The sequence below is a fragment of the Burkholderia sp. Bp9143 genome (genome assembly GCF_003853645.1).
GTDB lineage: Bacteria > Pseudomonadota > Gammaproteobacteria > Burkholderiales > Burkholderiaceae > Burkholderia.
In genome coordinates, this window is sequence record NZ_QTPO01000010.1 from 57,672 (window position 1) to 173,014 (window position 115,343).

General features: G+C 62.6%; 100 protein-coding genes and 2 pseudogenes (2 of these 102 cut by a window edge). 38 read left to right on the top strand and 64 right to left on the bottom strand.

Annotated features, from left to right (window positions below; genetic code table 11):
• A protein-coding gene (locus DIE23_RS39455; protein ID WP_185646414.1) for a hypothetical protein crosses the window boundary here: on the bottom strand, nt 1–78 show its 5' end (the start). Its footprint begins 81 nt before the window's first position; the window shows 78 of its 159 coding nt (coding positions 1–78); it begins with the start codon at nt 76–78; the stop codon falls past the left edge of the window.
• A 279-nt stretch (nt 79–357) separates the two neighbouring features.
• The gene (locus tag DIE23_RS09680; protein WP_124611913.1) at nt 358–1,248 is read right to left on the bottom strand and encodes a LysR family transcriptional regulator; all 891 of its coding nucleotides are present in this window, start codon (nt 1,246–1,248) and stop codon (nt 358–360) included.
• Between the two features lie 132 nt (nt 1,249–1,380).
• On the opposite strand from DIE23_RS09680, the gene DIE23_RS09685 reads away from it, so the two are divergent.
• Complete coding sequence (locus tag DIE23_RS09685) at nt 1,381–2,157, top strand: alpha/beta fold hydrolase (protein WP_124611914.1); 777 nt, start codon at nt 1,381–1,383, stop codon at nt 2,155–2,157.
• Nucleotides 2,158–2,403: 246 nt separating this feature from the next.
• On the opposite strand, the gene DIE23_RS09690 is transcribed toward DIE23_RS09685, so the two are convergent.
• The 7 genes from DIE23_RS09690 to mmsB (DIE23_RS09720) form a co-directional block, all read right to left on the bottom strand.
• Nucleotides 2,404–3,318: a LysR family transcriptional regulator gene (locus DIE23_RS09690; protein WP_260436013.1), complete on the bottom strand. Its 915-nt coding sequence runs from the start codon at nt 3,316–3,318 to the stop codon at nt 2,404–2,406.
• A gap of 52 nt (nt 3,319–3,370) precedes the next feature.
• Nucleotides 3,371–4,294 carry a LysR family transcriptional regulator gene (locus tag DIE23_RS09695; RefSeq protein WP_124611916.1) on the bottom strand — a complete coding sequence of 308 codons (924 nt, stop codon included), beginning with the start codon at nt 4,292–4,294 and terminating at the stop codon, nt 3,371–3,373.
• Between the two features lie 48 nt (nt 4,295–4,342).
• Complete coding sequence (locus tag DIE23_RS09700) at nt 4,343–5,317, bottom strand: quinone oxidoreductase (RefSeq protein WP_124611917.1); 975 nt, start codon at nt 5,315–5,317, stop codon at nt 4,343–4,345.
• Nucleotides 5,318–5,486: 169 nt separating this feature from the next.
• Nucleotides 5,487–5,762 (bottom strand): YciI family protein, encoded by a 276-nt coding sequence (locus tag DIE23_RS09705; protein ID WP_124611918.1) that lies wholly within the window; start codon nt 5,760–5,762, stop codon nt 5,487–5,489.
• A 92-nt stretch (nt 5,763–5,854) separates the two neighbouring features.
• A complete protein-coding gene (locus DIE23_RS09710; protein ID WP_124611919.1) occupies nt 5,855–7,390 on the bottom strand; it encodes a CoA-acylating methylmalonate-semialdehyde dehydrogenase in 1,536 nt (511 codons plus the stop codon).
• Nucleotides 7,391–7,486: 96 nt separating this feature from the next.
• The gene (locus DIE23_RS09715; RefSeq protein ID WP_409364226.1) at nt 7,487–9,142 is read right to left on the bottom strand and encodes an MFS transporter; all 1,656 of its coding nucleotides are present in this window, start codon (nt 9,140–9,142) and stop codon (nt 7,487–7,489) included.
• Nucleotides 9,143–9,317: 175 nt separating this feature from the next.
• Nucleotides 9,318–10,208 carry a 3-hydroxyisobutyrate dehydrogenase gene (gene mmsB / locus DIE23_RS09720; protein ID WP_124611920.1) on the bottom strand — a complete coding sequence of 297 codons (891 nt, stop codon included), beginning with the start codon at nt 10,206–10,208 and terminating at the stop codon, nt 9,318–9,320.
• A gap of 802 nt (nt 10,209–11,010) precedes the next feature.
• Here mmsB (DIE23_RS09720) and mmsB (DIE23_RS09725) point away from each other — a divergent pair.
• Nucleotides 11,011–11,916: a 3-hydroxyisobutyrate dehydrogenase gene (gene mmsB, locus DIE23_RS09725; RefSeq protein ID WP_124611921.1), complete on the top strand. Its 906-nt coding sequence runs from the start codon at nt 11,011–11,013 to the stop codon at nt 11,914–11,916.
• Nucleotides 11,917–11,930: 14 nt separating this feature from the next.
• On the top strand, nt 11,931–12,221 hold the full coding sequence (locus tag DIE23_RS09730) for a DUF1330 domain-containing protein (RefSeq protein ID WP_124611922.1): 291 nt from the start codon (nt 11,931–11,933) through the stop codon (nt 12,219–12,221).
• 322 nt (nt 12,222–12,543) lie between these two features.
• On the opposite strand, the gene DIE23_RS09735 is transcribed toward DIE23_RS09730, so the two are convergent.
• The 3 genes from DIE23_RS09735 to DIE23_RS09745 form a co-directional block, all read right to left on the bottom strand.
• Nucleotides 12,544–13,473 carry a glycine betaine ABC transporter substrate-binding protein gene (locus DIE23_RS09735; RefSeq protein ID WP_260436014.1) on the bottom strand — a complete coding sequence of 310 codons (930 nt, stop codon included), beginning with the start codon at nt 13,471–13,473 and terminating at the stop codon, nt 12,544–12,546.
• A gap of 14 nt (nt 13,474–13,487) precedes the next feature.
• On the bottom strand, nt 13,488–14,630 hold the full coding sequence (locus DIE23_RS09740) for a porin (protein ID WP_124611923.1): 1,143 nt from the start codon (nt 14,628–14,630) through the stop codon (nt 13,488–13,490).
• A gap of 81 nt (nt 14,631–14,711) precedes the next feature.
• On the bottom strand, nt 14,712–15,968 hold the full coding sequence (locus DIE23_RS09745) for a Xaa-Pro peptidase family protein (protein ID WP_124611924.1): 1,257 nt from the start codon (nt 15,966–15,968) through the stop codon (nt 14,712–14,714).
• A gap of 156 nt (nt 15,969–16,124) precedes the next feature.
• Here DIE23_RS09745 and DIE23_RS09750 point away from each other — a divergent pair, with 156 nt between their 5' ends.
• Complete coding sequence (locus DIE23_RS09750; RefSeq protein WP_124611925.1) at nt 16,125–17,084, top strand: LysR substrate-binding domain-containing protein; 960 nt, start codon at nt 16,125–16,127, stop codon at nt 17,082–17,084.
• 239 nt (nt 17,085–17,323) lie between these two features.
• Here the strand turns inward: DIE23_RS09750 and DIE23_RS09755 are convergent, their stop codons facing one another.
• From DIE23_RS09755 to DIE23_RS09790, 8 genes are all read right to left on the bottom strand, one after another.
• Entirely contained in the window at nt 17,324–18,520 is a 1,197-nt protein-coding gene (locus DIE23_RS09755) for an MFS transporter (protein ID WP_124612010.1), read from the bottom strand.
• Between the two features lie 345 nt (nt 18,521–18,865).
• Nucleotides 18,866–20,086, bottom strand: a complete 1,221-nt coding sequence (locus DIE23_RS09760) for an MFS transporter (protein WP_124611926.1) — start codon at nt 20,084–20,086, stop codon at nt 18,866–18,868.
• Between the two features lie 294 nt (nt 20,087–20,380).
• On the bottom strand, nt 20,381–21,586 hold the full coding sequence (gene acdA / locus DIE23_RS09765; RefSeq protein ID WP_124611927.1) for a 3-sulfinopropanoyl-CoA desulfinase: 1,206 nt from the start codon (nt 21,584–21,586) through the stop codon (nt 20,381–20,383).
• A gap of 17 nt (nt 21,587–21,603) precedes the next feature.
• Entirely contained in the window at nt 21,604–22,794 is a 1,191-nt protein-coding gene (locus DIE23_RS09770; protein WP_124611928.1) for a CaiB/BaiF CoA-transferase family protein, read from the bottom strand.
• Nucleotides 22,795–22,821: 27 nt separating this feature from the next.
• Complete coding sequence (locus DIE23_RS09775; protein ID WP_124607220.1) at nt 22,822–23,163, bottom strand: carboxymuconolactone decarboxylase family protein; 342 nt, start codon at nt 23,161–23,163, stop codon at nt 22,822–22,824.
• A gap of 165 nt (nt 23,164–23,328) precedes the next feature.
• On the bottom strand, nt 23,329–24,555 hold the full coding sequence (locus tag DIE23_RS09780; RefSeq protein ID WP_124611929.1) for a MalY/PatB family protein: 1,227 nt from the start codon (nt 24,553–24,555) through the stop codon (nt 23,329–23,331).
• Between the two features lie 52 nt (nt 24,556–24,607).
• On the bottom strand, nt 24,608–25,897 hold the full coding sequence (locus DIE23_RS09785) for an amino acid permease (RefSeq protein ID WP_260436015.1): 1,290 nt from the start codon (nt 25,895–25,897) through the stop codon (nt 24,608–24,610).
• A 151-nt stretch (nt 25,898–26,048) separates the two neighbouring features.
• Nucleotides 26,049–26,522 carry a PaaI family thioesterase gene (locus tag DIE23_RS09790; protein ID WP_124611930.1) on the bottom strand — a complete coding sequence of 158 codons (474 nt, stop codon included), beginning with the start codon at nt 26,520–26,522 and terminating at the stop codon, nt 26,049–26,051.
• A gap of 265 nt (nt 26,523–26,787) precedes the next feature.
• On the opposite strand from DIE23_RS09790, the gene DIE23_RS09795 reads away from it, so the two are divergent.
• Together DIE23_RS09795 and DIE23_RS09800 are read left to right on the top strand one after the other, a co-directional pair.
• Nucleotides 26,788–27,705, top strand: a complete 918-nt coding sequence (locus DIE23_RS09795) for a LysR family transcriptional regulator (protein ID WP_124611931.1) — start codon at nt 26,788–26,790, stop codon at nt 27,703–27,705.
• A gap of 182 nt (nt 27,706–27,887) precedes the next feature.
• Nucleotides 27,888–28,484, top strand: a complete 597-nt coding sequence (locus DIE23_RS09800; RefSeq protein ID WP_124611932.1) for a cysteine dioxygenase — start codon at nt 27,888–27,890, stop codon at nt 28,482–28,484.
• A 590-nt stretch (nt 28,485–29,074) separates the two neighbouring features.
• Here the strand turns inward: DIE23_RS09800 and DIE23_RS09805 are convergent.
• Complete coding sequence (locus tag DIE23_RS09805; protein ID WP_124611933.1) at nt 29,075–29,926, bottom strand: sugar phosphate isomerase/epimerase; 852 nt, start codon at nt 29,924–29,926, stop codon at nt 29,075–29,077.
• A gap of 150 nt (nt 29,927–30,076) precedes the next feature.
• Entirely contained in the window at nt 30,077–31,444 is a 1,368-nt protein-coding gene (locus tag DIE23_RS09810; protein ID WP_260436016.1) for a PLP-dependent aminotransferase family protein, read from the bottom strand.
• Nucleotides 31,445–31,645: 201 nt separating this feature from the next.
• Here DIE23_RS09810 and DIE23_RS09815 point away from each other — a divergent pair, with 201 nt between their 5' ends.
• From DIE23_RS09815 to DIE23_RS09825, 3 genes are all read left to right on the top strand, one after another.
• On the top strand, nt 31,646–33,055 hold the full coding sequence (locus DIE23_RS09815) for a glycerate kinase (protein ID WP_124611935.1): 1,410 nt from the start codon (nt 31,646–31,648) through the stop codon (nt 33,053–33,055).
• On the top strand, nt 33,055–34,329 hold the full coding sequence (locus DIE23_RS09820) for a phosphopyruvate hydratase (protein ID WP_124611936.1): 1,275 nt from the start codon (nt 33,055–33,057) through the stop codon (nt 34,327–34,329). The genes DIE23_RS09815 and DIE23_RS09820 overlap by 1 nt, the downstream gene beginning before the upstream one ends.
• Nucleotides 34,330–34,392: 63 nt before the next feature.
• Nucleotides 34,393–35,514, top strand: a complete 1,122-nt coding sequence (locus DIE23_RS09825) for a tyramine oxidase subunit B (RefSeq protein WP_124611937.1) — start codon at nt 34,393–34,395, stop codon at nt 35,512–35,514.
• Between the two features lie 218 nt (nt 35,515–35,732).
• Here DIE23_RS09825 and DIE23_RS09830 read toward each other — a convergent pair whose 3' ends face one another.
• The 11 genes and pseudogenes from DIE23_RS09830 to DIE23_RS09880 form a co-directional block, all read right to left on the bottom strand.
• Nucleotides 35,733–35,945, bottom strand: a complete 213-nt coding sequence (locus DIE23_RS09830) for a hypothetical protein (RefSeq protein WP_185646420.1) — start codon at nt 35,943–35,945, stop codon at nt 35,733–35,735.
• 145 nt (nt 35,946–36,090) lie between these two features.
• A pseudogene (locus tag DIE23_RS40075) lies at nt 36,091–36,291 on the bottom strand (ABC transporter permease subunit); the annotation flags it as partial.
• Between the two features lie 209 nt (nt 36,292–36,500).
• A complete protein-coding gene (locus tag DIE23_RS09840; RefSeq protein WP_124611938.1) occupies nt 36,501–37,637 on the bottom strand; it encodes a porin in 1,137 nt (378 codons plus the stop codon).
• A 298-nt stretch (nt 37,638–37,935) separates the two neighbouring features.
• Nucleotides 37,936–38,817 carry a shikimate dehydrogenase gene (locus DIE23_RS09845; RefSeq protein WP_124611939.1) on the bottom strand — a complete coding sequence of 294 codons (882 nt, stop codon included), beginning with the start codon at nt 38,815–38,817 and terminating at the stop codon, nt 37,936–37,938.
• A 115-nt stretch (nt 38,818–38,932) separates the two neighbouring features.
• Nucleotides 38,933–39,952: a proline racemase family protein gene (locus DIE23_RS09850; RefSeq protein ID WP_124611940.1), complete on the bottom strand. Its 1,020-nt coding sequence runs from the start codon at nt 39,950–39,952 to the stop codon at nt 38,933–38,935.
• 70 nt (nt 39,953–40,022) lie between these two features.
• The gene (locus DIE23_RS09855; RefSeq protein ID WP_124611941.1) at nt 40,023–41,312 is read right to left on the bottom strand and encodes an FAD-binding oxidoreductase; all 1,290 of its coding nucleotides are present in this window, start codon (nt 41,310–41,312) and stop codon (nt 40,023–40,025) included.
• Nucleotides 41,309–42,325, bottom strand: coding sequence for a 4-hydroxyproline epimerase (locus DIE23_RS09860; protein WP_124611942.1), 1,017 nt, complete (start codon nt 42,323–42,325; stop codon nt 41,309–41,311). Before DIE23_RS09860 ends, DIE23_RS09855 begins: the two co-directional genes overlap by 4 nt.
• A 39-nt stretch (nt 42,326–42,364) precedes the next feature.
• The gene (locus DIE23_RS09865) at nt 42,365–43,030 is read right to left on the bottom strand and encodes an amino acid ABC transporter permease (protein WP_124611943.1); all 666 of its coding nucleotides are present in this window, start codon (nt 43,028–43,030) and stop codon (nt 42,365–42,367) included.
• 10 nt (nt 43,031–43,040) lie between these two features.
• Nucleotides 43,041–43,823 carry an amino acid ABC transporter permease gene (locus DIE23_RS09870; protein WP_260436017.1) on the bottom strand — a complete coding sequence of 261 codons (783 nt, stop codon included), beginning with the start codon at nt 43,821–43,823 and terminating at the stop codon, nt 43,041–43,043.
• Nucleotides 43,723–44,553, bottom strand: coding sequence for an amino acid ABC transporter ATP-binding protein (locus DIE23_RS09875; protein WP_124611944.1), 831 nt, complete (start codon nt 44,551–44,553; stop codon nt 43,723–43,725). Before DIE23_RS09875 ends, DIE23_RS09870 begins: the two co-directional genes overlap by 101 nt.
• Before the next feature lie 135 nt (nt 44,554–44,688).
• Nucleotides 44,689–45,513, bottom strand: coding sequence for an ABC transporter substrate-binding protein (locus DIE23_RS09880; RefSeq protein ID WP_260436018.1), 825 nt, complete (start codon nt 45,511–45,513; stop codon nt 44,689–44,691).
• A gap of 870 nt (nt 45,514–46,383) precedes the next feature.
• Here DIE23_RS09880 and DIE23_RS09885 point away from each other — a divergent pair.
• Nucleotides 46,384–46,590 (top strand): tautomerase family protein, encoded by a 207-nt coding sequence (locus DIE23_RS09885; protein WP_124611946.1) that lies wholly within the window; start codon nt 46,384–46,386, stop codon nt 46,588–46,590.
• Nucleotides 46,591–46,653: 63 nt separating this feature from the next.
• Here the strand turns inward: DIE23_RS09885 and DIE23_RS09890 are convergent, their stop codons facing one another.
• Entirely contained in the window at nt 46,654–47,418 is a 765-nt protein-coding gene (locus DIE23_RS09890) for a GntR family transcriptional regulator (RefSeq protein WP_124611947.1), read from the bottom strand.
• Between the two features lie 167 nt (nt 47,419–47,585).
• Nucleotides 47,586–48,368, bottom strand: coding sequence for an SDR family NAD(P)-dependent oxidoreductase (locus DIE23_RS09895; protein WP_124611948.1), 783 nt, complete (start codon nt 48,366–48,368; stop codon nt 47,586–47,588).
• 664 nt (nt 48,369–49,032) lie between these two features.
• Between DIE23_RS09895 and DIE23_RS09900 the strand changes: the two genes are divergently transcribed.
• The 5 genes from DIE23_RS09900 (at nt 49,033) to DIE23_RS09920 (ending at nt 54,482) form a co-directional block, all read left to right on the top strand.
• A complete protein-coding gene (locus tag DIE23_RS09900; protein WP_124611949.1) occupies nt 49,033–51,114 on the top strand; it encodes a hydantoinase/oxoprolinase family protein in 2,082 nt (693 codons plus the stop codon).
• 18 nt (nt 51,115–51,132) lie between these two features.
• Nucleotides 51,133–52,854, top strand: coding sequence for a hydantoinase B/oxoprolinase family protein (locus tag DIE23_RS09905; RefSeq protein WP_124611950.1), 1,722 nt, complete (start codon nt 51,133–51,135; stop codon nt 52,852–52,854).
• Between the two features lie 11 nt (nt 52,855–52,865).
• A complete protein-coding gene (locus DIE23_RS09910) occupies nt 52,866–53,714 on the top strand; it encodes a sugar phosphate isomerase/epimerase (protein ID WP_124611951.1) in 849 nt (282 codons plus the stop codon).
• The gene (locus DIE23_RS09915) at nt 53,714–54,187 is read left to right on the top strand and encodes a RidA family protein (RefSeq protein WP_124611952.1); all 474 of its coding nucleotides are present in this window, start codon (nt 53,714–53,716) and stop codon (nt 54,185–54,187) included. The genes DIE23_RS09910 and DIE23_RS09915 overlap by 1 nt, the downstream gene beginning before the upstream one ends.
• A 79-nt stretch (nt 54,188–54,266) precedes the next feature.
• Complete coding sequence (locus DIE23_RS09920) at nt 54,267–54,482, top strand: hypothetical protein (RefSeq protein ID WP_124611953.1); 216 nt, start codon at nt 54,267–54,269, stop codon at nt 54,480–54,482.
• Nucleotides 54,483–54,605: 123 nt separating this feature from the next.
• On the opposite strand, the pseudogene DIE23_RS40820 reads toward DIE23_RS09920, so the two are convergent.
• Together DIE23_RS40820 and DIE23_RS09935 are read right to left on the bottom strand one after the other, a co-directional pair.
• A pseudogene (locus DIE23_RS40820) lies at nt 54,606–55,726 on the bottom strand (porin); the annotation flags it as partial.
• Nucleotides 55,727–56,002: 276 nt separating this feature from the next.
• Nucleotides 56,003–56,668, bottom strand: a complete 666-nt coding sequence (locus tag DIE23_RS09935; protein ID WP_260436019.1) for a TetR/AcrR family transcriptional regulator — start codon at nt 56,666–56,668, stop codon at nt 56,003–56,005.
• A gap of 168 nt (nt 56,669–56,836) precedes the next feature.
• Between DIE23_RS09935 and DIE23_RS09940 the strand changes: the two genes are divergently transcribed.
• Entirely contained in the window at nt 56,837–57,586 is a 750-nt protein-coding gene (locus DIE23_RS09940; protein ID WP_124611956.1) for an SDR family oxidoreductase, read from the top strand.
• Nucleotides 57,587–57,797: 211 nt separating this feature from the next.
• On the opposite strand, the gene DIE23_RS09950 is transcribed toward DIE23_RS09940, so the two are convergent.
• Nucleotides 57,798–59,471: an electron transfer flavoprotein-ubiquinone oxidoreductase gene (locus DIE23_RS09950; RefSeq protein WP_124612014.1), complete on the bottom strand. Its 1,674-nt coding sequence runs from the start codon at nt 59,469–59,471 to the stop codon at nt 57,798–57,800.
• Between the two features lie 469 nt (nt 59,472–59,940).
• Between DIE23_RS09950 and DIE23_RS09955 the strand changes: the two genes are divergently transcribed.
• From DIE23_RS09955 to DIE23_RS09970, 4 genes are read left to right on the top strand one after another with little or no spacing between them, the layout of a single operon-like run.
• Nucleotides 59,941–61,128: an FAD-binding oxidoreductase gene (locus DIE23_RS09955; protein ID WP_124611957.1), complete on the top strand. Its 1,188-nt coding sequence runs from the start codon at nt 59,941–59,943 to the stop codon at nt 61,126–61,128.
• Nucleotides 61,129–61,135: 7 nt separating this feature from the next.
• Nucleotides 61,136–61,747, top strand: a complete 612-nt coding sequence (locus DIE23_RS09960; protein ID WP_185646415.1) for a HutD family protein — start codon at nt 61,136–61,138, stop codon at nt 61,745–61,747.
• Between the two features lie 13 nt (nt 61,748–61,760).
• Nucleotides 61,761–62,510 carry an electron transfer flavoprotein subunit beta/FixA family protein gene (locus DIE23_RS09965; protein WP_124611958.1) on the top strand — a complete coding sequence of 250 codons (750 nt, stop codon included), beginning with the start codon at nt 61,761–61,763 and terminating at the stop codon, nt 62,508–62,510.
• Entirely contained in the window at nt 62,511–63,440 is a 930-nt protein-coding gene (locus tag DIE23_RS09970) for an electron transfer flavoprotein subunit alpha/FixB family protein (RefSeq protein WP_124611959.1), read from the top strand. It abuts the gene before it with no gap.
• Nucleotides 63,441–63,566: 126 nt separating this feature from the next.
• Here DIE23_RS09970 and hutG read toward each other — a convergent pair whose 3' ends face one another.
• The 8 genes from hutG to DIE23_RS10005 all read right to left on the bottom strand — a co-directional run bounded on the left by hutG (nt 63,567) and on the right by DIE23_RS10005 (nt 75,088).
• Nucleotides 63,567–64,370, bottom strand: coding sequence for an N-formylglutamate deformylase (hutG, locus tag DIE23_RS09975; protein ID WP_124611960.1), 804 nt, complete (start codon nt 64,368–64,370; stop codon nt 63,567–63,569).
• A gap of 310 nt (nt 64,371–64,680) precedes the next feature.
• Nucleotides 64,681–68,421 carry a bifunctional proline dehydrogenase/L-glutamate gamma-semialdehyde dehydrogenase PutA gene (gene putA / locus DIE23_RS09980; RefSeq protein ID WP_124611961.1) on the bottom strand — a complete coding sequence of 1,247 codons (3,741 nt, stop codon included), beginning with the start codon at nt 68,419–68,421 and terminating at the stop codon, nt 64,681–64,683.
• Between the two features lie 86 nt (nt 68,422–68,507).
• Nucleotides 68,508–69,338: an ABC transporter permease gene (locus tag DIE23_RS09985; RefSeq protein ID WP_124611962.1), complete on the bottom strand. Its 831-nt coding sequence runs from the start codon at nt 69,336–69,338 to the stop codon at nt 68,508–68,510.
• A 4-nt stretch (nt 69,339–69,342) separates the two neighbouring features.
• A complete protein-coding gene (locus DIE23_RS09990) occupies nt 69,343–70,605 on the bottom strand; it encodes an ABC transporter permease (protein WP_260436020.1) in 1,263 nt (420 codons plus the stop codon).
• Nucleotides 70,606–70,850: 245 nt separating this feature from the next.
• Nucleotides 70,851–71,924 (bottom strand): ABC transporter ATP-binding protein, encoded by a 1,074-nt coding sequence (locus tag DIE23_RS09995; RefSeq protein ID WP_124611964.1) that lies wholly within the window; start codon nt 71,922–71,924, stop codon nt 70,851–70,853.
• Between the two features lie 172 nt (nt 71,925–72,096).
• On the bottom strand, nt 72,097–73,707 hold the full coding sequence (pruA, locus tag DIE23_RS10000; RefSeq protein WP_124611965.1) for an L-glutamate gamma-semialdehyde dehydrogenase: 1,611 nt from the start codon (nt 73,705–73,707) through the stop codon (nt 72,097–72,099).
• Nucleotides 73,708–73,719: 12 nt separating this feature from the next.
• The gene (locus tag DIE23_RS39465) at nt 73,720–73,866 is read right to left on the bottom strand and encodes a hypothetical protein (protein WP_185646416.1); all 147 of its coding nucleotides are present in this window, start codon (nt 73,864–73,866) and stop codon (nt 73,720–73,722) included.
• A 73-nt stretch (nt 73,867–73,939) separates the two neighbouring features.
• On the bottom strand, nt 73,940–75,088 hold the full coding sequence (locus DIE23_RS10005) for a branched-chain amino acid ABC transporter substrate-binding protein (protein WP_124611966.1): 1,149 nt from the start codon (nt 75,086–75,088) through the stop codon (nt 73,940–73,942).
• Between the two features lie 417 nt (nt 75,089–75,505).
• On the opposite strand from DIE23_RS10005, the gene DIE23_RS10010 reads away from it, so the two are divergent.
• Nucleotides 75,506–76,213 (top strand): TetR family transcriptional regulator C-terminal domain-containing protein, encoded by a 708-nt coding sequence (locus DIE23_RS10010; protein ID WP_124611967.1) that lies wholly within the window; start codon nt 75,506–75,508, stop codon nt 76,211–76,213.
• On the opposite strand, the gene DIE23_RS10015 is transcribed toward DIE23_RS10010, so the two are convergent.
• Together DIE23_RS10015 and DIE23_RS10020 are read right to left on the bottom strand one after the other, a co-directional pair.
• Nucleotides 76,192–77,193 carry a LysR family transcriptional regulator gene (locus DIE23_RS10015; RefSeq protein ID WP_124611968.1) on the bottom strand — a complete coding sequence of 334 codons (1,002 nt, stop codon included), beginning with the start codon at nt 77,191–77,193 and terminating at the stop codon, nt 76,192–76,194. The two genes, DIE23_RS10010 and DIE23_RS10015, sit on opposite strands and share 22 nt — an antisense overlap.
• 88 nt (nt 77,194–77,281) lie before the next feature.
• Complete coding sequence (locus DIE23_RS10020; protein ID WP_124611969.1) at nt 77,282–78,085, bottom strand: N-formylglutamate amidohydrolase; 804 nt, start codon at nt 78,083–78,085, stop codon at nt 77,282–77,284.
• A 415-nt stretch (nt 78,086–78,500) separates the two neighbouring features.
• Between DIE23_RS10020 and DIE23_RS10025 the strand changes: the two genes are divergently transcribed.
• Nucleotides 78,501–79,565, top strand: coding sequence for a polyamine ABC transporter substrate-binding protein (locus DIE23_RS10025; protein ID WP_124611970.1), 1,065 nt, complete (start codon nt 78,501–78,503; stop codon nt 79,563–79,565).
• A 105-nt stretch (nt 79,566–79,670) separates the two neighbouring features.
• On the opposite strand, the gene DIE23_RS10030 is transcribed toward DIE23_RS10025, so the two are convergent.
• From DIE23_RS10030 to DIE23_RS10040, 3 genes are all read right to left on the bottom strand, one after another.
• Nucleotides 79,671–80,600 carry a GlxA family transcriptional regulator gene (locus DIE23_RS10030; RefSeq protein ID WP_124611971.1) on the bottom strand — a complete coding sequence of 310 codons (930 nt, stop codon included), beginning with the start codon at nt 80,598–80,600 and terminating at the stop codon, nt 79,671–79,673.
• Between the two features lie 178 nt (nt 80,601–80,778).
• Nucleotides 80,779–81,939: a hybrid-cluster NAD(P)-dependent oxidoreductase gene (locus DIE23_RS10035; protein WP_124611972.1), complete on the bottom strand. Its 1,161-nt coding sequence runs from the start codon at nt 81,937–81,939 to the stop codon at nt 80,779–80,781.
• 8 nt (nt 81,940–81,947) lie between these two features.
• Complete coding sequence (locus DIE23_RS10040; RefSeq protein WP_124611973.1) at nt 81,948–83,207, bottom strand: SRPBCC family protein; 1,260 nt, start codon at nt 83,205–83,207, stop codon at nt 81,948–81,950.
• 335 nt (nt 83,208–83,542) lie between these two features.
• Between DIE23_RS10040 and DIE23_RS10045 the strand changes: the two genes are divergently transcribed.
• The 3 genes from DIE23_RS10045 to DIE23_RS10055 all read left to right on the top strand — a co-directional run bounded on the left by DIE23_RS10045 (nt 83,543) and on the right by DIE23_RS10055 (nt 85,910).
• A complete protein-coding gene (locus DIE23_RS10045; RefSeq protein ID WP_124611974.1) occupies nt 83,543–84,463 on the top strand; it encodes a LysR substrate-binding domain-containing protein in 921 nt (306 codons plus the stop codon).
• Between the two features lie 271 nt (nt 84,464–84,734).
• On the top strand, nt 84,735–84,932 hold the full coding sequence (locus DIE23_RS10050; protein WP_124611975.1) for a 4-oxalocrotonate tautomerase family protein: 198 nt from the start codon (nt 84,735–84,737) through the stop codon (nt 84,930–84,932).
• Between the two features lie 48 nt (nt 84,933–84,980).
• Nucleotides 84,981–85,910 carry a DMT family transporter gene (locus tag DIE23_RS10055; RefSeq protein WP_124611976.1) on the top strand — a complete coding sequence of 310 codons (930 nt, stop codon included), beginning with the start codon at nt 84,981–84,983 and terminating at the stop codon, nt 85,908–85,910.
• Nucleotides 85,911–86,001: 91 nt separating this feature from the next.
• Here the strand turns inward: DIE23_RS10055 and DIE23_RS10060 are convergent, their stop codons facing one another.
• Both DIE23_RS10060 and DIE23_RS10065 read right to left on the bottom strand, forming a co-directional pair.
• Entirely contained in the window at nt 86,002–86,973 is a 972-nt protein-coding gene (locus tag DIE23_RS10060; RefSeq protein WP_124611977.1) for an Ldh family oxidoreductase, read from the bottom strand.
• Nucleotides 86,974–87,079: 106 nt separating this feature from the next.
• Nucleotides 87,080–88,132, bottom strand: a complete 1,053-nt coding sequence (locus tag DIE23_RS10065; RefSeq protein WP_124611978.1) for a proline racemase family protein — start codon at nt 88,130–88,132, stop codon at nt 87,080–87,082.
• Here DIE23_RS10065 and DIE23_RS39470 point away from each other — a divergent pair.
• Nucleotides 88,122–88,292 (top strand): hypothetical protein, encoded by a 171-nt coding sequence (locus tag DIE23_RS39470; RefSeq protein WP_185646417.1) that lies wholly within the window; start codon nt 88,122–88,124, stop codon nt 88,290–88,292. The genes DIE23_RS10065 and DIE23_RS39470 overlap by 11 nt on opposite strands.
• 124 nt (nt 88,293–88,416) lie before the next feature.
• Here the strand turns inward: DIE23_RS39470 and DIE23_RS10070 are convergent, their stop codons facing one another.
• From DIE23_RS10070 to DIE23_RS10080, 3 genes are read right to left on the bottom strand one after another with little or no spacing between them, the layout of a single operon-like run.
• Nucleotides 88,417–88,626: a hypothetical protein gene (locus tag DIE23_RS10070; RefSeq protein ID WP_311767813.1), complete on the bottom strand. Its 210-nt coding sequence runs from the start codon at nt 88,624–88,626 to the stop codon at nt 88,417–88,419.
• Nucleotides 88,627–88,659: 33 nt separating this feature from the next.
• Nucleotides 88,660–89,820 carry an L-talarate/galactarate dehydratase gene (locus DIE23_RS10075; RefSeq protein ID WP_124611979.1) on the bottom strand — a complete coding sequence of 387 codons (1,161 nt, stop codon included), beginning with the start codon at nt 89,818–89,820 and terminating at the stop codon, nt 88,660–88,662.
• Between the two features lie 42 nt (nt 89,821–89,862).
• The gene (locus DIE23_RS10080) at nt 89,863–91,233 is read right to left on the bottom strand and encodes an MFS transporter (RefSeq protein ID WP_185646418.1); all 1,371 of its coding nucleotides are present in this window, start codon (nt 91,231–91,233) and stop codon (nt 89,863–89,865) included.
• 212 nt (nt 91,234–91,445) lie between these two features.
• Here DIE23_RS10080 and DIE23_RS10085 point away from each other — a divergent pair, with 212 nt between their 5' ends.
• Complete coding sequence (locus DIE23_RS10085; RefSeq protein ID WP_124611980.1) at nt 91,446–92,492, top strand: LacI family DNA-binding transcriptional regulator; 1,047 nt, start codon at nt 91,446–91,448, stop codon at nt 92,490–92,492.
• A gap of 39 nt (nt 92,493–92,531) precedes the next feature.
• Here DIE23_RS10085 and DIE23_RS10090 read toward each other — a convergent pair whose 3' ends face one another.
• Together DIE23_RS10090 and DIE23_RS10095 are read right to left on the bottom strand one after the other, a co-directional pair.
• Nucleotides 92,532–93,569, bottom strand: a complete 1,038-nt coding sequence (locus tag DIE23_RS10090; RefSeq protein ID WP_124612017.1) for a LysR family transcriptional regulator — start codon at nt 93,567–93,569, stop codon at nt 92,532–92,534.
• 84 nt (nt 93,570–93,653) lie between these two features.
• Nucleotides 93,654–94,397 (bottom strand): SDR family oxidoreductase, encoded by a 744-nt coding sequence (locus DIE23_RS10095; protein ID WP_124611981.1) that lies wholly within the window; start codon nt 94,395–94,397, stop codon nt 93,654–93,656.
• 194 nt (nt 94,398–94,591) lie between these two features.
• On the opposite strand from DIE23_RS10095, the gene DIE23_RS10100 reads away from it, so the two are divergent.
• A complete protein-coding gene (locus DIE23_RS10100; protein WP_124611982.1) occupies nt 94,592–96,121 on the top strand; it encodes a PLP-dependent aminotransferase family protein in 1,530 nt (509 codons plus the stop codon).
• Nucleotides 96,122–96,491: 370 nt separating this feature from the next.
• Nucleotides 96,492–96,992: an Ohr family peroxiredoxin gene (locus DIE23_RS10105; RefSeq protein WP_124611983.1), complete on the top strand. Its 501-nt coding sequence runs from the start codon at nt 96,492–96,494 to the stop codon at nt 96,990–96,992.
• A 116-nt stretch (nt 96,993–97,108) separates the two neighbouring features.
• Here DIE23_RS10105 and DIE23_RS10110 read toward each other — a convergent pair whose 3' ends face one another.
• Nucleotides 97,109–98,317 carry an NAD(P)/FAD-dependent oxidoreductase gene (locus tag DIE23_RS10110; protein ID WP_124611984.1) on the bottom strand — a complete coding sequence of 403 codons (1,209 nt, stop codon included), beginning with the start codon at nt 98,315–98,317 and terminating at the stop codon, nt 97,109–97,111.
• Between the two features lie 269 nt (nt 98,318–98,586).
• On the opposite strand from DIE23_RS10110, the gene DIE23_RS10115 reads away from it, so the two are divergent.
• From DIE23_RS10115 to DIE23_RS10135, 5 genes are all read left to right on the top strand, one after another.
• Nucleotides 98,587–99,588 carry a bestrophin family protein gene (locus DIE23_RS10115; protein ID WP_124611985.1) on the top strand — a complete coding sequence of 334 codons (1,002 nt, stop codon included), beginning with the start codon at nt 98,587–98,589 and terminating at the stop codon, nt 99,586–99,588.
• A 336-nt stretch (nt 99,589–99,924) separates the two neighbouring features.
• A complete protein-coding gene (locus tag DIE23_RS10120; protein ID WP_124611986.1) occupies nt 99,925–100,704 on the top strand; it encodes an acetoacetate decarboxylase in 780 nt (259 codons plus the stop codon).
• 15 nt (nt 100,705–100,719) lie between these two features.
• Entirely contained in the window at nt 100,720–101,502 is a 783-nt protein-coding gene (locus DIE23_RS10125; protein ID WP_124611987.1) for a 3-hydroxybutyrate dehydrogenase, read from the top strand.
• A gap of 10 nt (nt 101,503–101,512) precedes the next feature.
• Nucleotides 101,513–102,784 (top strand): patatin-like phospholipase family protein, encoded by a 1,272-nt coding sequence (locus DIE23_RS10130; protein WP_124611988.1) that lies wholly within the window; start codon nt 101,513–101,515, stop codon nt 102,782–102,784.
• A 53-nt stretch (nt 102,785–102,837) separates the two neighbouring features.
• Nucleotides 102,838–103,815, top strand: coding sequence for a VTT domain-containing protein (locus DIE23_RS10135; protein ID WP_124611989.1), 978 nt, complete (start codon nt 102,838–102,840; stop codon nt 103,813–103,815).
• 194 nt (nt 103,816–104,009) lie between these two features.
• On the opposite strand, the gene DIE23_RS10140 is transcribed toward DIE23_RS10135, so the two are convergent.
• Nucleotides 104,010–104,879 carry a LysR family transcriptional regulator gene (locus tag DIE23_RS10140; protein ID WP_124611990.1) on the bottom strand — a complete coding sequence of 290 codons (870 nt, stop codon included), beginning with the start codon at nt 104,877–104,879 and terminating at the stop codon, nt 104,010–104,012.
• A gap of 100 nt (nt 104,880–104,979) precedes the next feature.
• Here DIE23_RS10140 and DIE23_RS10145 point away from each other — a divergent pair, with 100 nt between their 5' ends.
• Nucleotides 104,980–105,966: a zinc-dependent alcohol dehydrogenase family protein gene (locus DIE23_RS10145; RefSeq protein WP_124611991.1), complete on the top strand. Its 987-nt coding sequence runs from the start codon at nt 104,980–104,982 to the stop codon at nt 105,964–105,966.
• 319 nt (nt 105,967–106,285) lie between these two features.
• Here the strand turns inward: DIE23_RS10145 and DIE23_RS10150 are convergent, their stop codons facing one another.
• Nucleotides 106,286–107,029, bottom strand: a complete 744-nt coding sequence (locus DIE23_RS10150) for an IclR family transcriptional regulator (RefSeq protein ID WP_124611992.1) — start codon at nt 107,027–107,029, stop codon at nt 106,286–106,288.
• 121 nt (nt 107,030–107,150) lie between these two features.
• Between DIE23_RS10150 and DIE23_RS10155 the strand changes: the two genes are divergently transcribed.
• The 3 genes from DIE23_RS10155 to DIE23_RS10165 all read left to right on the top strand — a co-directional run bounded on the left by DIE23_RS10155 (nt 107,151) and on the right by DIE23_RS10165 (nt 110,067).
• Nucleotides 107,151–108,122 carry a nitrilase-related carbon-nitrogen hydrolase gene (locus tag DIE23_RS10155; protein WP_124611993.1) on the top strand — a complete coding sequence of 324 codons (972 nt, stop codon included), beginning with the start codon at nt 107,151–107,153 and terminating at the stop codon, nt 108,120–108,122.
• 14 nt (nt 108,123–108,136) lie between these two features.
• Complete coding sequence (locus DIE23_RS10160; RefSeq protein ID WP_124611994.1) at nt 108,137–109,063, top strand: threonine/serine dehydratase; 927 nt, start codon at nt 108,137–108,139, stop codon at nt 109,061–109,063.
• A 302-nt stretch (nt 109,064–109,365) separates the two neighbouring features.
• A complete protein-coding gene (locus tag DIE23_RS10165) occupies nt 109,366–110,067 on the top strand; it encodes a DJ-1/PfpI family protein (protein WP_124611995.1) in 702 nt (233 codons plus the stop codon).
• A 159-nt stretch (nt 110,068–110,226) separates the two neighbouring features.
• Here DIE23_RS10165 and DIE23_RS10170 read toward each other — a convergent pair whose 3' ends face one another.
• The 3 genes from DIE23_RS10170 to DIE23_RS10180 form a co-directional block, all read right to left on the bottom strand.
• Nucleotides 110,227–111,780 (bottom strand): DHA2 family efflux MFS transporter permease subunit, encoded by a 1,554-nt coding sequence (locus DIE23_RS10170; RefSeq protein ID WP_124611996.1) that lies wholly within the window; start codon nt 111,778–111,780, stop codon nt 110,227–110,229.
• Nucleotides 111,781–111,883: 103 nt separating this feature from the next.
• A complete protein-coding gene (locus DIE23_RS10175; RefSeq protein WP_124611997.1) occupies nt 111,884–113,218 on the bottom strand; it encodes an HlyD family efflux transporter periplasmic adaptor subunit in 1,335 nt (444 codons plus the stop codon).
• 34 nt (nt 113,219–113,252) lie between these two features.
• Nucleotides 113,253–115,343, bottom strand: the 3' portion of a protein-coding gene (locus DIE23_RS10180) for an efflux transporter outer membrane subunit (RefSeq protein WP_124611998.1). It continues 18 nt past the right edge of the window; 2,091 of the gene's 2,109 nt are visible here — the last part of the coding sequence; the start codon falls outside the window, past its right edge — the gene reads right to left on this strand; the stop codon is at nt 113,253–113,255.

Below are 115,343 nucleotides of genomic sequence, written 5' to 3' on the forward strand. Positions count from 1 at the left end.
GCGCACAGTTGCTTGACCCGACAGCGAATGTTCCATCGCATCGATTCCCCGCGGGGAAACGTTATTGATGAATTTCATGCGATAAATCGAAGCCATCCCGTCGTAAACATCGACACGATCTCTTCGCGGAAAGGCAATTCTTCAACATCCTTTCAAAAAGGATACCGTTGACGCCACGAGATTTTCGAACCGACGCATACCATCGGCCCGACATTTATTACAAATCCATTCAAGGCGCTCGCCCGTTAAGTAACGAACCGATCTGTTTATATTTGAATTACACGCACCCGCCGCGGCTCAAATAACTCGAAAATAGAAAGTCGCTCCGGTAGAGGAATCAGCGAAATTCGGCGAGGACTACCGCCTCTCGCCGAACCGGTTGACCGCAAACTCCAGAAAGCTCCGCAGCTTCGGCGTCATCTGCCTGTCGGACGCGTACAGCGCATGCAGCGCACGAGCCGGCGGCTCATACTCGGGCAGAAGCCGTACCAGTCGTCCGGCCGCAATCTCGTCCGCCACAAGCTCATAGGGCTGCAGCAGGATGCCCATGCCCGCGACTGCCGTCGAGCGAAGCGCTTCTCCGCTATTGGTGGAGAAACGGCCTTTGATCGGCACGGACACCCGCCCATCCGGGCCGTCGAATGTCCACTGGGTACGAAGCACGGTGTGCGAGAAAACAAGACATTCGTGGTTCGTCAGGTCCTCCGGACTCCGTAACTTCCCTGCAGACCTGATGTAATCGGGTGCCGCACAGAGCACCAGGCGATACCAACCGAGGCGCCTCGCAATCAAGCTGCTGTCGGGAAGATCTCCGGTTCGAAAGACGACATCGAAACCCTCTTCCACCAGGTCGACCGTGCGATTGGAAAGGTTGAGGTCCACCGACACCTCGGGATGTTGGCTGAGGTATTCGGGAATCTCGGGCGCGAGCCCATGACTCCCGAATGTGATGGGCGCGCTGATGCGCAACCTGCCCCTGGGTTCGGAGCGCGTTTCCGCCATGAGCGCCTCGGCAGCCTCCATCTCGGCGAGGATGCTTTTCGCACGCTCGTAAAACAGCTGGCCACTGTCGGTCAGGCTCTGCCGACGTGTCGTTCTGCTTAGCAGCTTGATACCCAGCCCCTCTTCCAGCGCGCGTATCTGTTTGCCGGCCAGTTGCGGCGACATATTCAGTTCGTTTGCGGCCGAGGAGATCGAGCCAGCCTCAACGGCCCTGACGAACACCTTCATGCATGCCAGTCTGTCCATTAGAAAAATTTTGTTTCTAGTTTGGAAATGGTACGCAAATTGTACTCATTTCGTTTCATGTCTACAGTGCAACTTCGCCATCGGCGCCACGTTGCCCGGCGGCCTCCTCAGACCCATCTCCAAGGAAATCAGATGTCCGTCTCAAAAGCAGCGATCGTCGCAGCCGCTCTCGGGAGCGCAGCAGCCGTTTCGACTTCCACGTCCGCCATTGCGGCAGAGGTACAGAAGCCCACCGTCGTGCTCGTTCACGGGGCATTTGCGGATGGTTCGACCTGGAACAAGGTCATCCCCTTGCTCCAGGAAAAGGGGCTGAATGTCGTGGCCGTGCAAAATCCGCTGAGTTCGCTGGCCGACGACGTCAAGGCAACGCAACGCGTTCTCGACCAGCAAACGGGACCGGTCGTTCTCGTGGCGCATTCGTGGGGCGGTGCCGTCATCACCCAAGCGGGAGAGCGGGACAACGTCAAAGCCCTCGTCTATGTTGCTGCATTCGCGCCCTCCGAAGGGCAGTCGGTTGCCGATGTTTCGAAGGACTACCCGACTCCGTCCGGCTTCAGCCACATCGTCGCGGACAAGGACGGGTTTCTGACGTTGAGCCTGGAGGGCGTGCAAAAGCATCTCGCGCAAGACGTTCCGGCGGAACAAACCCGTCTGATGTACGCGACGCAAACGCCTACCCGTGGAAAGAACTTCGAGGAGAAGGTGACGGCCGCGGCCTGGAAGACGAAGCCGTCCTGGTACGTGGTCACTGAGCAAGACCACATGCTTGACCCGACTCTGCAGGTCGCGATGGCAAAGAAGATTTCGGCACATGTCACGACGCTGCGCGCAAGCCATGCGCCTCACCTGTCGCAGCCGTCTGAAATCGCCAAGGTGATCCTCGACGCGACCGCTGCTGTTTCGAAGTAAATGTCGGTCCGGCGGCGAACAGGACAAATGCGAGGCCGCGTGGCCTTCGACGTCTCCACGGACGCGCTGACACAGCCCGGATCCCGGTGATGTCCGCGAAACAAGCATCGCCGCCGGCCGGCCGTCCGACGCACGCGGACGGCGGCGAGCAGCGCTGTCGCGACTTCGGCCCGGATATCCGCGGAATGTCACGCCGCCGCGTAGTCGGGATGATCCGAAGTCTCACCGTCACCCCAGATGCCACAACTAGGCATCTCGCATGAACAGCGCCACATTGTCCTGAACCACCTTCGCGATAAAGTTGGCCACCACTCGGATATGCGCGGCCTTGCGATGGTCTTCATGCATGTGCATGTGGAACGAACGCGTCAGGCTGAACTCGGCTGGAAGCACCGCAACGAGATGCGGAAACGACTCGGCAATATATGCCGGCAGGATCCCCAGACCGTGTCCGGCCGCGGTCGCGAAGACTTGGGGCAACAGCGCCGAACTCCGGATACGTGGCTGAATACCGGCATCGATGGCGTGCAGATAATTCAGCTCCGGCGCAAAAAGGCCCGCTTCGACGTAGCCGACAAAGGGATGCTTTCTGAAGTCCTGGATTGTCTTGATTGGCTCCGCACGATCGAGGTAGGTTCTCGAACCGTACACACACATCCGGTAATCGGTGAGCCGCCGTGACGCCACCCGGAGATGCTGCGCTCCGGACAGGCTGATCGCGATGTCCGCCTCCTGCTTCCACAAGCTGAAGATCCTTGGCGCGGCGAGTATTTCAATCTCCAGGCGCGGGTTCATCGCGCTCAGTTCGTGAATGCGCGGGGCAAGGAAGATCGAACCAAATCCATCAGGCGCACCGATGCGCACGATACCTTCCACCTCATCGGTGTCGGCCGCAGCGATCGCTCGCGACGTATGGAACGCGCTCTCGACGCCTTGCACGACCTCGAGTACGCGCTCCCCTTCCGGCGTGAGCACATAGCCTGTCGTGCTTTTATGGAACAGGCGGCTATTCAGTACGCTTTCCAGCGAGCGAATCCGCCGGAACACCGTCGTGTGCTCCGTGCCGAGTCGCTCCGCGGCCGCGGATAGCGTTCCGGTCTGCGCGACGGCAAGAAAGTAGCGATAATCGTCCCAGTTTTCCGATAGCTTTCTGGATGCCACGATGCACCTTCGTTGACTACGAGGCCGTTCCCGAGGATGCTGCCCGTAGAATTCACACGGATGCCCACGGCGGTTTCGGTGTGAACTGCGCCTCGATCCATTGCTTGAAAAGCTTCAGCTTCGCCGGCGTGTGCTTGATCGACGGCGTCACCAGATAGACACCCGAGCGCTCGTCGAGATGCCATTGCGGCAGCACCCTGACGAGTCGCCCCGATGCAATATCCTTGCTCATCAACCAGTCGCCGCCAGCCACGATGCCCACCCCTCGCACTGCGGCGAGAAGCAGCGTCGAGTTCTCGTTGCTGGAGAGGTTGCCGCGTACGGTAACCGTCTCCGCTTGGCTGCCGTTCGAGAGCTTCCACGCGGGATAGGTAGCAAGACCGGTGAAGCCGAGGCAATTGTGGCGGCTCAGATCACGCGGCGTTTCCGGTACGCCGTGCGCCCGCAGATAAGCGGGCGATGCACACAGAATCCTTTGGTGGTCGCAAAGCTTCCTGGCCCGCAGGAGGCTGTCGTTCAGCCTGCCTACACGAATCGCCGCGTCGAAACCCCCGCCGATGATGTCCGCGAACTGTTCGGAATATTCCGCGTGAACGATGAGATCGGGATTGGCCAATGCGAACTCGGCGATCAATGGCGCCAGCCACATCCGACCGAGTGCGCTTGGGAGTGCGAGACGAAGCGACCCCGTCGCCCGTATCGCCGATTCGGACACTTCCCGTTCGGCATCCGTCAGTACCGCCTCCGCTTCGCGCAATCGCTGGATGAAGCGCGTCCCCGCCTCGGTAAAGCGGACATGCCGTGTCGATCGCTCGACCAGCCGGACGCCAAGCCTCGCCTCGAGCTCCGAGACACGTTTCGAGATCACGGTCGGATGTCGTTGCAGAATCTTGCCGGCCTGCGCAAACGTACCGCCGTCATGCAACGCAAGCAGCGCCCCGATCTGGTCCGCGTATTGACTTCCGAATGCGCTCATCGTTGTGGCAGATGACATACGACGCCGTGGAATCGGCTTCCAATGACATTAGGGTTTCAGTATAACGGCCCCTTCCGTCTGGCCTTGCTGCAGCAGCGAATGGGCTTTCCGCACATCGGCGAGCGGGAACGTGTGCCGCGGATTGGCGCGAATGAATCCCGCCCGGATCGCGCCCAGCACCTCGTGCGCACGCTGGCGATAAACCTCGGCCGACGCCGTATGCGCCGCCAGCGACGGGCGAGTCAGGTACAGGGAGCCCTTCGCGTTCAATGTCGACACGCTGACCGGCGACGGCGCACCGGAGGTCATGCCGAACGAGACCATGAGCCCGCGCGGACGAAGGCAGTCGAGCGATGCATCGAAAGACACCTTCCCCACACCGTCGTACACCACATCCGCCTTCCGGCCCCCGGTGATGTCGGTCACCTGTTCGCCCAGCGTTGCCGCGTCGAACACCAGCACCTGATCGCAACCCGCCTGGCGGGCACGCTCGACGCTCGCCGATCGCGAGACGATGCCGATCACATGCGCGCCCAGATGCCTGGCCCAAGGGACCATGATCTGTCCGAGTGCGCCGGCTGCGCCGTAGATGACGACGACACTGCCGTCGCGAACCTGAAAGGTCGTGGTCAGCAGATACTGCGCGGTGATCCCCTTGAACAGCACGGCGGCCGCGTCATCGAAGCTCACGGCGTCCGGCAGCGCGACCAGTCGCTCCGCCGGATATCGTCTGCCGCTTGCATAGGCGCCCAGTGGGCCGGTCGCATAACCGACACGGTCCCCCACCCGGAAATCGACGACGCCATCGCCAACCGCGGCCACGACGCCGGCCCCCTCGAGACCAAGGCCCGACGGAAGCGCCACCGGCGCATCTCCCCGGCGTTGACTGACATCGAGCGGGTTGACGCCAATCGCCTCTTGCTCGAGCCAGACTTCGCCCGGCCCCGGACTTTCGCGGCCGACTTCGAGACAATCCAGCACGTCCACGTCACCTGTTCCTGCTATCCGAACCATCACGGCCATTCGTCTGCTCCTTGTATTCCGGGAATGCAATCGTCGGTGTCCACAGTACGCACTCGATCCGTGTTCATCAATGGCATCCCATGCATCGTTGTGCTGCATACGTTGCAGCAATGTCGCGCGCGACCGGCGCGCGGGACCCGCGCGCTCCGCTCGATACGGCCGTGAAGGCCTAGATCGCCTTGATAAAGGGATGCACCGCCACGTCTTTCCAGACCTTGTTGACATGGAACGGATCGTTCACCGCAAACGCCTGCGCCTCTGCCAGATCGCGCGCGTCGACCAGCAGCATGCTGCCGATGCGTCGCTCACCCACCACGTCCATCAGCGGTCCGGCCACCACGATCGGGACAGGCGCCGACGCAAGATAGGCACGATGTGCCGCATAGTGCCGCTCGCGTGCGTGCGGTGTCGCCGGATCGTCCAGGCAGTAAATGACGAAATGCATGATTGCTCTCCTCTCCTTGTCGTGGATGCGGACCGGGCAACGTGATGTACGCGAGGGCGGTTCGCCCGGCCCACCGATCGTGCCGCTTTCCGTTATTTCAGAGCGATGGTGGTGTTCACGCCTTCGCTGACCGTCGCGTCGTCGAACCAGCGCGCGGTCACGGTCTTCGTCTGCGTATAGAACTGGATCACCTGCTTGCCGTACGCACCCAGGTCGCCGAGTTTCGAGCCGCGCGAACCCGTAAAGCTGAAGATCGGGACCGGCACCGGAATGGGAAGATTGATGCCGACCTGCCCGACATCGATTTCACTCTGAAACTTGCGTGCCGCTGCCCCGCTTTGGGTGAAGATGCTGACGCCATTTCCCATGGGGTTGCGATTGATCAGGTCGATCGCGCTGTCGAGCGATTCCGCCTCCATGACGCAGATCACCGGGCCGAAGATCTCCGTTTCGTAGATCGTCATGCCCGGCGCCACGTTCGAGAAGATCGTCGGGCCGATGAAGTTGCCGTCGCCGTACCCATCGACCGCGATATCGCGCCCGTCGAGCTCGAGCGTGGCGCCCTCCTTCGCACCGGCATCGATCAGCCTGAGGATCCGTTCCTTGGCCGCGCGGGACACGACCGGCCCGACGTCGGTACCTGGAACCGTGCCGGCATCGACCTTGAGCTGGCGCGCACGATCCACGAGCTCCGGCAACCATGCTTTCGATGCACCCACCAGCACCACCACCGACGTGGCCATGCACCGCTGTCCTGCCGCGCCGAAGCCCGCGCCCACCAGCGCATTGAGCGCATGCTCCTTGTTTGCGTCCGGCAGGACCACGGCGTGGTTCTTCGCGCCCATCATCGATTGAACGCGTTTTCCGTGCTGGCTGCCGAGGTTATAGATATGCGTGCCGACCTGGGTGGAGCCCACGAACGAGATGGCCTTGACGTCGGGATGCGTGCAAATGGCATTCACGACATCCTTCCCGCCGTGAACCACATTGAGGACCCCTGCGGGGACGCCCGCCTCGATCGCGAGCTCCACCAGCTCCATCGTGGAAAGGGGATCCTGTTCCGACGGCTTGAGGACGAAGGTATTGCCGCAGACGATCGCCATCGGAAACATCCACAACGGAATCATCGCCGGAAAGTTGAACGGCGTAATGCCTGCACACACGCCGATCGGCTGCCGCAACGTATAAGTGTCCACCTTGCCCGCGACGTTCTCCGCGAACTCTCCCAGTTGCAGCGTGCCGACGGAGCATGCGTGCTCGACAACCTCGAGGCCACGGAAGATATCGCCCTCGGCATCGGCGAGCGTCTTGCCCTGTTCGGCGGTCAGCGTCCGCGCAATGCGCTTGATGTTCTGGCGAACCAGCTCCTGGAATTTCAGCATCAGCCGCATGCGCGTACCGATCGGCGTCACGCTCCACGTACGGAACGCCCGCTTGGCAGCTTCTACCGCGTCGTTCAACTCATCCGCGGTGGCAAACGGCACCCGGCCGATGACCGCCTGCGTCGCCGGGTTGACGATGTCGCGCCATTCATCGCTTTTCGATTCGACGAACGCGCCGTCGATCAGCAGCTTCGCGGTGCGCAGTCCTTGCGCGGCCTGGTGGTTACTTTCAACAGCGATATTCACGAAAAACTCCTTGTGTTGAACCCTCGGTCAAGCCCGTGACCGATCCGGCACGGGCAAGCGCCTCGCCGGTTTGTACGAGTCGCTGATACGGCACACCTAGTCGATGCTTGCGCCACGTGTCTCGCGAACGAAGATCAGGCACACGACGCAGCTCATCGCGGCGATCACGATCGGGTACCACAATCCCGAATAGACGTTGCCGCGCGCCGCGACGATTGCAAATGCCGATGCCGGCAAAAATCCACCGAACCAACCGTTGCCGATGTGGTACGGGACGGACAGACAGGTATAGCGAATGCGTGCGGGAAAGCACTCGACCAGCATGGCCGCCATCGGCCCATAGACCATCGTGCCGTACAGCATGAGCACCACGAGGACGAGAACGGTCATCGGCACGTCGACACGCGCCGGATCCGCGGCATGGGGATAGCCGGCGTCGGTCAACGCGCTTCGAAGCGCGGCGTTGAATACATCCGCCTTGGCTTTGGCATCCCCGGAAGTCGCGTCATAGGAGGCGATCCGGACAGAGCCCACCACGATCACCGCCTGCTGGCTCGCCGGCGCGACCTGGTTCTCGTAGCTCACCCCCGCTTTCGACAACGCCGCCTTTGCCACGTCGCAAGCGCTCGTAAACTTCGCGGTACCGACCGGATTGAACTGGAACGAACACGTCTTCGGATCGGAGACGAGGACAATCGGCGAATGCGTTTGCGCGGCTTCGAGTGCAGGATTGACATAGTGCGTCAACGCCTTGAACAACGGCATATAGGTCAACACGGCAAGGAGGCAACCGATGAACATGATCGGCTTGCGGCCGATCCGATCCGAAAGCATCCCGGCAACGACATAGAACGGCGCGGAAATCAGCAGGGCGGCAATGAGGATGGTGTTCGTCATCGACCCGTGCAGCTTCAACGTTTCGGTCAGGAAGAACAGCGTGTAGAACTGTCCGGTGTACCAGACCACGGCTTCCCCGGCCGTGACGCCGAAGAGTGCAATGAGCATCAACCGGACGTTTCTCCACTGGCCGAAGGCCTCCTTGACCGGCGCCTTCGACGTCTTGCCTTCGTTCACCATCTTCTGGAATGCCGGCGACTCGCTGAGCTTCATGCGGATCCATACCGAGATGCCCAGCAATGCGATCGACAGCAGGAACGGAATACGCCAGCCCCAGGCACCGAATCGCTCCTCTCCGATCGCGGTGCGCACGCCAAGAATCACGAGCAACGACAGGAACAGCCCCAGCGTGGCCGTCATCTGAATCCACGACGTCCAGGTGCCCCGCCTGTTCGCCGGCGCGTGCTCGGCCACGTACGTCGCAGCGCCGCCGTACTCTCCGCCCAGTGCCAGCCCCTGCACGAGCCGCATTGCAACGAAGAGGATCGGGGCCGGCATGCCGATCGTGGCGTACCCGGGCAGCAGCCCCACGAAGAACGTTGACGCCCCCATCAGCAGGATGGTCACCAGAAACGTGTATTTGCGGCCGAGTTTGTCGCCCAGACGACCGAACACGACGGCGCCGAGAGGTCGCACGGCAAAGCCGGCAGCAAAGCTGAGCAGCGTGAAGATGAATGCAGCAGACGGGCTGACTCCGGAAAAGATGGCCTTGCTGATGAAGGGCGCAAGGGCGCCCGCCAGGAAGAAGTCGTACCACTCGAAGATGGTCCCCAACGATGACGCGAACACTACTGTCCGGCTGCGGACCGCCATTTCTTCGGGCCGCGCCGACCTGTCGATTGTCGTGCTTATCATGGTATGTCTCCGTACTGGAAGTGACTTTCATGAGCCACTTTCCTTTGGGTGCCGCGTCGCGGCCTGCGTGCAACGGCTTGCATCAGCCGCGCAAAGAGGCTGATGCTTGCGGAATGCCAGCGTCGACGGCGAACGGCGCCTGGCGCCGATCGCCGTTGCGGGCGTTGAAAACCCCTCAGCCGTTTCTGGACAAATGCAGAACGAGCGATGTCGCGTCGAGATCGGCACCGCCGGCTTCCGCATGCCGCGTCATCAGCGCATATGCCGTTTCCGCGGTTTCGAGACGCGCACCGACTTCGCGCCCGGCTTCGACGGCGAGGCTCAGGTCCTTGGCGAGCAGCCAGGTCTTGAAGCCGGCTTTGTACCCATTCGACGCCGGCGACGCGTCGACGACACCCGGTGCGGGGTTCCACAGTCGGAAAGACCAGTTGTCGGCGGACGAACGCGTCGCGATCTCGAAAAAGGCCTTCATGTCGAGACCGAGCCGTTGTCCCAATGCCGTTGCCTCGCAGTTGACCGTGACGCTGACCGCCATGATGAGGTTGTTCACAACCTTGGCGGCTTGACCCGCACCCGGGCCGCCGACGTACGCGATGTAGTCGCCGAGCGGTTGCAGCAACTCCGCGGCCTGCCCCGCATGCTGCTTGTCGCAACCGATCATGAACGTGAGCGTGCCATCGCGCGCGCCCTCGGTTCCGCCCGACACCGGCGCTTCGACGAATACGATGCCGGCCTTCTCGGCGGCGACATGCAGCTTGCGCGCATGGTCGATGCCGATCGTCGAGCAGTCGATCACGATCGTGCCGGGACGCGCACTTGCAAATACGCCATCGGCCGACGTCATGACGTCGTGGACGTCTGCGCCCGAAGGCAGCATGGTGTACACCACGTCGGCGTCCCTGCATGCGTCCGCGATCGAATCGCCTACCTGTACGCCATTGGCGGCGGCGTTCCGGCGCGCCGTGGCATCGATGTCTACGCCGCGAACGGTGTAGCCCGATCTGACCATGTGTCTGGACATGGGGTTACCCATCAGGCCGAGGCCGATCCACGCAATAGTGGGCATGACGGTGCTCCTTTTCTAACGATGTTGGTAATCGCAACGAAGTCTGAATCGCTCGGTCCCTGCGTCTCCTGGACAAGGGCATGCTCCGAGACTGCGAGGAATCTTAGGATCGCGAATACGGGGTGCACAGCGCACCAGCGGCCAACGGCTGTGCAAAAAAGTCGGAAGTGATGGCTAAGTCTGCCGATGACCGTGCGGCCGACTCGCTATCGCGGGCGCCAGACGAAAAAATGGCCCGCCGGTTCGTTGGCAAGCCATTCGTCGTACCGATCTTGCATCGGTCGCTGTCGGCGTTGCGCGTTCTATCTGGTACCAGCCAGACCGATCCGTATCGAGTGAAATGACGAGGAATTCATATGGATTCCTTCAAACTATTCGAAGCACTATGCGCCCGGAATGGATCACGCACGCACAGTTGATCCGGATGCCATTAGCCGCGTGACGCACGTCGGTTGCTTCGCGGACGAAAGGCGATCGTTCGAGTGCTTTCTCCAGCGCCTGAATTCGCCGCGCTACCGTCGTGTGCTCGACGCCCAGCCTTCTTGCAGAAACGTTGGGCTCCCCTGTGCGTGCCCGCTCCAGCAAGAATCCGAGGCCATCCCGATTCATCGCGCGTTCCACATGGAGCCGATGTGCAATTCTGCACATCGAGTGTGCACCATACCCGGCTGCCTCCGACTTTTTCTCATGATACGTTCAATCACATGCAGGAAATACAGGTGCACATGCGTAACATCGAACGGCGGACGCGTGCTGAAATCCGTCACGTCAATCGATCAATTCAACATGCGGAGACACATCCATGTCGGACATCGGTTTCATCGGGCTTGGCAATATGGGGCTGCCGATGGCGAAAAACTTGCTCAAGGCCAACCATCGTCTGAAGGTATTCGATCTGAATCCGGCTGCACTGGAAGCGGCCGAAGCATTTGGCGCTGCGGTCGCAACCCATGCCATCGATGCAGCGCAGGATGTGGACGCCGTGATCACCATGCTGCCGAACGGCCAGGTCGTCGAGTCGACGTACCTTGGAGACAGCGGGATCTTGCGGACTGCCAACCGCAACCCGGTCTATATCGACTGCTCGACGATCGACCCGGGTTCGTCAAGGACCATCGCGGAGGCAGCACATCGGCACGGCCGCGAGGTGGTCGACGCACCGGTGTCCGGCGGAATCATGGGCGCGCGGGAAGGTACGCTCTGTTTCATCGTCGGCGGTGAAGCGGAAACGGTGGAAAGAATCGATCCAATCCTTCGCGCCATGGGCAAGAGCGTGATTCATGCGGGCGAACACGGTGCGGGACAGCTGGCGAAGATCTGCAACAACCTGCTCGCCGCCGTATTGATGGTCGGCACTGCGGAAGCGTTGGCACTCGGTGCCAGGAACGGGCTCTCGCCCCGCATCCTGTCGGATGTGATCCGGAACAGCAGCGGCCGCAACTTCATGGTGGACCGGTGGAATCCGTGGCCCGGCGTGCTGCCTGACGTACCGTCCAGTCATGCGTACAACGGCGGCTTCCAGGTCAATCTCATGCTCAAGGATCTGGGTCTGGCATTGAACTGCGCCCAGGCCGCACGGGCGAGCGTTCCGCTCGGCGCATTGGCAAGCAACCTCTTTGCCTTGCATGACGAAGCGAATGACGAAAACTCGTTGCTCGATATATCCAGCATCCAGCATTTTTATTACAGAAACCCGCAACCCGCTTGAACCAGGAGACCGTCATGGCCAAGGCCTATTGGATCGCTCACGTGGAAGTGTTCGACGCCGAATCCTATGCAATCTATGCGAAGGGAGCGACGGAGAGTTTTGAGAAATACGGCGGAAAGCCTTTGGCGAGAGGCGGATTCACTCGGCATCTGGAAGGACAGCAGCGGCCGCGAAACGTGGTGATCGAGTTCGACAGCATGGAAACCGCGTTGGCATGCTACAACTCGCCGGAGTATCAAGCAGCAAAGGCCCATCGCGACGGAAAGGCGGTCGCCGATCTGATGATCGTGGAAGGGATCGAATGAACTGCGTCCGCCGCAGGAAATGAAAGCTCAAAGGGGGCCGTACGGCACGCGGCCCTGTTGAGTTCCACGCCCTGGTCCCTATCAGACCCGCCGGCGTAACGTAAGCCGTTCCGACTCGCCTCGGCGACCGATGCCCGACTGCTTGTAGCCGCCGAGGCCCAGTTGCTTCAGATCGAAAAGATGCATTTCCCGTCTCCAATGCCTTGTCGTGTTTTGCAGGTCGCATCGACCCGACGAACCCAATTGCGAAGTTCGACCCGGTCGACACGTTCCCGATTACGATGACTGATCCAGCAGCCACCGCGTTGCTACCCTCGCGGCATCAGTGCATCCACTGCTGGACGAGCTGACGATTGGCGTCGATCCAGGCTTTCGCTCCCCTCTCAGGCGTCGAGGCCCCTTCCTTGATGATTTCGGACATCAGGCTGCCGAGCGAGTTGTCGTCCATCTTCCATTGCTGCAGCCATTTCTCGACATCGGGATGCTGCTTCGCGAATGCCTGCGTCTCGATGCCGTAGATGGAATCGCTTGCGCCGTATGTGCCCTTCGGGTCCTTCAGGTACTTGAGTTTGTACTTCGACCAGATCCAGTGCGGCTTCCACAACGTCACGACGATCGGCTCCTTGCGCTGAATCGCACGCTCGAGCGAAAGAACCATCGCCGACTCGGAGGAGGACTGAACATCGAAGTCGAGCCCATAGACCGTTTTTGCTTTATCGGTCAGTTGCATGAGACTGCTGCCCGAGTCGATCCCGACGATCCTCGGTCGATCACCCGTCCCGAAGCGCTTCTTGTTCGCGTCAAGTTGATCGATGCGATCGACAGGAACGTAGTCCGGCACGACGAGGCCGAGATTTGCCTCCTTGAACCACGGGCCGATCTTCACCACGCGATCTTTGACCCTGTCGAACGCGGGCTTGTCTCCCGCGGGAAGCCAGACTTCGAAGGTCAGGTCGATTTTCCCTTGCGCGACGCTGTTGTACAGAAGCGCCTTGTCGGCGTTTTGCAAGCGAACCTGATACCCCTTCTCCGCAAGGAGCAGCTTCCACATGTTGGCGACGGCAATGTTTTCCGCCCAGTTGTTCACGCCGATGGTGATCGACTTGTCATCCGCACGGGCCGATGCGCCCGTGAGCAGCAGGACCATGGGCACGAGAAACTTGAGAAATCGAAGAATCGTGGTCATTTTCTGCAGTTCCATTTCAGGGTTGATACGGCGGCCAAATCGAATGCGTCGATGCAGGCCGGTCATGCAAGATCGCCGAGTCAGAATTTATGCCGGATGGCAGCCCGCACGACGAGTTGATTGCCGTTCGACGACACATTGCTCGCGCCCGGCACATACGCGACATCGAGCACGGATCCGGTCGCGTCGCCGCCTGCATGTTGATAGGCACCTTGCAGATAAAAGTCGGTGCGTTTCGACAGGCTGTAGTCGGCCATGAGCCCGACCGACTGGTAGTTCGGGTGACGCTTGCCGGTCGCCTGGCTCAGCGTGGCGCGCGTGTAGGTGTACATCGCGCCGGCATATAAAGCCGGCGTGAACTGGTACTTTGCGTTCAGCTCGAAGTTTTGAAAACGAAGATTCGAGGCAGAGGCGCCGGCCGGCGTAATCGCTCCCACGTACACCGAGCTGACCGGGTTCGCTACGTCGGTGTTGGTATAGGCGAAACCGACGGTCGCGGCAGAAAACGTGTAGTTCACCCCCGCGCCGAATACCCGCACGCGCGAGCCGATGAAGTTCTGATCGCCGGTGCCGATGGCGCCACCGGCATTCGCCGACGGGTTGTTGGCTTGCAGGTACGCCGCGGCGACAAGCAGCCCGCCGTTCGCATATTGCGCGCCGACGCTGTACTGCCGGTTATTCGCGAAGTTCGCGTTGTTCGAGAAGCTGTAGGTGCCGCCAAACTGAAAACCGGCCAACGCAGGACTCGCGTACTTGACCGTGTTGTTGACGCGAAACGAGTTGTCGGTGTTGTCGTTGTCGTACGGGTGCGAGAACAGATAGCCCGCCCAGTTTCCGTTGGCTGTCGTCTGCGCGAGAAAGTCGACGAGCGCGTCATATTGCCGGCCCAACGTGACGGCACCATACGTCGGACTGGACAGTCCAACATATGCTTGGCGACCGAACATGAGACCGCCTTGGCCCAGACGACCATTGTTCACATCGAACCCGTTCTCGAGCGTAAAGACGGCCTTGAGTCCACCGCCAAGGTCTTCCGATCCCTTCAAGCCCCACCGGCTGCCTTGCGCGTAACCGCTCTGCAACTCGTAAGACTTGCTTCCGACGACGTTCGTCGTGTAGTTGAAACCTTCGTCGACGATGCCGTAAAGCGTGACGGACGATTGGGCATGGACGGCAGACCCGAGCGTTGCACAGAGCGACGACACCAGCAGCTTTCTTTTCATTGACGTTATCTCCTCGAAACTCATCAGCATTCACTACATGTCACGCGCGGCCCCGAGCCGGAGCAGCGTCGAGCGGCACGACTACTTCAGCAGCGCGTCCTCGAACGGGAACAGGGAAAGCAGTTGCGTGCCCGTCTCCGTGACGAGAAGCTGCTGCTCCAGCTTCACGCCCTCCTGCCCCCCTTCTTCGCCGATGTAGCTTTCGACACACAACGTCATTCCCGGCTGAATCTCGCCGTCGTAGCCCGAAGCACCGAAATCGGCATGGTGGTAGAGGTACGGATATTCGCCCGTCATGCCGCAGCCATGCGCCGACAGGTAATAGCGGTTCGCGTGATACCGCGCGGGAATGTTCCAGGCCTTGTCGCTGTACTCCTTGAACGTCATGCCCGGCCGAATGACTTCGATGTTGTGGTGCACCTGCTCGTGCGCGAGCTTGTAAAGCGTGCGTTGTTCCTCGGTCGGCGCGTCAGGTCCAGCATGGAAGGTGCGCGAGAAGTCGGAGTAGTAGCCGTGACACCCGACGACATCGGTGTCCAGCGCGATCAGCTGGTTCGCGCCAATGGCGTGACTCGACGTTTCGTGGAACCACGGGTTCGTGCGGCGGCCGGCGCTCAGCAGGCGCGTTTCCACGTAGTCGCCGTCCTGTGCGATCACCGACTGGTGCAGAACCGACCACAAAGCGTTTTCCGTCATGCCCGGCCGGATTGCATCGCGCAGCTTGCCGACGGCCGTCTCGGTCGCGCGCAGCGAAGCCACCACGCATTTGAGTTCTTCCGTCGACTTGATCGCGCGCGCCATCTCGATCGGCTCCTGCGCATCGACCAGACGCATGCCGCGGGCGGCAAGCGCGATAGCCGTCCCGGCGTTCATGCGCTCGATGCCGACGGTGGGATCGGGCCCGACAAGTTCGATCAGCGTTGCCGCCATCTCGGCTGCCCAGGCTTGTTCGCGCTGCGCGATCGCCGGGCCGGCCGCGACGAAGCTGGCCGTCGACGATGGGCGCACTTCATCGATGGTCTCGAGTCCGGCGGCCAGGTGCTCGCAACCCGTGAACTCGAACAGAATCGTTCGGTGTTCCGTCACGACGAGATACCGCGACGGCGTGTTGCGCGCGCAGAAGATCTGCATGTTGCGGGCGCCGGTCGCGTACCGGATGTTGACCGGATCGCTGACGATCAATGCGGCAATGTCGCGCTTTCGCATCTCGGCCCGCACGCGTCCGAGGCGGTACGCGCGCACCGCCCGGAGGTCGATGTCGAGGCCCGTCGACGATTGATCAAGCGCGTGGACATCCGAGAGGTCCGTGCGTTCGCGATGCCAGTCCAGCGTTGTCATGGAGGCTTTCCTCTGAGGAACAAATCACTGTGGGTTATGGAAGTACATTCGATCCGGCAGGCATTTTTTGTAGCCATGCCAGTTGTGAAGGACTTTACGAGTCGAAAATTTCGCTGTACATAGATGAAATCTCATCCACATTGATAACTCCGAGTTATGAAGAGCCTGCGTCATCGCCTTCCCCCGCTGACCAGCCTCATGTTTTTCGAGGCCGCGGCACGAACACTGAACTTCACACGCGCCGCGGAGGAACTGCACGTCTCGCAGGCGGCGGTCAGCAAGCAGATCCGGCAGCTGGAAGAGGGATTGGGCTTTTCGCTTTTCGAACGGGTGGGGCGCCGGGTGCAGTTGTCTCCTCGCGGAGCGCAGCTTCACGGCAAGGTCAGCGCGGCCTTCAATTACCTCGCTGATGCGGTGGACGAGTTGAGCCTGAAGCGAAGCAGTACCGTCGTGACGCTGGCCGCCAACACGGCGATATCTCACTTCTGGCTCAGCGAGGTGATGAAGGACTTCCGGGATCAAAACCCGAGTTTTGCGGCGAGCATCCGCACGATTACGTCCGACCACACGTCCGATCTTTTTCACGACAGCGTGGATATCGCGGTGGTATATGACGCCACTCAGCGCATTGACTGGACCGGCCACCTGCTGTTCGAGGAAGAGATTTTTCCGGTGGCCAGTCCCGCGTACGTGGAAAGTCATCCTCTGGCGGGTGAAGGTCCCGAAGCATTGCTGTCACAAACGCTTCTCGAGTATGAGCGTATCGAGCCGAACTGGATCAACTGGGCCGCGTGGTTCGCCTCGCTGGGGATCGAGTCGAAACGCGTGAAGGCAACCGAGTACGGGAACAACTACATCGTTCTTGTCGATGCGGCCATCCGGGGGCGCGGTGTCACGCTGGGCACGCGATACCTCCTCGACGGCGAGCTGCGAAGCGGAAGACTGGCTCGTCTGTCTTCAGTCAGCGTGCGCCCCGGCCGCGGGTACTTTCTCATGCGCAACGACCAGCGGCCCAAACGTCCGGAAGTTGAACAGCTGTATGACTGGCTCGCAAGTTACCGATCAAGTGAGGAGGATGCGACATCGCGGGGCCACCAAGGAAAGCCGCGAACTTGATGCGTGACCTGAAATCACCTGTCGATCCACTTGTCCGCGCGAAGCGAACGTTTCGCCGTTGCGACGCACGAGGGCGATCGCCTCCTTGAGGCCTCGGCGATCCGCGAGCCGGCACACCACGCCACGCGCTCTACAGCGTTGAGGTTTCCGCCACGATCACGACTTCGATCAGCTTCTCAGGGGAAGCCCGTTGCGCAATCCGCACTGCGTACGCCGTCTCTCTCGACACGGACTCCATATTACTCAAGCGCACGGACGATCGATCCCTGCCGCGACCATTTCATCCACATCACACCGACCGCCGCAAGCAGGAGCGGCGGGAGGATCAGGCCAGATACAATCGACCACCCGAGCGCACTCAACAGTCCACCGGATATGAACGAACCGATGACCATTGCGCCGAACACGACGAAATCATTGATCGCCTGAACGCGCGGTCCTTCGTCCGCAGAATGGCAAGCGAGCACCTGCGCCGAGGCGCCGAGAAATCCGAAGTTCCAGCCCGCACCCAGCAGCACCAATGCGCCCCAGAAATGGCCAACGGTCATGCCACCGATTCCAACGATCGCGGCGAACCCGATCAGCACAAGGCCGGCCAGTGTCACGTTGAGTGCCCCGAAACGGGAAATCAGGCGCCCCGTCACGAAACTCGGCGCGTACATCGCGATGACATGCAATTCGATACCGTAGTTGGAGTCGGTACGCGAAATCCCGCAGAACTCCATCGCGAGTGGTGCCGATGTCATCATGAAGTTCATCATCGTGTAGCTCACGACGCCGCAAAGCATGGCCACGATGAATCGAGGTTGCCGGAGAATCGTTGCCATCGGTCGCCCTCCTCCCGAACGCGCGACAGGAGGCCGATGTTCGAATTTCACACCCAACAGTACGACGGCTGACAGTACCGCAGCACCCGAGGCAGCGATATAGGTCACCATGTATGCATGAGGCGACCAAAGATTCATCGTCGCCGTCACGAGCTGCGGCCCGAATACACCAGCCGCAACGCCACCGGCCAGAACTGCGGATAGTGCGCGATGGCGGCTGTCTTCGCTGACGCATTCTGTCGCTGCAAACCGGAACGTCAACACGACAGCCGCATACGCGCCGCCAAACAACATGGCAAGGCAAAACAACCAGAATGACGAAATGAACAGTGCGAGCGCCGCGACGAGCCCCGCAATCAAGCCGCATAGATTGCCGAACAGGAAGGCCGCGTGCCGGCCATGGTGACGAGCCAATGCGCCGACGGGCAGTGTCGCGCTTGCCATACCGATGACAAACACGGAGATCGGTACTGTTGCAAACGCAGGCCTTGGCGCAAGAACGTTGCCGATGATCGCGCCCGTCGCGTACACGACAGTCGTGTTGGCGCCCGCCAATGCTTGTGCGGCACTCAGGCGCCAGACGGAGGTATCGAGTCTTGAACCAGGCATCATGAAGTCGATCCAGGGCGAATCAAGGATTCATTTAAGTAGCGATTGTGGAAAAGCGACGGCGCACCGCAACGATAGATGCATCAGCCTCGCTTCCAGTGCGAATGGCAATCCGTGAGTCGGCAATACCCGCACACCAATGAACGCCGGCATCACCGATGCGTCTGCCCCGTGTATGCCGGAGTCTCGCGCGCGAGAAACGATCCGCATGACGGGTCCCGCCATTGTCTTTGGCATTCAACGCAGTAACGAGCAACCAAACGCCTCCCTCATCAAAAGAAAAATCCGCGTCGCCAAGATCGGCAGGGGTCGCGACGGCAATCGCCGCTCCCCGGCGCATCGTTATCAGGAAACGGCAGATTGCCTGCGGTCTGAACCTGTGCCGACCGGTTGGCCGATTTTCCGCAATGCCCATGCCGCGAGCGCCGCAACGATCCCGCCCGCAGCGAGCGGCATATAGGCCCAGCCCCATCGATGAGTCCAGTCGAGCGTTGCCCCGAAGGTCATCGGGGCGAACGCGCCAGCCCCGAACCCCAGAATCGATCGAATCCCCATGACGCGGCCGAGGTAGGCAGCAGGCACCTCGTCGGTCATCGCGGCCGATAACACACCCGAATCGGCCAGGATGAAGAAACTGCCGATGGCTGCCAAAGCGATCACCCAACCGGGACCCCACTGTTGCGACCAGCCGATCAGCATCGAACATATGGCGCCAATCGCCCCAACGCAAATCAGCACGCGCGCTCTGCCCAATCGATCGGACAGCGCACCGACGACTCCCGTCGCGATCATGCCGGATAAATGGATGGTGACACTCACGATCAGACTCGTGGTCATTGCCCCCAGTTTGCTGGGCTGAAGTGCGGTCGCCAGCAACGTCGGAGTCCACGCCCAACTGCCCAACAGTTCCCAACAGTGCGCCACATAGCCAACAAGAAGACATAGCGACGCAGGGCCAAATACGCGACGCCATTCCATTGGCTCGGAACGTGCTGCCGTCTCGTGTCCGTGTCGTCGATTCTCTACCCCCTTGAGACCAATCTGACCCAATACCGCCCCGGCCGATGCACCTGTCGCGCACATGGTAAATCCTGCTGCCGGACCATAAGCGCTGGCCGCCCACATCGAGAAAAAGACGGAAAGGAGATAGCCCAGCGAAGCCGCGGCGAGTATTTGTCCCATTGCGCGACCGCGGTCGGCGGGCGAACTCAAGTCCGCGACCAGCAGTAGCGCGGGGGCGTAAGCGCCTCCCTGCGTCAGCCCCACCAGCACGATCAAGAGCAATGCGGAATGAGGGGTTCGGGCGAAAATCGCGAAGATCACCAACGCAGCGGCACCCGCCCATGTGCAGGCCAAGTACACTCGCCTTGCCCCCAGACCATCGGATAGCCATGCGGTAACCAGCAGCGCGAATGCGTTGGAGAGATTGAACGCGGTCTGGATGCTTCCGGCAGTCGCGGCGTCCATGTGCCACGCCGAACGCAGTACCGGCAACGCGCCGGCGAATGCCATCGTGCCCATGCACGTGCCGACACGACTCATGCACAGCAGGAATTGGCGATTCACATCCGCCTCCGCGTGGCGGTGTACTCGAATCGCCCCGAATGATGTGCACGATGACTAGAGTGAGTGCGAGACACGGTAATGGCCAGGAAATTGAAATGCGTGATCAACGGTTGACGGAAGTGTCCGCGTCTCCGATGTTTGGTCAACGACGTCCGACGGACGCGCTCGCGTACGCTAGCCGGTGAGCCGGCTAGCGCAGCCTGTTGATTTCCACCAAGTCAGCGTGTTCCAAGGACGGCACGGCATGCTGCATCTCGTGGCTCATCCCGCCCTTGCAGCATCGTTTTCCCTGGATCAGGCGTGGCCACCCTGTGCTGCTCGAAGATACCCGTCACGTGTCTGTGGCAGCTTCATTCCCAGCAGCGTCGACGCGACCTGCGTGCGCAAAATCTGAGCCGTACCACCGGCGATAGTAAACATACGAGCGTCGCGCACGTGTCGCTCCATCGAATTGTGTCGTCCGTAACCTGACGACCCGTAGAACTGCAGTGCATCGTTCGTGACCTTGTTGGCTGTTTCGGCCGCAAAGATCTTTGCTCGCGCAGCTTTGTCGATGTCCGGAAAATCGACACCGCTTGAAGCAGCGGAGCGCAGAAGCAACCGGGCCGCTTCCAGCTGGGTCGACATGTCGGCCAACATCCACTGCAAGCCCTGGAACTCGGCAATGGGACGTCCGAATTGATGCCTGGACTTCAGGTAGGCCATGCCCTCTTCGAATGCGCCCTGCGCAATACCCAGGGCCACGGTCCCGGCGCCGACACGCTGCGCGTTGTAGGCAGTCATCAGCGATGCAAAACCGCGTTTCAGGCCGCCCGGCGGTACCACGAGCATCGACTTGTGAATCTGGAGGTCACGGAACTCGAGGTGAGTCTCGGGGATTCCGCGCACCCCCATTGCATATAGCCTCCGTCCCACCACGAGTTCCGCCGGCGAGCGATCATTGCGCACACAGATGAAAGCACCGATGCCCTGCTCGACACCGTCATCGAACACGCGGGCGAAGATCAGGTGCAGCTTCGATACGCCGCCACCGGTGATCCAGTACTTTTCGCCATTGAGGATGTAGTGATCGCCCTTCTTGTCCGCGCGCGTGGTCATCTCGCTGGCAGCGCTGCCGGCGTTCGGCTCCGAGATACAGATCGCCGGCTTATCTCCCGAGAGAACCAGTTCGGCCGCCAACTTCAGCTGTTCCTCGGTCCCGTACTTCGCGATTGCGCCGATCGCCCCCATGTTGGCCTCGACCGTGATGCGCCCCATCGTGGCGCACGCCTTGGCCATTTCCTCGATGACGACCACCGTATCGAGGTAAGAAAGCCCACCTCCGCCCATGCTTCTGGGCAAGGTCATCCCCATGAAACCTGCATCGCGGAGCTGCGTAACATTCGCCCAGGGATACTGCTCCGTAAGGTCCGTCTCTGCAGCCGTCGGCGCAAATGCCGATTGCGCGAGCTCGCGTGCGCGAGCCTGCAGCTTCAACTGTTCAGGGGTAAGGTGATACATGACGCCTCCCAAAATATCTAGTTTTTCCCAAGCCAATCCGCCAGCACTTCAGCTGCATGCTCGTTGAGCCGCGGCGGCGGCCGCTTATAGCTCGGCGGCGTAGCGGACATCTTCAACGGGTTTGCCAGCAGACCAATCTCTCCGCCTTCTGCCCATTCGCACGGCATGCGCAGCTCGCAACCGCGGGCCTTGACATGCGGGTCGGCAAATATCTCTTCCAGATTGTTCACCGGCCCGCACGGAACACCGACCGCCTCGAGTTCCCGCAGCCACTCGGCACGCGTCCGAGTTCGGAGGGCGTTGTCAACACGTTCGCATAGCGCGACTCGGTGACGGATTCGCATCGGATTGGTTGCATAGCGCTCGTCGGACGAAAGCGCGTTCAACCCCGCCACCTCGCAAAAACGGCGAAACTGGGCATCGTTACCAACCGCCAGAATCATCGGTGAATCTGCCGTCGAAAAGACCTGGTACGGCACGATGTTCGGGTGCCCGTTACCCAACCGGGCCGGCAGCTTTCTGTCGCTCAGGTAGTTGGTTCCTGCATTCACGAGCCAGGAAATCTGGGTATCGAGGAGGGAAATGTCGATGTGTTGCCCTTCCCCTGTTCGCTGTCGATGCTGCAATGCCGCCAGGATCCCGACGGTGGCATACATACCGGTCATGACGTCGGCAATACCAACCCCCACCTTCATCGGCTGACCATCCGGTTCCCCGGTAAGACTCATGATGCCGCCCATACCCTGGATCAAGAAGTCGTAACCGGGGCGGTTGGCATAGGGCCCTGTCTGGCCGAATCCGGTGACCGAGCAATAAATGAGTCGCGGATAGCGCTCCTTTATCTGCTCGTAGGCCAAACCGTACTTGGCAAGACCACCGACCTTGTAGTTCTCCACCAGAATGTCGGCCTGGGCGATCAGCTGATGCACGAGCGCCTGCCCTTCGTCAGAGCCGATATCGATCGCAATCGATCGCTTGTTGCGATTGGCCGAAAGGTAGTAGGCACTCTCATTCGTCTTCTCGCCCGCACTTCCTCGTACATAGGGCGGCCCCCATTTACGCGTGTCGTCTCCTTCATCGGGCTTTTCCACCTTGACGACATCAGCCCCGAGATCACCAAGCAATTGAGCTGCACTCGGTCCCGCCAGGATGCGGGATAGATCCAGGACCTTGATGCCTGCCAGCGCCACCATCTGGTCAGATTTCATGCGATATCACCGTCGGGATGTTCCACATCAGCTACCGAACTGATCGAAGGCTTCCAGTGCTCGCGCGGAATAGACAAAGGCAGCGCCGGCATTGAGTGCAATCGCGGTCCCCAATGCCTCTGCGACTTCCTGCTTCGTTGCCCCTGCCTTCTGTGCGGCTGCTGCGTGGGACGCAATGCAACCCTCGCATCGCGTCGTCACCGCCACCGCCAAAGCGATCAGTTCGCGGGTCTTGAGATCGAGTGCCTGCCCCTCGCTCAAGGACTCGTTCAAGCCAAAGAATGCCTTGACAACCGGCACGTTTGCTTTTGAGAGGTTTGCACCGGCAGCGCGTTGCTTCGAAAGAAGTTCGGTCCAGTCGTTGATCATTTCCTGCTCCATTTACAATAACGTTAGTAAAGCTTACAAAAATCCGTACTCGCCATCGATTTCATGAGAACACTACAAGGATCATCATCCAGAAGCGTTTGATCCAGATCGAAGCGAGGACGGCACTCCGGGAAACATTCAAAATTTCCAAGTCGACATCGGCGATCAATGCCGAGCAAGCGCCTGCGAGATTCGCTCGATCGCCAGGTCCACCGTCTGACGTGGGCAACCGAGGTTAGCCCGCATGAAGCCATTTCCTTCAACACCGAACTTGGTACCTTTGTCGAGCCATACCCGACTCTCCGTGAGCATGAAATCTTCAAGCTCGTCGCCTGACATGCCCAGTCCTCGGCAATCGATCCACGCCAGGTAAAGCGCATCCATGTCGACCACCTTCAGACCCGCGTCCAATGCGTTGATACGCTCGGCGAAGTGCCGCTGGTTCCACGCGATATAGGCCACAAGCTCATCGACCCAGTCGGCTCCATGCGTGAACGCTGCTTCGGTGGCAACCATACCCAGCAAATTGATGCGGGCGTTATGGTTCCTGTCGATGGTCCGCATGACCTCATCCCGCTTGACCTTGTCGGCAATGAACATATTGCCGCACTGCAGCCCGGCGAGATTGAATGTCTTGCTCGCGGATGTACACGTGATGCTGTTGTGAGCGAACCGACGATCCAGCGATGCAAATGGTATGTGTTTGCGTCCTTGAGCCAGTACGAAATCACAGTGAATCTCGTCAGCTACCACGAGCACGCCGTGATTCTGACAAATCTCTCCCATGGTCCATAGCTCCTCTTCGGTCCACACATTTCCCGTCGGGTTGTGCGGATTCGAGAGGATGAAGATCTTGGTGTTCCCGCGAATGGCGTCTTCGAACGCCTCTGCGTCGAATCGGTAGCGGCCCCCGTCGAAGCGCAGTGGCGCCGTGGCGACCTGGCGACCATTGATCATCACGTCATGATGAAAATGCGCGTAGACCGGCGGCTGGATAAGGACGGAATCACCCGGTTGCGAAAACGCCTGCACCACCGTCTTGAGCGCGACAATCACGCTGGCAATCGGCACCACCCATCCAGGGGGTACATCCCAACCGAAACGCCGTTGCTGCCAGCCGATCACCGCATTCAAGTAGTGCTTCGTGGGGCCCGCCGCATAGCCGTAGACACCATGTGTGACGGCGTCGTGCAACGCATCGATCACGGCAGGCGGAGATCGAAAGTCCATATCCGCAACCCACATGGGCAATGGTTTCGCCTGCGCCTGTGCTGGAGTCATGGCGTCGCTCGCGGCCCCCCATTTCAGAGAGTTGGTGCCGCTGCGGTCTACCACGGTGTCGAAGTCAAATCGAGTCCCACTGATCGGGATCACGTCCGCATCTTGCCTCATTGCTTTCGTCCTCTTTCAATCTTTCATTGCACGAATCGTGTCAATTTAAATATTAGTAACCCAAAGCTTTCATGACCGGAGAAAGACACAAAACGATGCCGAACGCGAACACACACCACACGCGGGGAGAGCGGAACTTCCTGAGGGCGGGCACCTTATACACCAGCAGACAAGGGACGACGAATGAGGCAATACCATAGATGGGTGCCGCGAGCTGCTGAAGCAACAGGATCGAAAACCGAGTCTGCACCCAGCACCACAGGCCGATCACAATGAAGACGCAGATTCCGACGGATACAAGACGAACGTTGATGCGTTCGTGCGGAATGAACCGGGTGATGACGTTCATCACTACGCCTCTGATTGCCTCTTCGAGTCCAAGATAAATGCCCAGAAACGCGGTGACGATAGCGAACAGATTGAGCGCGGTCGCCATATACAGCACGCCGTTACCGGGAATGACGCTGCCCGCCAGTGCCAGAGCCGAGATATTTTGCGCCTTGGCCGACAGCGCCTCCTCATGCGTGAGTACAAAGGAGAACGAAGTGGCGAAGAACAGAATCGCAACCACGAGGATGACGTACGCTATGCGATTGGCACGAAACGCGCGATACGTTGCAATGCGCGGATCCTTCTCCACCTTGCGAAACGCGATGTTCATCGGGCTCAGGATCTGCACGAACATGATCGAAAACAGGGTGAACGGAGCGGTCAGAATGGTGTCGATCACGAACCGTTTGAGCTGCGGGACCTGCGGCAAACCAATTCGGAAATCCCAATGCGGGATCATCACGACCCCGAGAAGCACCACGACACCGAGCTTGAAGAGCACCAGTGGGCTCGACACCTTGAAGATCAGCTTTTCCCCCTGCGACGCAACGAGCACCAGGAGACACAGCAGCGTCAAGGAGAAGAACGGACTATCGGAGAGCAATCCCTTCGTCACACCAAAGCTCTGCAAATACTTGGCCGTATCAAAAGTAACCGCCAGGGAATAAGTCAGCATCCCTTTGACCAGCATGAAGAAGTACACCACCGCGAGAAAGATGCCCCAATTCTTTCCAAGATATTGCGTGATGATTCCGGCATAGTTCTCACACTCTTCGCTTTCAGATAGCGTCTGCAGGTAGAGCTTCTGCATCATGTACATTGCCGGATACGCGATCATTACCGATGCAGCAAACACCCAGACACCGGTGATACCAACCTGCACCGGCAGAAATACGATGCCGGAACCAATTGCCATCCCAATGCACAGGATGACCCACCCCATGTCGTATCTGGTGAACGGTACCCTGCCCAGCGATTCATCGGAAATCTCCAACTCAGTGAACGTGTTCAAGCCTGTCTCCTTGTATGTGAACACCTTGACGCGCAAACGCGACAAGGCATCGCTACGTTTTATCGTTCTTGTTATCGCGAGGCTCAGGGCCTCAAATGCCGTACGACCGCCCGCTGGCCCTCTTCGGTGCGGCACGAACGGCGAGTCCTCTTCAGTGGCGCGGGTGATCCGGCAACCGGATCGCCAGCATCTCGCCGACAGCACATGTCATTTCGCCAGCGGTCAGAGCAAGATCTATCCATGCCTTTCGTCCCTCGAGTGAACGAAGGCGCCCCTTGACCACCAATTCAACTCCGAATGGAGTGGGTTGCTTGAAGTCGACTCGCAGAGACGCCGTCACGAAACGTATTGGCGCTGATCTTTCGTCTTCGTGACGACCTTCATTGACACAAGAAAAGGCGGCGGCGGATGCGGCGCCGTGACAATCGAGAAGCGCGGCAATCATTCCGCCGTAGACGTGGTCCGGAACACCACCGCTGTATCGGAGGTCCGGCGTAAACGTCGCAACCGTTTCGTCTCCGACGAGGTAGCTCTTCAAATGATGGCCATGCGGATTGTGTGCGCCGCAGCCGTAGCAGTGGCCAAACTCGGGCGGATAGCGGTCTTGTATCGCGAGCGCATGCATGACGTGGTCTCCTCGACGAAATTCGGGCCTCTCGCGGTCGTCAGGAAGGACAGGTCACGTGGTACCGATCTCAGCTCGACCTCGAACTGGAGTCATCGTATGGGTTCATCAGATTCACAAACAATTGATATTTAAATCAACATGTCTTCGGTGACCAGGTTCGCGCTCGGAGCAATGGTTTCCCCCTAAGTCACCGGACTTGCCCCAGCGCCCGCCGGTCAATACGATGTTCATTTCGCCGAGCACGGCTTGAGGGAAAATTCAAATGGGGCATGGATCCGGCACGACGACACCGACGCTTCGGCAGCTTCAGCTGCTCCTCGCGCTCACATCTTCAGACGGGATTGCCAGCGCCGGCGCCAAGCTTGGTATGTCCCCTTCCGCTACAAGTCACGCACTGCGGGCACTGGAGGAAGCGCTGGGAACGGAGTTGATTGATCGAAACACATCGCGCGTCACGCTGACCTACACCGGCGAGCATGTTCTTCCTCATGTCCGCGATGTGTTTGCGTCTCTTCAACTGGTTCAGGCAACGGCACTGGCGGGCGCTGAGCTGAAGACCGGGTTGCTGCGTCTGGGTTCTTTCGGCGCGAGCGCGACGATCCGGGTTCTTCCACCGCTGATAGAGCGATTCAAGGCTCGCTACCCTGGCGTTGAAATCCTGGTCACGGAAAAGCCGGATGAACAAACATCGCGAGACTTGATCGAGCGTCGTCTGGAGCTCGCCGCCGTTACGCTGCCGAAGTCGGACTTCGATACACAAACGCTCGCCGTCGACGAGCTCGTCGCTGTTTTACCCTCCAACCACCCGCTGGCAAAGCTGGACACTGTTCCGCTCAAGGAGTTGACGGTAGACCCATTCATCCTCACCCGCGCGGGTTCGGAGGCCTTGGTGACCAAGCTATTCTCACGGAACGGGCTACGTCCACGCGTGACGTACGAACTGCTACAACTGATGTCGATACTTGAACTGGTTGCGAACGGGAAAGGGGTGTCGGTCCTCGCAAAATTCGCACTCCCGGATCAGTACGCCGGCACCGTCTTCCGTCCTCTGTCACCCAGTTCGTCAAGACGTATCGGCCTGGTATGCCTGAACGAAAATCGCCTTTCACCTGTCGCTCGCGCCTTCTGGCAAGAAACTCGTCGACATCAAGCGATCCTCAAATCGGCACCTCGTGGCTGACGCTCCGGACAATCCCGCACCGACGTGAAGTTGGCCGGATGATTGAAACAAGATTCAATTGCTCATGACGGTTCATGAGGCAAGAATCTGTCATGCCCGAAGACTCACTACGGAGCTTTCGCAAAAGTCTGCGGAAAACCTTCGGGGCAGTTGCGACAAGATCAATCACCCGGAGACATCTGATGCCCGTTCCATCTGCTCGCTTCAATCGCTTCGTCAGCGACTTTACGCAGCTCGTCGATACTTTCGCCAACGACGAGCGGCAAATCCTGGAGCGCGGACGTGAACGCCTTGCTGACATTGTCCGCCATGACGACTGGCTTCCGGACGAATACGCCCGGCCGGATCCTCAGTACTATCAGCAATACCTGCTCCATGCCGATCCCGCCGATCGGTTCTCGGTGGTCAGCTTTGTCTGGGGCCCTGGCCAGAAAACGCCAATCCACAACCATACGGTGTGGGCATTGATCGGCATGCTGCGAGGCGGAGAGCGTGCAGAGTCATTTGAAGTCGGTCGCCAGGGTCAGCCCATGCAGTCATGCGGAGTCGACTATCTCGAGCCGGGAACTGTCGAGAGCATTTCACCGCGCACCGGCGACATTCATCGGGTATCCAACATGTATGAGGATCGCGTCTCGGTGAGCATTCACGTCTACGGCGGAAACATCGGAAGAATTTCGCGGTACGTCTTCGATCCCGACACGAGCATCCTGAAACCCTTCGTTTCCGGCTACTCCAACGAGAGCGAGCTTTCCCGCCAGGCAACAGGAAACGCCTGAACACGTGCCCGGGTTCGTCACGTGGCGCTTGACGCGCCTGCTGCGGCTGATTTGGGGGAGGAAGCGGCCAGCCCCCCTTCAGCTGCCTGGTTTGTCTTGTTCAGGGTTACGACGATGACAGGGCAACCGCCTGTTGCCGCGCTTCAATTTTTTCGGATCCGGCTTCTTGCATCACGGCCCTGGATCGATCATCTTGGTGCTTGGTGCACATCCCGAAATACCAGTGAAGTCCGCACCCCGAGACCCGGTACCCGCCAGTGCTCCGCAATGGATGCCGGAAACCGCCACGCGATTCTTCGGATGGCGGTTCAATCACAAGTTTTTGTTCCCCGCAGCGGTTCAGCTCGTTCACCGACACATGGTTCTTCGCGGTCGTGCTGACTCGCCAGCCGCTCCGCGCGGGGGTCGTAATGCGCGCTCACGGCAAAGCCTAGTGGAGTCGCCGACATCACCGACGTCATCGGACTCGGTGCATGCTCGCATTGCGCACGGCATGTCAGGATTGCCAGCAGTCGCCGCATCATGAATCGGGCGGTCAGTCGCTCGACTTGGGATAGGCCAGCGCGAGTCCGTTGTACAGACACGATGCACTACACAGTACTTGTGTGGACGGGTGCAGTACCGACGTGTGGCCCGCAGCGTTCGATCGCCACGCGAACCGTCTCTTCCGGCGGCCGCTCCCACCAATCCAGCTCCGAAGAGATTTCCAGCTCGAACGGCCCGACATAGCCGATATCGTCCAGCCATCCCTTGATGCGCGGAATATCGACGACACCGTCGCCGACCATCCCGCGATCGCGCAGGTTTCGCGTCGGCACGAGCCAGTCACAATAGTGAAAGGTGATGATGCGCTGCGGTCCCGCGCGGCGAAGTTCAGCTTCGAAGGCCGGATCCCACCAGCAGTGGTAGACGTCGGGCACGAGCCCGGCGCCCTCACCGAGCTCGTCGCAGAGATCGTTGGCGAGCTTGATCGAATTCAGTACGCTGCGGTCGCCGGCGTACATCGGATGCAGCGGCTCGAGGCCAAGCTTGACGCCGGCTTCACGTGCATGCGGCAACAACGTGAACAGCGCATCGCGCACGCGCGCGCGTTGACCCTGTATGTCCTTGCTGTCCGGCGGCATCCCGCCGACCACCATCATCAGGCACGCCGCGCCGATTACCGCGGCCGCATCGAGCAACCGCCGGTTCGTATCAATCGCCGCGGCCATGCTCTTCTCGACGCTGACGTTGAGCCATTCGCTCGTGCGCAGCGACGGCACCCACATCTCCAGTTGCCGCAGATGCTTGCGTGTTTGCGCGACACCGTACTCATCCAGAAACCGCCGCCAGACCGCAATCCCGCTGATTCCCTGACGCTTGTAGCCTTCGAGCGCTTCAGGCAGCGTCCAACTGGGTGTCGTGATTTGATTGATCGCGAACCGCGAAAGGTCGTCACTCATGCCTCGGCTCTCTCCACGGGTTCCTCCGTGCTTGCATCGACGTTTCTTCAGCGTATGCTCACGCGCTGAAATAACGTACGACATGTACAGGCCGTGATACCTGTACAGGCGGCAGGGACTGCACACTTGGAAAGCGCAGCAGGCGTCCCGTCAGCGGCCGATGGAATCCGCGAGAAAATTGAACAGCCGGTCGAAATTGCAGTGCGCGACGTTGAACCTCAGCCAGCCCGTCTTGACGCGGCCGGCAAAGAACAGGTGTCCGGGCGCGAGCAAGATGTTCTGCTGCAGTGCGAGCTCGGCCAGCCGGGACGAATCCGTCTCGTCGCCGGCCGGCCTCGCCCAGACGAACATGCCGGAACGCGGCTCGCAGAACACGTCCATGCCGCTCGCCTCCAGCCGGCGGCACGTCTTTTCCTGCGCGGCGGCCAATCGGTCCCGCAATTGTTCCGTCTGTTTCCGGTAGTGCCCTTCCGACAACACCGCACTGACGAGACGCTCGGTGACGGTCGGCGTCGACATGCCGGACACGAGCTTCTGATACAGGAGCGCTTCGATGACATCGTGATCGGCAACGACGAAGCCGACGCGCAACCCCGCCCCGATGGTCTTTGAAAAGCTGCCGACATAGATCACGTTGCGCAGCTGATCCATCGATGCGAGCGTGAAATGTGCACCCTGCACGAGATCGGCCGACACGTCGTCCTCGACGATCAGGCAATCGTGGCGCTCCGCAATCTTGAGCACCTTGTAGGCCGCCGACGAGCTGTAGCTCGCTCCGGTCGGATTGTGCAACCGGCTGTTCGTGAAGTAGAGCTTCGGGCGACGTGCTTCGAGCGCGGCTTCCATCGCCGCGACATCCGGCCCGGTGGGCGTCATGGGTATCCCGATGGTTTCCACGTCGCGCATCCGCAGTGCGACCAGCAGGTCGCTATAACACGGCGCGTCGACCATCACGACGTCGCCGGGCTGCGTGAATTGTCGAATCACGAGATCGAGCGCCTGGTTCGCGCCCAGCGTCGTCATGATGCCGCCGACGTCGGTTTCGATTTCGTATTCGGCCAATTGACGCACGATCTGTTCGCGAAGCCGGTCGAAGCCCCGCGCATGTCCGTAGCCGAGCAGGTGCTCGGGGTGCGCCGCGAGTTGCCTCAGCGATCGTGCGATCCCTTCGCTGTCGAACCACGTTTCGGGAAGCCAGCCGGCACCTGCATGAATGGCCCCTTCGGTTGCGCCGAGAAAATTGCGCACGAGCCATCCGTTCGTGACCTTCTCGTCGAGCTTTTCCGTCGCTTTCCGCGGCGCGCCCAGGCGCCGTTCCGACACATAGAAGCCGGACCCGCGACGCGCCACCAGGACGCCTTGCGCGACGAGGCGATCGTAGGCTTCCACCACGGTAAAGGTGGACACGCCATGCGCGCCGGCGAACGCGCGGATGCTCGGCACGCGCGCACCCGGCCGCCAGCGCTTTTCGTCGACCTCCCGGATGATGCCCGCCACGATCTGCATGGTGAGCGACATCTCGGAACCTGCATCCAGGGAAAGAACGGGCTTCATAAGAACGACTCGCAACAAGAGACATGCGTATAGGCCACGGAGCCTGTACAGCGATCCGCCAGTACAGCCAAGTGTACATGTATCTGTGCAGGGTGTTTGCCTAAATTGCTCTTACGTCACCGCTGCATGCGTTCGGCGAGACGGCAACCCTTCACAGATACCCGTATGAAGAAAATACGAAATTCCGCAGAGCTTCTCTCTCAGGGCGCCGTCGAATCCCGGCGCATCGTTCTGGACATTGCCGACCGCACGCTCCAGCGTCTCGACGGCTACCAGCGCATTCGAAGCATCATGCGCGTCGACGGCGACATGCTGCATATCGGCACGCGCTCCTGGGACTTGTCGAAAAAGCGCAACGTGTATCTGGTCGGCGCGGGCAAGGCCTGCAATCACATGGCGATGGCCGTCGACCACGTGCTCGGAGACCGGCTGACGTATGGCATTGCCATCGTGAAGATCCATGAGGAATCCGATCGTTTCAATAAAACGGAAGTGTTCGTCGGTGGGCATCCGCTGCCGAACGAGGAAGGCCATCGCGCGTCGCGGAAGATCATCGAACTCGTCGATCAGGCCGGGCCCGACGATCTGTTCATCGCGGTGATCAGCGGCGGCAGCTCCGCGCTCATGTCGTGCCCGATCGACGGCATCACGCTGCAGGACGAGATCGACACGACCGACGTGCTGCTCAAATCCGGCGCGGGCATCTATGAAATCAACGCGGTACGCCGGCACATTTCCGCACTCAACGGCGGCATGCTTGCCAAGCGCATTCAGGCCGTGGGCGCAGAGCTGATCGGCTTCGGAATCAGCGATGCGGTGGGTTCTCCGGCGACGGGCGATATCGCTGTTCCGTACGCAGCGTACAAGAGCACGCCGATCGGCCCCGACATGACGACGCTCGACGATGCGCGCGCGACCATCGTGAATCGCAACGTCGCGGACCGCCTGCCCAAGAGCGTCGTCGATTTCCTGATGAACGCGGGACCCGAAGCGGAAACGCCCAAGGCATTTCCCGAGAACACCTACTTCCTGCTCAACACGCTGCCGGATTCGTGCATTTACGCGAAGGAGATCTGCGAGGAAATGGGCATACCGGCGATGATCGTCACGTCATTCCTCGAAGGAGAAAGTCGTGACGCCGGGACGTTCCTCGCAGCGATCGCGCGCGAGATCCAGACCTACGGCAGACCGATCAAGCCGCCGTGCGTACTGCTCAGCTCCGGCGAAGTCACGACGCTGATCAACGACAACAGCATCATCAAAGGGCATGGCGGCCCCGGCCAGGAAATGACGGTGAGCTTTGCCATTACCGCGGAGAAGACCCGCGGCGCATGCCTGCTGTCGATCGACAGCGAAGGGACGGACGGAACGGCGAAAGTCGCCGGCGGCATCACGGATTCGACGAGCCTCAAGGCAGCCGCCGCGAAGGGCGTCAGCCTGTACCAGGCATTGCGCGAGCATAGCTGTTACGAAGCGCTTGCGGCGATCGATTCGGCCATCTTCACGGGCAACACCGGCACCAACCTGTGCGACCTGAACATCCTGTACGTCCCGGCGGCGACGGAGGGCCTGTGATGACCGACAAGATCTCCTCCGTTCATGCGCAGCAAATCATCGACTGCAAATGCCGGCCGGCCGTCGAGGTCGAGATCCGCACCGAAAGCGGCGCGATCGGACGCGGCGCGGCGCCGACCGGGACGTCGGTCGGCATGCACGAGTCGTTCGTTCTTCGGGACGGCGATCCGACCACGTACAAGGGTCTCAGCGTGCACAAGGCCGTCGACTACGCGGCGAACGTCCTCGGCCCCGCGTTGATCGGCATGGACGTGTTCGACCAGCGCGCGATCGACGACAAGATGATCGCGCTCGACGGCACGCCGGACAAGCATCGTCTCGGCGGCAATACGATCTATTCCGTTTCCATTGCGGCGTTTCGCGCGGCGGCCGCTTCTCGCGCGATTCCGCTCTACGAGCACATTGCCGGTAGAGCGCTGCGGACCGTTCCGGTGCCCTGCTTCAATGTCGTCAACGGCGGACGTTACGACGGATTCACTCAGGCATTCAACGAATTCCTCATCGTGCCCTACGGGACCGACAGCATCGATTTCTCGATCGAGATGGCGGTAGCCGTGTTTCAGAAGCTGGGCGACGTCCTGACTGCGTATCTCGGACACAAGCCGCAAGTGGCCAGTTCGTATGGTTATGCCGCGCCATCGGAAGATCCGGAGATGATCCTCACGCTGATGCAGAAGGCCATCGACGAATGCGGCTATACCAACCGCATCGCGTTCGCACTGGATTGCGCATCGAGCGAAATGTACGACAAGCAGACGGGCCGCTATCTCCTCAAGGGAGAACACGTGTCGGCCGACGAACTGATTGCGTATGCCAGGTACCTGACCGAACGATTCAATCTCGTCTTCATCGAAGACCTCCTCGATGAAAACGACTGGGCGGGCTACAGCAAGGCCGTGCGGGAGCTCGAGCGGACGATCGTACTCGGCGACGATCTCACGGTGACGAACCTCGAACTGTTGCGCAAGGCTCACGACACGCATGCGGTGGACGGTTTCGTCCTCAAGCCCAACCAGGTCGGCACCATCACCGAGGCACTGGATGCCTATCGCTTCGCCGAAGCGCACGGCATGATCGCCGTGCCGTCCGGCCGCTCCGGTGGCGTGGTGGACGATGTCGTGATGGATTTCTCCGTCGGGCTCGAAGTCCCGTTCCAGAAGAACGGCGCACCGCGCTCGGGCGAACGCATCGAGAAACTGAACTTCCTGATGCGCGCCAACGCCCGCAGCCCGGGCTGCCGCCTCTACGACATCACACCGCTGCTGCGGTTCTAGTCCTCCGCTTCATCCATCCATTGTTCGTCTGTCGTCGCAACCCTTTCCGAAAAGGCCATCACCATGTATCCGAAGATCGACTTTCTGTACCTGTCCGAACCCGACACCATCGCCGCCGGCGTACTGGACGCCGCGCGTTGCGTCACCGTGTGCGAGGAAACCTTCAGCCTGCTCGGCAAGGGCGATTACCTGATGGGCGGCGCCAACCACAACAACCACGGCATGAACATCGTGTTTCCGAAGGAAACGCCGTTCCCGAACATGCCGGTGGCCGGTCCGGACCGCCGCTTCGCCGCGATGCCCGGTTATCTCGGCGGACGCTTCGACGTGTGCGGCAACAAGTGGTATGGCTCCAATCACGCGAACGTCGAGAAAGGCTTGCCGCGCTCGATCCTCACGATGATGCTGAACGACAAGGACACGGGCGCCCCGCTCGCGATGATGTCCGCGAACTTGCTGAGCGCGGCCCGCACCGGCGCGGTGCCGGGCGTTGCGGCAAAGCACCTCGCGAACAAGCACGCCCGGACCGTTTCCGTGATCGGCTGCGGCCCGATCAACAAGGCCTGCTTCACGGCAATCATCACGCAGCTCAAGGAAGTGAAGAAGGTGGTCTGCTTCGACGTGTTCCTCGACAAGGCGAACGAATTCGCGAGCTGGGTCAGCGATACGTACGACATCGAGGCAGTCGGCGTCGATCAGGCCGAACAGGGCTTCCGCGGCGCCGACGTGATCACGGTCGCTGCATCGCGCCTGAAGCCGCTGTATTTCAAGGACGAATGGATCGAGGAAGGTGCAACGTTGCTGATTTCCGGTCCGTTCAATACCGACGAATCGTTCCTCACCAGCGCAAAGATCGTTTTCGACCATACGCCGCTGCAGGAGGCCTATGTCGAAGACGCGATCGCTTCCGGCAACAAGGATGCGTACTACAGCGGCGTGATCGGCGGTCCGTTCTACCGGCTGATCGATGCGGGCAAGCTGCCCGCGCTGAAGGATTCCACCGGCCTCGGCGACGTGGTCAACGGCGTGAAGTCCGGCCGCGAGCAGGACAAGGACCGTGTCATCTTCATCGCGTGCGGGATGGCGGTGTTCGACATCAGCTGGGGCTACGAGCTGTACCAGAACGCACTGGCCAATGGAATCGGCCAGTCGCTGAATCTGTGGGACAAGCCGAGTCAGGCGTAATGCGCTGACTGCCATGTCAGAGTGAAGCGATGCAGGCCCTGTATGTCCACTCGACGTGCGGGGCCTGCTCCATTTTTGCCACTTGCTTTTACCTTCCTGGCCTGAAAGCGTGCTCACAAGCGCAGCCGGGCCTGCATTGCGCAAGCCCGGCGTCTCTCTTCAGCACGCGATGGATGAACAGCAGGAAGGCGGCGGCGCGGCGCGCCGCGCCGGTTACATCAGGCCGCCCGCTTGACGAGGCCGCGGAGCTCCACCGGGAACAGCATGTCGCGGGCGATCGAATCATCTTCTCGCAGCGCATTGGCTGCGTCGTGCACGCCGAAGAAGTCGAGGAACAGCGGCGACTGAAGAATCAGCATGTCGAATCCCGGCAATACGGTCTTGCCTTGTCCCATCGCCGCCTTCAGCCATGGCGTCGGCTGGTTGTTCATCAGAATGTCGCGGACTTGCGCGGACGGACCCAGCCGCTCGGTCGGCACCGGCAGCGGATCGCTCGTCTTCAGGCCCAGCGGCAACGCCGACCGACGAGATCAGCGCGCTTTCCTTGAAAAGGCTGATGATGTTCGATAGCAGCGGTGGAATCGCGCGCGGCAGCGCCTGCGGAAAAATCACGTGAACGATCTTCACGCGCGGCGACAGGCTCAGCGCGATACACGCGTCGTGCTGCTCGGACGAGATCGACTTGAGCGCGCCGCGAAACGTCTCGCCGGTGATCGCAGTCATGTACAGGGGCAGCGAGATGATCACTGACAGGGGGTAGCCGTACCTTTCGTGCATTTTCTGGCGGTTTTGACACAAAATCTCCTGTAATTCAACAAGTTGAAAATCAGCAAGTTTCGTGAAAGCCGAGAGGCCGAAAAGGCTTGCAGTAAGCGTCTCTGCGAGCGGTCACCGTCAGATTTCGCACGATTCGAACGAATACCCCAATAAGAAGCGGCTCCGGGACACATCGTCCGGGAGCCGTTCAACTCGGAGTGGAGACCTTCTTAGAACCGGTGACGCAGGCCGACCGTTGCGATCGCCTGGGAGCGCTTCCCTGCATCGATGTCCGTCGATCCGATCACGGCTTGCGCGGCGCCCGCGCCGTTCTCGCCAGTCGCATGGCCGTACGACGCCACGGCGTACACGTCAGTGCGCTTGCTCAGGTTGTAGTCGGCGCCGATGCTGAACTGATGGTACTTCGCCGACGAATCGCCCAACGAGCGCAGATAGTTGTAGCCGATCTCGGTCACCAGTGCCGGGCTCACCTGCCACAGTGCGTAGACCGACCCGTTGTGATATTTCTCCGACCGACTGAATGCCGACGACGCATCCGGGTTGTATTGCGAGTAGCTGTAATAGCCGCCCAGCGTGAAATCGCCGAGCGCATATCTCCCGCCGGCACGCGCAATGTTGACCGAACGCGCGGAAGCATACGCGCCATTGACACTGCTGCTGAACAGCGAGTCGGCCGACGTCTTGGTTCGCTGCGCGGCGGAGCCGTTCCCGTTATCGATATGGAGCACGCCGGCCGCCACGGCCAGCGGTCCGTTCGTATAGGCCGCCGCGCCGCTGTAGGTCTGTCCGGAACCAACCGCCCCGGCCACACCACCGAACGAATACATTGCGGAGAACTGCAAGCCGGACCAGCTTGGACTCGACCACTTGACCGCGTTGTTGATGCGAACGCTGTTGTCGGCGTTGTCGATATCACCAGGCGACGAGAAGAAGCCACCAAGGTAGTTGTCGCCCTGCACTGGCTGCACCAGGTCGATGAGCGGATCATACTGACGCCCCAGCGTGACCGTGCCCCAGGTGCTGGCATCCGACAGCCCCACGTACGCTTGCCGGCCGAACATGCGACCGCCTTGACCGAGCGTGCCCGTGGTGGAATTGAAGCCGTTTTCGATCTGGAAGATCGTCTTCAGCCCACCGCCGAGATCCTCACTGCCCTTCAACCCCCAGCGCGAGCCCGACTCGGTACCGCTCGCCATCAGGATCTGCGTCGATTTCCCACCGCTGTTATGGACATACATCAGCCCGGTGTCGACGACCCCGTAAAGCGTCACGGAATTGTCCGCATACGCGTGCGATGCGAAGACACCTGCTGCGATGGCGATTGCCTTTACGTACGGATTCTTCATTCAATCCCCTCAACCCTGAAAGTCAATTAGTCATACTTATCAAACCACCCGGAATGCGATCTTGTTTCTCCCGCTCGATGAGTCATGCCGGGTGAGGCTCGGTGGCGCCCGTTCCGTCGTTTCGTGACAAACCGAAGCCGATCGCCAAAAGCGATGAACAGGCACTCACTTTCCGTCGACTGCCTCAACGAAAGGTCGTCTCGGAATCTTTCAAATCGTCTTCGGGACGCAACCCAATGCTTCCCGAGTCTCCGACGAACCTATCTGTCTCGTCCAAGGACTCACGAATCACGATCAATCATCGGCCCGAACGCTCGACCATCCCGCGCAGCTCCCTGGGAAAAAGCAGATCCCGCGCAAACGAATCGTCCTCTCTCACCAAGTCCGCAGCCTCAGGGAAGCCGAAGTAGTCCAGAAACAACGGCGTCTGCAAGATCAGCATGTCGAAGCCCGGCAGGACCGCATTTCCTCGGGACATCGCTGCCTGGAGCAGCGGGGTGGGCTGATTCTTCATCAGGATGTCGCAAACCTGCGCCGTCGCATCCAGCCGGCCGGGCGGAACAGGCAGCGGGTCGGACGGTTTCAGGCCCAATGGCGACGCGTTGATCACGAGATCGAAACCCGCCGGGTCGTTGCTGTCCTGAACCGACGTTTTCACGCCGTATCGCGACTCGACGGAATTCGCGAGCTCCTGCGCCCTGGATGTCTCCGGATCGAAAATGGCAATCCTCGAAACCTCGGCTTCCGCCAATGCAGTCGCGATCGCGGAGGCCGCGCCGCCGGCACCGATCAACAGCACCGCCTTGCCGCGGTATGTCAGCGAGTATCGGTCCATCGACTTGACGAAGCCGAGCCCGTCGAACAGGTCGCCCTCGAGCTCGCCTTGCTCGTTGCGGCGGATCGTGTTCACCGCGTTCGCGGTGGCAGCCCCCTTCGAACAGCGGTCGACCAGTTGTGCCGCTGCTGTCTTGTGGGGAATGGACAGCACCATGCCGCGCGTCGTCGACGACCGAAACAGCGAACGCACCGTGTCCACCAGATTCTCGGGCTTCACATGAAGCGGAACCATGACGGCATCGATGCCGCACAGCGGAAGCACCCTGTTGAAGATCTCGGGCGTTCGTACCTGGTCGATGGGATCCGCGACCATGAAGAAAACGCCGGTTTTGCCGGTAATCATATGCATCCGATATTAGAGAGAACTGCGCTTTCGAAGGTGTCGCTCCGGCCTGTCGAAAGACAGCAGGCCATGCAGGCAACGAATCGACGCGTATCCGCGCGATTCGGTAATTCCGTCAACCCTCACCCCACGTATCGCTGAGCATGAATCCAGCAGCAAGCGGATCATCCGGGTCGACGCCGATCTGTTCGACGCTGTAGATCCATGCCCGCCCGGTCACTCGCGGAAGAACGGCGGGTTTGTGGCCGACCTGGGTGCGCCCCAGGAGCGCCACCTTGAATTCACTGCCGATCGTCGAGCGCGAAGTAAGCTGGCTTCCCACCTCGACTTCACCTCGCGCGGCGAGCGTCGCCAGATTGGCCGAGCTGCCCGTGCCGCACGGCGACCGGTCGATACGTCCGGGCGGCAAGGTCGTGCAGGTCTGATAGGTCGAGTTGTCCACTCGATTGCGAAACATCACGTAGGCGATCTGGTTGATCTGCGGGTAAAGCGGATGCTGGACCTCGACCTGAGCATTGATGACACTTCTCAGGCTCACCCCGAGGTCGGCGAGCTGGCGGGCGTTCTGAGGCACGATGTCGATTCCCAACTGGCTCACGTCGACCAACGCGTAATAGACGCCCCCAAATGCGATGTCGACCTTGACTTCACCGTACCGTTCGGTTGCGATGGGCACATCCAACTGTTCGACAAAGGCCGGAACCATGTCGAGCGACACGCCGACGCAACGGCCGTCGCGACAGGTCGCCCGCGCCGTCACAAGACCGGCGGGCGTATCCAGCACGACGGTCGTTTCCGGCTCCTGCATCGGCACCATCCCGAGCTCGAGCAGCGCGGTCACCACGCAGATCGAATTGCTCCCGGACATCGGATGAGCCTTGTCCGACTGGAGCACGATGAAGCCCGCGTCGGCTTCCGGGCGCGTGGGCGGCAGCAGCAGATTGACCGACATCTGCAGGCAGCCGCGCGGCTCGAGCACGACCAGCCGTCGCAAACTGTCATCCACCTCGTTGATGTAGTTCATCTTGTCGAGCATGGTCTCGCCCGGAATATCCACCACGCCTCCGGTGATGACCTTGCCGATCTCGCCCTCGCAATGCACGCCAACCAACTGCAAACTCTTTTTCCAGCGCATGATTCACCTGCTTCGGTTAGTTTGACCCGCTGACCCAATACCGCGAAAACCCGCCCCGCCGCACGTCTCGCTAACCAAAACGGTAGGCGCTGAACGGCGTCAAATCCTGCTTCGGTGCGCGGCCCGCGGCTAGATCGGCGATCAGGCGACCGGTCGTGGCGCCCAGCGTGAGGCCAAGCTGCCCGTGCCCGATCGCCATCAGTACGTTGGGCAGGCGTCGGGAACGGTCGATGATCGGTTTCGTATCGGGCAGGAAAGGCCGATAGCCGACGCCGAATTCGTGCTGGTCGGTACGCAACTCGGGCAGGATCCGCTTTGCCTTGCTCAGAATGATTTCGGCCCGTTTGAAGTTCGGCGCGGCGTTGCGGCCGGCAAACTCGATCGTGCCGCCGATTTGCAGGCCTCGCGTCATTGGCGTGAAGCAGAACCCACCATCTGCATAAATCACCGAATGGCGGAACTCGACGCCCGGATGACTCAGGAGGGTTTGATACCCCGCGACGCCTTCCAACGGCACATCGACGCCCAACTGGGTAAAGAACCGGCGTGATCCAACTCCCGCCGCCACCACCACATGCGATGCGGCGATCCGCTCTCCATTCGAAAGCGTGACCCCGGTTGCGCGCCCGGACGCTTCATCGATGCGATCGGCACCGAAGCGCATGCGCTGCCCGCCTTGCGCGAGGAAGCTGTCGGTCAGCGCCGAGACGAACCCCGCCGTGTCACTGACGAATCGCCACTGCGGCAGCAGCAATCCATGCGAAAACCGCCCCGCGAGTGCGGGCTCGAGATCCGCGATATCGGATGCGTCAAGCTCCTGCGACGTGAAACCGAGCGACTGCCGAATCTCGTTATGGGCGCGCTCTCGCTCGATCCCTGCGGGGCTGTCGAAGACTTCCATGACGGGGCGCTGCACGAGCAATGCCTTGTCGTCACACGCGTCGAGCAAAGGCCCGTAATCCGCGAACACATCCTGCGTCAGCGACGCCATTGCATGCGCAATGTCCTTGATGCGCGCGTGCGTGGCGCATGACATGAATCGCAAGAACCACGGCAGGATGCGCGGCAGCGCGCTCGGGCGCAGCGCAAGTGGCCCGGTCTGATCCATCAGCCATCCGGGCACCTTCATCAGGATGCCCGGCTTCGACAGCGGAATGATCTCGCCGACCGAGATCTGGCCGCAACTCCACTTCACCGTGCTGTCACCCACCTGCTCGGGGTCGACCAGCGTGACCGAATAGCCGCTGCGCTGGAGATAGAGCGCACAGCACGTCCCCACGATGCCGCCGCCAATCACGACCGCCGACTCCTGCCTTCCGGCGGCGGTGGCCGGCATCCGTTCACTGGGTAGCGCGCTCATTTGGCGAAATCCTGCAAGCTGAAACCGTGCGCGTACGGTTGCGCATCGTCAACGTAATGCTCGCCGCGTCCGGTAATCCACGCACGGCCTTCGACACTCGGATAAACGGCGTCGAGGCCACTTTCCAGCTTCGTGGTTCCCTCGACGCGACCGACGAAGCGGCTGAGAATCAGGCTTTCGTGCGTGAATGGCTGCCCGTCACGCAGCAAGCCGCGAGCGTAGCGCTGCGCGACGCGCGCCGACGTACCGGTACCGCACGGCGACCGATCGATCAGGAGTTCCCCCGCGATGACCACCGCCCTCGCATCCGCGTCCGCCGCTACCGGCCTGCCGGTCCACATGCAATGCTTCACACCGCGGATCTTCGGGTTGTCGGGATGAACCACGTCGACCGCCGCGTTGACCAGCCGCTGAACTTCCCAGCCCCATGCGAGCAGTTGATCCGGCGTGAAGTGTTCACATCCGGGGTAGTTCTCCTGCACGTCGACGATCGGGTAGAAATTCCCGCCGTACGCGATGTCGACGGTCAGCTTGCCGAGAGTCGGCAGCGTGATTTCGAGGTCGCGATGCAGCAGGAAGCTGGGCACATTGGTGAAACGAACGGATTTGACCTTGTCGCCATCCATGTCGTAGCGGGCCGTCACTTGTCCGGCCGGCACGTCGACGACGACCAGGCCGGGTTGCTTCGGCGCGATCAGGCCGGACTCGAGCGCGAACGAAATCGAGCCGATCGTGGCATGCCCGCACATCGGCAGACATCCGGACGTCTCGGCGAACAGCAAACTGAAATCCGCGTTTTCGCTGATCGCCGGGTAGAACAGCGTGCCGGACATATGAGCGTGGCCGCGCGGCTCCATCATCAACGCACGGCGCACCCAGTCGAAGTGTTCGACAAAATACAGTCGGCGATCATTCATCGTCGCGCCGACCAGTTCCGGCGCCCCGTCGATCACCATCCGGACCGGCATGCCTTCGGTATGCCCCTCGATGCATTTAAAGCTGTATTTCGACATGTTGGCTATCTCGCACTTCTGTCAGTGAATTGTTTCGGCTCAGTACGCAAAGCGCTTGAGGAACCGCGACTCGACCACGCCGACGAGACGCGTCAGCGGAAAGGCCACCAGGAAATAGATGATCGCGACGGTCGTCAGGAACTCGACCGGATGCGCGGTGCTGTTGGAGATGTTTTGCCCGACGAACATCAGGTCCGCGATGCCGACCGACGAGATCAGCGCGCTTTCCTTGAACAGGCTCACGATGTTCGACAAGAGCGGCGGAATCGCCCGCAGCAGTGCCTGCGGAAAGATCACATAGAGCACCTTGGCCTGCGGCGTGAGGCTCAGCGCAATGCATGCGTCATGCTGCTCGGACGAGATCGACTTCAGCGAACCACGGAAGGTCTCGCTGGTGATCGCCGTCATGTAAAGCGTCAGCGAGATCAGCACCGACAGATAAGGCGGAATCGGCAGGCGGAACAACACCGGGAAGCAGAAGAACACCCAGAACAGCTGAATCAACAGCGGCGTGCCGCGGAAGAGTTCAACGTAGAAGGTCGTGATCGCCGTCACCCAGCGCGACGGCGCCATGCGCAACAGACTCAGGACGAACCCGCCCAGGCTGCCGACGATCGCACAGATGCTGGTGAATCCGAGCGTCAGCCCGAGGCCCTTCAGCAACACCAGCCAGTACGGCAGGACAATCGAAAAATCGAGAGACATTTTCTGCTCCTCAACGCTGCATGGCGGCATCCTGGCGACGCTCGATGACGTGCACCATTCGTGAGATCGGCACCGAGAGCGCGAGGTAAATGAGTGCAACGACCGAATACGTTTCCAGCGGACGATAGGCCTCGGTCGCGAGACTCTTGCCGACGTACATCAGATCCGCAACGGCCACGATCGCGACGAGCGCGCTCTGCTGAAGCGTGCCGATGCCATTGGTCATCAACACCGGCATCGCGCTGCGCAGCGCTTGTGGCAGCACGACGTAGACGGTCCGTTGCCACGGCTTCAGCCCGAGTGCGACGCACGCGTCCAGGTGTTCCTTCGGAACGGCCTGCACCCCGGCGCGATACGCCTCCGCGTTGAATGCGGTCAAGTTGAGGCCGAGCGCGAGCACGCCCATCACGATCGGATCGACAAAGACGTCGACCATCATCGGGATGCAGTAAAAGAACCAGACGATTTGTAGCAGCGCGGGCGTGCAGCGGAAAAACTCGATGAAGAGTTGGGCCGGCCAGCGCACGATCGCCCAACGGCTCATGGCCACGAGACACAGCAGAAAGCCGAGCACGACGCCCATCACGTTCGCCGCGATTGCAAGCTCGAGGGTGACCAGCAAACCATCGAACAGCTTGCCGACACTGCCGACAAGGAAATTGAAATCGAATTGGTAGTTCATGGTCTCGACCTCAATCCAGGTGCAGGACTTTCTCGAGGAACTCGCGCGTGCGCGCTTCCTTCGGGCATTTGAAGATCTCGGCCGGCGCACCTTGCTCGACGATCTTGCCACCCGCGCAAAACACCACCCGCGTCGCAATATCTCGGGCGAAGTGCATGTCGTGCGTGACGATGATCATCGCCATCTTCTGCTCGGCAAGCTTGAGCATCACGTTCTGGACTTCGATGACCATCTCCGGGTCGAGCGCGGACGTCACCTCGTCGAACAGCATCAGCTTGGGTTCGAGCATCAACGCGCGGGCAATCGCGACCCGCTGCTTCTGCCCGCCGGACAACTGGCTTGGATAGGCGTTCAGCTTGCTTTCAAGGCCGAGGCGCGCGAGATACGTGCGGGCACGCTCGGTCGCGTCCTCCTTCGACAGCCCGCCAACCTTCATCGGCGCCAGAATCAGGTTGCCGAGCACCGACAGGTGCGGAAACAGCGTGTAGTGCTGGAATACCATGCCGATCTGCTTCTGCAGCTTCGTGTCGATGCGCTTCGCCCGGCCCGAGTCGGCGCCGTGGATATACGGCTTGCCCTGGAACGCGATCTCACCGCCCTGAACGCCTTCGAGTCCCATCATCACGCGCAGCAGCGAACTCTTGCCGCTGCCGCTCGGGCCGATGATCACGAGCCGGTCGTCCGCGCGCATGTTCAGGTTCATCCGGTCCATCACGACGAGATTCTCGCCGTACGACTTGTACACGTCCCGAAGCTGAACGAAATCACCTTGGTTCGCGTCATTGACGGCACAGACGTTCGGAGCGGACGATTGCACGATTTTCACTTGGGATGACAACATGGAGACTTCCTCGATCCGAGCGCCTTTGGGGCGCTCGCGGTTTGAATCGAACCCGATGATTCGCCTCAGAGGGGTGTCGCTTGCGCCACATCACGCGGCGGGGCGATCCGTCGCCACGCCGCCCCCTCACGACCCTTACTTCGCCTGTGCGAGCGTTTCCCGAACCGACGCCTTGACCAGTCGCTCCATTTCTCCCGACTTGATTTCATCGTCGATGAACTTGTTCAGGAGGGCGATATCCGCGGCCGGCGTCTCCTTCCGAACGCCGAAGCAAATGCCTTGCTGCGCGAGCGGCGGATTCGGCTGAAGGGTCACTGCCCAGTCGGCGTGCGCTTCGGTCAGAAGCCGGTTCGTCATGTTGTCGTCGGCCAGCATGTCGGCGCGCTTCGACATGAGTGCAAGCCGCGTCTCGTCATAGCCCGGCAGCCGCATGACCTGAGCCTGCTTCAGCACCCCCGTAATGGCCTTGTCCTGCGCCGTTCCGGACATGACGGCCACGATCACGCCGGGTTTGTCGATATCGGAAATGGCATGAACGGCCTTGGGAAGCTTAGGGTTGTTCTTGTTGTAAGCGAGGGTGACGCTGTAGTCGATTGCCGCCTTCGAGAAAGCGATGGCCTTCTCACGCTCCGGTGTGTCATTGAGCGACAACGACATGTCCCACTTGTCCGATTGCAGGCCGGCGACGATGTTGTCCCAGGTGGTGTCCACGAATTCAACCTTGACCTTCAGGACCTTTTCCCCAAAAGCCCGGCAAATTTCGGAGAACATGCCGCTGTATTGGCCCGTCTTCGGGTCGCGCATGACGTACGGCGGCGACGTGGCTGCGCCGCATCGCAGCACACCGGCCTTCCTCACGCTTTGCCAAGTGGAGCTGTCCTGCGCGTGCGAAGGCGCGCTGGCGAACAGCGAAGCGAATGCGGCACCGCAGAGGAAAGCGTGACGCAAGAATTTCGACATCCCAACCATTTTGAACCCCTTAATTGAAATTAGCCCTAAAACGGACTCAAACTAACGGCACATCGCACCGCTATCCAAAGTTTGCATTCAACTTCGAAATCACCTTTGGACGTCGAATTCCTCACGCCCATTCGTTCCAGCGATTAATCTTTCCTCTGAGCGTTCTCCTCAAAAAAAGCGTGACGATGCGATAGCACTTACGCCAGACACCCTGATTTCTTCAGTTTTCCCGCGTGCCCGATCGCGCCGGGAGGCCAACATGCGCTCGTTCGGCAGCGCATCCGCGCCGGGACCTCCATGCTTCATATCTGCGCCCGCTGGCTCCAACCGACACCCCATCTGCAGCACCGCTTCGTTACACACATATTGTCGACCCAATGACGACAATGTCAATCGGAAAATTTAATCTCCGCGTCTCCGTGGATCGCTCTCTTCCCCGCTGGACAAGCGTTTGACGGCGCCGATAGGGAAAAACCCGATTCGAAAATACCCTGCGGCGGCCCGCATCCCATTGACACTTTTCGGGCCCGGTGCAATCATAAGTCGACATTACGTCGACCAAAAATCGGCGCAAAAAATTGAGTACCCGGCCCCCAAAGGCACCCCGCGCGCTCGTGCAGGGCACGCGTCGAGGCGAGCTCCACGTACCGAACCAGTCGGTGGGGGCAAAAGTCTGAAGCAGAAGGTCTTAGGAACAATGCATTCGTACCGGCACATCGCTATCACGATGATTTGGACGGCAAGTCAGCCGCTAGCGGTTACGAATGCGAGCGAGAGGCGCAGAAAAGGGGCGCGCACGTCAACTTGTATGAAGAAGCAGTCACTTGCGACTGCGTCACAGCAAAACGGCATTCACACACAGGAGGCTATATGCCGATTATTCGCCTTGAAATACTTACCGGCAGGACACATGCACAGAAATCCGAACTCGCCGAGGTCCTGACGCGCGAGACGGCGCGCATCGCCAAATGCGCGCAATCGGATGTTCAACTCGTGATTACCGAGGTCGACCGCTCATTGTGGTCGGTTGGGGGGATTCTCGCGGAACCGAATCCGAAACTGGCCGCGGCAAAATAACAAATCCACACGCGTCACTGCGGGAGGTGGCGCGCATGGCTTGGTCCCGATAGGGTCGGCAGGTTACTCCGCCATCGTGGGCGACTTCTCTCGATTGGGCGCGATATAAGTCAGAGGGACACCCGCGGTCAGGTTGCGGTCCATGAACTGCATGAACCGTCCCTTGAACTGCACCGCATGCCGATGCGCGCACTCTTCCGCCTTGTCCGCATCGCCTTGCACAATCGCATCGACCATGTCGGTATGGTCGCTGGCCATTTCCTTGACGCTGATATCCGGATCCAGTGCCTTGAACTGAAAGTGAAGGTGTAGCATCCGCCGCCCTTCATCGAGCAGCCGGCGATACAGGTCGGCGAAGTAGATATTTCTTCCCGCTTGCGCGATCGCCATGTGGAAGTCGTAATTGGACTCGATCATGGGCAGGCTGTCGCCCAGCTTGATGCTTGCGGCAATACCTTTCTCGTAGCCCTTTTGCATTTCCCGAATTTTGGCGAGGTCGGCCGGAGTACGGTGCAATGCGGCAAGACGTGTGGTGACACGTTGCAACAGATCCAGCGCATCGAGATACTCCGGAACGCGCGCGAAATCCATCGGCGTTACGACGGTGCTCCGATTGGCGAGCGTCGTGACCAAGCCGTCCGCGGACAGGCGAACCAACGCCTCCCGAACCGGCGAGCGCGACAGGTCGAAGCGTTCCGCCAGCCCCACTTCATCCAGAGGCATGCCTGGCGCAAGCCTCATCGTCAGAATTTCGTCTCGCAGGACTGCATACACCCGGGCGGCGCCTGTTTCCTTGCCGGTGGGATTTTGGACTGATGGCCTGGCCATGTTGAGCTTCCTGAAATTCGGTCACGGATGCACTGGCTTGCACGTACGAGCCGAAGTGCTCGGCGCCCGCTTGGGGCGCCGCTGGTGAGATCCCTCATCCATTTGAGTAAATCATGCTAGCACAACCCGCCATGCGGCCTTCGGCGGCGGGGAGGCCGGCCGGCACCTCACGGCTGGGACGCGTAAGACAAGTAAGCGGTTCTCACCAGCCAGCCGCAGTCGACCGGGAGCGTCACCCCGGTGATCGCGGCCGCCTCCGCCGAGCACAGGAAGAAGATCGCGTCGGCAACCTCGGCGGGATCGACAAAGCGGCCCAACGCCGATTTGTCGATCACCGCGCTTGGATCGCGCTCCCCTGACTCGATCCGCGCCTGCATGGCGGGCGTCAACGTATAACCCGGCGCCACCGCGTTGACACGCACCCCTTTACTCCCCCATTCCGCCGCCATGACTTCGGTCAGCATCCGGAGCCCTGCCTTCCCGACCGCATAGCCGATCTGCGCGGAAGGCCGGTATGTCGTCAACGAGCAGAGATTGACGATCGCCCCTTTCCCCCTTTCACACATGGCGGCGCCGAACGCGCGCGAAGCCTGCAGCGTGCCTCGCACGTTGATGTCCATCAGCCGGTCGAATTCGGCGATATCCATCTCCAGCAGACGCCTGGCGTTCTGAAGGATCCCCCCGGAGTTCACCAGCGCATCGGGCACGCCGTGCGACTTGAGGATCGTGCCGGCGAACTGCCCGATCGATTCATCGCTCGCAAGATCGACCGAGTAAAAGACGACGTCGCGTCCGGCCTCGCGAAGCTCGCTCGCAATCTGTTGGCCCCGACCTTCATTGACGTCGCCGATCACGACCCTCGAGCCGGCCGCGGCAAAACGGCGTGCCGTGGCCTCGCCGATACCGCTCGCCCCGCCAGTCACAACTACCAGATTCGAATGGGTGCTCATGTTTGAACCTCAGTAAGTGGCGAGTACGTCGCCCATGGCCGGACAGGATGGGGCTGCGTGCAACCGATCATGAACAGCCTGGCCGACTTCGCGCCTGGAAAATTGCACAATTCAGTCGATCATTTGTCGACAATGATCGAGTAGCGACCTTGGGATGTCAAGGAACGGAGGCCGGAAATTTCGGAAATCAGGACGTGGGTTAACCACTATCTATCTCACCAAACTCCTTGTACGGCGGGCATTACAGGCGGCCAAACCCATTCCGCCGGCTTTTGATCGCTTGACATTGTCGTCATTTAGTCGACAATGGATCCACAGCATTGTCTGACTCGTGGAGGAAGATTGTGGTGGTTCTCAAGTGGATACTTGCTTCGCCTGCCGCCTCGTTCCTGGCCGGTTTGCTGTCCGTCCACGGGACGGCCGTGGCTTATACGCGGCCGTCCTGGCATTACGAAACCGACGTGCTTGGCGACGGGATCCGCCCGAATCGCCGGGATGCTTTCCCGACTGTCGGCAGCACCGCCAAGCGCGGGACAGCAAAACCGAAGCAATAGCCGGACACGGCAACCCGACACGCTCGTACTGGCACTCACCCCAATATTTCGGACTCCGGCACGAGTTGATTAACGCACCAACACTGAGCAATTACTGGACGGACGACACTATGGCAAGCGCACGCATTGGCGTTGATATCGGTGGAACCTTTACCGACCTCGTACTTCTCGACGACAAAGGTCAGGTGACCTTCACGAAGGTTTCGTCGACCCCGGCGGCTCCGGAAGAGGCCGTGCTGACCGGTGTCGAGCGCATCCTGAAGCAGGCCGGCCTCAAGACCGCCGATGTCACGGAAGTGCTCCACGGCACCACGGTCGGCTCGAACACGATGCTCCAGAAGGTCGGCGCGAAGTGCGGGCTGATTACCACGAAGGGTTTTCGCGACGTGCTCGAGATCGGCCGCGTTCGCACCCCCACGATGTTCGATCTGACCTGGGACAAGCCCGTTCCGCTCGTGGAGCGCCGTTATCGACTCGAAATCGACGAGCGCACGCTGGCTTCAGGGGAGGTGCACCGCCCGACGCCGATCGATGAAGTTGTGAAAGCCGGCGAGTTCTTCAGAAGCGAAGGCGTCGAGTCGGTCGCCATCTGCTTCATCAACTCGTACAAGAACCGGGAAAACGAAGCCACCGCGCTCGCCGCCTTCCAGGAACATTTTCCCGAGATCAGCGTCACGGCATCGATCTCCGTGCTTCCCGAACTCCGCGAGTACGAGCGCACGTCGACCACCGTCGTCAACGCGTATGTCCTCCCCGCGCTGCGCACGTACCTTCAGCGGCTCGAGAGCGGCCTGAAGCGCATCGGCGTGCATGCGCCGCTGCTCGTGAGCAATTCGAACGGCGGCCTGTCCAGTGCCCGCGTCGCGCAGGACACGCCCGTTTTCTTCATCTCCTCCGGCCGATCCGCCGGCGTGGTCGGCGCCGGACGCCTCGGCGAGGCGCGGCATGACACCGATCTCGTCGTGTTCGACATGGGCGGCACGACCGCGTCGGCCTCGCTGATTCACGACGGCCAGCTCGCCCGCACCAACGAGTACGAGTTTCGCGCGGGCATCTCGACCCCGAGCCGCTTCATCAAGGCCGGCGGTTACATGATGCGCGTGCCCACCATCGACGTCGCCGAGGTCGGCAGTGGCGCCGGTTCGATTGCGTGGCTCGATGCGGGCGGCCTGCTGAATGTCGGTCCGATTTCGGCGGGTGCCTATCCGGGGCCGGTCTGCTACGGCATCGGCGGCGATCGCCCCACCGTGACCGACGCGAACGCGATCCTCGGCTTCCTCCCGCAGCGGCTCGCCGGCGGAACGATGGAGCTCGATATCCCGGCTGCGCGCAACGCGGTCGACCAGTTGCTGGCCAAGCCGCTCGGCATCTCGATCGAGGAAGCGGCGGTCGGCATCCGGGAAGTCGTCAACGTGAACATGGCGCGGACCATCAAGGCCGTGACGGTGGAACGCGGCGTCGACCCGCGCGACTTCACGCTGATGGCCTTCGGCGGCTCCGGTCCCGTCCACGCGTGCGACCTCGCGCGCACGCTCGAGATGAAGCGCGTCGTGTTCCCCGCCGCGCCCGGCGTGTTCACGGCGATGGGCATGCTCGCGGGCGCCGTCGAGCGCTACTTCGTGCGTCCGTTCATCGAACTGCTCGATACACTCGATCTCGACGCGCTCACGCGAAACATTTCCGAAATGCGGGAAGAAGCGGCCAAGGCGCTCGCGGAAGAAGGGTATACGGCCGATCGCATCCATTACGTGTTCGAACTCGACATGCGCTTCCGCGGCCAGGATTACGAAATCCCGGTGCATATCCCGGCGACGCTCGACGACAGCACCCGCGAGCAACTGCGCAAGGGCTTCCGCGACGCGTATACGACGATGTACGGATATGCATCGAACGACGCGATCGAGTGCGCGAACGTGCGGCTTCTCGCCCGCGGGCTGGCAACCAAGACGCTGGACTTCCGCGACATCCGGAACGCGGCCAACGCAAGCACCGAGCATAGCCGCACCAGCCGGCGCGTCTATTTCAACCGCGAAACGGGCTGGGTCGACACGCCGATCGTCCCGCGTGCGCTGCTGGACAACGAGATCGTCGGCCCGGTCATTCTCGAAAGCTCGGATACGACGATCGTCATTCCGCCCGGCTGGCGCGTCGGCACCGACAAGGTCGGCAGTGTCATCGCGTCGCTCGCCTGAACCCCAAAGGAGTAGAACATGGCTCAACGTAAAGTCGATCCCATCACTTTTGCCGTCGTCAAGAACGCGCTGGATACGATCGTCGACGACATGGCTTTCGCGGTGATGCGCACCGCACGCTCACCGATCATCCGCGACGTCCTCGACTATTCCGTGACGATGTGCGACGCGTCCGGCCGCATTCTCGCGCAGGCCAAAACCGTCGCATTGCACCTCGGCGCGGTGCCGGATGCCGTGGACGTGATCGTCAAGAAGTTCGCGAACAACGTCCACCCCGGCGACGTGATCATCTTCAATGATCCGTACGAGGGCGGCATGCATCTGCCGGACATCTTCATGTTCAAGCCGATCTTCCTTGAAGACAGGCTTCAGGGTTTCTCCGTCGTGATTGCCCACCACTGCGACATGGGTGGTCGCGTGCCGGGCTCCAACGCGGCCGATTCCACCGAGATCTTCCAGGAAGGGCTGCGGATTCCACCCACGAAGCTGTATGCGCGCGGCGAAGTGAACGACACGCTGGTCAACATCATCAAGAAGAACGTCCGCCTGCCCGACCTGGTGCTGGGCGACCTGGACGCACAACTCGCCACGTGCAACATCGGCGAGCGCGAACTCGTGAAGATGATCCAGCGCTACGGCGAAGACGACCTGCGCCAGTATTTCGACGAACTGCTGGACTACGGCGAACGCCTGACGCGGCAAGCGATCACCGCGTGGCCGGACGGCGTCTACGAATTCACCGATTACATCGACAACGACGGCTTCTCCGCCGATGCGATTCCGATCAAGTGCGCGATCACGGTGAGCGGGTCGGGCGTGTCGGTGGACTTTGCCGGCTCGTCGCCGCAGGTTCGCGGCGCAATCAACTCGACGCTGTCGTTCGTGAAATCGGCCACCTATCTGGCGATTCGCTGCGTGCTCGACGCGGACGTGCCGAACAATGCCGGCGTGTATCGCTGCATCGACATCACGGCGCCCGAAGGGTCGATTTTGAACCCGCGCCTGCCCGCGCCGGTCGCCGCCCGCGCGCTGACCGGCTACCGCGTGGTCGACTGCGTGTTCGGCGCGCTGTCGAAAATCGCACCGACCAAGGTGATGGCGGCCGGTGAAGGCGGCAACACCGTGATCGCGCTCAGCGGGTACGACAAGCACGCGAGCGAGCCCTTCATCCTGGTGGACATGATCAATGGCGCGTGGGGCGGCCGCTTCAACAAGGACGGCATCGAAGGCGTGACGAATCCGTCGCAGAACATGTCGAACATGCCGATCGAAACGCTGGAAGCGCGTTACCCGATCGTGATGGAAACGTATGGCTTCGCACAGGACTCGGGTGGGGCAGGCGAATATCGCGGCGGTCTCGGCCTCGTGCGCGAGTACCGGATTCTTGCCGAGGAAGTCGTCGCGCAGATCCGCTCGGATCGCAGCGACCATGCGCCTTACGGCCTCTTTGGCGGAAGCTCGGGCGCACCGTCGTCGAACTACCTGCGCACCGATGGCGAAACGCAGCCGCTTCCGAGCAAGTTCACGATGACCCTCCATCGAGGGGCGACGATCCGTCACGAGCAAGCCGGCGGCGGCGGCTATGGAGACCCGGCCAAGCGCTCGCTCGATCTGATCGAGGCCGACCTTGCCAACGGAAAAATCACGCGCGACTACGCGCAGAGATTCCATAAGGTCGCGTTCGACGGCGAGAGGCTCGATCGCGATGCGTCGGCGAAACTGCGCGGCGCGCAAGCCTGACGAGGTCACGCATGAGCTTCGATCTGACGCGTTTCGCAATCAACCAGATCACGACGCCAAAGTGGTCGATGCCGGAAGCACTGGAGGGCTACAAGCGCCAGGGTGTGAATGGCATCGCCGTCTGGCGTCACTTCCTGGAGGACTATGGCGTCGCCAGAACGCGCAAGCATCTGCGGGATCTGGACATGTGGGTGCCGTCGCTGTGTACGAGCGAATGGCTCAACGCGTCGGTCGCCGGCAGCATGTCGGACGCGATCGATACCAACCGGCGCTTGCTCGATGCGGCCGCCGAGATCGGTGCGGGTTGCCTGATGATGGTCGTCGGCGGCATGCCGCCCGATAGCAAGGATATCGGCGGCCAGCGCGCGCGGGTACGTGATGCGCTGTTCGAACTGGCGCCTCATGCGCGGCAAGTCGGCGTCAAGCTCGGCCTCGAGCCGCTTCATCCGATGTACGCGGGCGACCGGAGCGTGCTCAATTCCATCAAGGTGGCAAACGATCTGTGCGACGAACTCGGCGACAGCGCGGGACTGGTGCCCGACGTCTATCACTGCTGGTGGGATCCCGCGTTCGAGGCGGAGATCAGACGCGCGGGCCCCGACCGGATTCTCACGTTTCACTATTGCGACTGGCTGGCGCCGACGCGAAATCTTCGTGATCGAGGCATGGTCGGTGACGGAGTCATCGACATCCCGCGCATCAAGGGCTGGCTGGACGACATCGGCTACCGGGGACCGTTCGAGCTCGAGATTTTCTCTGAGCTCGACTGGTGGGAGCGGCCTCCCGAGGAAACCACGCGCATCGCGGTCGAGCGATGCGGCCCGTATGTGCAGCAAATCACTTCACATGGAGACAAATGATGGGTACGAGTCTTGAACAGCGGTTGCGCGGTATCGGCATTGAAATGTCCCCTCCCGTCACGCCGGGCGCCAATTTTGCCGCGACCAAGCGGGTCGGCAATCTGCTCTATGTATCGGGGCAGGTGCCCGTGTCCGGCGGCGTGGACCGCTATGTCGGCAAGCTCGGTGCCGATCTTTCCCTCGAGGACGGACAGGCAGCCGCCCGGCTCTGCGCGATCAATGTGCTGTCGCAGGTCAACCAGGCCGTGGGAGGCGATTTCGATCAGGTGCTCGGGTGCGTCAGGCTCGGCGGGTTCGTGAACGCCGCCCCCGATTTCAAGGACCACCCGAAGGTACTGAACGGCGCATCGGATCTGGTGATCGCGATCCTTGGCGACGCGGGCCGCCATACGCGCGCCGCGGTCGGATGCAACTCCCTTCCTCGCAATGTGGCCGTTGAGGTCGACGCCATCTTCGAATTGGCCGACCGGTGATGTCGGCGACACCAGCCATTCGGAACGCCATTGTCATCGGATCAAATTGAGTACCGTAGCATGAAAAAAAGTACGAAATTTGGATGAAGTCCTCGCGCAGGGCGACGTGAGCGCAAGGCAGATCCTGCTCGAGATTATCGACCGCACACTCGAGAAGCTGGACAGCTATCAGCGGATCAAAAGCATCATGCGCATGGAGGGCATGCGTGCTGCATATCGGCACGCGCTCGCGTCGCATACGACCTCGCGCGATCGCCCACTAATCAGTGATTCCTTCGCACTCGCTGCCATGTAACGGACGCTCGGCAATCAAGCGCCGCTTACCAAGCGTGTACGAACGGACGTTCAAGAACCGGGCTTCGGATTTTTCGATCTCTGAAGCCCGGTCCGCTGCGGCGGTGACCTCGCCCTGATCCTGGAACTTGTGCCGAATACCCACAACGATCGCGGTCGGCGACGTGCCACTCGCTGCGCCGCTGGCCGCGTCGAAATTCGCATGGAGGTTCTTCGATGACTTCTGGTAAAGCGCGTTCAGATAGACATCTGTACGTTTCGACAGGAAGTAGTCTGCCCCTGCGCTGGTTTGCAGATAATGGCCGGACACCCCGGATTGACGCACGCTTGTGTAGTCTTCGCCCAAGGCGAGAATCAACGCGGGAGTCAGCTGGTAGCGAATGCTGCCTTCGTAGTTGTGGAAGTGGATCGTGCCACTGGGCGCAGCAAATGCGTTGGAAGAGTTGGTGTAAAGCGAGCCCGTATAGAGGAGACCCAGCGTGACCGGCCCAAACGCGTATGTGCCGCCGGCCCCCCATTGATCCGCACGCACCGCACCCAGCAGCGGATTCGACGGCGGACTCGACGAAGGTGTTCCGACGATGGCACCGCCAATCACACCAGGATTTTGCGCACGTGCATAACCGGCGCCGAGATTCGGGTGGCCATTCGTATAGCTTGCGCCGACGCTATATGCGCGGTTGGTGGCAAAATTCGTCGCGTTCGAGAAGCCGCACAGCGCTTCAGCCTGGAAGGCCTGCCATATTCGGCGTCGCGTATTTCACCGAGTTGTCGGTCCGGTAGGTATTGTTCAGATTGTCGTTGTCGAACGGATGCGTGGCAAATTGTGGCAGCACCGACGCGACGCCGAGCGGCGCGACCACATCCTGGATTGCGTTGTACTGACGTCCCAGAGTGAATGTGCCGATGCTATTGCTGGATAGGCCCACGTAGGCCTGGCGACCGAATTCACGACCGCCCTGGCCCAAAGTACCGTTGTTGACGTTGAAGCCATTTTCCGATCGGAAGATTGCTTTCAGGCCACCGCCCAGATCCTCTGGTACCCAGCATGCCCCAACGAGAGCCCGACTCGTTACCACTCGTCTGTTGCCACTGCGATTTGCCGCCGTCAGCCGTGCTGACGTTGCTCGTGTACACGACGCCCGCATCGACGACATCATAGAGTGCGACACTGCTTTGAGCGTATGCAATTCCGGTGAACGTGCTCAGCGCCACGAGGGCGATTGACCCTGACGATCGAAGCACAATTCGAAAATGCCGTTGTCGCCCAGCGGCGAAACACGCAAGCTTTGCCCTTGAAACACGACGACTCCTACTGGCACCGGCCAGAATGCAGTGAAGTCTAGAAGCCACCGCGTGTAGCGCCCATCGTCGGAAGCGACGAATCCCGCGTTGCCGGAATCTCCCCTCCAGCATTTGGAATCGGCGGATCAGCTGTGCAGGCGCATGATCGAGGCGATGACGCCGATCACCGAAGCGTGTTCACGTGTCCCGACAGCGTTCACCGTCGCGGCCCGACGATCATCGCTTTTCGCCCCGGCGCACTCCCGTCCTCTCGCGTACCCCCTTCGGTGCCGGCTCGGAAGTCCGCGGATTCGCGCCGTAACGCATTCCATCGACAAACAGAGAGACCAACCTGCGGGCATCAGGCGGCTCGGGACATTCAAGGGGCGCACAAAGCGCGCCAACAGCACACAAGAGCTCGTCTGGCTGGATGCCTTTGCGAATTTCGCCTGCACTTGTCGCTGCATCGAGGAGGCGCTGAACGACAGGACGGAGTCGTTCCAGGAAATACAGCGGCAAAGCCTTGAAGGCCGGGTCACCCGAATTGAGGGCGGCCGCCAGTCCGCGCCGCGTCGTCACGAATTCAACATAGTGCTCGATCCATCCCACGAGTGCCTCGCCAGCGCCGAGCCGAGCGGCCAGTTCGACCCCTGCGTTCGCACACGCATCCACTTCGCTGCACAACGCAGCGACGACCAGGTCCGAACGTTTCGGAAAGTGACGATAGATCGTGCCGATTCCGACCCCAGCCTTTTGCGCGATCTCGCGCACCGGCGCATCGACCCCGGACGAGTCGAAAACATCGAGCGCGGCACGGAGAAGCGTCTCCATGTTCCGTTGAGCGTCGGCCCGCATCGCGCGCGGCACCGGTCCGATGGTGGATTTGCTGGTCTCGTCATTCAATTCATCTTCCCCCTTGATAAACGGAACAACGTTCCGTATAGTCCGTAAACGGATCGCCGTTCCGGTTGCATTCTAACTGACTCGGATCCTTTCCTGCCGATTGCCCGACGGGCGATCGGCCCGACTCATCGCCCACATCGGGCGTGCTCATGAAATTGGAGAAGAAGTATGGGTAAATTGGACGGTAAGGTCGCTGTCGTCACCGGCGGCAATTCGGGGATGGGCCTTGCGACGGCCCGGCTGTTCGCCCGCGAAGGCGCGAAGGTCGTCATTACTGGCCGGGATCGGGCAACCCTCGATGCCGCGGTGGAAAGCATCGGAAACGGCGCTGACGCGATCCGCAGCGATATCTCGAAGATGTCGGACATCGACGCGCTTCATGACCATGTCGCAAGACTGCATGGCCGCGTCGACATCATTTATGCGAACGCCGGCGCGGCGCGCCCCAACCTGTTTGAATACATGTCGGAGGAAGAATTCGATTTCACGATTTCGAATACGTTCAAGGGGACGTACTTTACGGTGCAGAAACTCCTGCCGCTCATGACCTCAGGCGGCTCGATCGTTCTCAACACCACGACCCTGACGACAAAAGGCCTTCCCTATGTCAGCGTCTATTCGGCAGGGAAAGCGGCCATTCGCTCGCTGGCGCGATCGCTCGCCGCGGAACTCACCCATAAGGGCATACGGGTGAACGCCATGGCGCCTGGTTACATCGATACGGATCAAGCGCGCAAATCAGGGGTGAGCGAAGAGATGATCGAGCAGACGAAGACCCAGGCGCACGCCCAAATTCCGATGCATCGAAGCGGCACCGTCGATGAAATCGCAAAAGCGGTCCTGTTTCTCGCCTCGGATGATTCGTCCTACATGACAGGCAGCGAACTCTGTGTCGATGGAGGCTGGAACCAGGTCTGATCCATGTCGTTGTACAGAAGGGGCGACATCACCGTCATCGCGCAATGACGTGGTGTCGCGCTTCGAGCCGAAGCGCTCGCAACACGTCGACGACAATTTTCGGGACGACTGCGATACAGACGGTACCGCCTTCGCGATGACGCCGGTTCCGAACCATCCGAGACGCGTCGTGCTTGGCTCGTGGTTGGCAGTGCGAATCGAATCGACGCGCTTACATGTTCGGATAATTGGGACCGCCCCCGCCCTCCGGGGTGACCCATACGATGTTTTGCGTCGGATCCTTGATGTCGCACGTCTTGCAATGGACGCAGTTCTGCGCGTTGATGGTCAGCCCTTCGCTACCATCGGCCTTCGTCCCGAACTCGTAGACGCCGGCCGGGCAGAACCGCGCTTCCGGGCCGGCATATTTCGCGAGGTTCACTCGCACCGGGACACTCGCATCCTTCAGCGTCAGGTGCGCGGGCTGGTTTTCCTCGTGGTTCGTATTCGACAAGTACACGGAGGACAGCCGGTCGAACGTCAGCTTCCCGTCCGGTTTCGGATAGACGATTTCCCTGCAGGCCGATGCGGGCCGGAGCATCTCGTGGTCAGCATGCCGGTGATGGAGCGTCCAGGGAACGCGGCCGCCGAGCACCTTCTGTTCGAGGCCCACCATGAACGTGCCCACGTAGAGCCCCTTGCTCATCCATTGCTTGAAATTTCGCGCGCGATGCAGCTCGTCCTTCAACCATGAACGCTCGAATGCCTGCGGATACGCGATCAGTTCGTCGCGCTGTCGTCCCGCGCGCAGCGCTTCATGGGCCGCCTCCGCGGCCATCTTTCCGCTCGCGATGGCCGCGTGGCTGCCCTTGATTCGCGACGCGTTGAGAAAACCCGCATCGCAGCCGATCAGTGCACCGCCCGCGAACGTGAGCTTCGGCAACGACGTCAGCCCGCCTGCCGTAATCGCGCGGGCGCCGTACGACACCCGCTTGCCGCCTTCGAGGAACTTGCGAATCTCGGGATGCGTCTTGTATCGCTGAAACTCCTCGAACGGCGACAGGTACGGGTTCGAGTAGCCCAAGCCGACGACAAAACCGACGACCACCTGATGATTGTCGAGGTGATAAAGAAAGGACCCGCCGTACGTGTCGCTGTCGAGCGGCCAGCCGGCCGTATGAATGACGAGCCCTGGCTTGTGCATGGCCGGGTCGATTTCCCACAGCTCCTTGATGCCGAGACCATGCACCTGCGGATCGGCGCCGTCGCGAAGCTTGAAGCGATCCATCAACTGACGGCCGAGGTGGCCCCGCGCGCCTTCGGCAAACAGCGTGTATTTCGCGTGCAGTTCCATCCCGAGCTGGAAATTCTCGGTCGGCTCGCCGCTCTTGCCGACGCCCATGTTGCCGGTCGCGACGCCTTTCACTTCGCCGTGCTCGCCGTACAGGATCTCGGCCGCCGGAAAGCCGGCGAAAATCTCGACGCCCAGTGCCTCGGCCTGCTGACCGAGCCAACGCGTCACGTTGCCCAGGCTGACGACGTAGTTGCCGTGATTCTTGAAATTGTCGGGCAGGAGCCAGTTCGGAACCTGCTTCGCACCGCGTTGCGACAGGAACAGGAACCGGTCTTCGGTCACCTCGACATCGAGCGGCGCGCCCTTCTCGCGCCAGTCCGGCATCAGCTCCTGAAGCGCGCGCGGATCCATGACCGCGCCGGAAAGCGTATGCGCGCCGATCTCGGAGCCTTTTTCGAGCACGCAGACACTGACGTCCCCGCCGCTCTCGAGCGCCAGCTGCTTGATCCGTATCGCGGCCGAGAGTCCGGCCGGCCCGCCGCCGACGATCACCACGTCGTACTCCATGGATTCGCGTGGGCCGAATTGCTCGACGAGATTCTGTGTGTTCATGTTGGAAGATCGCAAATTTTCAAATGGGTCATCGCCGGCCGCCTGCAACCTGGATCGCGGCCTGCTCGCGCGTGGCGTCCCCGCCATGATTCGCACGACACGTCGAGCCAATCCTACCCATCGAGAACGCGACGTCACGCGATATAACCGGACGTGATGCTCCAAACAACCGACGCTTGGATTGGCGAACCATCGGCACCGGCCCGTCCGTCGGCAGCGAGTCGACCGCTTCGCCAACGATCCTGTGCGCCGGCATCCCGCCCGCCGGTCGACATAAGAGGGCCTTATCCTCGACACGATGGCGCGTTGATTTCCGCCCGGACGCATGCCGCCCGGTCTCCCGTTCAACGTCGCGGCGCCCGCGCGCCACGCTGCGCCTTTTGCTAAAAATTGCCCCCGCTTATATTTCCGGGCTCCGTATTTTTCCGCGTCAGACTCGTTCACACCCTGACCAGAAGGAAACGGAATCATGAACTCGTATGACGTCGTCGTAATCGGTGCTGGCGTGATCGGCAGCTCCGTGGCGTTCCACCTGTCGAAGCTCGGCGCCAGGAACGTGCTCGTCCTGGACCGGGGCACGATCGGCGCGGGCACGACCTCGCAGTCCTCGGGCATCCTGCGGACGCACTACTCCGTCAAGGAGAACGTCGAGCTGGCCCGCAAGTCGTGGCACGTCTTCAATACGTTCCCCGACTATCTCGGCGACGACGAAGCATCGTGCGGCCTCGTCAAATGCGGCTACATGATCGTCGCGTCGGAAGGCGACAAGCTCGAACCGCTGCGCGCGTCGCTCGACCAGCAGAAGGAACAAGGCATTCCGCTCGAATTCCTCAACCGGCAACAGGCCGCCGAACTGCTCCCGATCGCCCGCTTCGACGACTGCGCGCTGATCGGCTACGAGCCGGAAGCCGGCTTCGCCGACGCCTATCTCGTGGCGACGAGCTTCGCGCGTGCCGCCCGGCGCGGCGGCGTCACCGTGAAGGAAAACGTCAACGTCGAGAAGGTGCTGATCGAGAACGGCAAGGTCGTCGGCGTGTCGACCGATATCGGCGAATTCAAGACGTCGATGGTCATCAGCACGCAGAACATCTGGACGCCGGAACTCGCCGGCTGGACCGGCAGGACGCTGCCGATCATGCCCGAGCGGCACGCCGTGCTCGCGCTCGAGTGCGACGCGGCCAAGTACACGTTCTCGATGCCCGTCTTCAAGGATCTCGCGTCGCCCGGCATGCTGTACTGCCGCAGCTACGGCGGCAACCAGATGCTGGTCAGCGAAGGCGTGGTCGGCGAAAAGCTCAATGCGGCCGATGTCGAGCAGGGCGATATCCCGATGGACTACATCGTCGATGTCGGCGCGCAGGTCGCCGAGCGCTTCCCGAACTACGAAACCGCCGGCATCGCGTCGTCGTGGACCGGCGTCTACGACGTCACGCCGGACTGGAACCCCGTGCTCGGCAAGCTGCCGGGCATCGAAGGCCTGGTGGTCGGCTACGGATTTTCCGGGCACGGCTTCAAGCTGTCGCCGACCGTCGGCCTCGTGCTCGCGCAGGAAGCGCTCGGGCTGCCGACCGAGGTGTCGCTGAAGCCGTATTCGATCGAGCGCTTCGCCACCGGCGAATTGCTGAGCGGCAAGTACGGTCTCGGCGCGGTGTCCTGAGGACGCCATGGTGTCGCTGATCGACGTGTATCCGATCGACTCCATTCCGATCGAGCCCTGGCGCAATGGCGGCGGCACGACGCGGACGATCGCAACCGGCGGCGCCGATTGGCGCGTCAGTCTCGCGTCGATCGAGCGTGACGGCCCGTACTCGCGGTTTCCCGGCATGTCGCGCGTGTCGCTCATCCTGGACGGGCAAGGCGTCGTGTTGCGCAACGGCGAAGCAGTCGTCCCGCTGCGGCCGATGCGCGTGACGGCGTACGACGGCGACGCGGACTGGGGCGCCACGCTGGTCGATGGCCCGTCGGTCGCGCTCAACGCGATGACCGCGAAGCATCGATACCGGGCGAACGTCCGGCTGGTCGACGCGGCGATCGCCATCGCGCCGGGGTCTCCGGCGATCGTCGTCGCGCTGGGCGGCGGATGCGGTTTCGCCGAAGGGCCCGATGCGAGCCGGAGCGAACTGCCGCCAGGCAGCGTACTGGTATCGGAACACCCTGCCCGCACGCTGCGGCTCTTTCCGCGTGCCGCGTGCGCCGGCGCAGCCGGCACGGCGCCGTACGCGGCGCTCGTGACGATCGAACCCGTGCCGGCGCCCAACCTCACTGAAACGTCATGAAAAGGTGTGTGACATGAAAGTTATTGCAGCCGTGAAACGCGTGGTGGACTACAACGTCAAGGTGCGCGTGAAGTCCGACCACACGGGTGTCGAAATCGGCAACGTCAAGATGTCGATGAACCCGTTCGACGAAATCGCCGTGGAGGCCGCCACGCGGCTGAAGGAAGCCGGCCACGCGACCGAGGTCGTCGCCGTGTCGTGCGGCATCGCGCAGTCGCAGGAAACGCTGCGCACGGCGCTCGCGATCGGCGCCGATCGCGGCGTGCTCGTCGAGACGGATGCGGAACTCCAGCCGCTGGCCGTCGCGAAACTGCTGAAGGCCGTGATCGACAACGAGCAGCCGCAGCTCGTCATCCTCGGCAAGCAGGCGATCGACGACGATGCCGGGCAGACCGGCCAGTTGCTGGCCGCGCTGCTCGACTGGCCGCAGGCGACGTTCGCCAGCCACATCGAGATCGGCGACGGCGTCGCGACGGTGACGCGCGAGGTCGACGGCGGCCTCGAAGTGATCTCGCTGAAACTCCCGGCCATCGTGACGACCGACCTGCGGCTGAACGAGCCGCGCTACGTCACGCTCCCCAGCATCATGAAAGCGAAGAAGAAGCCGCTCGACACCGTCACGCCGGCCGCGCTCGGCGTCGATCCGTCGCCGCGGCTGAAGACGCTGAAGGTCGTCGAGCCGCCGGTTCGCAAGGCCGGCGTGCGGGTGCCCGACGTTGCGACGCTGATCGAGAAACTGAAATCCGAAGCCAAGGTGATTTGAATGACGACGCTTGTTATTGCCGAACACGACAATGCTCAACTGAAGAGCGCGACACTCCACACCATCGCCGCGGCCCGCGCGCTGTCGAACGGCGTTCACGTGCTCGTCGCCGGCCACGCCGCGCAGCCGGTCGCGCAAGCGGCGAGCCAGGTCGCGGGCGTCGACAAGGTCATCCACGTCGACGCGCCGCATTTCGCCGACGCGCTCGCGGAAAACGTGGCCGCGCAGGTGCTGGCGCTCGCGGGCGACTACACGCACATCCTGTTCCCCGCCACGGCCGCGGGCAAGAACGTCGCGCCGCGCGTCGCGGCCAAGCTCGACGCCGCGCAGATTTCCGACGTGATCGCGATCGATTCCGCGGACACGTTCCAGCGCCCGATCTATGCGGGCAACGCGATCGCCACCGTGCAGTCGCCGGACCCGGTGAAGGTCGCGACCATTCGCACCACGGCGTTCGATGCGGCACCGGCGCACGGCGGCAGCGCGCCGATCGAGACGGCGCCTGCCGTTGCGGATACCGGGTTGTCGACCTTCGTGCGCCGCGAAGTGGCGAGCAGCGACCGGCCGGAGCTGACGGCCGCGCGCGTCGTCGTCGCCGGCGGCCGCGGCCTCGGCAGCGCGGAGAACTTCGCGCTGCTCGACCCGCTGGCGGAAAAGCTCGGCGCGGCGGTCGGCGCATCGCGCGCGGCGGTCGATTCGGGCTATGCGCCGAACGACTGGCAGGTCGGCCAGACCGGCAAGATCGTCGCGCCGGAGCTGTATGTCGCGGTCGGGATTTCGGGGGCCATTCAGCATCTGGCCGGCATGAAGGATTCGAAGGTCATCGTGGCCATCAACAAGGACGCGGATGCACCGATCTTCGGCGTGGCCGACTACGGTCTCGTCGGCGACCTCTTCGACATCGTCCCGCAACTGACGAACGGGCTCTGAGCACGGCTTCGATACGCGGGTAGCCGGGCCGGCTCCCGCGTTTGCCGCCATCACCGGATCTCCGTGATGGCGGTTTTTTTTCGTCTGGCAAGCCAGCGGCGGGAAGTGCCCCGCGCGTTGCGTCACTCAACGATCGACAGTACGCAGCGCGTCGACTGCCGCCCGCACCATGCGCGCCACGACCGGCTCGACCTGATCGGCGCGGTCCGCCCGATAGGCGAACGGCGGCGTCTCGTCCATGTAGGTCGACTGGCACATCTCGAGCTGGATCGCGTGGATGCCTTCAGCCGGCCGGCCATATTCGCGCGTGATGTATCCGCCCTTGAAACGCCCGTTCGCCACCCAGGTGAACGGCTGGCGATCGAGCGTGCCGGTCACCGCGTCGAGAATGCGCGCATCGCAACTCGCGCCCGAGTTCGTGCCCAGGTTGAGATCCGGCAGCTTGCCGTCGAACAGCCGCGGCAGCACGCTCGCGATCGAGTGCGCTTCCCACAGCAGCACCGCGCCGTGCACCGCCTTCAGGCGGTCGAGTTCGGCGCGCAGCCGCGCGTGATACGGCTGCCAGTACGCCTCCAGGCGCCGCGCGATTTCGGCCGCGTCGGGCGCGGCGCCGCTCGCATAAAGCGGCTCGCCGCGAAACGTCTCGGTCGGGCACAGCCCGGTCGTCGTCTGTCCCGGATACAGGCTTTCGCCGCTGGCCGGCCGGTTCAGGTCGATCACGTAGCGCGACACGCGCGCCGCCAGCATCGACGCTCCCGCGTGCTTCGCGAACGCATAGAGCCGGTCGAGATGCCAGTCGGTGTCCGCGACGTGTGCCGCGACGTCGGTCAATTGATTTCGGACCTGCGGCGGGATCTCGGTACCGAGATGCGGGATCGAGATCAGGAGCGGCAGTTCCCCCTGATGAAAGTGGAATACGGCGTCGGTCAAGATGGAATCTCCATGGAGGAATGGGGCCGGGATGGATGGGCTGCGTCCGGGCGCCCGGTCGCGCGTGGCCGGTCGAACGCGCCGGACGCGCCGGACGCACTGCCCTGCCGCCGAAGCGGTTCCGGATGCTTCGCGGCAATGCAACGGCCAGCACCGCTTCGGTACGCGGCCAAGCAACGACGCGACGGGATCCGTTCGAATCCCGTCGCGCCGCCCGCCTCGTGCTCGATCGACTTCCGGCTGGACGCGTCGAACGGCTGACGGGAAATCGGCGTTACCTGAACGCCGAATGAAGGTGAAAAGCGATCGGCTACGCGAAATCCTCGTTCAACACCATCAGCTGCGTGTTTCCGCCGGCAGCGCTCGCGTTGACCGTCGTCACGCGTTCGCGAACGAGGCGGGTCCAGTCGTACATGCCGTGAACGTCCGGCGCGAGCACGACGGCGCCGGCATCCGCCGCGGCGGCACGCATCGATGCAGCCTGCGCGTCTTCGTCGACCAGCACGACGGCCGGGCGAACACCGGCGATGTCGCCGCGAACGACACGCTGCACGTCGTCCGTGTCGACGATCCGGCAATATCCGGCGAGTCGCGCGGCCACGTCACCGGCCATCGGCGACTTCAGCAGGATCACCTCGTTGCCGAACGCCGTCGCCGCGACGGCCTGCGCGATCACGCTGCCCGTCGACGCACCCGCGCAGAGGACCTGGCCGCGGGCGAGCACCTCCGTCGTGTTCTCTTCGCCCGTCAGGGCCGGCAGCCCGATCGGAACCGTGTCGGCAATCAGGCGGGACAGCTTCATGCTCGCGTTCGCAATGACGTCGGCCGACGTCAGGCGCCGCTCCGATGCCAGCGAGAACAGCGCATCGACGCGTGCCCGGCTCGCCTGTTTCGCGTGCTGAAGCGCGGCCTGCCGCGCCACGAAACGGCCGTCGCCGGTCTGCATCGGAAACTCGTAGAACTTCTCGCTGTTCAGCCTCGACGACGGCGCGAACGGGCCACTTGCTCCCGCATACGCATCGGGAATCTGCCGGGTGAGCGCAAGCAGCGTCAGCGGGCCGCCCATCATCGGCCCCGTTCCCGACGCACCCACACCGCCGAACGGCTGCATGCCGACGAACGCGCTGTGCATCGCGCGATTGACGCACACGCTGTTGGCGGTCGAACGCGACAGCAGCATGCCGGCGGCCTCGTTGATGCGCGTATGCAGCCCCACTACACCGCACCCGATTGCGTTCAGGCGATCCATCAGCCGGTCCATTTCGCCGGTCTTCCACCGGACGACGTGCAGCACGGGGCCGGCGATCGCGAGATCGACGCCCGACAACGCGTCGAGCGTACCCAGGTCGACGATGGCCGGCGCGACGAACTGGCCTTTCCCGCAGTCTCCCGCTACACGGGCACGGATCACCTTGAAGCCGCGGCGCGCCATGTCCGCGAGGTAGGTATCGATCTGGTCGCGCAGCTTGCGCGTCGCCACCGGCCCGATGTCGGTCGCCGAATCCAGCGGATCGCCGATGCGCCGCTCGCTCAGCATCCCCGTGAGCATCCGCAGCACGATCTCGGCCGTGGAGTCCTGCAGGCACAGGATACGCAGCGACGACGCGAGTTGTCCGGCATGCTTGAAAGCCGACACCATCGCATCGGAGATGACCTGCTCGGGCAACGCCGAGCTATCCACGACCAGCGCGTTCACGCTGCCGACGATCGTGACGAGCTTCGCGGCGCTCGACGCCTGTGCGAGTTGCAACGCGATCGCCTTCTCCACGCGGGACGTGCCCGTGAAAAGAACGGCAGCAACGCGGCGGTCGGCGACGAGCGCGCGTCCGACTTCCTGTCCCGCGCCCAGCAGAAGCTGGACCACGCCATCGGGCATGCCGGCCTCCAGGAACAGGCGGACTGCCGCATGGGCGACCAGCGAACCGCCCGATGACGACGGCTTGGCGATCACGGTATTACCGGCCGCGAGCGCGGCGGAGATCTGACCGACCGCAGTTGCCAGCGGCGAAGCCGACGGCGTGATGCTCACGACCGCACCGAGCGGTTCCGCCGCTTCGAGACGGCTGTCCGTTCTCAGCTGATATGCGTACAGACGGCAAAGGTTGACGGACTTGCGAATCTCGTCGGCCGCTTCCGCCAGGGTCGCACCACTTTCCAGCACCAGCAGCGCACCGAGCCGGCACGCGCTCTGCTCGATTCGTTCGGCTACCGAATCAAGGCACGCGGCGCGATCGCCCACGGATTGCCGACGCCATGCGGCCGCCGCCTGCACGCCGGCGGCGAGTGCGGCTGCGACCGCGTCCGGTCGGCATGCGGTCACGCTGCCGATGACCTCGGACGAATCGCTTGCACTGAACACCAGCGCGGTCGCATCGGAATGGATATCCGATACGCCGGCGACAATCGACTGTGCGCTCAGCCGATTCGCGCGCAGTTCCGCAATGGCCGCATCGAACTCCGCGGATTGACTGAAGCTCAGCGCACCGGCGTTGACGCGCCCCGGCAGCACGCCCGTCGGCGCAACGATGCCGGCATGCGGCCGGCCGCCGGTGCGCGCCGCGCGCGCGACCGGATCCTCGACGATGTCGTCGATGCTGACCGCCTCGTCGACGATCTGGTTCACGAACGACGAGTTCGCACCGTTCTCGAGCAGGCGCCGGACCAGATAGGCCAGCAACGTAGCGTGCGGCCCGACGGGCGCGTAGATGCGGCATGCACGGCCGAGTTTTGCTTTGCCGACGACCTGGTCGTAGACGGTTTCGCCCATCCCGTGCAGGCACTGGAACTCGAAATCCTGGTTCCCGCCCAGCGTATACGCCGCGGCGAGCGAGAACGCGTTGTGCGTCGCGAACTGCGGAAAGATCGCATCGGGCGCGGCCAGCAACGCCTTCGCGCAGGCGATATAGCTGACGTCGGAATGGACCTTGCGCGTGAACACCGGGTACCCGGCCGCCCCCGCATCCTGCGCGAGCTTGATCTCGGTATCCCAGTACGCGCCCTTCACGAGGCGGATGTTGATGCGCCGGCCGGTCGCGCGAGCGAGCGCGATGATCCAGTCGGCCACGGCACGCCCGCGCTTCTGGTACGCCTGGAGCGAAATGCCGATGCCGTTCCACCCGCGCAGGCTCGGTTCGCGGCAAAGCCGCTCGAGCATCTCGAGCGTCAGGTCGAAGCGCGCCGACTCCTCCTGGTCGAGGTGGAAACCGATCTGGTAACGCTTCGCGAGTTCCGCCAGTTGCAGCAGCCGCGGATACAGCTCCGCGATGACCCGCTCGCGCTGCGGCAGTTCATAGCGTGCGTGCAGGCCCGAGATCTTCACCGATACGCCCGGGCCCTCGATCGGCCCCTGCCCGCCGGCGTCCTTGCCGATCGCTTCGATCGCATGCTTGTACGAATTGAAATACGCGAGCGCATCCTCGTCGGTCAGCGCGGCTTCGCCGAGCATGTCGTACGTGTAGCGATACCCGCTGGCTTCGTGGCCTTTCGCGACCCCGATGGCCTCCTCGATCGTCTGCCCCGTGACGAACTGCTTGCCGAGCATCCGCATCGCGTAGGCCACCCCCGCGCGCACCACGGTCTCGCCGCCTTTTCTGAGCACGCTCATCAGCGCCTCGGTCAACGCGGCATCGTCCGGCTTCTTCAGCAGCTTTCCGGTAATCAGCAGGCCCCACGCGGTCGCATTGACGAAGAACGACGGCGATTTGCCGAGATGCGCGCGCCAGTCCGCGTCGACGATCTTGTCGCGAATCAGCTGGTTGCGCGTTTCCGTATCCGGAATGCGCAGCATCGCTTCGGCGAGACACATCAGCGCGATCCCCTCGCGGCTGTCCAGCGAGAATTCCTGCGTGAGCAGATCGACGCCGCCCGCGTCGATGCGCGCATCGCGAACGCCCTGGGCCAGCTTGCCCGCGAGCGCCTGCGCCTTCGCGAGCGTGGCACCGTCCATTCCGGCTTCCTGCATCAGCGCCTGCACGACGACCTGCTCGTCCAGCGAGGAAGCGTCGACGATTTTACGGCGCAGCGCGCTCAAATCCGTCGATACCGTTTGCATTGGTTTGAATTCCGTCAGCATTTTGATAGACCCACTGATTGCTTCGACAATGTGTGTTATTTCGCTTGCGTGGCGGCACGCGGCACTCAGCCGGCATGCCCGCGCAGCCGTTCGGTGCGGCGCCGCAGCCATTCGAGCGTGACGAGAAGCAGTGTCGAGACGACGACGAGCACGGTCGCAACGGCGAGGATGGTCGGGCTCAGCTGCTCGCGGATGCCGGCCCACATCTGCCGCGGAATGGTCCGCTGGTCCGGGCCCGTCAGGAACAGCGCCACGACGATCTCGTCGAACGACGTCGCGAACGCGAACAGCGCGCCCGACACGACGCCCGGTGCGATGATCGGCAGCTTGACCTGCCAGAACACGCGCATCGGCGATGCGCCCAGGCTGCGTCCGGCGCGCGTCAGGGTCTCGTTGAAGCCCGCCAGCGTGGCGGTCACCGTCACGACGACGAACGGCACGCCGAGCGCCGCGTGCGCGAACGTCAGGCCGAGCAGGCTGCTGGTCAGTCCGAGCGGGCTGAATGCGAAGTACACGCCGACCGCGGTGATGATGACCGGCACGATCATCGGCGAGACCAGCACGCCGGTGATGAACGACTTGCCCTTCAGTCGCGGATGCATGAGGCCGAGCGACGCCAGCACGCCCAGCAGGCTCGCGAGCAGCGTCGAGCTGACGCCGACGATCAGCGTGTTGCGAAGCGCGAACATCCATTCGGCGCTGCCGAAGAACTCTTCGTACCAGCGGAAGCTGAAGCCGGGCATCGGATAGGTGAAGTACGGCTGCGAGTTGAACGACAGCGGCATCACGACCAGTACCGGGAGCACCAGGAACAGCAGCACGAGCAGCGAGATCGCAACGTGCGCGTAGCGTCCCGCGCGGCCCCAGATCGTCACGTAGGCAGGAAAATTGAACATGGTTTCACCCCAGCTTCACGCCGGCACCGCCGGTCAGTCGAACGAACATCCCGTACACGATCAGCACGCCTGCCAGCAAGATCGTGGCCAACGCACTGGCGAGCCCCCAGTTCAACGTCGAATTCACGTGGTTCGCGATGTAGTAGCTCGCCAGCTGGTCTTCCGGGCCGCCGACGATCGCGGGCGTGATGTAGTAGCCGACCGCGAGAATGAAGGTCAGCATGCCGGCCGCGCCGACGCCGGGCAGCGTCTGCGGGAAATACACCTGGAAGAACGAGCGGATCGGGCCGGCCCCGAGCGAGCGCGCCGCCTTCATGTACAGGTTCGGCACGCCCTTCATCACGCTGTACAGCGACAGGATCGCGTACGGCAGCAGGATGTGCGTCATCGCGACCAGCACCCCGAAGCGGTTGTAGATCAGCGGCAGCGCCGAATCGGTGAGGCCGAGCCGGATCAGCCAGTCGTTCAGGACACCGTTGGTCTGCAGCACGACGACCCACGCGGTCGTGCGCACGAGGATCGACGTCCAGAACGGCAACAGCACCATGATCATGAGGACGTTGCTGTATCGCGCCGGAATGTTGGCCAGGAAGTAGGCGACCGGATAGCCGAACAGCAGGCACAGCAGGCTCACCGCGATACTGACCCAGGCCGTACGCAGAAACACGCCGATATACAGCCGCTCGCCCGGCGACTGACGGACGATCTCGCCCGTTTCGTCGCGCTTGAAGTCGAGCGCCTTCAGGTAATAGCCGAACGTCCAGGGCGACGCGGCGTACTTGACGGTCGACCACGTGCGGAGTTCATCCCAGCGCGGATCGATCGCCGACATCCGCGCGCGCCACGTTCCGCCCGACGCGGCCGTATCGTCCGCGAGTTGTCGGGCCGTCTTCATCAGCAGGCCGCGCATCCCGGTTTCGTCGTAGTTCAGGCGGGATGCGATGCGGCTGAGCCCCTCGCCCGCCCGGCTCGCGACCAGCTCCTTCCCGAACGTCGCATACAGCTGCTCGTCCGGCACCTTGCCGGCCTTCGGTTCCCATTCGCGCAGCATGGCCGCGGTATGCGGCAGTTCCTGCGACACCGTCGGGTCGCGCAGGCTTTTCAGCAGCAGGCTGCCGATCGGCACGAGGAACGTTACCAGCAGGAAGGCGAGCAGCGGAAACATCAGCAGCATCGCCTTGATCTGGCCCGCACGTTCGGTCCTGCGCAACTTGGCCTTGAGCGCCTTCGAATCGGGAACGGCAACGTTCTCGATCCCGTGTGTCATGACCGTCATATCACTGGGAAGAATCATCATGTTCGGCGGTTGCAACCGCGCCTCCTGGTATGGGCTGTGGTCGGTCCGGTGACTTCCGGGCCGGCCGGACCGCAAACTTCTGGTTCAGGTCGCCGGCTCGGTCCGTGCAGAGCATGACGATAAGGAATCCAGATAATTTATTCCGGTTCGCTTCACGGTCTCCACGCTGAATTGCCCCGGTGTTCCGGCGAGACGCCGGCCCTGCTGCAGCAACGTTACAGTGCCCGGCACGCGTCGGCCATCCAGCCGATATCGACGGCGTCGCCGATCCGCAAGTTGCGCGCGGCGCCGTCGTTGGGCAGCTTCACGATGAAATCGCCACGGCCGCACACCTGCATGACGATGCGCAGGTGGTCGCCGTAATAGATCAGGTCCTTCACGCCGGCGCTGAACACGTTGTCGCACCGGCGCGCCTGCTCGCCCACCGCGATGCGTTCGGGACGCAACGACACGCTGGTGTTGCCCGACAGCTGGATCCCGCCGTTCGCGCTGGCATGGATCGCCTGACCGCCGTCGAGACGAACGACGCAGCGCGGATGCTCGAGCGCGGACACGACGCCGTTCAGCTCGTTGCTCTCGCCGATGAAGCGGGCGACGAACGCGTTCGCGGGCTTCTCGTAGAGTTCCGACGGCGACGCGAGCTGCTGGATGATCCCGTTGTTGAACACGGCGATCCGGTCCGACATCGTCATCGCTTCGCCCTGGTCATGGGTGACGTAGACGACGGTCAGTCCGCTCTGCTCGTGAATCTGCTTGATTTCGTACTGCATCTGCTCGCGCAGCTGCTTGTCGAGCGCGCCGAGCGGTTCGTCCATCAGCACCAGCGCCGGCTCGAACACGAGTGCGCGTGCCACGGCGATGCGCTGCTGCTGGCCGCCGGACAACTGCGCCGGCATGCGGTGCGCGAACTTCTCCATGTTGACCATCCGCAGCGCCCGCATCACCTTCGTGTCGATATCGCTTCTGGAGACCTTGCGGACCTTCAACGGAAACGCGAGGTTTTCCGCGACCGACTTGTGCGGAAACAGCGCATAGCTCTGGAACACCATGCCGATGTTGCGGCGCTCAGGCGGGATCCGGTTGATCGGTTTGCCCTGGAGGAGAATCTCGCCGTGCGTGGCGGTTTCGAAGCCCGCGAGCATCATCAGGCAGGTCGTCTTGCCCGACCCGGACGGCCCCAGCATCGTGAGAAATTCGCCCTGCTCGATCTCGAGGTTGAGATTTTTCACGACCAGCGTTTCGCCGTCGTAGGTCTTCTGGACGTTCTTGAATGAGACGATCGTCGACATCGTATTCTCCTGTGGATCAGAGTTAGCGCTTTAGCGCTTTACTCTGATCCCATGCTTCGCGGTGGATCAGAGTTGCGCTTATGTCGGTCGGAGCAAGTACTTCAGCACTTGCTCCGACCCATGCTTCGCACCCTGACCTCATGCAAAGCTTCGCGGAAATCCCGACCCGGGCTTATGCGCCGAACCGCCACTCGCGCGGCGGCAGGTACGTTTCCTTGACCACGCGCGGCGACGCCCAGCGCAGCAGGTTCAGGTACGAGCCCGCCTTGTCGTTCGTGCCGCTCGCCCGGCCGCCGCCGAACGGTTGCTGGCCGATCATCGCGCCGGTCGGCTTGTCGTTCAGGTACAGGTTGCCCGCGGCGTTGATCAGCGCGGCTTCGGCCTGGTGCAGCGCGAAACGGTCGGTGCTGAAGATCGAGCCGGTCAGCGCGTAGGGGCTCGTCGCATCGATGAGCTCGAGCGTGTCCGCCCACGCGTTGTCGTCGTAGACGAACACCGACAGGACCGGGCCGAACAGCTCTTCCGTCATCAGCGCGTGCTTCGGATCCGAGACTTGCAGCACGGTCGGCTCGACGAAGTAGCCGGGATCCGACCAGGTCTTGCCGCCCGACACGACGGTCACCGCGCTGTCTTCCTTCGCCGCGCCGATCACGCGGCTGAGCTTCTGGTAAGACGCCTGCGAGATCACCGCACCCATGAAGGTGTTCGCGTCGGCGACATCGCCGACCTTGAGTTCCGCCAGGCGCTCGCACAGCTCCTTGCTCACCGCCGGCCACAGGCTGCTCGGAACATAGGCGCGCGATGCGGCGCTGCACTTCTGGCCCTGGTACTCGAAGGCGCCGCGAATGAGCGCGATCGCGACTTCGGACGGATTCGCCGACGCATGCGCCAGCACGAAATCCTTGCCGCCCGTTTCGCCGACGAGACGCGGAATCGTGCGGAACGCGTCGACCTTCGACGCCACGCCCTTCCACAGCGACTGGAACACCGCCGACGACCCCGTGAAATGGATACCCGCCAGATCGCGCGAAGCGAGCGCGACACGCGTGGTCATCTCGGCGTCGCCGGGCACGAAGTTGATGACGCCCGGCGGCAGGCCTGCCTCCTCCAGCGCTTCGTAGAAAATGTAGTTCGCGAGCGCCGACTTTTCGGACGGCTTCCAGAGCACCGTATTGCCCATGATCGCCGGCGCGGTCGTCAGGTTGCCGCCGATGGCCGTGAAGTTGAACGGCGAGACCGCATACACGAAGCCTTCGAGCGGCCGCCAGTCGGCGCGGTTGACCGCGGTCGGCACCGACAGCGGCTGTTCGGCGTACACGCGCTGCGCATTGAACGCATTGAAGCGCAGGAAGTCGATCAACTCGCACGCGCTGTCCGGCTCGGCCTGGTCGATCGTCTTGCTCTGGCCGAGCATCGTCGCCGCGTTGATCTTCACGCGCAGGCGCGTCGCGATGATTTCGGCAGCCCGATGCAGAATCGTCGCGCGGCTGGCGTGCGGGAGGCCCGCCCAGTCGCGCGCCACCGATTTCGCGCTCGCGATGGCTTCCGACACCTGCGCTTCGGTCGGGCGGTGGATGCGGGCCAGCACGCGTTGATGATCGTGCGGTGCGCGCACCTCGACCGTATCGTTCGAGAAATATTTCTTCCCGCCGATGACGGTCGGGATGTCGACGACTTCGCGTTGCCCGAGGGCCTTGCTCAGTGCGTCTGCGGCTTCGGTTCCCGGGCGGAACGACACTTCCGGTTCATTGGCCGGCAGCGGAAATTGTGCACCTGAACTCACGCTCACTCCTTGTCAAATCGTTTCGATAAAACCGATCGGGGAGGCCGCATCCGTCATCGGGTTCTCCCCGTGTTCGGCGCGGGTTTCGGCAGCATGTCCCGGATCGGCCACTTCAGTTTCGAGAGTAGTGGCTGCCAAAAAAGCCCCGCGTTGCTTCATGTCGACTTATGCAAAGAATCGGACATCGTTATGGAACGCCGAGGCCAGGGCCCGTTCCTGGCGTGAACGGGCCCTACTCCGCGCCGATCGTCGTGACAGGAACCCAGCGGCCGCCCTTCACCTGATAGAGCGTCGAGGTCGGGTTCTTGAGGTCGCCGTTCGCGTCGAATGCGATCTTTCCGGTGATGCCTTCGTAGTGCGTGTCGCGCAGCGCGGGCAGGAAGTCGGCGGGTTTCGCGGAATTGGCCTGCTTCATCGCGTTGATCGCCACCCACGCGCAGTCGTACGCAAACGGCGCATAGGTCAGCATGTCGGAACCGAACCGGTTCTTGTATTTCTGGACGAACGCCTTGCCTTGCGGCAGCGACTCGATCGGCCGCCCGTATTCCCACGCCATCGCGCCCTCCGCGGCCGGCCCGGCGTCATTGATGAAGATGCGATCGGCAATGCCGCCGCTGCCGACGAACTGGGTGCGCATGCCGAGCTGCCGCATCCGTTTCGTGATCAGGCCGCCTTGCACGTCGAGCCCGCCGAAGTACAGCAGATCGGCCTGCGCGGCCTTCACGTTCGTGAGCTGCGCGTTGAACTCCACGGCCTTGTCGTTCGTGAATTCCGACAGCTCGATTTTGCCGCCGGCCGCGGCGACGGCCTTCTTGAACTCCTCCACCGCGCCCTGGCCGAACGCGGTCCGGTCATCCATCACCGCGATGCGCCGCGCCTTCGTGACGGTCACCGCGTACTTGCCGGCATTGCCGGAGTTCTGCGCGTCGGTCGCAATGATGCGGAAGACCGTCTTCAACCCCTGGCGCGTAATGGCCGGATTGGTCGCCGCCGGATCGATCAGCGGAATACCGGCTTTCGCGAAAATCGGCGAGGACGGCAGCGCCACGCCGGAGTTGTAGTAGCCGACCACCGCGACCACGCCGTCGTCGACGAGTTTTTGCGCGACCTGCACGCCGATGCGCGGGTCACCCTGGTCGTCGACAGCATCGAGCTCGAAGCGGACTTCCTGCCCGCCCAGCTTGATGTGCTGCGCATTCGCCTCCTCGAGCGCGAGGCGAACGCCGTTCTCGATGTCCTTGCCGCTTGCCGCACTCTGCCCGGTGAGCGGACTCGAAACGCCGATCTTGACGACCTGTTGCCCGTAGGCCGCGCCGCAGGCGACGGACAACGCGATGGCGCTCAGGCAGGTGGCGAGCGCCTTGTGCGAAAAATTGAGCATGGGTTCAGTCCTGCAGAGAGATGGAGGGAGATCGATCGCCGTGACGGCTTGGCCCCGACATCAGACCCCGATTAATAGGGGCGAATATCGGCCAATGAATCTGAACATTTGTTCAGTATCGACACAGCTCGATGTACTATATAGCCGATCAGACCGATATCAAAAATAAAAACGCACGGTCTGCATGCGCATTAACACTAGTAATCTGTCGTTTTATGCCATATCCCTTCCGATTCGGCATGCACCAACATGAACAATTGTTCAATCAACTGAAAAACGCAGGTGCCGACTGCCACCGGATCGGCATGAACGCTTGTTCAGCCGTGCACATTCGGCGCTATCATCGTGCGGACGCTTCACTGCTCCGCACGGGATGACGGCAAGCAGCACTCAATCTGGAAGGCACGGAGCACGATCATGGAAGATGGCAGCCGCCGCGGAACCGTTTCCGACGGCCGCAAGGATGAATCCGCGCAATACGAGGGCATGCGCCTCAAGCTGATCGATTCGACGCTCGAAGTCGTCGGGCAGGTCGGGCTGGAGAACCTGACGATCCGGAAAGTCAGCGAATACGCCCGGGTCTCGGTCGGCCTGGTGCACCACCACTTCGAGAACAAGAACAACCTGGTCTACAAGACGTTCGTGTACCTCATCCGGCGCGTGCGCGAACAACTGACTGCCGGGCGGCGCGGCATCGCCGACCCGGTCGAACGCATGAAATTCACGGCGGACATGTGCTTCAGCGACGAAGTCCTGAGCCCCGGCGCGGCCAACGTCTGGCCGCACATGTGGAGTTCGTCCGCGCACGACGACGAAGTGAGACGCTTATGTACCGCCTTCTCCCGGCGCCTGCGGTCGAACTTCATCCACGACCTTCGAAACGCCGGGTGCGACAGGACCATGGCCACGATCTGGGCCATTCAGGCGATGGCGCTGGTGCACGGGCTCTGGATCGAGCACCGCGTGGCAAGCACCATCACGATCGATGAAGTGATCGGGGTATTCCACGGCATGATCGACGATGCGACCGGGCAGATGTGGCGGATGAACATGCGCGGCGCGCCGCGGCGACAGGCGCCGGGCGGCTCCGGCGCACCCGGGAATCAATCGGCTTCGGGCAGGTAGATGTCTTCGGGCTTCAGCGACAGCGTCCGCGCGATATCGCGGGACACCTGACGCTCGTAAGCACGACGAAGCAGGTCGTAGAGATCCGCGGGCAAATGGCCCAGCTCGTTCTCGCGGTACGAGAGGTAGAACGAACGACTGAGGCCGGCATACGGCCGGCCGTGCCGCGAAAACGCCGTGAGCGGCACGACGGTGAGGTCGGGAACATAGTGACGCGATTGCCACACGCAAAGCGGTGTGGTGATCGCGAAACCGAGCCCGGCGGCCACGAGGCTCAGCGCCGGATCCGTTGCGTCGAATTCGCATGACCGCTCGATGTGCTCGGCATGCGCGGCCAGGTACGCGTCGACATGCTGCCCGATGACCGATCGCGCACTGTAGCGAATGAACTGAAGATGCTTGCCCAGTTCGGTCAATGTCGTCAGACGATCGATTTCGAACCCTTTGGGCAGGACGACGAAGTACGGCTCGGAAAACAGCTTCTGCTTCCGAATGCCCATGGCGGGCGTGGTGCCGCTCGTCGTCACCGCGACGTCGAGCTGACGGGCTTCCAGTTGCGCGTCGAGCGTCGGCGTGATGCCGGACCAGAGCCGGATCTGGTGCGATGCACCCGACAGCGCCTTGATGATGATCGGGCCGATCGTCGCGGCAAAGGAATCCACGCATCCGAGCCGCACGACGACGCGCTTGGCGCGCGACACGTTGCGCACGCTCTCCACCATCTGGTCCGCGCTCTGCAGCAGCGCTGCGGCATGCTCGAACAGACGCTGGCCGGCCGCGGTCGGCCTCGCCGGCCGGGTCGCACGGTCGAGCAGCGTGGTGTCGAGCAGCGTCTCCAGCGCCTTGATGCGCTGCGACACACCCGCTTGCGAGATGTTCAGCCGATCGGCGGCATCGGAGATGGAACCCGCTTCCACGACCGCCAGCCAACTGGCAAGGAGATCCCAGTCGGGATACCGTTCAGGTCCGCTTTCTTTCATGGTGGGGCATCAAGGTGACAAATGACTGTAGCACGGGAGGGTGTCGCCCTGAAGCCCTTGCCGCGAATCGGACGCGCGATTCACTTGCTCAAGCACCATCGGCATTCGCCAACGTCGACAACGCGTCCAGCAGCTGACCGAGCAGCCTGTCGAACTCGTCGGCGGTCGACTCGGCGACGGGTGCGGCCTCGCACGCCTCCCGCCACTTGCCGGCGATCTCCAGTTCGACGACGTGGATGCCTGCCGCGGGCATTCCGTAGTGCTGCGCCGCGAACGCGTCGGCCAGTTTGCCGTTGACGACCCACGAACGTCCGCCGCGCTGGACCGACTTCGTCAGTGTGTTGACGAGCAGCTTGTCGCACGATGTACCGCGGTTCGTTCCCACGTTGCAATCGGATGCGCCCGACAGGTATCGATACGGCGAGAGCCGCGAGCTGGCGTGCGGCACGACGAGCAGCACGTCGCCATGGATCTCGCGCAGTCGCTTCAATTCGGTCGCGAGTGCGTCGTGATAGGGCTGCCAGTACTGGCGTACGCGCCGCCTCACTTCGGGTTCCGTCAGCTCGGCCATGCCGCCGTAGAGGCGTTCCCCCGACGGGGCATGGGGCCTGCACAGTGCGCTGCGGCCAAGTTCCGACGAAAGCGACTGATGGTCGGCGGCCATGTTGACGTCGATCACGCACGGATGCATGCGCGCGGCGATGCACGACATCCCGCGCGCCGCGGCCGCTTCCCGAAGTCGCGCGCCGCCCGGGTCCACCCGCATCTTCTGCACGGCATGCCACGCGGGCAGCGCCTGCCATGCCTCCGGAATCGCCGTCCCGACATGCGGCGCCGCAACCAGTATCGGCGCGTCGCCGCGATAGATCTGACCGCCGGCCTCATCGTACATAGCGTCGCCCTCGATTTCGTGTCCGCACGCGTGTCACGCGGCACGCACCGCTGACACGCGTGTTCATGTTCGCGCGTCGGTCAACACTACGCGTCGCGACCGGTCGGCGCGATATCGTAAGCGCGCCTTTATCTATGCATAAGCGTCCGTTGGGAAGCGTCGATGCAATTTCGTCCACCCCAAGATCGATTCGCGACCGGAATGCGGGCTTGCGGATCGCGGCATCATCGAAGGCAGCTCGCAAGCACGACGTATGAGTCCCCGCCGCCAGCCCGATCACGTGAAAGGGCGCGCGGCGGAGATTCAGATGGGTGTGCCGACCGCGGCAGACGCACCATTTCGGCTTCGATCGAAAGCCGTCTGCCGCTCGAAAACTATCGCGGAGACTTCTGCACATTTCTTGGTGAGGCTTTAAATGAATCACTCTTTGAAGGCGCTGGCACTCGTCGTGATCGGCATGGCGGCGCTGCCTGCCACGGCCGCCGAACTCGTTTTCTCGTCATGGGGCGGCTCGTATCAGGACGCGCAAAACGCGACCGCGGTGCGTCCGTTCGCGTCGCAATCGGGAACGAACGTCAAGACCGATACGTACAACGGCGGGATCGCCCAGATCCGCAGCCAGGTCGAGACGAAGAACGTCACGTGGGACGTGGTCGACATGCAGCTCGCCGACGCCACGCGCGCGTGCGACGAAGGCCTGCTCGAGAAGATCAATCCCGCGTCCCTGCCGGCCGCGTCGACGGGTGCCGCGGCCAAGTCCGACTTCATGCCGGGCGGCCTGTCGGACTGCCTGGTCGGCAACGTCGCGTGGTCCACGGTGATCACGTACAACAAGAACGCGTTCAAGGGCGGCGAACCGACGAAGATCGCGGACTTCTTCGACCTGAAGCGGTTCCCCGGCAAGCGCGGGCTGCGCAAGTCGCCGGAAGCCGCGCTCGAGTGGGCACTGCTCGCCGACGGCGTCCCCGCCGCGGACGTCTACAAGACGCTCGCGACGCCCGACGGCCTGAAACGCGCATTCAGGAAGCTGGACACGATCAAGTCGTCGATCGTCTGGTGGGAAACCGGCGCGCAGCCGCCGCAGCTGCTGGCCGACGGCGAGGTGACGATGACGAGCGCCTATAACAACCGGATCTACGTCGCCGCCACGCAGGACAAGAAGCCGTTCGGATTCCTGTGGGATGGCGAGGTCAAGAACATCGAAGGCTATGCGATCGTGAAGGGGTCGAAGAACCAGAAGGCCGCCCAGGACTTCATTCGTCATGCGACCTCGACCGAAGCCCTCGCGAAGCTGGCCTCGGCCACGGCACTCGGGCCGCTGCGCCAGTCGTCGGTCAAGCTGGTCGATCCGAAGGTCGCGCCCTTCCTGCCGACCGCGCCGCAGAACCAGAAGAATGCGATCGACACCAACATCGCATTCTGGGCCGATCATTCCGACGACCTGAACCAGAAGTTCGCGGTCTGGCTCGGCCAGAAGTAAGCAGGCGACGCAACCGTGAAGCGGGGCGGGCCGTGCGCCGGATCGCGAACGGCCCGCCCCGCCCTGCCGTCCGGACGATCGTGCCGCTGCGATCTCGACGACCGGCTATGCCTGACGCGGAACGCGACGCTCGGCAATCGGCGCATGGCCGAATTCCCGTCGATATGCCTTGCTGAAACTGCATGCCGACGGGAATCCGCAACGGCTCGATACGTGCGTGATGAAATCGTTGCCGGCGCGCAAGAGCCCTTGCGCGTGCTTCAGGCGAACGCTCAGATAGTATTTGCGCGGAGACGCGTTCAGATATTGCTTGAACATGCGTTGCATCTGGCGCTCCGACAGTCCGACGAGCCGCGCGAGATCGTCGAACGACAGCGGCTCCTCGACGTTCGCCTCCATCAACTTCACCGCCTCCACCAGCTCCGCACGCGTCGACTCGAGACGCGCGCCGACCGGTATCGGCTGGTGCTCGCTCGCGCCTCGAAGCCGCGTCAGAATCAGGTGTTGCGACACGCGAACGACCAGATGCGGGCCGAGATGCTTCGACATCAGGTTGAGCATCATGTCCAGCGGAGCGGTGCCGCCGGTACAGGTCATGCGGTCGCGATCGACGACGAACAATTCACGCGTGATCCGGACGTCCGGAAACTCGGCGCGCAGCCTGAACAGATCCGCCCAGTGCACCGTGCAACGGTAATCGTCGAGCAAACCCGCCGCCATCAGCGCATACGCACCGCTGCACAGCGAACCCAGTGCGATCCCGCGGCTCGCGAGCGCGACGAGCGCCTGTCGCAGCCGCGCGTCCACCGTCTCCCGGATGTGCGTGCCGCCGCATACGATCATCACGTCCGGCAGATCGCCGGATGGATCCAGCGCCTGCACGGGCCGGATCGCGATGCCGTTGCTGGCTTCGACGGGGACGCCGTCGACGGAGAAGACTGACCAGCGATAGTGCTCGACACGGTCCACGTAATTGGCGATGCGCAGCGCTTCCAGCGCATTCGTGAACGCGATCATCGAATATGACGGAAGCATGAGAAACCCGAAATGGCGCGGTTTCGAATCCGGAACAGGCGAGACGTCGTGCACGATTGCAACGCAAGGGAGTGGTCGGACCTGGATGAAGACGTCCCGAGACGGCTTCGTGGCGAAGCTGCCCGGGACGCTGTCCGACTGAAGGCGGGGAAACCGGAACCCGAAGGTCCGGCGCGGGCTACAGATCCAGCACGAGATCCGACGTCGGCCGGCTGCAGCACATCAGACGCAGGCCCTTGTCGATTTCCCGCTGACGAATGCCGCCGTTGTGCTGCATGTCGACGGACCCTTCGAGCACCGCGGTCTTGCATGTGCCGCAAATGCCCTGACTGCACGAGGACGGCAACGCGACGCCGTTCTTGCGCGCGGCGGTGAGCACCGTCTCAGACGCATTCATCTCGAACGTCTTTCCCGACTTGGCCAGCCGCACTGTGTAGGTGCCGCTCTCCACTTGCGCGGCGTTACCGGATCCGTCGGCTGCGCCGGCAACGTCCTCGAGCGGCGCCACCGTTTCGGCGAAGTTGAAGCTTTCCTGATGGTAGCGGGCCGGATCGTGGCCGCCCTGAACGAGGAGATCCCTGACGGCGTTCATATAGCCCGACGGGCCGCAGGTGAACACCTCGCGATCGCGATAGTCCGGCACGGACTGGCTCAGGAGTTCGACGCTCAGCCTGCCGATCGGGCCGCTCCAACCGGCCTCGGACCCCAGCGCTTCGCATACGTGAATCACCTGGAGATGGTCCGCATCCTCGCGCAGCCGGTTCAACTCGTCGCGAAAGATGATGTCGTCGGGCGTTCTCGCACTGTGCACGAACACGATATCGAGGTTCAGGCCGAGGTCGATCGCCGCGCGCGTCATCGACATCAGCGGCGTCACGCCCGAGCCGGCGGACAGGTACAGCATCTTCACGGCCGGCGCGGCGGCCGGCGTGAAGATGCCGGACGGACCGAACGCATTCAGCTCGACCCCGGGCCGCATGGTGTCGTGCAGCCAGTTCGACATGATCCCGCCGGGCGTGCGCTTGACCGTGATCGTCAACGTATACGGCCGCGTCGGCGGCGACGAGATCGTGTAGCAGCGGCTGACCGGCACGCCGTCGATGTCGGCCGATACGGTGATGAACTGACCGGGCTCGAAGCTGAAGGCCTGTCCGTCCTTCGCACGGAACACGAACGTCCGGACGTCGTGCGTTTCGGCACGCACCCTGCAGCACACCAGCGTCTTGCGTTCGCCGCTCGACCATTGCGGCGCCGTGCGCTCCCAGGTACCGGGGTCCGAGAAGCGATCCCCTGCTTCCGCAGCCGGCCCGGACACGCAAAAATTCTCTCTGACAGTCATGGCGAAACTCAGATACCGTGAGCCTTCAGGCGTGCGTCGTACCAGCGCGCGAACTGATCGAGCGCGGCTTCCGTGTAGGTCGAGTACGGGCCGGGAACATAGGCGGGGTCCTGCGTGCCGCTATGCGTGATCCCAACCAGATCCGCATCCTGACGCGTCGTGGCATCCCACACTTCCGTCAGCGTCTTCAGGTCGTAGTCGACACCTTCGACCGCATCCTGATGCACCAGCCACACGGTACGCACCACCGTCTTGTCCGGCGCGAGCGGCAGGACGTACGCGACCACCGCGTGATCGCTCATCACGTGGGTCCACGAGTGATGGGTCCACATATGGACATCGCCCAGATCGCGACGCGCCAGGCCGCCGAGCAGCTTCGTGCACGCCACCTTCGTATCCATCGTCTGCGATTCGCAGGAACCGGCAATGACGAGCCGCTGAGAACGGAAGTTCGTGTCGACGCTCTCGTCGAGCGACTCGAACGCCTCGCAGATATAGCCGGCCCCTTCCCACTCTTCCTTGCGGGCGGCATTGTGCGCAAGGTATTCGTCGTACTCACGCAGCGATTGCTCGCTCTGCCCGTCCGGGCAGAAGCCGAAGTCGTGCGCAAGGAACGACTGCGTGAGCTCGGGATGGGTCCCGCCGCAGTGGTAGCACTCGCGGTTGTTCTCCATCACGAGTTTCCAGTTGCCGTTCTCGACGATCGTCATCTCGTGCGCGATCTTCGTGCGCTGCATGTCATGCGGCGCGAAGCGCGGCGCCATCACCGTCTCGAGCGTCGAGAAATCTTCCGGCGCCTCGTCGGCGAGGCAAACGAACACATGCGCGCCGACCACCTTGACGTGCACCGGGATCAGGCTGCGGCATTTCGTGTCGAATTCCTTGCCCATGTGAGTCGCATGTTTCAGGCTGCCGTCCAGGTCGTACGTCCACTGGTGGTACGGACACACGACCATGCCGACGGTCGCCTTGGCGCCGCCCTTCATCAGGCGTGCGCCGCGATGCCGGCAGACGTTCCGGTAAGCACGGATGTTCTCGTCGTCGTCGCGCACGATCATGATCGACGACTTGCCGATATCGACGGCATAGACGTCGCCGGGCTCCGGAACGTCGGCCGTCACGGCCACGAAGATCCACAGCTTCTCGAAGAAGACCTCGACGTCCGTCTCGAACACGTCCTGGCGGCCAAACAGCCCGGCCGGCATCCCGTATCCGGGCTTGCGGCTGTCGAGCAACTCACGGTGGGTCTTGAGCGGGATCGCGGACATGTACTCCTCCAATCGGTTGATTTTCGCAATGCTTGTATTGCGCTTTGCCGGAAGTATTGGAGTGCCGATTCGTAGCGTCAACGCGCCTTATTTTCTGCTTCGCATTACTTTAAGTTATGCGACCTTTTCCCCGTCCTGATTTACCCTGATTCGACTGGCCCGGAAGGCATCCGGCGCCTTTCGGCGACCGCGGCGCACCGGCTTGACCCCTGCAATTTGTCAGCACAGGATGTCGCGCCGGCGCGCCGGTCGATGCGGCGCGGCCACGGGATTTCCGATGGCCGGGCTCCGGCCGGCCGCGAGCCTGCCCCCCGCATGACACCAACCTGATGAACATGACAAAACGAACCAAAGGGTATCGACGCATCGTCCCGTCGTTGACGGCGCTGGTCGAGTTCGAAGCAGTCGCGCGCCTGGCGAGCTTCACGCTCGCCGCGACCGAACTGGGTGTGACGCAGGCGGCGGTAAGCCGGCAAGTACGGTTCCTCGAGGAAACACTGAATGTCCGGCTCTTTCATCGCCTGCATCGCTCGATCGCGCTGACGACCGAGGGGGAAATGCTGTACCTGACAGTGGCCGAATCCATGCAGAAGATCGCCGGCGTATTCGATCGCCTGTCGACCGGCGCCGAGCAGCAGGAACTCGTCCTCGCGTCGACCGCGCCGTTCGCGCAGTTTCGACTGCTGCCGCGGCTTCCCAAGCTCAAGCAACTGAATCCCCCGTTGCAGCTGCGGCTGACCACCCAGATGTTCACGGCCGACCTCCGGCACGTCGAGGTCGATGTCGCGATCCGCTATGGCGACGGCCGGTGGGCGGACGGCACGTCGATCCTGTTGTTCGACGAGGAAGTGTTTCCCGTCTGCTCGCCGCGGTTCCTCGAGGAAAACGGCACGCCGGAAACGCTCGAGGCGCTCGCCGCGCTGCCGCTCGTCGAATCCGATTCGACCTACGAGGGATGGATGGGCTGGGACGCATGGTTCCACTCGGTGGGTCACCGCCCGAGCCGGTTGAACTACGTGCTGCGCTGCAGCCTCTATACCGACGCCGTCCAGGCGGCGCGATACGGGCAGGGGGTCGCGCTCGGCTGGAGCCGGATGGTGCACGACCTGCTGGCGACCGGCGAGCTGGTCCGTCTGTCGATCGCGTCCTGCAAGATGACCGACGCCTATTTCGTCGTCGTGCCGCACGGCCGCTCGATCACGCCTGCAGTCAACCAGTTGATCGACTGGTTGCGCGAGGATCTCCCGGTTCGCTGAACCGCGCCGTTCGACCTTCCGCACCCGTCGTAGCTCGACCGGCATCGCGTCCGTGACGCTGGTCGACTTCTTCCCGCCTGCGCGCATTCACTGTGTCGCGTTGCGGTCGTTGCCTGCAGTCCCGCCCCCATAACTTAATGTAATGCGACCGTGAAAATATAGTCCGTTGACCCGCCCTTTCATCCTTCCGATACTGGCCCGAAACGTACGCCAGCGCCACGCCGGTGCTGCGCCACGATCAATCACTATCTGCGTCAGAAAGGAGATGCCCATGCCGGTCGTTCGCGTCAGTTGGCTCGCGGGCAAGGAAGCGTCCGCCAAGAAGGCCGTCGCGGCCGACATCACGGAGAGCCTGCTTCGCCATGCCGGGATCGAACCCAGGCATACCTTCGTCATCTTCGAGGACGTTCCCGCCAGCGACTGGGCAATCGCGGGCGAGCTTTGCGCCGAACCATCGCGCCCCGCCTGACGAGAAGCGCACCCGCATCGATCGCCAATCCGCCGGACAGGATCCATCTTGATACGAACCTATTGCGCCTTCGTCCTCCTCGGCGTGTTCTGGGGATCCAATTTTATTTATATGAAATGGGCAGGGGCATTCATCAGCCCGGGCCAGATATCGCTGCTTCGCGTCCTGTTCGGTTTCGCGCCGCTGGCCGTGCTCGCGTGGCATCAACGCGCGGTCCGGCTAGGACAGATACGTTACCTGCATCATTTCGCCGTGATGGCCGCGCTGGCCGCGGCGTTCCCCTACTTCGCGATGGCACAGGGGACGACGCAACTCCCGTCCGGCATCGCCGGGGTGCTGGGCGGATCGTCTACCCTCTTTACGTCACTGGCATCGGGCCTGTTCCTGCGCAGCGAGAAGATGAATCGCCTGACGCAATATGGCGTCGCGCTGGGCATGGCAGGCATCGTGCTGATCGCGCGGCCGTGGGCCGGCGTGGGCAATGGCGACGCCATCAGCCTGGCGGGCGTCGCATGGATGATGTCGGGATCGGCCCTCTTCGGATTCTCGTACATCTACGCCCGGCGCTTCCTGTCGCCGACCGGCCTCGCGCCGCTGGCCATCGTGACCTGGCAGATGGGCGTCGCGTTGCTGATGCTTGCCGCACTGACCGACGTCCACGGCATCGGGCGGATCTTCGACGACAGCCGTGCGACGGCCGGGATCGTGATCGGGCTCGGTCTGCTCGGCACCGGCTCGGCGTTCATTCTGTACTACTACCTGCTGCAGAAACTCGGCACCGTGGCGGCTGCGGGCGCCGTATACATCACGCCCGTGGTCGCGCTGCTCATCGGGTGGAGCACCGGTGAAGCAGTAGGACTAACGGAGATCATGGCCGCCGTCCTCATTCTCGGCAGCATCGCGATGCTCGAAGCGGGCCGCCAGCACCGCACGCGGCAGCAGTCGCGATTCATCCAGGGCGCTGCGTCCGCCGAGTGACGTCGATGCAGGGTTGCAGCGCAACCGGATCGACTACCGACTACGACCGCCCGCGCGTTCCGCCGCCCCGCCGACCGGGGCGGCCTCAGGTTCAACCAGCCGATCCGAACGCACGAACCCGGTTCATGACATCGTCCGGCACGTCGATCTCGCGCACCTTGATGTGACTGCCCGGAATCCGCACGCCGGCTTGCGCCAGCCTGGCGATCTGCGTGGCCAGGCGCGCTTCGAAATCGCTGGCGAACACATCGGCCTTCACGGCCATGACGAACAGCCCGACGCCCGGCGTCTCGCTCCCTCGCGCATAAGGCGGCGCGTCCATCGACCAGTTGGCGCCGGTCACGCCCGCGGCCAGGATCTCCATCATCATCGCGATGTTGGCGCCGCGTGCGCCGCCGAACGGCAACAGCAGGCCGCTGATCGCCGCGCGCGCGTCCGTGGTCGGCAAGCCTTGCCCGTCCACCGCCCACCCGTCGGGAATCGCCTCGCCCGTTTCCGCGGCCTTGCGTACGTTGACGAATGCGGTTGCGCTGGATGCCTGGTCGATCACGAACGGCCGCGCGTTCGCAACCGGCGCGGCGAACGACACCGGATTGGTTCCGAACACAGCCTTGCCGCTCTCCAGCGTGGTCATCTGCGCGGTCGCGTTGCAGGTGCCGAGCGCGACCAGGCCCGACTCCGCCAGCCTGCGCGTGTAGTAGCCGAGTTCGCCGACGGTGAAGCTGTTCGACACGGCCAGCGTGACGACGCCGTAAGTCTTCGCCCGGTCGACGAGTTCGTCGAACACGCGGTCATAGGCCAGTTGCGCGATTCCGCCGCACGCGTCGACCCGTACGGCGGCCGGGGCCGGAAAGCTCACCTCCGGCTCGGCACGCGTGGCAATCCTGCCCTTCGCGAAACCGTCCAGGTAATCCGGCAGGTGGGCAAAACCCACCGCCTTGCTGCCGGCCAGTTCAGCCGATATCACGGCCTCGGCGAGCGAATGCGCGATCGCATCGTTCGCGCCCACCGCCTTGATCGCGTCGCACGCCAGTTGCCGCGCCGCTTCACGCTCGTATTTCATCGTCTCGTCCCCAAATGCAATGGACGACCCGAGCCGTTTCGACGTGCCCGGGTCGCCCGCATGCCTGCCTGTCCTGCCGATCGACGGCCTGCCAGGCCGCCCCGTGTCATGCCCAGATGTCGCCCATCGTAAAGCCGTTGACGAACGGGTCGTCGGGATCGAGCACGTACGTGTTGTAGCCGTAGATCCACGAGCGGCCGGAGATCGTCGGCACGACAGCCTGGATGTCGCCGATGCTGGCCCGCTCGACGAGGTTGCCCGTGAACACGGTTCCCAGCACGCCTTCGTGCCGGAATGGCTGGTTCAGGTCCAGCTGGCCCTTGGCATGCAGGGTGGCCATCTTCGCGGACGTGCCCGTTCCGCACGGGCACCGGTCGACGGCGCCGGTCCACGTCGCCGGATTGTCGAAGTCGATTGCGCCGCTGGCCACCGTGACGACGTTCTTCCAGTCCGCATTCGGATTGTCCGTCGGACCGGACAGCTGCGCGATCGTGATGCCGTATCCCGGATAGTGCGGGTGCGCGACGGGCAACTGCTCCTGCGCGGCCTTCAGGATCAGCGCGGAGACCCGGGTGATTTCCCGGCCGTGCTCGGGCTTCAGTTCGAGGCCCTTGAACTGGCGAACGTCGGCAATCACGTAGAACATGCCGCCCCAGCCCACATCCACCGTGACCTTGCCGAGATGCGGCACGTCGATGACCTGCTCGATGTGGGCGGCAAACGCCGGCACGTTCCTGAAGGTGACCGACGTGACCTTGCCGTTGCTGCACTCCGCGCGGATACCGATCAGTCCCGCCGGCGCTTCGAGCTGGAACTCGGTCACGGGCTCCTGCATCGGGATCATCCCGGTTTCGAGCAGCACGGTTGCAACCGAAATGGTGTTGCCGCCGCTCATCACCGGATATTCGACCTGCTCCATGATGATGTAGCCCGCCGCCGCATCCGGGTGTTTTGCCGGCACCACCAGATTGCAGCAGAGCGGCGGATAGCCGCGCGGCTCCCGGAGCATCAGCATGCGGATCTGGTCGTCGTTCTGCTCGAGCCACTTCATCTGCTCGTAGACCGTGTTGCCCGGGATATGGGGAACGCCACCGGTGATCACGCGCATCGGCTCACCCGAGTGAGTCTCGACGGCATGGAAAGTGCGCTTGAAGGTCATGATCTTCCTGTTTGCCTACGTTCTCTACCGACAAGGATCGTGCTCGGCGTTGCGCGAGCGTGTCCGCGCACCGCGCAACGTCGCTCCCACGACCGGACGGCGCTGCTCCGTCCTGGTCATGGTCATCGATCCGATGAGGCAACATACTCCGGTCGAATGACCGGCCGATCTGATTTAGCCCGGGTTGTGCTGATCATAAGCGCCGCTTAGGCAACCGGCGCAAGGCACGATCGGCAGCGGCGCGAAGGTCCGCGGTCCGCCGCGGCGCAATCGGACGGGGAAGATCAGATGTCCTTCATCAACCGAAGCGCGTCGTGAATGGCCGCGTGCGTATTGCGCGCGGATACGGCGTCGCCGATCCGGAAGCGCGCGAACCGGCCATTCGGGTTTCGATCGACGGCCCGCGGCTTTCCTGCGACGAGGTCGTCGTAGTCGACCGCGCCGAGGTTGCGCGATTGCGGTTTCAGCGCGAAATAGAGTTCGTCGGACGGCACGGTTCGCCGCTGCAACGCCGCCCGGTCGACACGTCAAGCCCGAGTTCCGACTTCCGCCTCTTCGGCCGTCCAGCCTGCGACACGCTCGCTGAGCGTCAGCCCCAGCCCCGGACGCGTCGGCACGATCATCCTGCCGTCGCGCGTCTCGAGCCGTTCATTGAACAGCGGTTCGAGCCATTCGAAATGCTCGACCCACGGCTCGCGCGCATAGCACGCAGCGAGATGCACATGCAGTTCCATCGCGAAGTGCGGGGCCAGCATCAGTCCCGCATGATCGGCGAGTGTCGCCACCTTGAGGAACGGCGTGATGCCGCCCACGCGCGGCGCATCCGGCATCAGGTAATCGGCCGCGCGCAAGCGAATGAATTCCCAATGTTCGGACACGCTGGTCAGCATCTCGCCGGTCGCGATCGGCGTGTCGAACTGCGCGGCGAGTGCCGCATGACCTTCGGCGTCGTAGCAGTCGAGCGGCTCCTCGATCCAGACCAGGTTGAACTGCTCGAACGTGCGGCACATGCGCTGCGCGGTGGGCCGGTCCCACTGCTGGTTCGCATCGACCATCAACGGGAACGCGTCGCCCAGATGCTTGCGCACGGTCTGCACACGATGGATATCCAGCGCGCAATCCGGCTGGCCGACCTTGAGCTTGATGCCGCCGATGCCCTTCTCGCGCGACGCGTCCGTATTGATCAGCAACTGATCGAGCGGCGTATGCAGGAAACCGCCTGACGTGTTGTAGCAGCGCACCGAATCGCGGTGCGCGCCGAGCAACTTTGCCAGCGACAGGTTCGCCCGCTTCGCCTTCAAGTCCCACAGCGCGACGTCGAATGCACCGATCGCCTGCGCCGCCATCCCGCTGCGTCCGACCGACGCACCGGCCCACGCGAGCTTGTCCCACAGGCGCGCGATGTCGCTCGGGTCCTCGCCGATCAGCGTCGGCGCGATCTCCTTCGCGTGGGCGAACTGACCGGGGCCGCCCGCCCGCTTCGAGTAGCTGAAGCCGAGGCCCCGATGACCGTCGGCCGTTTCGATCTCGACGAACAGGATCGCGATTTCCGTCATCGGCTTCTGCCGCCCGGTCAGCACTTTGGCGTCGCTGATCGGGTTGGCCAGCGGCAGGAACGTCGACGCGACGCGAACCCACTTGATCCGGTCGTTCGACGCGGCGCAGACGAGGGAAGACGAGGTATTCATGGAGATGCCCTTTGGCGAGAGAAATTCGATACGTGAAGTCGTTCAGCTGCCGCGCGTCGGCTTCAGCGACACCGGCACGGCCCCGCCTTCAGCGCCAGCATCGGACTCGGCTGCAGGGTCCTCGATCCGCTCGAGCCTGCCGACGATGAACAGATACGAGAACGCGCCCAGCAGCGAGAGCGCCCCGACATACGTGAGCGCGACTTCGAACGTGCCGGTGCGCTTGATCATCCAGCCGATCGCAAGCGGCGTGACGATGCTCGCGAGATTGCCGCACAAATTGAAGATGCCGCCGCTGATACCCATCGCGTGCTTCGGCGACACGTCGCCGACGATGCACCACCCGAGGTTGCCGACGCCTTTCGCGAAGAACGCGATGGACATCACCAGGATGACGATCGTGGTCGAGTGCACGTAGTTCGCCGCGACGATCGTGCTGGACAGCACGAGACCGCTGATGATCGGCGTCTTGCGCGCGGCGGTGAGGCTGAAGCCGCGCTTGAGCATCCAGTCGGACCACAGCCCGCCGATCAGGCCGCCGACGCACCCGGCAATCGCGGGCACCGATGCGACGAGCCCGACCTTGAGGATCGACATGCCCTTCGCTTCGATCAGGTAGGTCGGAAACCAGGTGAGGAAGAACCACGTGATCGACGTGAGGCAGAACTGGCCGATATAGACGCCGATCATCATCCGGTTGGCCGCGATCGCGCCGACCTCGCGCCATTTGAACGGCCGCGGGCTGTCGCCCATCGTCGGCAGCCCGCCGCCGGAGGCGATGTAGTCGAGCTCCGCCGCATTCACGCGGTGGTCGCGCTGCGGCTCCCGTACCGACTTCAGCCACCAGAGCCCGATCAGCACCCCGACCGCCCCCGTCGTGAAGAACACGTAGTGCCAGCCCCAGCGGCTGACCGTATAGGTCATCACCGGCGTGAACACGGCCAGCGCGAAATACTGCGCGAGCTGGAAGATCGACGTCGCGAGCCCGCGCTCCGCGTTCGGAAACCACATCACCGTGAGCCGGCTGTTGCACGGGAACGCCGGCGACTCGGCCACCCCCATCAGGAATCGCAGTGCGAACAACGCCGCGAATGCGGACGCGAACAGGTGAACGTAGCCTTGCAGGAACGTGAGCGCCGACCACGCGATCAGGCTCGCGCCGAGCACGAGCCGCGCGCCGAAACGATCGAGAATCAGCCCGCCAGGAATCTGCAGCGCGGTGTAGGCCCAGCCAAACGCCGAGAATGCGATCCCCATCGTGAGCGCGTCGAAGCCCAGCTCGTGACGCATGCCGGGCGCCGCAATCGACAACGTCGCCCGGTCGACGTAGTTGAACACCGTGACGATGAAGATCATCGCGAGGATGAACCATCGGACGTTGGTTCGCCTGCCGGCGCGCTGGTCGGTTGCCACTGTCGTCTCCTTGATGTTCGTTGCATCTCGTGTTGGTGAACAGGATCATACAATGATTGCGCAATCATCATCGTTTACACCGACATTGGCGCCCGCGAGTTCCGGCCCCATTCCCGGCGACGACCGGCTTCATGCTCTAATGCCGATCTGGTGCCGGGCCCCGCCCGCCGTCACGGACGACATGGAAATAGCCCAACGCAGGACGCATGGAGATGGCAAGAAAGAACGAAAGCCGGTCGGCCGCCGGCGCAGACACGAGTGGAAGCGTGACGCTGATCGATGTGGCACGGGTCGCGGGCGTCGCGCCGATGACCGTGTCGCGTGCGCTCAATCGTCCGGAGCTGGTTCGCGGCGACACGCAGAAGAAGGTGCTCGATGCCGTTCGCGCGACCGGCTACGTACCCAACCTGCTCGCAGGCGGCCTCGCGAGCAATCGAAGCCGGCTCGTGGCCATCCTGCTGCCGACGATCGCGAACTCGATTTTCGCCGACACGGTCCAGGCAATCATGGACGGCCTGTCGACGTCGGGGTACCAGACGCTGCTCGGCCTGACCGCCTATTCGAAGGCGCGCGAAGAGGCGCTGGTCGAAGCGCTTCTCGGGCGAAGGCCCGACGGCATCGTGCTGGCGGGCACGAGCCATACGAGGGCGACGATCAAGCGGCTGTCGAAAGCGAACATTCCCGTCGTCGAAATCTGGGACCTGACCGATAAACCGATCGACATGATGATCGGGTTCTCGCACGAACAGGTCGGCGCCGGAGTCGCGCGCCATCTGGTCGGCAAGGGATACAAGCGCTTCGGCATCATCTCGGTCGACGATCCGCGCGGCTTGCGACGGTGCGAAAGCCTGAAGCTCGAGCTGGCCCGGCAAGGTATCGCGCCGCCCGCGTTCGAAATCCTGCCGGCGCCGGCGACCTTGCAGGCCGGTCGCGAGGGCCTCGGCAGGATGCTGGCCGCTGCATCGCCGGATGTGGTCGTCTGCAGCTCGGATACGCTCGCGCAAGGCGTGCTCGCCGAAGCTGCCAGCCGACGGCTCGATGTGCCGGGCGACATCGCGGTGATGGGTTTCGGCGATCTGTCGACCGCCGCGCACGTCTACCCGTCGTTGTCGACGGTGCGCGTCGACGGCAGGACGATCGGCATGAAGACGGCCGAGGCGCTGCTCGCGCGCTTCGCGGCGGATTCAAGGCCCGATGCGCCGAAGAGCAAGGTACGCATCGATACGGGTTTCACGATCATCGATCGGGACAGCGCGTGATATGCGTGAACGGCCGACGCGACACGCTTTATCGACGCTTCAGGCCGCCAGCCCCGCCGACGAAGCCCCCGGGACATCGGGATTGAACCGTGTCATGCAGTTCAGATCGAGCGCGCGAATCTGCTCGGTCATGAAGTCGACGAAGATGCGGATGCGCGTCGGCAGATGTTGCCGGCTCAGATAGCAGATGTAGTGGCCGCGATCCTCAGGCACATGCTTCGCCAGCGCGACGACCAGTTCGTTCGACGCGAGATGGTCGCGTATCTGGTAGCCAGCCATCTGCGCGATGCCCGACCCGTTCAGCACCGCGCGCAACACCAGATCCGTGTCGTTGAACGTGAGGCGCGACGTCGGCAGGTACTTTTGCACGCGGCCGTCGACATTGAACTCCCATTCGAAGACGCGACCGCTGGCAAAACGGAAATTGATGCACTTGTGCTGGCCGAGATCCTCCAGGCTCTTCGGGAGCCCGTGCCTGGCCACATACGACGGTGCCGCGCAGAGCGCCAACTGCATCGGAATCAGTTGCCGGGCAATGATGCTGGAGTCCTCGATGCGGCCATTGCGGAACGACACGTCGATCCGTTCCGACACCAGGTCGAGCGGCCGGTCGTCGAGCAACAGGTCGATGACGATGTCGGGGTAGGCCTCCGCGAACGTTTCCAGCAGCGGTGCGACGATCTTCCTGCCGAACCCCACCGCCGAGCTGATACGAATGAGGCCGCGCGGCGGCCCCTGTCGCAACTCAAGCATGTCGTTCATGGCTTCGACGATCTGTGCCACGCCCTGATGGCAGTTCTCGAAGAATCGCTGGCCTTCGCAAGTCAGTTCGGTCGTGCGCGTGGTCCGCTGGAACAGCCGCGTACTCAACTGCGCCTCCAGCTTCTGGACGTTCCGGCTCACGGCCGGCCGGCCGACGCCAAGCAGTTCGGCAGCCTTGGTGAAACTCCCCTCGCTCGCCACTGCGACGAATGCAAGGATGCCCGCATAGCTCGCACCGAAGCTCGCGGACAGTGCATCGGCGCGACCCGCCAGGTCGTGCCGAACGCCATGCTCCGATGGTTCCGATTGATTCATTTCCGCTGCCCCCAACGCATGCCGCTCATTCCGACTGTCCGTCGCCGGCCTGCGCCGGCGCACCGCCAAATGTGCGAACGCGAATCAGATTTCTGCGAGCCATTGGTCGAGACTGATGCGGCCAAGCCGCGCAGGCCCAAGCGGTACCAGCGATTTTTCCTCGACGCGACCACCGTAGTAACGTGCATCGCGATCGGTCACGACCGCGCGCGTGTCGCCGACCGACTTCAGATAGCGCGCGACGATCTCCGCGAACGGCGCGCGATCCGGGCCCGCGATCTCGACCGTGCCGTTCAGCGGCCCGGCGAGCGCGATTTGCGCGACGAGCGCCGACACGTCTTCCGCGGCGATCGGCTGAAACAGCCCATCACCGATCCGGACCGTGCCGTCTTGCGTGCCGAAATCCGCGATGCCGCCGATGAATTCCATGAATTGCGTCGCGCGCACGATCGTGTACGGCACGCCCGCCTCCTCGATCGCCTGTTCCTGCGCGACCTTGGCCGCGAAATAGCCGTTCTCCGGCATGCGGTCGCAGCCGACGATCGACAGCGCAACGTGATGGCGCACGCCCGCGGCCACCTCGGCCTTGCCGAGATTACGCGCCGACGTGCGGAAAAAGTCCAGCACCGCCTGCGGTTCCCACGACGGCGCATTCGCCACGTCCACGACGACGTCCGCGTCCGTCAATGCGTCGGTCAGGCCTTCGCCCGTGATGGTGTTGACGCCGGTGCGCGGCGATGCGGCCAGCGCCTGATGGCCCGCTTCCCCGAGCAGCGTGACGACCCGCGAGCCGATCAGGCCCGAACCGCCGATGACAACGATCTTCATCGCAAAATCTCCTGACGAATGGATTGCATTGGAATGCGAAGCGGATGTGACGGATACCGGATCCGGTGAAGGCGGCCATGACCGTCGCATCACGTGGCGCAATTGTGGAAGAATCATGTCCTATCCATAAGTGCCAAGAATCGTCGATCGGACTAGTCCATGCCATATCTGTTCGCGTTACCCGGGAGATCGCGATGTCCACGCAAACGCCCCCGCTGACCATCGAAATCGACCGGCACCACCAGTTGCCCGTCTATCTGCAGATTTGCGAGCGGTTCAGGGCCGCGATCGCCGCCGGTCACCTGCGCCCCGGCGATCGCGTGCCCGCGCTGCGCGGTCTGGCGACGCAACTGAACACGGCGCGCGGCACCGTCGAGCAGGCTTATACGATCCTGGTCGACGAGGGATACCTGCAAATGCGCGGCGCGGCGGGCACGTTCGTGTCGCCGTCCCTGCCGATCGCGCTGACCCGCGCGGCGCCCGCGCGAGGCGGCGCACCGGCGGCGCACGCCGAAGCCACCGGCCCCGCCGGCCCGCGCCAGGAGGCGGGCCTCTCGCGCGACGATCCGCCGCCACGGCGCCCGCAGCCGATCGCCGTCGCGATGAGCGGCGAGCCGCGCCCGCTGCAACCGGGGCTCCCCGCGCTCGATGCGTTCCCGCGCAAGGTCTGGCACCGGCTCGTGTCGCTGCGTGCGCGCAGCTGCGACCGCGCGCTGCTGGGCTACCCGAATCCGGCCGGTTACCGGCCGCTGCGCGAACACATCGCGACCTATCTGACCCTGTCGCGCGGCGTCACCTGCGTGCCGGAACAGGTGTTCGTCACCGGCGGCTACCGCGCGACGCTCGAACTCGTGCTGCGCAGCCTCGCACGCGCGAACGACCGTGTGTGGTTCGAGGATCCCGGCTATCTGCTCGCCCGCGGCTTCCTGTCCGAGACCGGCGTGCAACTCGTCCCGGTGCCGGTGGACGCCGACGGGATCGACGTCGGGCGCGGCCTGCAGCTGGACCCGCACGCGCGCTTCGCGCTCGTGACACCGTCGCATCAGAGCCCGCTCGGGCATACGCTGTCGCTTTCCCGTCGCATCGCTTTGCTGGACTGGGCCGAAAAGACGTCCGGCTGGATCGTCGAGGACGACTACGACAGCGAGTTTCGCTATCTCGGCCGTCCGCTGCCGGCGTTGAAGAGCCTCGACCGGCGGGATCACGTGATCTACTGCAGCACCTTCAGCAAGGCGATGTACCCCGGTTTGCGGCTCGCCTACGCGGTCGTGCCGGAACGCGCCGTGGAGCGCGTCGAACGCGTGGCATGCAGCATGAATGCCGGTTCGCCGACACTCCTGCAGGCGGCCCTGGCCGATTTCATCGAGCAGGGGCACTTTGCCCGGCATCTGAAGCGCATGCGCACGCTGTACGGCGAGCGCCGCATGCTGATCGTGCATGCGTTGCGGCAGGCGTTCGGCGAACGGCTGATCGTCGAATTGCCGGAGGGCGGCATTCAGTTCGCGGTGCGGTTCGCAGAGGGGCCCGACGGGCCGGTCGACGATGTGGCCGTTGCCGCGCGTGCCCGCGACGCGGGCATCGCGGTCCTGCCGCTATCGATCTGGTATTCGAACAGCCACACGGAGCAAACGCCGCGCGGGCTCATCATCGGGTTCGCGAACATCGCCGATGCGGACGAAGCGCGACGTCATGCCAAAACGCTGCGCGCCTGTCTGGATCGCTGACGCGCGACACCCGGCAACCGCGTGCATTGCATCAGTGCGCACCGGCGGCCGCCGCCACCGAGCGCCGCGTGAAAATTCGTGGCGGACCATCATGGCAGCGCTCGGATTGGTGTCCAACGGGAAACATACATTCGCCTTTGATGGCTATACCGTCGTCATTCGCGCTTCTCTAGCATGGAGGCATCTTTCTCCCGTAGACGAACCATCAATCGGGCCGTGCCGGAAGATTGCCGCATTCCTCATACGACAGTTCGCTCCACATCGTTTCTTGAAGACGCCATCTGCCCAGGCAGTGCAGCCCCGGTTGCAAGACGCTTCGACGAACGAATGACCGAGGGTCGGAGCGCGTCGTCGAACTCGAGCGTGCATCATGGATGACAAGAAGCTGCAGGCCCCTCCGCTTTCCCTCCTCGACAGGTATCGGGGCCGGGATTTTCAGCCGCTCTATACAACGAGCGTCACCGTCACCGGCGGCGAGACAGGACACGGCCGTGCTTCAGGCGTGGTCCGCTCGGACGATGGAAATCTCGCGGTCGATCTGCGCCTGCCCACCGAGTTCGGCGGGCCCGGCAACGGGACCAATCCGGAACAGTTGTTCGCGGCGGGCTTCGCCGCGTGCTTCCATGGTGCGCTGAACCTGCTCGAAAAACGCGCCGACCTGGAACTCACCGACACGGTCGTGGAGGTGCAGGTTTCGTTCGGCCGCGATCCCATGGACGGCGGCTATGCGTTGCTTGTCGATGTCCGGGTCCGGATGCCCGGTATCGATCGCGACATCGCGGAAGAGCTGGTTCGAACCGCGGAGCGCTTGTGTCCGTATGCCAAGATGGCCAGGCAAGGCACCGTCAATATCGTGACCGTCGTTGACTGACTCACCGCCGGTCGCGCGGCGGTGGCGTCTCGTGCATCGATAGCGTTTGCTGTCGCTGCCACGTGCCTGACCGCCCCCGCCGCGCATCGCGCGACACGTGCGGGGGCGCCGGCAGGTCAGTCGGAGGAGACCTGCGGCTTGCCTGCCGCCAACGCCTCGGCGCGATTCGGCGCCGGCGGATAGATCCACTGCGTGTTGATCATCTGCTTGCGCGCCTTTCCTTCGGCATGCGTCAGTTTGATCTGACGGTCCCAGCCTTCCGAGTAAACAGCACCCCATTCGCCCAGGTCGACGCAGGTTGCATAGAACGGCTGCGTGTATTCCAGCGTCGGCACACCAATCAAGTCCGCGGCGACGTTGTGCCCGCCGAATTGCCCCATCACGATCGCGTGCTGGCACGACATCAAGGCATAGTTCCCGTCATGGTCGCTCCGCGCGCGTGCCACATCGCCCGCCACGAACACATGCGGTGCTTCGGCGACACGAAGATCAGGCGTGACCTCGACACGTCCGAGCGGGTCGAGATGCGAGGAGACTTGCGCCGTCAGCGGGCTGGCATGCATACCGCCTGCCCAGATCACGGTCATGGCTTCGATATGCGTGCCCGACGCGGTGCGAACGCCGTCCGCCCCCACCGACACGACGCGCGATCCGAGTACGGCCTCGACGCCCAGCGCGTCGAAGGCTTCAGCGACGTAAGGCCGAGGATTGGGGCCGAGATCGGGGCCGATCTCGCCCTGCGCACCGATCACGACAACGCGAATCGCCGCGTCCGGGCCGAACCGCTCGCGCAATCGCCTCGGCAATTCGGTGGCGACCTCGATACCCGTAAAGCCGCAGCCGACGACCGCGACGGTATTGCGTGCCGGCGAATCCGGAAGTTTGGCCAGCGCCGCGAAGTGCGCATCGAGCGCCACCGCGTCCTCGATACGATCGACCGAGAACGCGTGATCAGCCAGCCCCGGCACCGGCGGCCGGCTCAATTTGCTGCCGCTGGTCAACAACAGCCTGTCGTACGAGAGCAAGCGCTTTTGGCCGCTGGCGCAAGCCACACTGACCGTCTTCTCGTCGACTGCAATCTCTTCGACGCTGCCCTCGAGAAATTTCACGCCGACGGCGTCGAGCAGCGGCAGCAGCGGCGCGGCCATTTGCTGCGGCTCGCTTTCGTACAGCCGCGGCCGGATCTGCAATTCCGGTTTCGGCGAGATCAACGTGATTTCAACGTCGCCGCTCGTCACACCGGCACCATCCAGCACGCGAGCCGCGCCTAGTGCGCCCCACACGCCGGCGAAGCCGGCACCCACTATCAGGATTTTCTGCGACATGATGATTGCCCTCGGTTGGTGAATTGCGATGTCGACGGATGCCAGCTGCAAGTCGAACAGGCAAAAGGAAAACGTCGTCGTGCGAAGTCATCGTAGGTCGACGCGGCATTGCGCAGTAGATCCTCAAGCGTGCTCACGATGTTGCCTCTTGCGCACCAATCGACCCCATCCCGGCCGAATCGATCGCAGGCATGATGCGTGACGAAAGATCGCGCGCGACCAACGCGCGCTATTCGTCACCCACCTGAGTCATCGACGAGGCAAATAAAATGCATCTCGGCAAATCGTACAAACTGTCGGAATTTCTGATCTGGACTCGCTGGAAGATTTACGAGCTTCTGATTTTCGGTTCCGTGCCGGTCGTTCTGTATCAATTCTTTTCCGTCACATGGCTGTCGATACCCCTGACGATCGTGGCGCTCCTCGGAACCGCGACGTCTTTTATCGTTGGTTTCAAGAACGTCCAGACGTACAACCGGTCAATGGATGCGCTGGACATATGGACCGACATCCAGAGCAAAAGCCGTCGCTGGGGGCAATTCACGCGCGACTTCGTGACGGACGAAGAGGTTGCCCGAAAGCTGGTCTATCGACACCTCGCCTGGCTGACCGCGCTGCGATACGACCTGCGCCGCCCGCGTGTCTGGGAAAGCACGGACAAGCGCCACAACGCGGAGTATCGTCGCTTCTATCGCGTGCCGGAATGGGAAAAGGACATCAAGGAAATACTGCCCAAATACTTGTCTCCTTCTGAAGCGGAACAGGCGCTCGCCTGCGCTTCCATCACGACATTCGTGCTGGGCCTGCAAGGCACTTCGCTAAAAGCGCTTCACCTGGCCGGCCATCTGAATTCGAATTTCCATATGGAACTTCAGAAAACCATTGGAGACTTCATTGATCTCCAGTCGCGATCCGAACGTTTCAAGAATTTCCCCTATCCGCGTCAGTACGCGACTGTCAGCGCCCTGTTCGTCCGGTTTTTTTGCCTGTCGCTTCCGTTCGGTCTTCTGAGCGAATTCAACCGCTTGAACGATAGCGTGAGCGGCTTCATGCACGGCAACATGGTCTGGCTGGTGGTGCCCTGCAGTGTCGCGGTGTCGTGGATGTACACGTCGCTCGATCAAGTTGGCGAAAGCACGGAGAATCCGTTCGAAGGCGGCGCGAACGATGTTCCCATTTCGACGCTGTGCGGCACGATCGAGCGAGATCTGAAAGCGATGCTCGGAGAACACGCAGCCGGTTCGTCGAGCCACGCCGTCATTGCGCTATAGCGAAACGACCGATGTCGTCTTTCGAGCGGCGCGCCGGATCGCCGCCCCTCGATCATTGCTTCCCACACCTCCCGTCGTCGATTGTTGTCGCCAGGACAACATGGTGAGGTCGTTTGCGACGCTACTGCCGCAAGGCCGCATCGCCTACGCTTGGCGCTGACGGTGGCCGCAAATGCTGCCTGATGCATCCGGGTAACCAACACGGCACCGCAAGAGCAACGTGCGACCGCGCGCGGCAAGTCCGCGTCGCGCTGCGTCCTCGCACGTCATTGGCCGTGCCAGCCGAGGCTGGCGCGATGGGTGTGACACAGCACGTCTATAACCGAGGAACGATCCGTGAAAGAAGAAGATATCCGCGACAACGCATTTGCGATGCCCGTGCATAACCCGGCGTATCCGCGTCCGCCCTTCCGCTTCATCAATCGGGAGTACTTCATCATTTCGTACGAGACGGACATGGACGCCCTTCGTGCCGTCGTTCCGGAGCCGCTGAAGGTCGACCAACCCGTCGTCCATTACGAATTCATTCGCATGCCCGATTCGTCCGGGTTCGGCGACTACACGGAGAGCGGTCAGGTGATCTCCGTGCTCGACGAGGACGGCAATCGAGCCAATTTCACGCACGCGATGTACCTCGACGACGAAGGCCCGATCGCGGCCGGACGCGAAATCTGGGGATTCCCCAAGAAACTCGCGTCGCCGAAGCTCTGCGTCGATGGCAAGGACACGCTGCTCGGCACGCTCGACTATGGCACGCAGCGCATCGCCACCGGAACGATGGGTTACAAGTATCGCGCCCTCGACACGGCGGCCGAGCGCCGCAAGCTCGCCGACACGCCCAACTACCTGCTCAAGGTCATTCCGCACGTCGACGGTTCGGCTCGCATCTGCGAACTGGTGCGTTTCTTCCTGCGCGACGTCGACGTGCTCGGTGCATGGGAGGGGCCTGCCGCGCTCGAACTGCATCCGCATGCACTCGCATCGGTCGCCGATCTGCCGGTTCGCCGCGTGATCGGCGCACGCCACGTCATTGCAAACCTCACGCTCGATATCGGCGAAGTGGCCTATGACTATCTCGCCCCTGCCGAGTCGCTGAAACTCGCAGTCAACCAATAAGCTCCCGGAGGACGTATGGCACTGAATGACAAGATCGCGCTCGTGACGGGCGCGGCAAGCGGTATCGGCGCGGTGTGCGCGCGCAAGCTCGCGATGGACGGCGCGACCGTCGTGATCGCTGACCTGAATCTCGAGGCTGCGCGAAAGGTTGCCGACGACATCGTCGGCAACGGCGGGAAGGCGTTGGCGATCGCCATGGACGTCACCAGCGAGGAAGCCGTCGACGCGGGGCTGGCCGAAACGGTAAGCCGGTTGGGCGGAATCGACGTGCTCGTGTCGAACGCAGGCATCCAGATCGTCAACCGGATCGAGGATTACGCATTTTCGGACTGGAAGAAGATGCTGGCCATCCACCTCGACGGTGCGTTTCTGACGACCCGGGCCGCCATCAGGCATATGTACGCGTCGAACAAGGGTGGCACGGTGATCTACATGGGCTCGGTGCATTCGCACGAGGCCTCGCCGCTCAAATCCGCCTATGTGACCGCGAAACACGGGTTGCTCGGTCTCGCGCGGGTCGTCGCGAAAGAAGGTGGGCCGCGTGGCGTGCGTGCCAACGTCGTGTGCCCCGGTTTCGTCAGAACGCCGCTGGTCGACAAGCAGATCCCCGAGCAAGCGAAGGTCCTCGGCATCTCCGAACAACAGGTCGTCAGGGACGTCATGTTGAAAGAGACGGTCGACGGCGAATTCACGTCGCTGGCCGATGTCGCGAACACGGTTGCCTTCCTGGCCGGCTTCGAATCGAACGCGCTCACCGGGCAATCGATCGTCGTCAGCCACGGCTGGTTCATGCAGTAAGGAGAACGCCATGTATTCGAGCCAGCGTAACAAGCTGAAGCAGCCCCATCACATCAAGCTTCCCGCCTATGACGAAATCGGGCTCGTGCTGCAGGGCGGCGGCGCCCTCGGCTCATACCAGGCCGGCGTATACGAGGGCATGGCCGAGGTCGGCGTGGAACCGACGCGCATCGCCGGAGTATCGATCGGTGCGCTGAACACGGCGATCATCGCCGGCAATGCGCCCACGGATCGAACGGAAGCACTGCGCGGCTTCTGGAACACCATCAGTCAGCCGACCGATCCGCTCTCGCACTTCGGCAATTACATGTCGGCGTGGTCCGGGCTGGAAGAAATGGGACGCAGGTGGTCGAGCGCATGGGCCGCAACGCGCACGTTGATGGAAGGCCAGGACGGCTTTTTCTCCCCGCGCACGCATGCGCCTTTCGCCGGGTTCGGCAGGAAGCGCCCCGACCAGGTCAGCTATTACGACACCTCGGCGTTGCGTGAGACGCTGTTGCGGTACGCAGACTTCGATCGCATCAATGATGGAAACATTCGCGTATCCGTCGGCGCGGTCAATGTGCGAACGGGCAATCTCGTCTATTTCGACAATTCGACAATGCGTCTCGCGCCGGAGCATTTCATCGCCTCCGGCGCGCTGCCGCCGGGCTTTCCGGCCGTCGAGATCGACGGCGAGTTCTACTGGGACGGCGGACTGGTGTCCAACACGCCGCTGACCGAGATCATCAGGGAAAGCCAGCACAAGGACACGCTCGTTTTCCAGATCGATCTGTGGAGTTCGCGCGGCAAGTTGCCGAGCGATTTCCTCGATGTCAGCGAGCGCACCAAGGACATTCAGTATTCAAGCCGCACGCGCGCCATCACCGCGTTCATGTCGCAGAACCAGAAGCATGCGCAGATGATCAAGGCGCTGCTCGAACACATTCCCGAACACGTGCGGCTTGCGCACCCGTTGTTGCGGGAGGCGCAGAAGACGGCCGATGGCAGTGCGGTGAACGTCGTGCACCTGATCTACAAGAACAAGTCGTTCGAGGGGCACTACAAGGACTATGAGTTCAGCAAGGACACCATGCGCGAGCATTGGGCGAGCGGCCTCGAGGACATTCGGCGATCGTTCGGACACCCGAGCTGGTTCGATATCCCGAGCCGCGAAATCGGCTTCGTCACGCGGGACGTTCACCGCTATCGGCAGGACGTCGACGAAGCGGAAGGCCGGGGCACGGACGCGTTGCCGGCAGCGAAACACGTGCCGGAGAAGGTGTTGTCCGTCGCCAGGTGAAGCGTGGCGACGCCCTCCGTGAACAGGAAAGTGCGAGCCTCAAGGAGAGCATCATGATGTCGCATGAAATGATTGCGCGGTACGGCACGTTGGTCGTATTCCTGAATGTGCTCGGGTCTTCGCTCGGCCTGCCTCTGCCCGCGATACCGACGTTGATCACGGTCGGGGCTGGCATTGCGCTCGTCACGCATGTTGCGTCGTCGACGTTGCTGCATTTCTCGACGATACTGGGCGCCGCCGTGATCGGCGGCTTTCTCGGCGACCTGGTCTGGTTTCAGGGCGGCAAGCGGTACGGCAAGCGCACGCTTCATACCGTCTGCAAGCTGTCGCAGTCGCGCGAAGCGTGCGTCAGGACGACCGAGCGCTTTTTCGGGCGCTGGGGCGTTCGCGTGCTCATCGTTGCGCGGTTCGTTCCCGGCCTGTCGCTCGTTGCCGTTCCGCTATGCGGTGCGATGGCCGTCAGGTTGCGCTCGTTCGTGTTGCACGATTGTGCGGGCATCGCACTGTGGGCGTCGATCGGACTGGCGATCGGCACGCTATTCGCTTCGCAGATCGACGTGATCTTCGCGTTTGTCGCCCGTCTTGGCTGGCGTGCGCTCATCTTCGTCGGCATGGTTCCGGTGCTGTATGTCCTGTACCGCTACTGCCGCAGACTCATGTTGGCCAACGCGCTCGGCAAGGCACGGATCAGCGCTGGCGAATTGCATGCATTGCTCGCGAACAATCCGCGGCCGGTCGTGATCGATATTCGCTCCGCCGAGCGAAGGACGCTCGATCCATTCGTCATTCCGGGCGCGGTGATCGCAGATGAACGAAAGACCCGGCAGATCATGGCGCGCCATGGAACGAACCGGACACTCGTCATCTATTGTGCGTGCCCGAACGAAGTGTCCGCGGTGTCGGTGGCCAGGCAATTGCGGCTGTCAGGCATCAAGCTGGCGTTGCCGCTCGCAGGCGGCATCGATGCATGGCGCGCCGCGGGCTTCGACGTCGAGCCGATGATCGCGATGAGCGATGCGGCGGTTGGTTGACATGTGTCTGGATCTGATCTCTCGGTCAGTATCAGATCAGGATTGAGATTGCTTGGATGTCGTCTCATCAAGGGCGGTGATCGACCCCTTGCGGCCCTTCGCACCGTCGTGTACCAAACGACGACCTCTAGGCTACGACGGCCATTCACGCGGACAGCGGCGCTGCGAAGGCCGCGGGGTCCTCAATCGCTCACTCAAACGCTCGCTAGCGCCTCGATGGTCACATCCAGAAGGGCGCGCAGTCGCGCGACGCGGCGCAGATCACGGTGGTAGCCAAGCCAGACATCGCGTCCCGGCGGCGCTTCGCCCAGATCGATCCGACTAAGTCCCGGCGTCGCATCGCCAAGCGGGCAAGGCAGCACGGCGAAGCCACCTCCTTCAGCACACATGCGCGCCTGGACGCCACGATTGTTGCTGCCGAACATGATCTTCGCCTTGGGCAGCATTCGCTTGACCCACTCGACGTCGGGCAGCGAGCCGAACGCGCTGTCCATGCTGATCAGCCTGATGCCGTCCCCCTGCCCGCACGGCGGCGGGACCAGATCGACATGTCCATACAACGCGTAGTCAAGGTGCATTAATTTGCGCTGGATGACGTCAGGTTCGTCAAAGGGCGTGATGCGGAACGCCAGATCCGCTTCGCGCCGCGCGAGGTTGTAGAGGCGCGAATCCGTGACAAGCTCCAGCGAGATACCCGGGTGATTCGCCAGAAAGCGCGCGAACACCGGCGTGAGTACGTGGATGCCGAACCAGTCCGACGACGAGACACGCAGCAGACCGGTCAGCTGCGTCTCTTTGCCCGTCAGGGCGCGCGTGAAGCCAAGCGCTTCCTCCTCCATTCTCTCGGCATGGGCCAACACGGCCGCGCCGTCATCCGTCAGGACGAAACCATCGCTGGTGCGCTGAAACAGCGTGTGTCCAAGGGCTTCCTCGAGCGCGCGCAACCTGCGGCCCATGGTTGGCTGGGTTAGCCCAACGCGCTTCGCAGCCGCCCCCAGCGTGCCGCTGCGGGCAATCGCCAAAAAAATCCGGACATCGCTCCATTCCAACCCCGAATCATTCATTTTTGTTTGGCTACCGTTAAAAGATGTTTATTTACATGCCTTATCGCATGACCCATTATGAACCCGTCAACGTGTTGGTTCCACCGAAAAGGAAATGATCATGAACATGCAGGCGCTCGTCCTCAATCGCTACAACGGCCCGCTCGAATTGACTGAAATCTCGATGCCTCAGCCTGCGCATGGCCAGGTACGGGTGCGTATTGCGGCAAGCGGCCTCAATCCGCTCGACACCAAGATACGCGCCGGCAGCGCAGCGCACGCAAAGCATCCGCTGCCGCTGGTGTTGGGCATCGATATGGCTGGCGTAGTCGATGCCGTTGGCCCCGGCGTCACCGCGTTCAAAGTCGGCGACGAGGTGTACGGGATGACGGGCGGCGTCGGCGGGATTCAAGGCTCGCTGGCCCAGTACGCGGCAGTCGACGCCGACTTGCTCGCGATCAAGCCAGCCAACCTCTCGATGCGAGAAGCCGCGGCACTGCCCCTCGCATTTATCACGTCGTATTCCGGCATCGTCGACCGGGCGCATTTGCAGGCCGAGCAAACCGTGCTGGTTCAGGGAGGCGCAGGCGGCGTCGGACATGTCTCGGTACAATTGGCGCGCGCGCTCGGCGCCCAGGTCTTCGCAACCGCGAGTTCGCGCGACCACGATCTCGTCGCACGCCTGGGCGCTACGCCAATCGACTATCGGGCGCAGTCCGTCGACCAATACGTCGAATCATTGACGCAGGGCGCAGGCTTTGACCTGGTGGTAGACAACGTTGGGGGCCCAACACTCGATGCTTCGTTTGCCGCCGTCAAGCATTTTGGTCATGTGGTCAGCGCGCTGGGTTGGGGTACGCATGCGCTCGCTCCGCTGTCGTTTCGCGAAGCGACATATTCAGGCGTGTTCACCCTTTATCCGCTCCTGACGGGCAAGCATCGCGCGCACCACGGAGAGATGCTGCGCGAAGCCACACGGCTGACGGAAGCCGGCAAGCTCACGCCGAATCTCGATCCTCGCCGGTTCGATCTGGGGTCCGCGGAACTCGCCTATGACGCGATAACGGACGCCACCGCACGCGGAAAAATCGTAGTGGACATCACGTGAGATGCACCTTGACGAAGGAGCCTTGCTCGCTGCCGATGCCCGACTGCATGAAGTTTCCGACGAGTGCGGGCGGCCTTCGATCTGTGCAGTACAAAAGAGCCGCTATCCGATTGAACTTGACGTTCGAGTGTCCATGTCAGCGCTCAAGCGGATGGCTATAACTGGCCGAACTCGGCCGGCCACCGCCCAGCGACGCGCGACCGGCGAGATCGACCCGAAGCGAACGGTCGAGGCACTCGATACCGGACTACGAATCCACCGCGGTGCGTCTCACGCAAGACACATGTCTGTCGTTCGACCACGGAATCCCTCGCGAGCACTACGACGCTGCCGGCAACGTCTTCGCGGCTGCTTGCAGGATCTTTGCCAATGCTTCCGGATTTCCGAGTCGGGCCGTTGGACCTGCAACGGATATCGCTCCGCGAACCTGTTCTCCGCTCACCACCGGCACCGCAACGCACGTCAGACCGGCAATCAGCTCTTCAGCATCCAGCGCGTATCCTTGCTTGCGGATTTGCGCCAGTTCTGCCTCAAGCTGCTCTTTGCCAACGATCGTATTGGGCGTGAATCGTTCTAGTCCCTGATCGCAAATTCGCGGAAGCAGCTTCGCTTCTGTCGAAGCAAGCAGGACCTTGCCCACGCCGGTCGCATGTAACGGTCCGCGCCAGCCGATCTGGGAAAACATGCGAATAGGATGGGGAGAATCGACTTTCGCAAGGTAGACGACGCGATCGCCGTCGAGCACGGCGAAGTGAGCCGTTTCCCCCGTTTCATTCACCAGGCGATGCAATAGCGGCGTCACTTGCTCGGCCAAAGCTGCCTGTGCGTTTGCACTAGCGCCCCGAAACAGCCCAGTCAGACGAAAACTCAGACGATAAGTCTTGTCATCTTGAATGACCCACTCCCGCTGGGCCAACGTCTTGAGCAGCCGATAAACCGTCGCCCGCGGCAGGTCAAGAGACTGCGCCATCTGACTGACGCCAAGAACGCTCTCCGAACCGGCCATCAATTCGACGAGACGGATGGCATGGTCAACGCTGTTGACTGTCACGATCTCTCCCATCACCTCTCTCCTCAACAGTAGATGCAAAAGGACACGCGGCACTTGCCCAAGATCGGACAAGCGCGTAGCATGTTCATTACTGATTCTATCATGTTCACTATTGATACACAAGGAGGCAGCAATGAGTGAGTCGAGCACGCAGGCGCCGTGGATCGCTTCCGTCATCCAGGGAACGCCCATTCCTTTTGACCAACGTCGAACCTTGGCAAAGGTCGACGATCTGGTTGCTTCTGCTGTATCCCGAAGCGCCAGGCTGGTCGTTTTCCCGGAAGCGTTCGTGGGCGGTTATCCCAAAGGGCATGCGTTTGGATCGTACGTCGGCGGACGCAGCGACGAAGGCAGGGACGCCTATCGCGAGTATTGGGAAGCGGCGATCGACGTACCGGGGCCGTGCGTGGACGAACTTGCCGCAATTGCCGCGCGTCACGGCGTTCATATGGTGATCGGCGTGATTGAACGCGACGCGGGAACGCTCTATTGCTGTGTTCTTTTCTTCGGTCCGACCGGGGAATTCCTCGGCAAACACCGCAAGCTGATGCCGACTGGTTCAGAGCGTCTTATCTGGGGGTATGGCGATGGCTCGACGATGCCCGTACTGGACACCGCACTTGGCAAACTCGGCGCCGTGATCTGCTGGGAGAACTACATGCCGATGATGCGCACCGCCATGTATGCCAAGGGCATTCAGCTCTACTGCGCCCCGACGGCCGATTCCAGGCCGAGCTGGGTCGCGTCGATGCAACACATTGCTGTCGAGGGCCGATGCTATGTCCTTGCCAGCAATCAGTTTCTTCGGCGCGGCGATTTCCCCGACACTTACACAAGTCTGTTCGGGGACGATCCCGAAACGGTGGTTCAGGCTGGGGGAAGCTGCATCGTCGATCCGTTCGGACAAATTCTGGCAGGTCCCGCGTTCGGCGAAGAAACCATTCTCACAGCGGAAATTGACCTGCGAAACATTGCACGCGGCAAGTTTGATTTCGACGTGACAGGCCACTACAGCCGCCCGGACATTTTTCGTCTGACGGTTGACGAGCGTCACCAGGCGCCGGTGACCGTCATCCCTTCGACGCGCGAACCGGAAGCCCATTGAGAGGATCGACCCAAATGATCACGCATGAAGACATCCGCCTGGCCGCGCAGCGTATCGCCCCGTACATTCGTACGACGCCCGTCATCCGGCTGGAGGACAGTTGGTTCGACGTTGCCGGCGACACGTTCCTGAAGCTCGAATCGCTGCAGGTCACCGGCTCGTTCAAGCCACGTGGCGCTTTTAATCGTCTGCTGAGCGAACCTATTCCTCCCGCGGGCGTCATCGCGGCGTCCGGTGGAAACCACGGCATCGCCGTCGCCTACGCAGCGCAAAAGCTCGGCGCCCGTGCGGAGATCTATGTGCCGCGCCTTGCGACTGCGCTCAAGCGCAAGATGCTGACGGATCTCGGTGCGCAGGTCGTTGTAGCAGGAGATACCTATGTCGAGGCACTCGCGGCCAGCGAAGCGCGCGCCGCTGAAACGGGCGCGCTGAACGTGCACGCGTTCGACCATCCCGCAACGGTAGCTGGGCAAGGAACCATTGCGATGGAACTCGAAGCGCAGCTACCGGACATCGACACCGTGCTGGTTTCCGTTGGCGGTGGTGGCTTTATTGGCGGTATCGCAGCGTGGTTTTCCGGACGGGTAAAGGTCGTCGCTGTCGAACCGGAGCAATGTCCGACATTGAATCGCGCGTTGCAGGCTCGAACGCCTGTCGATGTCGAGACTGGGGGCATCGCCGCGGATTCTCTCGGGTGCAGGCGTATCGGCAACGTGCCTTTTTCCGTTCTTCTTCCGACCGTGAGCGACTCCGTGCTGGTGTCGGACGAGCAGATCCGCGATGCTCAGAGGGTTCTGTGGGAAAAGCTCAGGATCGCCTCGGAACCCGGAGGCGCGACCGCTTTCGCGGCGCTGGTTTCGGGCGCCTATGTTATCTCGCCCGGTGAGAAAATCGCCGTGATCATCTGCGGAGGCAACGCCGATCCAGCGTCGTTCGCATAAAGGGCATCCAGACGACATCGGCTTTAGCGATTTGCCGAGGGCGGCGGGCGGAGAGCCGCCATGCTCCGTGAGAAAGGGCCGTTGATCCGCGGTCAATTGAAAATCATCCAGCCGGCCTCCCGCCGTGGCGGAGGCTGTGGCGGCTGCCGGACACAGCGCATCGGCTTGACGGGCGCAGTACCGAGCCCGATCAACCTTTCGATCGTGGTACGCCGGAAACAACGCCTGCGGACGTGCTCGCAGCGGTGCGAGAAGCGTCCGCCGACCTCACCAAGATCGATTCAAAATCAAACGGAAATGGCATGTCTACGACGATCGCCCGCTCGACGCGCGCTGCAATGCTCGCGTACCCGAATTTCACGGCATTGGATCTGATCGGCCCGCATCAGATTCTTGCCAGTCTCCCCGGCCTGCATGTCGACGTGGTCGCCAAAACGACCAACCCCGTCGTGACCGACCGACAGATTACGATCACACCGGTGAAGTCCTTTTCGGAGTGCGAAGCTGACTACGACATCCTCCTCGTGCCGGGCGGCATCAGCACGCATTTGATGGTCGAAGACGCCGAGACACTCGCATTCCTGGCGAGGATTGGCGAAAAGGCGGCCTATGTTACCAGCGTGTGTACGGGATCGTTAATCCTCGCTGCCGCGGGGTTGCTCAAGGGCTATCGCGCAACGTCGCATTGGGCCTATCGCGAAATCCTGGCCGACTACGGGGCGATTCCGGACAAGGCGCGGTTCGTGGTAGACCGCAATCGCGTGACCGGCGGCGGCGTGACCGCCGGGGTCGATTTCGGCCTACATCTTGCAGCGATCCTGCGGGGGAGTGACGTTGCCAGGATGATTCAACTCGTCTTCGAGTATGACCCGAAGCCGCCATTCGATGCGGGCGATCCGGAAAGGGCTGCCCCGGACGTTCTCGACGCCGCAGTCATCCGCCTCGAACCGCTCGTGGCCCCCGTCCGTGAGGCGGCCCGGAGGTTTGCCGCTCGAAATCAGTGAACGCCTATAACGCGGATCAGCTCAAGCGAACGTCCACGCAAGACACTAAACTTCGATACACCGGCTGAACGATTCCATCAAGCTGTTGCATCGACCGGTGGAATCCGCCGCCGAACCGAGTCAGACGATCTGACGCAGTCTGCTTCGACGCGCCCTCGCTCAATGCGCGCCGCCGGCCATGCCACCACCGCCCTTCCCCGGTTTGGTAAGCCAGACCAGCGGAACGATCACGATGAAGATGATCGACGACACCCAGAAGATATCGTTCAGCGCGAGCATCGCGGCCTGCGCATTGAGCGTACGTTCGAAAAATGCGGTGGCCTGATCCACGCCGCCGCCGAGCGTCGCGTGGAGCTGCGCGATGGCGCCCGTATAGGCGGGGTTGTTCACGCTCGATTGCTCCGCGAGCCGGGCATGATGAAGGATCGTCCGGTCGTTCCACCCCGTCGCGATCAACGACGTGCCGACACCGCCCGCGAACACGCGCACGAAATTGGACAGGCCGGCGGCCGCCGGAATCCGTTCGGGCGGCAAACCCGACAGAATGATGGCGGTCAGCGGCGTAAAGAACAGCGCCATCGGAATACCTTGCAACAGGGTCGGCAGTACCAGCGTATAGGGGTCGACGCTCGTCGTGTAATGCGAGCGCATGAAGAACACGCCCGCGAAACCGAGGAAGGCCAGCGTCGCGAGCACCCGTGCATCGGACTTCGGCATGATCTTCGCCATCATCGGCGCCAGCAGCACGGCGAAGATCCCGAGCGGCGCCGTGACGAGCCCGGCGTCCACCGATCGATAGCCGAGATAGCCCTGAATCCATTGCGGCAGGATCACGAGGTTCGAGAAGAACACCGCGTATGCAACCGAGATCGCGATCGTGCCGCCACGGAAATTGCGCACCGCGAAAAGCCGGATGTCGACGATCGGGTTCCGCTCCGTGAACTCCCAGATGAGGAAGAACAGGAAACTGATGGCGGCGACGACCGCAAGCGTGCAGATCACCGGCGAACTGAACCAGTCGAGGTCCTTGCCCTTGTCGAGCATGATCTGCAGCGTCGCGACCCACACGATGAGCGACATCAGGCCGACCTTGTCGATCGGAAGCTTGCGCACCTGCGTCTCGCGGTCGCGATAGATCATCCACGTGACGCCGGCCGCGAACAGGCCGACGGGAATGTTGATGTAGAAGATCCACGACCAGCTGTAGCTGTCGGTGATCCAGCCGCCAAGCGCGGGGCCGGCGATCGGACCGACCGTCGCGGTCATCGACCATAGCGCGAGCGCGGTCGAGCTTTTCTCCTTCGGATACGAACCCAGCAGGATCGCTTGCGACAGCGGAATCAGCGGCCCCGCGACGACGCCCTGCAAGACGCGCGCGGCGAGCAGCACGAGCAGGTTCGGCGCGACGCCGCACAACCACGACGAGAACACGAACAGCACGATCGCGGCCACGAACAACCTGATCTGCCCGACGCGCTGCGTCAGCCAGCCCGTCAACGGAATCGCGACGGCATTGGCCGCCGAGAACAGCGTGATGACCCACGTGCCTTCGTCGACGGAGACGCCGAGGTTGCCCGAGATGGTCGGAATCGCGACGTTGGCGATCGACGAATCGAGCACGTTCATGAACGTCGCGAGCGCGACGGCGAGGGTCGCCAGGACCAGCTTTCCGCCCGTCAGCGGCGGCGGTGCAGGTTGCGTCGAGGAATGCATTTTGTTTCCACTCTGAAGTTTCGACCGCGCCGGCGTATCGATCCGGCCGGTCAGGCGATTGGATCGACCGGAACGCGACCGTCACGCGCACCGGGTCGACGGTTCAGCTTGCGCGCGGCGTCGTGTCCTGCGTGTCGCGGGTGTCGCGCGTGTCTCGTGTGTCGTGCCTGGCGGAAGCCGTCGGCGATCCGGCGGGCCCCACCGCCCCCGCATGCTCGATGACGACGTTGCGCGCGATGATCTTCTCGATCTCGGCATCCGCCTGTGCGCCGTACTCGGCAAACACGTCCGTGCGATACGACGTGTTCATTGCCGCGCCGAGCTGTGGGCCGGTGTCGTCGCGCGTATCCACGTCGACATCCATCGACAGTCCGATACGCAGCGGATGCGCGTCGAGCTCCTTCCGGTCGAGCTGGATACGCGCGGGCAGACGCTGCACGATCTTGATCCAGTTGCCCGTCGCGTTCTGCGCGGGCAAGCTCGCGAATGCGCTGCCCGTGCCTGCTGAAAAGCCGACGACGCGGCCGTGGTACCTGACCTTGCCACCGTACACGTCGGCCGTCAGCGTGACGGGCTGACCGATGCGCATGTTGCGCAACTGGCCTTCCTTGAAGTTCGCGTCGACCCACACGCCGTCGAGCGGCACGATTGCCATCAACGGCGTGCCGGGCGACACGCGCTGGCCGACCTGAACCGAACGCTTCGCGACATAGCCCGTGACGGGCGCGGGCAGCACGTTGCGCGCGTAGGCCAGATACGCATCGCGCACTTTCGACGCGGCCGCTTGCACATTCGGGTGCTGGTCGATCGTCGTGCGGGCGGTCAATGCGCGGTTGGCCTCCGCCTGCTGACGCGCGGCGTCGAGCGCGGCCCGCGCGGCCGCCACGGTGTCGCGCGCGTGCGCGATGTCCTCGGCCGACACGGCGCCCGTATCGGCAACGGCCTGGCGGCGGCGCAGATCGTCCTGCGCGCGGGCGAGATCGGACTGCTTCTGCGCGACGTTCGCGGCATACAGATCGTTGTTCACGTACAGGCTGCTCACCTGCCGCACGGTCTGCCCCAGCGCCGCTTCGGCGTTGCCGAGCGCGACTTTCGCATCGGCGGCGTCGAGCGTGACGACCGGGTCGCCCGCCTTCACGATCTGCGTGTCGTCGGCATTCACCGCCACGACGGTGCCGGCCACCTGCGGCGTCAGTTGCACGAGATTGCCGCTGACGTAAGCGTCGTCGGTCGATTCGTGGTAGCGCGCATACGTCAGGTAGTACGCGCCATACGCGACCGACGACGCGACGACCGCCACGCCGAGCAGCGCCAGCAACAGCCTGCGCCGTCGCGTGGCGGCTTCGCTTGCGACATCGTCGCCTCCCGACGGCGACGGATCATGATTCACGCGTGCGGATTCGACCGGCTTGCGAACCGGCGGGTTGATTTCGCTCATTTCGATTCTCCTGGCAGATTCGATGGATCGCCGCTCAACGCGCGGCGACGGCAGGCGCGGCCGACACGGGAACATCGGCACGTGCCGCGGCCCCCGAGTCTGCGAACGACGTGTCGACGAAGCCGCCACCCAGCGCGGACGCCAGCGCGATCTGGCGATCACGACGGTCCATGCGCAGATTCGCGACGCCCTGATCGGCGGAAAGCGCGTTGACGTCGGCGTTCAACACGGTCAGTTGATTCGTGAGACCGGCCTTGTACTGAGTCAGCGCCAGCGCGGCCGCCTTCAGCGCGGCTTGCTGCGCGGTCTGCGCATCGACGAGTTGCGCGTCCGTCGAACGCACGTCGGCAATTTGCGTCGCGACTTCGCTCAACGCAGTCACGAGCGCCTGGTTATAGGCCGCGACGGCGTTGTCGAAGTCCGCGTAGCGTCCCTTCAGTTGCGCGCGGAGTGCGCCGGCATCGAAGATCGGCAGGTGGATCGCCGGGCCGATCGACGCGGTGCGGCTCGCCGCCGTCAGGAAGCGCCCGAAGCCGAACGCATCGAGCCCGATCGCGGCGCTCAGGTTGATGTCGGGATAGAACTCGGCCTTGGCTTCCTTCACGTCGTGCGCGAGCGCATCGACACGCCACCGGGCAGCCACGATGTCCGGGCGCCGGCTCACGAGATCGGCTGGCAGATTGTCGGGCAGTCGAACCTCGTTGCCGATGCCGAGCATCGGGCGCGCGATCCGCAGGCCGCGATCGGGGCCCGCGCCGAGCAGTGCGGCGATCTGATAGCGCGTTGCCAGAATCCGGCCGTCGAGCGATTTCAGTGACGCGCGGGTCGTCGCGAGGTTCGCGCGAGCGGTCTCGCGCTCGACCTGCGTGTCGAGCCCTGTCGCGATGCGGCCCGCGGCGATGCGGTCGATCTTCTCGCGCCTGTCGATCTCCTGTTGCGCGATGTCACGCAGCAGGTACAGACGGGCAAGCTCGTTGTAGGTGCGCGCGATCGACGTCGTGAGCGTCAGCCTGACCGTCTCCGCGTCGGCGCGGCTCGCCTGAAGCGTCGACACCGACGCCTTCAGCGCCTCGCGCTTCTTGCCCCAGAGGTCGAGTTCGTACGACGCGCCGAGGATGCCGCGATTCTCCGTCTGCCACGAACCGCCATACGGTGGCGGCACGAGCGCCGTTCCGGAAAATTGCTGGCGTGTGAGCGCATAGCTGGCGTCGATGCGCGGCATCGTCCCGGCTCGCGCGGATTCGCTGAAGGCCTGCGCGGCCGCTACGCGCGCACGCGCCTGAGCGAGCGTCGGGCTGCCTTTGAGCGCCTCGTCGATCAACGACTTCAGTTGGCCATCGCCGAACTGATCGGCCCAATCCGCGGTGGGCCAATGCCCCTGCTCGAACGGAAGGCTCTGTTGCGTCGCGTACTGCCGCGGCTCGGTCATCGCCGCATCGCCGTGAATGCCGGCGTAATTCACACATGCCGACAACCCGGCCGCGACGATCGCCGGCACCCCCGCCTTGAACACGCGCGACGTGTGTCGCCCGGCGATTGAAAATAGGTTCATTGGTCGTCTCGTCACGTAGTAGGCCACGAAAGCCATTTGCAGAAAAATCGCCATTCGGGTTCGCTCCGGTATCCGCGCAGGCGCGACGAGTCCCGGGGGCATTTCATCTCGGCAACGCGACCTCATGCATGCACGAGACGCCATTACCTCGTTCGCGAGCGCGAACAGTGTCCTGATGCCCATCCACGGATTCCTCAAGCCGCGGCGTACCTGCTCACTGCGTCCGACACCCCGCACGCACCAGGAGCAGAAGTGTTCGCAGTTGTTCGTCAGAAGCTGGTATCGGTCTTCACCAAGGCGCGACCTGGCCCGCTCGACGACGGTCATTCCGGTATAGGCGGCACCCGGTTCCGGCTGAACGCGGATTCCCTTGTTCGCCGCGAAGCAACCCAACGAAACGCATTCCACCGGGCACCGCCTCGCGGAGCGATGAAAGCCGCCATAGTGGATAACCAGGCCGTTTCCCGCGTAGATTCCGTGGTGCGCATACCCATCGCGTTCACTGACGAGATGCGCGCCCGCCTCGATGCGCGGATCATTCCGGATCGGCGCCGGCGAAGGCGACAGCCACTC

Excerpts from the sequence above, each read along its gene's own strand:
- DIE23_RS09705 (WP_124611918.1), bottom strand. The coding sequence starts at position 5,762 with ATGCATTTCGTCATTTACTGCCTGGACGATCCGGCGACACCGCACGCA.
- DIE23_RS10140 (WP_124611990.1), bottom strand. The coding sequence starts at position 104,879 with ATGAATGATTCGGGGTTGGAATGGAGCGATGTCCGGATTTTTTTGGCG.
- DIE23_RS10135 (WP_124611989.1), top strand. The coding sequence starts at position 102,838 with ATGATGTCGCATGAAATGATTGCGCGGTACGGCACGTTGGTCGTATTC.
- DIE23_RS09700 (WP_124611917.1), bottom strand. The coding sequence starts at position 5,317 with ATGGCCGTGATGGTTCGGATAGCAGGAACAGGTGACGTGGACGTGCTG.
- DIE23_RS10060 (WP_124611977.1), bottom strand. The coding sequence starts at position 86,973 with ATGAAATACGAGCGTGAAGCGGCGCGGCAACTGGCGTGCGACGCGATC.
- DIE23_RS09820 (WP_124611936.1), top strand. The coding sequence starts at position 33,055 with ATGACCGACAAGATCTCCTCCGTTCATGCGCAGCAAATCATCGACTGC.
- DIE23_RS09990 (WP_260436020.1), bottom strand. The coding sequence starts at position 70,605 with ATGACACACGGGATCGAGAACGTTGCCGTTCCCGATTCGAAGGCGCTC.
- DIE23_RS09895 (WP_124611948.1), bottom strand. The coding sequence starts at position 48,368 with ATGAGCACCCATTCGAATCTGGTAGTTGTGACTGGCGGGGCGAGCGGT.
- mmsB (WP_124611920.1), bottom strand. The coding sequence starts at position 10,208 with ATGCCCACTATTGCGTGGATCGGCCTCGGCCTGATGGGTAACCCCATG.
- DIE23_RS09800 (WP_124611932.1), top strand. The coding sequence starts at position 27,888 with ATGCCCGTTCCATCTGCTCGCTTCAATCGCTTCGTCAGCGACTTTACG.
- DIE23_RS10035 (WP_124611972.1), bottom strand. The coding sequence starts at position 81,939 with ATGACTGTCAGAGAGAATTTTTGCGTGTCCGGGCCGGCTGCGGAAGCA.
- DIE23_RS09865 (WP_124611943.1), bottom strand. The coding sequence starts at position 43,030 with ATGTCTCTCGATTTTTCGATTGTCCTGCCGTACTGGCTGGTGTTGCTG.
- DIE23_RS10130 (WP_124611988.1), top strand. The coding sequence starts at position 101,513 with ATGTATTCGAGCCAGCGTAACAAGCTGAAGCAGCCCCATCACATCAAG.
- DIE23_RS09875 (WP_124611944.1), bottom strand. The coding sequence starts at position 44,553 with ATGTTGTCATCCCAAGTGAAAATCGTGCAATCGTCCGCTCCGAACGTC.
- DIE23_RS09740 (WP_124611923.1), bottom strand. The coding sequence starts at position 14,630 with ATGAAAAGAAAGCTGCTGGTGTCGTCGCTCTGTGCAACGCTCGGGTCT.
- DIE23_RS09745 (WP_124611924.1), bottom strand. The coding sequence starts at position 15,968 with ATGACAACGCTGGACTGGCATCGCGAACGCACGGACCTCTCGGATGTC.
- DIE23_RS09915 (WP_124611952.1), top strand. The coding sequence starts at position 53,714 with ATGGGTACGAGTCTTGAACAGCGGTTGCGCGGTATCGGCATTGAAATG.
- DIE23_RS10105 (WP_124611983.1), top strand. The coding sequence starts at position 96,492 with ATGGATGACAAGAAGCTGCAGGCCCCTCCGCTTTCCCTCCTCGACAGG.
- DIE23_RS10145 (WP_124611991.1), top strand. The coding sequence starts at position 104,980 with ATGAACATGCAGGCGCTCGTCCTCAATCGCTACAACGGCCCGCTCGAA.
- DIE23_RS10050 (WP_124611975.1), top strand. The coding sequence starts at position 84,735 with ATGCCGGTCGTTCGCGTCAGTTGGCTCGCGGGCAAGGAAGCGTCCGCC.
- DIE23_RS10040 (WP_124611973.1), bottom strand. The coding sequence starts at position 83,207 with ATGTCCGCGATCCCGCTCAAGACCCACCGTGAGTTGCTCGACAGCCGC.
- DIE23_RS10125 (WP_124611987.1), top strand. The coding sequence starts at position 100,720 with ATGGCACTGAATGACAAGATCGCGCTCGTGACGGGCGCGGCAAGCGGT.
- DIE23_RS09805 (WP_124611933.1), bottom strand. The coding sequence starts at position 29,926 with ATGAGTGACGACCTTTCGCGGTTCGCGATCAATCAAATCACGACACCC.
- DIE23_RS09825 (WP_124611937.1), top strand. The coding sequence starts at position 34,393 with ATGTATCCGAAGATCGACTTTCTGTACCTGTCCGAACCCGACACCATC.
- acdA (WP_124611927.1), bottom strand. The coding sequence starts at position 21,586 with ATGTATCACCTTACCCCTGAACAGTTGAAGCTGCAGGCTCGCGCACGC.
- DIE23_RS09855 (WP_124611941.1), bottom strand. The coding sequence starts at position 41,312 with ATGAGCGCGCTACCCAGTGAACGGATGCCGGCCACCGCCGCCGGAAGG.
- DIE23_RS09755 (WP_124612010.1), bottom strand. The coding sequence starts at position 18,520 with ATGCCTGGTTCAAGACTCGATACCTCCGTCTGGCGCCTGAGTGCCGCA.
- DIE23_RS09695 (WP_124611916.1), bottom strand. The coding sequence starts at position 4,294 with ATGAGCGCATTCGGAAGTCAATACGCGGACCAGATCGGGGCGCTGCTT.
- DIE23_RS09950 (WP_124612014.1), bottom strand. The coding sequence starts at position 59,471 with ATGAACACACAGAATCTCGTCGAGCAATTCGGCCCACGCGAATCCATG.
- DIE23_RS10110 (WP_124611984.1), bottom strand. The coding sequence starts at position 98,317 with ATGTCGCAGAAAATCCTGATAGTGGGTGCCGGCTTCGCCGGCGTGTGG.
- DIE23_RS09775 (WP_124607220.1), bottom strand. The coding sequence starts at position 23,163 with ATGATCAACGACTGGACCGAACTTCTTTCGAAGCAACGCGCTGCCGGT.
- DIE23_RS10095 (WP_124611981.1), bottom strand. The coding sequence starts at position 94,397 with ATGAAGATCGTTGTCATCGGCGGTTCGGGCCTGATCGGCTCGCGGGTC.
- DIE23_RS10165 (WP_124611995.1), top strand. The coding sequence starts at position 109,366 with ATGTCTACGACGATCGCCCGCTCGACGCGCGCTGCAATGCTCGCGTAC.
- DIE23_RS09750 (WP_124611925.1), top strand. The coding sequence starts at position 16,125 with ATGAAGAGCCTGCGTCATCGCCTTCCCCCGCTGACCAGCCTCATGTTT.
- DIE23_RS10175 (WP_124611997.1), bottom strand. The coding sequence starts at position 113,218 with ATGAGCGAAATCAACCCGCCGGTTCGCAAGCCGGTCGAATCCGCACGC.
- DIE23_RS10090 (WP_124612017.1), bottom strand. The coding sequence starts at position 93,569 with ATGAATCAATCGGAACCATCGGAGCATGGCGTTCGGCACGACCTGGCG.
- DIE23_RS10150 (WP_124611992.1), bottom strand. The coding sequence starts at position 107,029 with ATGGGAGAGATCGTGACAGTCAACAGCGTTGACCATGCCATCCGTCTC.
- DIE23_RS10170 (WP_124611996.1), bottom strand. The coding sequence starts at position 111,780 with ATGCATTCCTCGACGCAACCTGCACCGCCGCCGCTGACGGGCGGAAAG.
- DIE23_RS10075 (WP_124611979.1), bottom strand. The coding sequence starts at position 89,820 with ATGAATACCTCGTCTTCCCTCGTCTGCGCCGCGTCGAACGACCGGATC.
- DIE23_RS09795 (WP_124611931.1), top strand. The coding sequence starts at position 26,788 with ATGGGGCATGGATCCGGCACGACGACACCGACGCTTCGGCAGCTTCAG.
- DIE23_RS09955 (WP_124611957.1), top strand. The coding sequence starts at position 59,941 with ATGAACTCGTATGACGTCGTCGTAATCGGTGCTGGCGTGATCGGCAGC.
- DIE23_RS09790 (WP_124611930.1), bottom strand. The coding sequence starts at position 26,522 with ATGCATGCGCTCGCGATACAAGACCGCTATCCGCCCGAGTTTGGCCAC.
- mmsB (WP_124611921.1), top strand. The coding sequence starts at position 11,011 with ATGTCGGACATCGGTTTCATCGGGCTTGGCAATATGGGGCTGCCGATG.
- DIE23_RS09840 (WP_124611938.1), bottom strand. The coding sequence starts at position 37,637 with ATGAAGAATCCGTACGTAAAGGCAATCGCCATCGCAGCAGGTGTCTTC.
- DIE23_RS09830 (WP_185646420.1), bottom strand. The coding sequence starts at position 35,945 with ATGAACAACCAGCCGACGCCATGGCTGAAGGCGGCGATGGGACAAGGC.
- DIE23_RS10005 (WP_124611966.1), bottom strand. The coding sequence starts at position 75,088 with ATGCTCAATTTTTCGCACAAGGCGCTCGCCACCTGCCTGAGCGCCATC.
- DIE23_RS09995 (WP_124611964.1), bottom strand. The coding sequence starts at position 71,924 with ATGTCGACGATCGTCTCATTCAAGAACGTCCAGAAGACCTACGACGGC.
- DIE23_RS10045 (WP_124611974.1), top strand. The coding sequence starts at position 83,543 with ATGACAAAACGAACCAAAGGGTATCGACGCATCGTCCCGTCGTTGACG.
- DIE23_RS09860 (WP_124611942.1), bottom strand. The coding sequence starts at position 42,325 with ATGTCGAAATACAGCTTTAAATGCATCGAGGGGCATACCGAAGGCATG.
- DIE23_RS09985 (WP_124611962.1), bottom strand. The coding sequence starts at position 69,338 with ATGTTCAATTTTCCTGCCTACGTGACGATCTGGGGCCGCGCGGGACGC.
- DIE23_RS09940 (WP_124611956.1), top strand. The coding sequence starts at position 56,837 with ATGGGTAAATTGGACGGTAAGGTCGCTGTCGTCACCGGCGGCAATTCG.
- DIE23_RS09910 (WP_124611951.1), top strand. The coding sequence starts at position 52,866 with ATGAGCTTCGATCTGACGCGTTTCGCAATCAACCAGATCACGACGCCA.
- DIE23_RS10065 (WP_124611978.1), bottom strand. The coding sequence starts at position 88,132 with ATGACCTTCAAGCGCACTTTCCATGCCGTCGAGACTCACTCGGGTGAG.
- DIE23_RS09730 (WP_124611922.1), top strand. The coding sequence starts at position 11,931 with ATGGCCAAGGCCTATTGGATCGCTCACGTGGAAGTGTTCGACGCCGAA.
- DIE23_RS09900 (WP_124611949.1), top strand. The coding sequence starts at position 49,033 with ATGGCAAGCGCACGCATTGGCGTTGATATCGGTGGAACCTTTACCGAC.
- DIE23_RS09810 (WP_260436016.1), bottom strand. The coding sequence starts at position 31,444 with ATGTCGCTCACCATGCAGATCGTGGCGGGCATCATCCGGGAGGTCGAC.
- DIE23_RS09780 (WP_124611929.1), bottom strand. The coding sequence starts at position 24,555 with ATGAGGCAAGATGCGGACGTGATCCCGATCAGTGGGACTCGATTTGAC.
- DIE23_RS39465 (WP_185646416.1), bottom strand. The coding sequence starts at position 73,866 with ATGAAGCAACGCGGGGCTTTTTTGGCAGCCACTACTCTCGAAACTGAA.
- DIE23_RS09885 (WP_124611946.1), top strand. The coding sequence starts at position 46,384 with ATGCCGATTATTCGCCTTGAAATACTTACCGGCAGGACACATGCACAG.
- DIE23_RS09970 (WP_124611959.1), top strand. The coding sequence starts at position 62,511 with ATGACGACGCTTGTTATTGCCGAACACGACAATGCTCAACTGAAGAGC.
- DIE23_RS10155 (WP_124611993.1), top strand. The coding sequence starts at position 107,151 with ATGAGTGAGTCGAGCACGCAGGCGCCGTGGATCGCTTCCGTCATCCAG.
- DIE23_RS10020 (WP_124611969.1), bottom strand. The coding sequence starts at position 78,085 with ATGTACGATGAGGCCGGCGGTCAGATCTATCGCGGCGACGCGCCGATA.
- DIE23_RS09960 (WP_185646415.1), top strand. The coding sequence starts at position 61,136 with ATGGTGTCGCTGATCGACGTGTATCCGATCGACTCCATTCCGATCGAG.
- DIE23_RS10085 (WP_124611980.1), top strand. The coding sequence starts at position 91,446 with ATGGCAAGAAAGAACGAAAGCCGGTCGGCCGCCGGCGCAGACACGAGT.
- DIE23_RS09715 (WP_409364226.1), bottom strand. The coding sequence starts at position 9,142 with ATGATAAGCACGACAATCGACAGGTCGGCGCGGCCCGAAGAAATGGCG.
- DIE23_RS09735 (WP_260436014.1), bottom strand. The coding sequence starts at position 13,473 with ATGACCGGCCTGCATCGACGCATTCGATTTGGCCGCCGTATCAACCCT.
- DIE23_RS10015 (WP_124611968.1), bottom strand. The coding sequence starts at position 77,193 with ATGAAAGAAAGCGGACCTGAACGGTATCCCGACTGGGATCTCCTTGCC.
- DIE23_RS09850 (WP_124611940.1), bottom strand. The coding sequence starts at position 39,952 with ATGCGCTGGAAAAAGAGTTTGCAGTTGGTTGGCGTGCATTGCGAGGGC.
- DIE23_RS09890 (WP_124611947.1), bottom strand. The coding sequence starts at position 47,418 with ATGGCCAGGCCATCAGTCCAAAATCCCACCGGCAAGGAAACAGGCGCC.
- DIE23_RS09815 (WP_124611935.1), top strand. The coding sequence starts at position 31,646 with ATGAAGAAAATACGAAATTCCGCAGAGCTTCTCTCTCAGGGCGCCGTC.
- DIE23_RS09880 (WP_260436018.1), bottom strand. The coding sequence starts at position 45,513 with ATGTCGAAATTCTTGCGTCACGCTTTCCTCTGCGGTGCCGCATTCGCT.
- DIE23_RS09770 (WP_124611928.1), bottom strand. The coding sequence starts at position 22,794 with ATGAAATCTGACCAGATGGTGGCGCTGGCAGGCATCAAGGTCCTGGAT.
- DIE23_RS09685 (WP_124611914.1), top strand. The coding sequence starts at position 1,381 with ATGTCCGTCTCAAAAGCAGCGATCGTCGCAGCCGCTCTCGGGAGCGCA.
- DIE23_RS09965 (WP_124611958.1), top strand. The coding sequence starts at position 61,761 with ATGAAAGTTATTGCAGCCGTGAAACGCGTGGTGGACTACAACGTCAAG.
- DIE23_RS10115 (WP_124611985.1), top strand. The coding sequence starts at position 98,587 with ATGCATCTCGGCAAATCGTACAAACTGTCGGAATTTCTGATCTGGACT.
- DIE23_RS09905 (WP_124611950.1), top strand. The coding sequence starts at position 51,133 with ATGGCTCAACGTAAAGTCGATCCCATCACTTTTGCCGTCGTCAAGAAC.
- DIE23_RS10100 (WP_124611982.1), top strand. The coding sequence starts at position 94,592 with ATGTCCACGCAAACGCCCCCGCTGACCATCGAAATCGACCGGCACCAC.
- DIE23_RS10025 (WP_124611970.1), top strand. The coding sequence starts at position 78,501 with ATGAATCACTCTTTGAAGGCGCTGGCACTCGTCGTGATCGGCATGGCG.
- DIE23_RS10010 (WP_124611967.1), top strand. The coding sequence starts at position 75,506 with ATGGAAGATGGCAGCCGCCGCGGAACCGTTTCCGACGGCCGCAAGGAT.
- DIE23_RS10030 (WP_124611971.1), bottom strand. The coding sequence starts at position 80,600 with ATGCTTCCGTCATATTCGATGATCGCGTTCACGAATGCGCTGGAAGCG.
- DIE23_RS09845 (WP_124611939.1), bottom strand. The coding sequence starts at position 38,817 with ATGATTACCGGCAAAACCGGCGTTTTCTTCATGGTCGCGGATCCCATC.
- putA (WP_124611961.1), bottom strand. The coding sequence starts at position 68,421 with ATGCAAACGGTATCGACGGATTTGAGCGCGCTGCGCCGTAAAATCGTC.
- DIE23_RS10160 (WP_124611994.1), top strand. The coding sequence starts at position 108,137 with ATGATCACGCATGAAGACATCCGCCTGGCCGCGCAGCGTATCGCCCCG.
- DIE23_RS09680 (WP_124611913.1), bottom strand. The coding sequence starts at position 1,248 with ATGGACAGACTGGCATGCATGAAGGTGTTCGTCAGGGCCGTTGAGGCT.